The sequence below is a fragment of the Trichodesmium erythraeum IMS101 genome, assembly GCF_000014265.1.
GTDB classification, from domain to species: Bacteria; Cyanobacteriota; Cyanobacteriia; order Cyanobacteriales; family Microcoleaceae; genus Trichodesmium; species Trichodesmium erythraeum.
Window position 1 is genome coordinate 519,043 of the sequence record NC_008312.1, and the last position, 115,343, is coordinate 634,385.

At 35.9% G+C, this 115,343-nt stretch carries 63 protein-coding genes, 1 tRNA gene and 3 pseudogenes (1 of these 67 running past the window's edge); 33 read left to right on the top strand and 34 right to left on the bottom strand.

What is annotated here, in order from left to right:
- Positions 1-1,017 precede the first annotated feature (1,017 nt).
- Positions 1,018-3,087, top strand: coding sequence for an N-acetylmuramoyl-L-alanine amidase (locus TERY_RS01565; RefSeq protein ID WP_155994223.1), 2,070 nt, complete (start codon positions 1,018-1,020; stop codon positions 3,085-3,087).
- 357 nt (positions 3,088-3,444) lie between these two features.
- Here TERY_RS01565 and murQ read toward each other — a convergent pair whose 3' ends face one another.
- Positions 3,445-4,368, bottom strand: coding sequence for an N-acetylmuramic acid 6-phosphate etherase (gene murQ, locus TERY_RS01570; RefSeq protein ID WP_011610209.1), 924 nt, complete (start codon positions 4,366-4,368; stop codon positions 3,445-3,447).
- A gap of 519 nt (positions 4,369-4,887) precedes the next feature.
- On the bottom strand, positions 4,888-5,250 hold the full coding sequence (locus TERY_RS01575; protein WP_011610210.1) for a DUF3110 domain-containing protein: 363 nt from the start codon (positions 5,248-5,250) through the stop codon (positions 4,888-4,890).
- 835 nt (positions 5,251-6,085) lie between these two features.
- Here TERY_RS01575 and TERY_RS01580 point away from each other — a divergent pair.
- On the top strand, positions 6,086-13,054 hold the full coding sequence (locus TERY_RS01580; protein WP_011610211.1) for a translocation/assembly module TamB domain-containing protein: 6,969 nt from the start codon (positions 6,086-6,088) through the stop codon (positions 13,052-13,054).
- A 509-nt stretch (positions 13,055-13,563) separates the two neighbouring features.
- Here TERY_RS01580 and TERY_RS35960 read toward each other — a convergent pair.
- Together TERY_RS35960 and TERY_RS32040 are read right to left on the bottom strand one after the other, a co-directional pair.
- Positions 13,564-13,932 (bottom strand): annotated as a pseudogene (locus TERY_RS35960) (hypothetical protein).
- A gap of 372 nt (positions 13,933-14,304) precedes the next feature.
- Positions 14,305-14,478, bottom strand: coding sequence for a hypothetical protein (locus TERY_RS32040; protein WP_155994225.1), 174 nt, complete (start codon positions 14,476-14,478; stop codon positions 14,305-14,307).
- Positions 14,479-15,157: 679 nt separating this feature from the next.
- Between TERY_RS32040 and TERY_RS01590 the strand changes: the two genes are divergently transcribed.
- Complete coding sequence (locus TERY_RS01590; protein WP_011610212.1) at positions 15,158-16,768, top strand: DUF3352 domain-containing protein; 1,611 nt, start codon at positions 15,158-15,160, stop codon at positions 16,766-16,768.
- A gap of 436 nt (positions 16,769-17,204) precedes the next feature.
- On the opposite strand, the gene TERY_RS34355 is transcribed toward TERY_RS01590, so the two are convergent.
- From TERY_RS34355 to TERY_RS01610, 4 genes are all read right to left on the bottom strand, one after another.
- Complete coding sequence (locus tag TERY_RS34355; RefSeq protein WP_196797195.1) at positions 17,205-17,423, bottom strand: hypothetical protein; 219 nt, start codon at positions 17,421-17,423, stop codon at positions 17,205-17,207.
- Positions 17,424-17,913: 490 nt separating this feature from the next.
- Positions 17,914-19,044: a CO2 hydration protein gene (locus TERY_RS01600; RefSeq protein WP_011610214.1), complete on the bottom strand. Its 1,131-nt coding sequence runs from the start codon at positions 19,042-19,044 to the stop codon at positions 17,914-17,916.
- A gap of 4 nt (positions 19,045-19,048) precedes the next feature.
- Positions 19,049-20,137, bottom strand: a complete 1,089-nt coding sequence (locus TERY_RS01605; RefSeq protein WP_011610215.1) for an RNA-guided endonuclease TnpB family protein — start codon at positions 20,135-20,137, stop codon at positions 19,049-19,051.
- A gap of 1,166 nt (positions 20,138-21,303) precedes the next feature.
- The gene (locus tag TERY_RS01610; protein WP_011610216.1) at positions 21,304-22,824 is read right to left on the bottom strand and encodes an NADH-quinone oxidoreductase subunit M; all 1,521 of its coding nucleotides are present in this window, start codon (positions 22,822-22,824) and stop codon (positions 21,304-21,306) included.
- Positions 22,825-24,268: 1,444 nt separating this feature from the next.
- Between TERY_RS01610 and TERY_RS01620 the strand changes: the two genes are divergently transcribed.
- Positions 24,269-25,096 (top strand): alpha/beta fold hydrolase, encoded by an 828-nt coding sequence (locus TERY_RS01620; RefSeq protein WP_011610217.1) that lies wholly within the window; start codon positions 24,269-24,271, stop codon positions 25,094-25,096.
- A 143-nt stretch (positions 25,097-25,239) separates the two neighbouring features.
- Here the strand turns inward: TERY_RS01620 and bioF are convergent, their stop codons facing one another.
- Complete coding sequence (gene bioF, locus TERY_RS01625; protein ID WP_011610218.1) at positions 25,240-26,421, bottom strand: 8-amino-7-oxononanoate synthase; 1,182 nt, start codon at positions 26,419-26,421, stop codon at positions 25,240-25,242.
- A 1,227-nt stretch (positions 26,422-27,648) separates the two neighbouring features.
- Here bioF and TERY_RS01630 point away from each other — a divergent pair.
- From TERY_RS01630 to TERY_RS01645, 3 genes are all read left to right on the top strand, one after another.
- Positions 27,649-28,551: a methyltransferase domain-containing protein gene (locus TERY_RS01630; protein ID WP_011610219.1), complete on the top strand. Its 903-nt coding sequence runs from the start codon at positions 27,649-27,651 to the stop codon at positions 28,549-28,551.
- Positions 28,552-29,026: 475 nt separating this feature from the next.
- Complete coding sequence (locus TERY_RS01640; protein ID WP_196797196.1) at positions 29,027-29,815, top strand: DUF3598 family protein; 789 nt, start codon at positions 29,027-29,029, stop codon at positions 29,813-29,815.
- 748 nt (positions 29,816-30,563) lie between these two features.
- On the top strand, positions 30,564-31,847 hold the full coding sequence (locus tag TERY_RS01645) for a glutathione S-transferase N-terminal domain-containing protein (protein ID WP_011610221.1): 1,284 nt from the start codon (positions 30,564-30,566) through the stop codon (positions 31,845-31,847).
- 229 nt (positions 31,848-32,076) lie between these two features.
- Here the strand turns inward: TERY_RS01645 and TERY_RS01650 are convergent, their stop codons facing one another.
- Positions 32,077-32,358 carry a hypothetical protein gene (locus TERY_RS01650; RefSeq protein ID WP_011610222.1) on the bottom strand — a complete coding sequence of 94 codons (282 nt, stop codon included), beginning with the start codon at positions 32,356-32,358 and terminating at the stop codon, positions 32,077-32,079.
- A 49-nt stretch (positions 32,359-32,407) separates the two neighbouring features.
- A complete protein-coding gene (locus TERY_RS01655) occupies positions 32,408-32,716 on the bottom strand; it encodes a hypothetical protein (protein ID WP_155994227.1) in 309 nt (102 codons plus the stop codon).
- A gap of 164 nt (positions 32,717-32,880) precedes the next feature.
- Here TERY_RS01655 and TERY_RS01660 point away from each other — a divergent pair, with 164 nt between their 5' ends.
- Both TERY_RS01660 and TERY_RS01665 read left to right on the top strand, forming a co-directional pair.
- Positions 32,881-34,323, top strand: a complete 1,443-nt coding sequence (locus TERY_RS01660) for a multicopper oxidase family protein (protein WP_370496423.1) — start codon at positions 32,881-32,883, stop codon at positions 34,321-34,323.
- Between the two features lie 53 nt (positions 34,324-34,376).
- Entirely contained in the window at positions 34,377-34,934 is a 558-nt protein-coding gene (locus tag TERY_RS01665; protein ID WP_011610225.1) for a DUF411 domain-containing protein, read from the top strand.
- A gap of 179 nt (positions 34,935-35,113) precedes the next feature.
- Here TERY_RS01665 and TERY_RS01670 read toward each other — a convergent pair whose 3' ends face one another.
- Together TERY_RS01670 and coaE are read right to left on the bottom strand one after the other, a co-directional pair.
- Positions 35,114-35,671, bottom strand: coding sequence for a hypothetical protein (locus TERY_RS01670; RefSeq protein ID WP_011610226.1), 558 nt, complete (start codon positions 35,669-35,671; stop codon positions 35,114-35,116).
- A 528-nt stretch (positions 35,672-36,199) separates the two neighbouring features.
- The gene (gene coaE / locus TERY_RS01675; RefSeq protein ID WP_011610227.1) at positions 36,200-36,847 is read right to left on the bottom strand and encodes a dephospho-CoA kinase; all 648 of its coding nucleotides are present in this window, start codon (positions 36,845-36,847) and stop codon (positions 36,200-36,202) included.
- Positions 36,848-37,245: 398 nt separating this feature from the next.
- Here coaE and TERY_RS24615 point away from each other — a divergent pair, with 398 nt between their 5' ends.
- Positions 37,246-42,564 (top strand): CHAT domain-containing protein, encoded by a 5,319-nt coding sequence (locus TERY_RS24615; RefSeq protein WP_011610228.1) that lies wholly within the window; start codon positions 37,246-37,248, stop codon positions 42,562-42,564.
- Between the two features lie 888 nt (positions 42,565-43,452).
- Here TERY_RS24615 and TERY_RS01685 read toward each other — a convergent pair.
- On the bottom strand, positions 43,453-44,088 hold the full coding sequence (locus TERY_RS01685; protein WP_011610229.1) for a methyltransferase domain-containing protein: 636 nt from the start codon (positions 44,086-44,088) through the stop codon (positions 43,453-43,455).
- A 453-nt stretch (positions 44,089-44,541) separates the two neighbouring features.
- Here TERY_RS01685 and phnC point away from each other — a divergent pair, with 453 nt between their 5' ends.
- The 4 genes from phnC (at position 44,542) to TERY_RS01705 (ending at position 48,635) form a co-directional block, all read left to right on the top strand.
- Positions 44,542-45,300, top strand: coding sequence for a phosphonate ABC transporter ATP-binding protein (gene phnC / locus TERY_RS01690; protein ID WP_011610230.1), 759 nt, complete (start codon positions 44,542-44,544; stop codon positions 45,298-45,300).
- Positions 45,301-45,748: 448 nt separating this feature from the next.
- Entirely contained in the window at positions 45,749-46,645 is an 897-nt protein-coding gene (gene phnD, locus TERY_RS01695; protein ID WP_011610231.1) for a phosphate/phosphite/phosphonate ABC transporter substrate-binding protein, read from the top strand.
- 56 nt (positions 46,646-46,701) lie between these two features.
- Positions 46,702-47,520 (top strand): phosphonate ABC transporter, permease protein PhnE, encoded by an 819-nt coding sequence (gene phnE, locus TERY_RS01700; RefSeq protein ID WP_011610232.1) that lies wholly within the window; start codon positions 46,702-46,704, stop codon positions 47,518-47,520.
- Between the two features lie 119 nt (positions 47,521-47,639).
- Entirely contained in the window at positions 47,640-48,635 is a 996-nt protein-coding gene (locus TERY_RS01705) for an NAD(P)-dependent oxidoreductase (protein WP_011610233.1), read from the top strand.
- A gap of 483 nt (positions 48,636-49,118) precedes the next feature.
- Here the strand turns inward: TERY_RS01705 and TERY_RS01710 are convergent, their stop codons facing one another.
- From TERY_RS01710 to TERY_RS01750, 9 genes and pseudogenes are all read right to left on the bottom strand, one after another.
- Positions 49,119-49,802 carry a CADD family putative folate metabolism protein gene (locus TERY_RS01710; protein WP_044137106.1) on the bottom strand — a complete coding sequence of 228 codons (684 nt, stop codon included), beginning with the start codon at positions 49,800-49,802 and terminating at the stop codon, positions 49,119-49,121.
- 722 nt (positions 49,803-50,524) lie between these two features.
- A complete protein-coding gene (locus tag TERY_RS01715; protein WP_011610235.1) occupies positions 50,525-51,208 on the bottom strand; it encodes a hypothetical protein in 684 nt (227 codons plus the stop codon).
- A gap of 408 nt (positions 51,209-51,616) precedes the next feature.
- Entirely contained in the window at positions 51,617-52,564 is a 948-nt protein-coding gene (locus TERY_RS01720) for an EamA family transporter (RefSeq protein ID WP_011610236.1), read from the bottom strand.
- Between the two features lie 542 nt (positions 52,565-53,106).
- Positions 53,107-53,179: transfer RNA gene (locus TERY_RS01725), tRNA-Glu, on the bottom strand.
- Between the two features lie 193 nt (positions 53,180-53,372).
- Positions 53,373-54,512 carry an S-layer homology domain-containing protein gene (locus TERY_RS01730; RefSeq protein ID WP_011610237.1) on the bottom strand — a complete coding sequence of 380 codons (1,140 nt, stop codon included), beginning with the start codon at positions 54,510-54,512 and terminating at the stop codon, positions 53,373-53,375.
- Positions 54,513-54,706: 194 nt separating this feature from the next.
- Positions 54,707-55,591, bottom strand: coding sequence for a DUF4231 domain-containing protein (locus tag TERY_RS01735; RefSeq protein ID WP_052845736.1), 885 nt, complete (start codon positions 55,589-55,591; stop codon positions 54,707-54,709).
- An 843-nt stretch (positions 55,592-56,434) separates the two neighbouring features.
- Positions 56,435-57,228 (bottom strand): annotated as a pseudogene (locus TERY_RS01740) (pantothenate kinase).
- 1,031 nt (positions 57,229-58,259) lie between these two features.
- Positions 58,260-59,204 carry a hypothetical protein gene (locus TERY_RS01745; RefSeq protein WP_011610239.1) on the bottom strand — a complete coding sequence of 315 codons (945 nt, stop codon included), beginning with the start codon at positions 59,202-59,204 and terminating at the stop codon, positions 58,260-58,262.
- Between the two features lie 291 nt (positions 59,205-59,495).
- Positions 59,496-60,998, bottom strand: a complete 1,503-nt coding sequence (locus tag TERY_RS01750) for a bifunctional orotidine-5'-phosphate decarboxylase/orotate phosphoribosyltransferase (protein ID WP_011610240.1) — start codon at positions 60,996-60,998, stop codon at positions 59,496-59,498.
- Between the two features lie 1,647 nt (positions 60,999-62,645).
- Between TERY_RS01750 and miaB the strand changes: the two genes are divergently transcribed.
- The 4 genes from miaB to TERY_RS01770 all read left to right on the top strand — a co-directional run bounded on the left by miaB (position 62,646) and on the right by TERY_RS01770 (position 72,589).
- The gene (miaB, locus tag TERY_RS01755; protein WP_011610241.1) at positions 62,646-64,001 is read left to right on the top strand and encodes a tRNA (N6-isopentenyl adenosine(37)-C2)-methylthiotransferase MiaB; all 1,356 of its coding nucleotides are present in this window, start codon (positions 62,646-62,648) and stop codon (positions 63,999-64,001) included.
- 684 nt (positions 64,002-64,685) lie between these two features.
- On the top strand, positions 64,686-66,437 hold the full coding sequence (locus tag TERY_RS01760; RefSeq protein ID WP_370496430.1) for a ShlB/FhaC/HecB family hemolysin secretion/activation protein: 1,752 nt from the start codon (positions 64,686-64,688) through the stop codon (positions 66,435-66,437).
- 12 nt (positions 66,438-66,449) lie between these two features.
- The gene (locus TERY_RS01765) at positions 66,450-69,671 is read left to right on the top strand and encodes a filamentous hemagglutinin N-terminal domain-containing protein (RefSeq protein ID WP_011610243.1); all 3,222 of its coding nucleotides are present in this window, start codon (positions 66,450-66,452) and stop codon (positions 69,669-69,671) included.
- Between the two features lie 35 nt (positions 69,672-69,706).
- Positions 69,707-72,589 carry a CHAT domain-containing protein gene (locus TERY_RS01770; RefSeq protein ID WP_011610244.1) on the top strand — a complete coding sequence of 961 codons (2,883 nt, stop codon included), beginning with the start codon at positions 69,707-69,709 and terminating at the stop codon, positions 72,587-72,589.
- 18 nt (positions 72,590-72,607) lie between these two features.
- Here TERY_RS01770 and TERY_RS01775 read toward each other — a convergent pair whose 3' ends face one another.
- From TERY_RS01775 to TERY_RS01790, 4 genes are all read right to left on the bottom strand, one after another.
- Positions 72,608-73,399, bottom strand: a complete 792-nt coding sequence (locus TERY_RS01775; RefSeq protein ID WP_011610245.1) for a DUF928 domain-containing protein — start codon at positions 73,397-73,399, stop codon at positions 72,608-72,610.
- A 114-nt stretch (positions 73,400-73,513) separates the two neighbouring features.
- Entirely contained in the window at positions 73,514-75,865 is a 2,352-nt protein-coding gene (locus tag TERY_RS24620; RefSeq protein WP_011610246.1) for a CHASE2 domain-containing protein, read from the bottom strand.
- 116 nt (positions 75,866-75,981) lie between these two features.
- Positions 75,982-76,374: a hypothetical protein gene (locus tag TERY_RS01785; protein ID WP_011610247.1), complete on the bottom strand. Its 393-nt coding sequence runs from the start codon at positions 76,372-76,374 to the stop codon at positions 75,982-75,984.
- Between the two features lie 122 nt (positions 76,375-76,496).
- On the bottom strand, positions 76,497-77,768 hold the full coding sequence (locus TERY_RS01790; protein WP_011610248.1) for a WD40 repeat domain-containing protein: 1,272 nt from the start codon (positions 77,766-77,768) through the stop codon (positions 76,497-76,499).
- A gap of 747 nt (positions 77,769-78,515) precedes the next feature.
- On the opposite strand from TERY_RS01790, the gene TERY_RS24625 reads away from it, so the two are divergent.
- The 3 genes from TERY_RS24625 (at position 78,516) to TERY_RS01805 (ending at position 84,079) form a co-directional block, all read left to right on the top strand.
- Positions 78,516-79,604 (top strand): sigma-70 family RNA polymerase sigma factor, encoded by a 1,089-nt coding sequence (locus tag TERY_RS24625; protein ID WP_011610249.1) that lies wholly within the window; start codon positions 78,516-78,518, stop codon positions 79,602-79,604.
- 721 nt (positions 79,605-80,325) lie between these two features.
- Positions 80,326-80,736: a hypothetical protein gene (locus TERY_RS01800; RefSeq protein ID WP_011610250.1), complete on the top strand. Its 411-nt coding sequence runs from the start codon at positions 80,326-80,328 to the stop codon at positions 80,734-80,736.
- Positions 80,737-81,262: 526 nt separating this feature from the next.
- Positions 81,263-84,079 (top strand): DUF4347 domain-containing protein, encoded by a 2,817-nt coding sequence (locus TERY_RS01805; RefSeq protein ID WP_011610251.1) that lies wholly within the window; start codon positions 81,263-81,265, stop codon positions 84,077-84,079.
- Positions 84,080-84,423: 344 nt separating this feature from the next.
- On the opposite strand, the gene TERY_RS32050 is transcribed toward TERY_RS01805, so the two are convergent.
- On the bottom strand, positions 84,424-84,588 hold the full coding sequence (locus TERY_RS32050; protein ID WP_155994229.1) for a hypothetical protein: 165 nt from the start codon (positions 84,586-84,588) through the stop codon (positions 84,424-84,426).
- 203 nt (positions 84,589-84,791) lie between these two features.
- Here TERY_RS32050 and TERY_RS01810 point away from each other — a divergent pair, with 203 nt between their 5' ends.
- Positions 84,792-86,642, top strand: coding sequence for a hypothetical protein (locus tag TERY_RS01810; protein ID WP_011610253.1), 1,851 nt, complete (start codon positions 84,792-84,794; stop codon positions 86,640-86,642).
- Between the two features lie 713 nt (positions 86,643-87,355).
- Here the strand turns inward: TERY_RS01810 and TERY_RS01820 are convergent.
- Positions 87,356-87,586, bottom strand: coding sequence for a hypothetical protein (locus tag TERY_RS01820; RefSeq protein WP_011610255.1), 231 nt, complete (start codon positions 87,584-87,586; stop codon positions 87,356-87,358).
- 245 nt (positions 87,587-87,831) lie between these two features.
- Here TERY_RS01820 and TERY_RS01825 point away from each other — a divergent pair, with 245 nt between their 5' ends.
- Both TERY_RS01825 and TERY_RS24630 read left to right on the top strand, forming a co-directional pair.
- Positions 87,832-88,584: a dienelactone hydrolase family protein gene (locus TERY_RS01825; RefSeq protein WP_011610256.1), complete on the top strand. Its 753-nt coding sequence runs from the start codon at positions 87,832-87,834 to the stop codon at positions 88,582-88,584.
- A 610-nt stretch (positions 88,585-89,194) separates the two neighbouring features.
- Positions 89,195-89,590, top strand: coding sequence for an IS200/IS605 family accessory protein TnpB-related protein (locus TERY_RS24630; RefSeq protein ID WP_011610257.1), 396 nt, complete (start codon positions 89,195-89,197; stop codon positions 89,588-89,590).
- A gap of 438 nt (positions 89,591-90,028) precedes the next feature.
- Here TERY_RS24630 and msrA read toward each other — a convergent pair whose 3' ends face one another.
- Positions 90,029-90,562 (bottom strand): peptide-methionine (S)-S-oxide reductase MsrA, encoded by a 534-nt coding sequence (gene msrA / locus TERY_RS01835; RefSeq protein WP_011610258.1) that lies wholly within the window; start codon positions 90,560-90,562, stop codon positions 90,029-90,031.
- Positions 90,563-90,757: 195 nt separating this feature from the next.
- Here msrA and TERY_RS35965 point away from each other — a divergent pair.
- A pseudogene (locus TERY_RS35965) lies at positions 90,758-92,037 on the top strand (transposase).
- Positions 92,038-92,121: 84 nt separating this feature from the next.
- Here the strand turns inward: TERY_RS35965 and TERY_RS35970 are convergent.
- Positions 92,122-92,424 carry a reverse transcriptase N-terminal domain-containing protein gene (locus TERY_RS35970; protein WP_071820540.1) on the bottom strand — a complete coding sequence of 101 codons (303 nt, stop codon included), beginning with the start codon at positions 92,422-92,424 and terminating at the stop codon, positions 92,122-92,124.
- A gap of 1,015 nt (positions 92,425-93,439) precedes the next feature.
- A complete protein-coding gene (locus TERY_RS32060) occupies positions 93,440-99,049 on the bottom strand; it encodes a hypothetical protein (protein WP_052845738.1) in 5,610 nt (1,869 codons plus the stop codon).
- Positions 99,050-101,054: 2,005 nt separating this feature from the next.
- Between TERY_RS32060 and TERY_RS32065 the strand changes: the two genes are divergently transcribed.
- The 8 genes from TERY_RS32065 (at position 101,055) to TERY_RS01895 (ending at position 114,609) form a co-directional block, all read left to right on the top strand.
- On the top strand, positions 101,055-101,213 hold the full coding sequence (locus TERY_RS32065) for a hypothetical protein (protein WP_155994233.1): 159 nt from the start codon (positions 101,055-101,057) through the stop codon (positions 101,211-101,213).
- 332 nt (positions 101,214-101,545) lie between these two features.
- On the top strand, positions 101,546-102,802 hold the full coding sequence (locus TERY_RS01870; RefSeq protein WP_011610260.1) for an NAD-dependent epimerase/dehydratase family protein: 1,257 nt from the start codon (positions 101,546-101,548) through the stop codon (positions 102,800-102,802).
- A 432-nt stretch (positions 102,803-103,234) separates the two neighbouring features.
- Positions 103,235-104,368 carry a glycosyltransferase gene (locus TERY_RS01875; protein WP_011610261.1) on the top strand — a complete coding sequence of 378 codons (1,134 nt, stop codon included), beginning with the start codon at positions 103,235-103,237 and terminating at the stop codon, positions 104,366-104,368.
- 586 nt (positions 104,369-104,954) lie between these two features.
- On the top strand, positions 104,955-107,549 hold the full coding sequence (locus TERY_RS01880; protein ID WP_011610262.1) for a GAF domain-containing protein: 2,595 nt from the start codon (positions 104,955-104,957) through the stop codon (positions 107,547-107,549).
- A 545-nt stretch (positions 107,550-108,094) separates the two neighbouring features.
- On the top strand, positions 108,095-108,820 hold the full coding sequence (locus TERY_RS01885; RefSeq protein ID WP_011610263.1) for a pentapeptide repeat-containing protein: 726 nt from the start codon (positions 108,095-108,097) through the stop codon (positions 108,818-108,820).
- A gap of 208 nt (positions 108,821-109,028) precedes the next feature.
- Entirely contained in the window at positions 109,029-109,796 is a 768-nt protein-coding gene (map, locus tag TERY_RS01890) for a type I methionyl aminopeptidase (protein ID WP_011610264.1), read from the top strand.
- Between the two features lie 1,178 nt (positions 109,797-110,974).
- Positions 110,975-111,151, top strand: coding sequence for a hypothetical protein (locus TERY_RS32070; protein ID WP_155994235.1), 177 nt, complete (start codon positions 110,975-110,977; stop codon positions 111,149-111,151).
- A 1,232-nt stretch (positions 111,152-112,383) separates the two neighbouring features.
- Positions 112,384-114,609 carry an FdhF/YdeP family oxidoreductase gene (locus TERY_RS01895; protein WP_011610265.1) on the top strand — a complete coding sequence of 742 codons (2,226 nt, stop codon included), beginning with the start codon at positions 112,384-112,386 and terminating at the stop codon, positions 114,607-114,609.
- A 257-nt stretch (positions 114,610-114,866) separates the two neighbouring features.
- Here TERY_RS01895 and TERY_RS32075 read toward each other — a convergent pair whose 3' ends face one another.
- Both TERY_RS32075 and TERY_RS24645 read right to left on the bottom strand, forming a co-directional pair.
- The gene (locus TERY_RS32075) at positions 114,867-115,019 is read right to left on the bottom strand and encodes a hypothetical protein (protein WP_196797197.1); all 153 of its coding nucleotides are present in this window, start codon (positions 115,017-115,019) and stop codon (positions 114,867-114,869) included.
- Positions 115,009-115,343 carry the 3' end of a calcium-binding protein gene (locus tag TERY_RS24645; RefSeq protein WP_011610266.1) on the bottom strand. 1,795 nt of this gene lie beyond the right edge of the window, so 335 of the gene's 2,130 nt are visible here — the last part of the coding sequence; its start codon lies off the right edge, out of view; its stop codon occupies positions 115,009-115,011. The genes TERY_RS32075 and TERY_RS24645 overlap by 11 nt, the downstream gene beginning before the upstream one ends.

Sequence of the window (115,343 nt, forward strand, 5' to 3'; positions counted from 1 at the left end):
TATCAAGGCTATAACCCAGTATGTATGTTGCTGAAAGTTATAGTTTAATTAGACCGATGCTATCTAATTTTAAATGACTCAATATTTAAATTATTAAAATATAAGATATCTTTTGAATGATTCGTCTTCAAATAGATAAATTACTTCCTAGTCTTAAAAAAGTTTAGCTTTCTTTTTTTATTGATATTTGTGGTCTTTGTAAATATTGACAAATAGTGATTTATCAAACTAATTTATCAAACAAAGACATTATAAATACGAGAAAATGGAGATAATCTCTGGCTGTGAGGCGCGGGGAGTTTTTGCCAGTCAAAGCTCAAGGGATGGTTTACTTAAGTCTTGTGCCTAGTGTTTTTGGTCTTGGATATTACATTTCCTTCCAGGTCTGTTTTTTTTCTTCGGACTGCCCGCATGCCAATAATATATCAATTATTTAACATATGTGTTTAAAAAAAACAAATAGAAAATAAAAAATTTATGGGTGATGGTTAAGAAGCAATTTTTTTGGTAATTTTGCCAAATACAGATAAAAGTGGAGTTTATACAGTAGCAGCAAATATTCAATCAGTCATTAAAAATTTAGTTATTGTTCTAACAAAAGTTGAAAAACAAATATTTAGCTTCAAGTTAGATAACCTTACTCACAGATATTATTAATTGAGTAAACACCTCAAGAATTGAGACTTGTTAAAGCTTTATATTAAGACTAAATTGTCCGAAATTGCCATATACAGTCCCTTAATGATTTTAAAGGAAAGAAATATTTAGTGTCACCATTCTCAGAAAGCCAAGAATTAAAAATTTAATCTCAAAAGTATTAATAATCAATACTTTGAGTCTTTTTAAATGGACACCTGATTTTACAACTCACCGCACTAATTATAATATTATGTTATACCCGTTTAAGTAACTAATAAATTATATCATGTCCGGTAGCATAATTTGTGTATAAAATTAAGTCATAAGATGAAAAATATATATTCTGGAAATCGTTTGATATTTATCAAAAATACCCAAATGCGAACAACCCTTATGCTACAATGGCTGCTGCCAAGTATACTCAGCATTTTTGTCTTAGGCAGTCCCTCAGAAGCTGCAACTCTAGAATCTTGGCAATTTAAAGTTAATCAGAACGAACTGTCCTTTACTACAGAAGGTGGGGTTCAACCAAAGGCCCAATTAGCAACTAATCCAACTCGGTTAATAATAGACCTGCCAGGAACAACTTTAGGTAGTGTAAGACCTTCTCAAGCTATAGGTCGAGCTATCAAAGCAATAAGAGTAGAACAATTTGATTCTCAAACAGCTCGGATAGTGGTGGAATTAAACAATGGCTATACCATTGACCCAAAGCAAGTACAATTTCGGGGTATTTCTCCTAGTGAGTGGACTGTACAAATACCAAGTCCTCAACAAATTACCTCTACTACAAATACAGATATTAATTTTGCGCCTCAGTCTTCACCCCCACCTCCTCAAACTCTACAACAGCCTTCACCCCCACTACTCCTAAGTCCTCCTCTGCCTTTTCTGAAGAAAGAAAGATCAAGTAATCAAAATAGAACAAGACCTACTAACTCTCCTCTGGTAAATCAAGTTACAACTACTGGTACACCAACTCTTGTAGAAGATGTCCAAATCAAAAAAGAGGGAGTAGTTCTCAAAACAAGTGGTAGATTACCAGAAATTGAACTAAAGAAGAGTGTTGATCGTACCTGGATGACCATTGATGTCCTCAATTCTACTCTGACTGCCAAGGGTCTCAAGCCCAGTCAAAGATTTAATGAATCAGGATTAACAATTACTCAACTAACTCAACTTTCGACTTCACCAGCAGTAGTTCGTCTTACACTAAGTTTGCCAGATAAAAGGACTCAATGGCAAGCTCGTGCTTATGCAGGTGGAATAGCAGTATGGCCTGAAGGAGAAGTACAACCTACAATTAATGAAGCTACTGGTTTTGTTTTCCTTAAGTCAGTGGAATTAAAAAATGGTACTGAGTTAGTGGTTACTGCAGATAAGCCTATTAACTATACTAGTGGTTGGGATTCTGAAACAGGTGCCTATGGAATTACTATATATAATGCTAAGATAGATGACCGATTTAGGTTACCAAAAAGAGAAGTTGGTAGCCCTTTAATTTGGGCAAAAATACGTCAAGAAGATCCAGAAACAGTTACAATTCTGGTCAAGCCTGCTACTAATGTTAAAATTGCAGAAGTCACTCAGGTTACGACTCAACAGTTATCTTTACTTATGGGTTGGGGTAATATTGGAACTGCGCCTCCAGGTTGGAGACCCAACTCTATAGAGCCATCTTCTAGTTCAAAACCTTCACTATTCCCAAGGAGATATAATTCGTCATCTCCAAATTCATTGGGGGAAAATTCACTACCTCAGAATAGATTACCTCGGAATTCTCCTGAAAATTTGCGTCCGAGACGCTGGCCTTTTACTTGGCCTCGTCGCAATAATCAACGCTCATTAAATAATGATCGTCGTTTTCCTTTGCAAAATCAATTACCTCAAAGTGATGGACGAGTAATGATAGTGATAGACCCTGGACATGGGGGACCAATGGATTTTGGTGGAGTAGGTTTTGGTGGTATGCGGGAGAAGGATATTGTATTACCGATGTCATTGGAAGTAGCTCAAATCCTGGAGCAGAATAATATACAGGTGGTTATGACTCGTAAGACAGACCGGGATTTGGATTTACCACCACGCTCAGAGTTGGCTAATAGGGTTGGAGCAGATTTATTTGTGAGTATTCATGCTAATGCTATTAGTATGAGTCGTCCTGATGTGAATGGTTTAGAAACTTTTTATTATCAAAGTGGGCAGGTTCTAGCACAGTATATTCAGAATAGTATGTTGGAAGCTTTTCCGACGATGAATAATCGTGGTGTGAAGCGAGCTCGTTTTCATGTGCTAAGACATACTAAGATGCCTGCTGCCTTGGTAGAGGTAGGTTTTGTCACTGGTAATTATGATTCTCGGATACTTGCTGATCCTGGCCAACGGAGTCGTATGGCACAGGCGATCGCTCGTGGCATATTGAAATATGTCCAAGTTTATTATCGGTAAGGGGAGTTGTCTGAGATATCAGTTCTTAGTTAATCTAGCTTGAAATAATATGGGGAATTCTATAAACAGAGTCATCTTTGATATGGTTGAAGCCATAAACTTAGGGATTTCAATCCTTGAGGATTGATTTTTGGCTGAAGTTTTGTAGCTTTTTCATTCCCGCATAAATGAATTTTCTAGGCTGAGTATTAGAAGTTATTTCTCTCATCAGTTGTCAATTCTTACTGCCAACTATCAGCCCTCAGAATCCGCCCACAAATACTATGGAAACTAATATATAGTAGTTTTTCTGTCGGGAACTTTTCAAAAATGATCACCCCCTCTAAGACATTACATAGAATTTCCCCACTTTGTAGTCTACTCAGTAGAAAAACTTACGTTTTTCATGGCTGCTCTAAGATTACCTTGATACTCAGATAAAACCCTATCCCCTTCTTCTTTTTTTAAGTTACTCCAGTGCATCAAAAGTGCTAACTTAACTGAATCACCACTTTTATTCAATAATTCCTCTGCTTCATCCCGACTTAACTCGGTTAAGTCTTCAATAATTCGTAAGGCCCGATCCCGTAACTTACTATTTTTTATAGCTACATCAATCATGCGATTACCATAAACTTTTCCTAACCTCACCATTACTCCGGTGGATAAGATATTTAAGGCCATTTTTGTGACTGTTCCTGCCTTCAGACGGGTTGAACCTGATAATAGTTCCGGACCAACCAACAACCTAATATCTACATCTACCTTGATGCTAAATTGTTCTACAGGCACACAAGTAATAAAAATTGTTTTTGCTGCCCTTTGTTTTGCTCCTTCTAAAGCACCGTGAACATAAGGAGTTGTACCACCTGCAGTGATGCCAACTATTACGTCTAGATTTGTGATATTGTGCGAAGCGATCGCCTCATTACCATCTTCCCAGCTATCCTCCAAATCTTCGGAACTGCGAAGTAAAGCATTTGCACCTCCAGCAATAATTCCTTGTACCAACTCTGGAGACGTGCAAAATGTTGGTGGACATTCAGCGGCATCTAATACGCCTAAACGACCACTAGTACCTGCTCCCACATAAAACAATTTACCACCTTGACTTAAAGCTTTAGTAGTCATGTCTACTGCCTGAGCTAGTTGTAAACGGGATGAAGCGATCGCTTTCAAAGTTTGCTTATCCTCTTGGTTAAACAAGTCTACTAATTCTAAAGAACTTAACTGGTCGAGATTATGACTATTTGGGTTAACCTGTTCGGTTAACAAATGACCTCGCTGTTGTAAATTTTTCATATCAAACCTTGACAAATTATACAAAAAAATATTAGCGTCTCCATAAATCTTATCTCTTAACTATTATTGTGTTAAAACTCGGGTATAAATCGTGTTAATTGAGGAAATTCTAATAATTGAGCTAATAAATACTTTGATCCGCACCTATGGCTGGCTATGGGGTAGATGAGGTAGGTGAGGTCTGCCCCACAATAGTTTTGTTATTTATGCCATACCTCTTTATTTTTCATAGCCCCACAGCAGCTTGAGGGTTTATTATTCTATATTTTCATGGAGATGGATGAACTGAAATTAGTTCTTTTGATTAATTCTCTTGAGCAAAAAAATTTGAGCTACGATGAGAACCCCTGAATCTATTTACATTGTCCACTGGTAAATCCTGGCTTCAGATGACTAGAAAGACTCTAGCTATTCTTGGGACTTATCTTGATTCAATTTAATAATTGAACTATGGGTTATTTGTCCGAAATCTGCTATTACTGATAACTTATAAAGACGATAACTCCTAACTGAAATGGCTTATAAAAGGCCTTCTAATTGACGCCTAATTTTATCTAAGTCTGCTTCAGTGTTTTCAGAAGCTTGATTTGCATCTTCTTGCCAATTAGTTTTTTCTACATTATGCTCTGGAGGAATTTCTAACTTACCTGATGGTATAATCTCCCAATCATAGTCCACACTCTTGCAGAATTCTATAATTTCCTCTTGGTCAAACTCTTCAACTGTGGGAGTAGGAAATGCTTGAGCTTCTAGTAATACACCGAAGCGAGTCGCATCATCCTCAGATTCAAACATCAATACTTTCTGGCTACTGTCCATCTGAATTGTATGTATTCCCTCATTTTCAGTTCTAGCATTAAACAGTAAAACAAATATTCGCATAACTTTTCCATACCTTGAAGATAGCTTAATTTTGTCTATATTAGCTGATAGGTGAATGCTACATAAATAGGGTTTTTTCAATTATTGGTTATCAGTTATCCCTTGATAAAGGATAGCCCTTTTCATCTTGATGAGCTTACCTCATAACCAAAACTTTGTAGAAGCGTTTGACTTTGGGAATGCTAGGCAAATATCTTGAGAAATATTTATGGCTATTTGTCCCTAATGTAGCTGACTATGAAAACCGCTATGATCTAAACAGTTAAAAGAATAAAAAAAACCCGCTATTTTACTAATAGAGTTTCTAAGTAGTCCCCATTAATAGGAACAGGGTAGAATTTCAGTGCTCAGTTTACCATTAACCCAATAGGTTATTTTAAGACGGGTCCTTATTTTGTAGTTCTTTTCCATGGAATGTCCTCACCTAACTCCATCTTTTGGAGCTCAAGAAAATGTAAAACAGTTTTTGAGTCTAGGGTATTACTTATGAACAATAAATAAGGTTTCAAGTCTCCTCTTCTAAAAGGATAAAAAAAGAAAATTCTAGGTTTCCAGCTTTCTACTTTCGCTTTATGCTATCAATATCTTTCTTGAGAGCATACTTGACAAAAAAAGCAAGTTATGTTTTTATTTCAAAGAGATCTTTCCCGGAAAAAAAGTGTATTGGATTAAGGACTTAAGTAGTTTTGTCTAGCTACTATACTCTTTCTCCTTTCTCTCTTACTTCCCCTTCAAGTTTTGGGTTAGTTCCTACAAAGTTTTCAGAAGTTCCTAATTAACGATAGGAATGGAGCCGGAGGTACTGATAACTGATAACTGATAACTAATAACTAAAATGACAAACGCCCCAAAAAAACTTAATGACCAAACCAACGTTTCCACCTCCAGAAAATGGATACGAATAATTATTATTAGTGGTATAGGATTAGGTACTGTCTCGGTAGCAGGAGGAATAGTAGGAACCTGGTTTGTACAGAAACAACTAGCTCCAATGGTCAGTAAGAGTCTAAGCAAACTAATGCAAAGACCAGTTAAAGTGGGGGAACTGAAAAAGTTTGGTCTCGGTTATATAGAGTTTGGTCCTTCGTCCTTACCTCCAAACTCAAAGGACTCAATTAGTGCCTACACAGAAGTAGTCAAAGTCAAATTTCCTCTTAGATCAATTTTATTCAAAACCTTAAAACTGGATATTACATTTGGAGAATCTCAAGCTTATGTACAACAAGAAATTGATGGTTCATTTGCTATACCAAAATTGGCAGGGGACTTACCTGATCCACCATTAGATATTGAGATTAAAAAGGTAAATTTCCCAAAAATAAATGTTTCTATTCAGCCGTCGGAAAAAGGAAAATCTTCTACCCCAATTCTATTAGATTTAAGTAAAACCGAAGTTCGCTCTTTAGATAAACAACAACGTTGGTTAGTGAGTCTTAATGGTAGGGTTATAGATGGTGGTAACTTTAAGGTTAACGCTGATGCTAATATCAAAACCTGGGAAATTGAAGCTAATATGGTAGCACAAAAGCTGCAGCTGCCAATATTTGCAACCTTAGCATCTGCACTAGAAAATATTCCGACTCTAAATATAGAAAGTGGGGAGTTAGATGCAAACCTCCGCGCTCAGGTTAAAATAACTGATAATATTGCAGATATTGTACAAGATGTGAGAGGAAGGGTTAGCTTACAGAGGTTGAAGGCAAACACTGATATCCTCAGCAACCAAGTTAACTTGAATACGGTTGCTAATATTTCTTGGCCAAAAGTTAATGTGGAAAATTTGGATGGGAACTACGGGAATATTGGCTTAAAACTAAGAGGTGCAGTAGAAACAACAAGAGATTTAAATTTAGAGAATATTAAACTTGATTTCCAGGGGACTGTTTTGCCTGTTTCTTTTGAGACTTTGTTTAATACTGCGACAAGAGAGATTAATTTACTCTCAAATAATACTACATCAGCGGAAACTAAACAACAGTTACAGCAGATCAATGGTCAAATTCAAAGTATCAAGCCTTTGTTAGCAGGGAGAGTAAAAACTGATATCAAGTTTTCTGGAAGTTTACTCGAACCATTGGTATCAGGAAAAATTGAGACTACTGAAGTTACTAGGGTTGATAGGTTAAGGTTTAAGAATATTGCTACTAAGTTTACTGTTAGTTCTCAGTTAAACCAAGATTTTCGACCTGTTAATATGGCTGCTAGTTTCTCCGGTTTGCAAATTAACCCTATGTTGGGAGGTAAAATAACTGGTAAAGGGGCTGTTTTAGAAGTAGACCTCCCCATTGCTACCCCCAAGGCGAGCAGTAAAAAACTAGAAGTTGGCACTCAGGCTGTAGAAAGGTTCCAAGAAGTATCTCTAAAGAGTCAAGAGTCAGAAACGAAGTTTAACCCAACAGTTGACTTAGACTTGCGGGTACAAAATTTACCTGTGGAAGCGATCGCTCAACAATATAACATTACTTCACCTCTTCCTATTGGTGAATTTTCCACGGAGGTTAAAATTTCTGGTCCTCTTGAAACTCTTAAAGGGCAAGTTCAATGGCGGCTACCTAAAGCAGTTTATCCTTTAAGTGGTGCTGTTGATATTATTAATAGTCAGGCAAATATTAAAAATACTATTGTTAAAATTGGTGGCGGAACCGTTAATATTAATGGCAATGCTAACTTGGAAAACTGGCAACTAAATGCCACTGTTAACCAAGTTAATTTAGATAAGAAGTCTTTACAACCTTTAGGTTTACCATCAGGATTAGAAGGTATTTTTAATGGTAAAGCTAATTTTTCTGGTCTGACAAGTAAATTTTCAATTAATAGTATTAATGGCAATGGAAATGGTATTGTTAATATTGCTGGTGGTCAAATTAATCTGAATGGTAAACTTAATAATGGTAATTGGCAAGGAAAAGGAATAGGGAGTCAAATCAATTTAAGTGCTTTAGAAAGAATTGCTATAAATTCAGATATTCTAAGAACTCCTAATTCAATATTTTCTAGTAAAAACGACGGGATAATTAATGGTGAAGTAACTTTATCCGGGAATTTAAATAATTTAAGTTTAGCAGGAGTAAAGGCTAATATTAATGGCAATCTTAATCTTGCTAATGGCATAATTAATGCTAATGGTAAAGTTAATAATGGTGGATTTAAAGTGTTAGTTAATACTGCAGAGTTACCAATTAATCCTTTACTAGATTTAGGCTGGTCTGCAGTTAATTCAGGAATTATTAATGACCAAGAAAAATTAAATCTGATTAAGAAAAATATTCCCCGATTAAAATCTATCAATGGTAAGTTAAGTGGTAAGGTTAGTTTATTGGGAAATTTGACTAACCTTTCTCCAGAATTTTTACAAGAAAATATCACTGGAGATTTCACAGGAAATCTCAAGATTAAAACAGGAACAATTAACGCTGTAGGTAATTTAAAAAGAGGTAATTTCCAAACTATATTTCAAACAAATCAAATAGCTCTAAGTGCTGTAGAAGATTTATTGAAAGAAACCAGAATAGTTTCTCCTAAAAGCAATATTGTACAAAAAAATACTGACGGACAAGTTAAAGGTAGAGCTACAGTATCTGGAAATATAAATAATTTGACTCCAGAAGGAGTGACTATTGATGGATATGGCAAGGTTTTGATTGCAGGAGGAATAATTAACGCTCAAGGAAGATTAAGTCAAGGAAATTTTCAAGCCTCAGTTAATAGCAGTAAATTAAGAGTAAATCCACTTTTAGATTTGGGAAAGTCAGTTTTAGTATCTGGATTAATACCAGTCGAAACTTATAAAATTAAAACTTTAATTCGTCAAGTTAATACTATTAATTCGTTAAATAGTCAAGTCAATATAAAGGCTAATTTTTCTGGAAATTTGACAAATTTTACTTCAGAAAGAATAAGCGCAATGGCTAAAAGTCAGCTATTTATTGATGATAATTATATTGATTTTGATGGAAAACTTAACGGGGGCAACTTTTTAGTAAATGTAGAAACAGCAAGAATTAGTTTACGCCCTTTAGAAAAAATAATCAGAAAAACTGATTTAGTTTCTCTTCCTCCTAGCGCAACTTTACCCCCAGGAATTGAAGGAGAAATATTGGGAAAATTTAGCGTTTTTGCCAATATTAATAATGTTAATCTTCAAGATATAGCTGTTGATGGAAGTGGAAAATTAATAATTGGAAATAATACAATTAATGCTACAGGTAAATTAGAGCAAGGAAATTTTGAAGCAGTAGCGATCGCTGATCCTATTCCTCTAAGTTTTGTCAAAAAAATAGCCAAGGAAACAGAGGTAGTTTCCTCAGAAAATTTACGTTATTTAGAAACAATAAATGGGAATGTTTTTGCGAATGCTAAATTAGCAGGAAATTTAGATAATTTAAACCCAGAAGCTATCGCTGCTTCTGCAGAAGGAAAACTAATTTTTGCTGATGGTGGAGCCATAAATATTACTGGGGAATTAGTAGGTAAAGAATGGCAAGCTGCCGTAGTAGGAAACCAAATTCCTTTAGAGCAATTTTCAGCTGCTTTAGAAAAACATGAACAGGCAAAATCTGCTGTTGCTGCCATTAGAAAAGCTCAAAAATTATTAGGGCAAGCTGAAAATTTACCTGTAATTGGAGGGTTATTTAATAGCAAAATTGATTTGTCAGGAAGTCTAGCAAACTTAAATCCAGAAGCGATTCAAGCTCAAGCAAAATTAACACTTTCAGAGTTACCAGTGATTGATAAATCCTTCAATGGTTTGTTTAGCTGGAACCAGAAAAGAATAGAAATAACAAAAGCTGCTATTCCCCCAGAAGTTAATGTTAATGGATTAGTAGATGTAGATTTTACAGCACAAAAATCTCCTACTATTTCTGGAATTAATATTGATGTCAGTTTGTCAGATTTTAACTTAGCATCTTTGCCAATAAAAAAGTTGATGGAAAGTTTACCTGTAGAAAAAAAAGGTGAATTATTAACAGGTAGAGTTAGCTTTGATGGGAAAGTTATTGGAAAATCTATTGCAGATTTAAACTTAGTTGGTGATGTAGTTTTGAGAAATTTATCAGTAAATAAGGTAGATTTTGATTCTGAGTTATCAGGAAAGTTAAATGCAGGAATTACTCAAGGGATAAACTTTAAAATTGCTGGTAAGAATGATTCTTTGGAGTTGGTGTTAGATGAAACTTATTTTCCCACTGCTTTTTTAGTGAAACGAGACCAGGCAAAACTCGCTGGTGTTACTGAAGGAGAAAACTTTCTAATAACATTAGCAAAATTTCCTTTGGAGTTGTTAGGTATAGCACCAGCAAAGCAGTTTGATATTGGCGCAGTTTCTGGAGAAGCATCGGCAAAAATAGCTGTATCTAATTTGAGAACGTTTGATATTAAGTCTATCAAAGCAGATGGAAATTTAGAGGTGACAAAACCTGGTATTGGTTATATAGATGCTGAAAGTTTTAGAGCAGATATAAATTATGCTCAAGGGAAAGCAAGTATTAATGATGGCATATTGTTATTAGGAAACAGTCGATATGTCTTACAGGGAATGGTTGATCTTAATTCACAGGGTGCTACTTTTGACCCCTATTTTGCAGCTAACCTCAAAATAGAAAAAGCAGAAGTGCAAGATATTTTGACTGCTCTCCAATGGTTTGAGTTAAAAGATATTGCACGGGGAGTGGCAACTCCAAATTATGCTAAGGCGGCAGACTTACAAACATCAGCAGTGGGTTTTTATGAAAAGACACCAGTAATGATGCAGTTGCGTCGGCTTGCTGAAATTAAGGTTTTGCTCAAACAACAGGAAGAAAGTCAAGAACCAAAAACTCCCATACAGATACCACCTCTTGCTGATCTTGATGTTACTTTGTCTGGAGAAATAATGGCAGAAGGATCTTTGCAGTCTGGTGTTGATGGGAAGTTTGATATCAAAGGTAGCGGTTGGAGTTGGGGAGTTTACAAAATAGATAATTTTCTTGTACAGGGTAAGTATGAAAATGAAGTCCTGACTGTCAAACCCCTAGAAGTGCAAGTAGGAGAAGCGTCCTTGGCTTTTAATGGAGATTTGAATACAAAAAATCAAAGTGGGAAGTTACAGTTAAAAAATATAGATTTGGCAGAAGTACAGAAGTTTGCTCAGAGTTATGTACTGCAAAATAGTAATATTAATATTACGGGAAAGTTGAATTTAGAAACAGAATTAAATGGAAATTTTCAAGACCCCAGAGCTAAAGGTAAAATTAAGATAGTAGATGGAACTCTAAATGAACGACCTATTGAAAAAGCACAAACTGATTTTAGTTATAAAGCTGGGCGACTGGGTTTTAATGGGGATCTTTCTATAGTTGGAGATCCTATTTTATATGAAGGTGATGTACCTATTAATTTACCTTTCGCTAAAGTTTCTACAGATAACAATTTAATTAATGCCAGGGTCAATGTTAAAAATGATGCTTTCAAAATAGTAAATATTTTGACTGACCAGGTGGTTTTAGACTCGGGTGAAGGAGACATATCATTGGAGGTTAAAGGAACATTAAAACAACCACGAGTAGAGGGTACTGCTAAATTTACAGATATTAGTATAGCTGCAACAGCATTTCCTGAAGCTTTAACAGATTTAGAAGGTACAGTTTCATTTAATGGCGATAGCATAGAAGTTGAAAAAATTCAAGGAAATATTAGTGATGGTGTGGTTGAAGTTACTGGTGTCTTACCTATTCGCGAATCATTGGGCAGGGAAGACTCTGATATCAATAACCCTCTTACCATTACCTTGAAAAAACTTAATGTAGATTTTAAAAAGGTCTTTAAAGGTGGTATTGATGGTGAGGTAATAATTACGGGTACAGCTTTGGAACCTGTTGTTGGTGGTAATGTAGAAGTATCCAAAGGTAAGATATTTTTGAATCAAGCAGTAGGTTTAGCAGAAGGAGCAGTAGGAGAAAAGCAAACAGATGGGGTAAGCTCTGGTTTGGGAGAATTTGAGGTTGGTTTGAATGATTTTCAGTTGATGTTGAGCGATCGCCTAGAGATGTCTTTTCTAGGAATAGCTAATTTTCAAGTGGCAGGTGGTTTACTGATAAATGGTACTCTCAAGAATATTCGTCCCAGTGGTAAAATTAATTTAGAAGGAGGTACAATTAATTTATTTAGTACAGAGTTACGTTTAGACCGCAGCTATAAAAATATAGCTGAATTTAATCCCAATAATAGATTTGACCCTATGCTAGATATACAATTGTTAGCATCAGCCTTTGAAACTAGTGGCTCATCATTATCAAGATCGAATTCAGCATTTTCCGCTGAAACCATAGATGCTCCATCTCTAGGTACATTGAGTAGTAGTCAGAGAATAAAAATTAGAGCTAAAGCGAAAGGACTGCTATCAGAGTTAAAAGATAACTTAGAGCTGACAAGTTCTCCACAGCGAACAGAGACACAAATAGTTAGTTTATTAGGTGGTAATATTGTTAATACTCTTAGTGCGGGCAGAAGTTTAGCATTAGCAAATGTGGCGAGTACTGCTCTATTTACTAACATAGAACAGGATATTATTGAAGGAACAGGATTAAGTGAATTTCGGATATTTCCTGCCAATATTCCTAACAGTGGCTCGGAACGTGCTAATAGTTTGGGTTGGGGTCTAGAAGTTGGTATTGATCTGACTGATAAAGTGGGAGCATCTGTTACTATACTTGAAGCAACAGAGTTGTCTTTAGATTATCAAATTAATAATAAAATACGTCTCCGGGGTAATAGTAATTTCGATGAGAATGCTGTGTTGTCTATTCAGTATGAAACTAGATTTTGATTGAACAACTGCAAGCTAAAATTAAAAAGTCAAAAGTTAAAATACCTGTAGGTTGGTTTGAGGGACGAAACCCAAAAAATAACCCTTGTAGTCAGTCAAAAGTCAATCCCCCCCCTTTTTATTCCCAGGGGGAAAGTTATACTAAGTTCCTTAAGTATGGCTATAGATTATACTCAAGAATGAAATCATATAATCTTATTAATATTAAGTAATGTAGCCTAAGTTTATGAAATTGGTATTAGTTGCTCGTAATAACAAACCCTATTTTTTTCTATTTTTTTTCCACTCAGCAGCATTAGCTTAAATATTCCTTTCTACCGGCAAAGCCTCTTAATATTCTTCTATCCATTCCCCAAAGTTTTCTAACTTCTAATTAAATTATTATGAATAATATCTAATAATCTTCCTGCCTCTAACTTATATTTAGTAATTAATCGATTATTTAGGTTCCCTAAGTTATCACTAACTTCCAATAAAAGCTCTAAACTATATTCTTAATTAGACAATTTTTACAAAATTACTCGTCGGCGAATATATGTTACTTTGAAAAAATTAAGTAACTGTTTCCCATGCTCAACTAATTCTAAAAATATCTTTTTAGTAACTGACTTTTTCTCTTTATTCAAATTATCAAAAACTGCATTAACTTGCTTTGTAAAAGTACCCGAAATTCCATCAAACTTTTCATAAGTTGTTAGAGTTAAATATTAACTTTTATCTTCTCCCTGTATAGTAGATTTCCATAGAAAATCAAAATTACATCGTAACAGAGGTAAACTACCAATATTACGCAAAAAATCTGAAGTTATTTGAGCAGCTAATTTAGCTTCTACTTTCATTTCTACTAATTCCGCCAGCTTCTTAATTGCTTCCTCCATCTCATCCTTTTCCAAAGGCTTTACTAATAATTGATACTCCTTAATTTTTGTTGCTAACCCTAAAGATATTGAAAATTAGTAGAGAAAATATTCCTGGATTTATTAGACCAAATAAAATTTATTTTAAGTTTTTTTATTTGCTAAAATAGGCGAAAAAAATAAAAAAATTAGACATTTTTTATGCTTTTAGCAGATAATAAAAGAATCCTAAAGCTTGTAAATTACAATCAATAATTTTTCAGCCTTCTAACAAAAAAAATTGTTTTTTACCTGAATTTGGCATAATAAATTTTTGAAATAATCTAAATATATGTCATAAATATTTCTTTTTAATTGCACATCACTGGTTACTAAAAACTCTTATCGAATCATCTAGCTTGCCACTAAAAATAAAGCAACAGCAGGGATTTCATTTTTTGAGATAAAATCAAATAAATTACTATTTTTTTTGAGGTATTTTTTATTAATTATGCCATCAGATACAAATATTTTTTTTAACCTGTTTTGCAATAATATTTTGCAGATTTTAAAAATAAAATTTGTCATATTTTCTAAAGTTTAGCAATAAACTTAACATCTTTAACTACATTTTTAGGGTTAAATATTGCTTAAATAGATATTCATTAATCCTAAAAATAAAGGCTTATATACGTATTTTAAAAAAAAATTATTAGTAATAATTTAATTTTTGATAAACCATTTTTTTAAAATTACAAATACACATAATGCCTCAATAAATTAATTATATTATTTACAAAAATTAATATTTTTTCTATTACACCCAGCTAATATATTTATCAGAATTATTGGCAAGTAATTAAATAAGTAAATAATCTACATTTAAATATTTTTTACATCTTTGAATAGTATTTTAATGATATTAATTTTAGACAAATCAGGAGGTTTTAATCGTAAAATAATATAGATACCCAATAGATAAATTATTCCCTATATTATAAATATTCAAAAGATATATTTTTTAGAAAAAACATCAAATAAAATAACTTTTAAACATAAAGAAAGAAATATCTTATTTTTGATTTTACTAAACCATACCCATAATGACAGTCAACAAACTACTTTTATGGTACTATAAACACATAGAAAATAAACAGGCTTCTCCATACAAGGTTCTCAAACCCTTATGCTCCAATTTAAAAATTAGTATGCATTTTTAGATTGGTATGTATTTTTAGAGAGGTCTAATGTAACAAAAATAATCTCTATGAAAAAATTAAAATTTTTAATTACTGGTGTCACTGTCATTGCAGCAGGTAGTTTTGCTACATATCTTTACTTTAAAAATATAGCAATTAAGGTATCTAGTCCCCTTAACAGTGGCCAAATTGTGCCAGAATCAGCAATTATGGCTGCTTTTTTTCATCCTAATCAAAAAGCCATCACTAAATTACAACAATTTGGTACTCCTGAAGCAAAAAAGTTGATTAGTCAAAATTATGCAGAATTTCAGCAAGAAAATTTAGCTGAGGCTAATATTAATTGGGAAAAGGATATTCAATCTTGGTTGGGAGGAGTAATGTTAGCTTTTGTACCTGGTGAGGAAGGACAAGATATGGATCCTGTAAATCTTTTGATGGTAGTAGGAATTAAAAATAAATTAGAAGCTTTAAGATTTGTTAGTAAGTTCAAAGGTGAAGGGGAAAATAGGGTAATAAAGAGAAAATATCAAGGGGTGACTATTCGAGAAATTACTGATGAGAGCAGGAAAACTTTTAATGTAGCAATTTTGGGAGATTACTTGGCGATCGCTCCCATCCCAGCAGTAGTAGAAAGTGCTATTGACACCTTTCAGGGTAAGAGTGTTTCTCTGAGTCAAAATGCTCCTGAAACTTTACAGCAAAATACGGAGCTTGAAAATACTATTGCTACTATTTTTATTCCTAACTATATTCAGTTAATCACACAATTTACAGATGATTTGCCAGAGGATCAAAGTTCTTCTAGTACTGGTTTAGAGCAATTCCAGCAAATAAATTCTGTCGTAATGGGAATAGGGGTTGATGATGCAGGTGTGCGGTTGCGAGCGGTGACTAAGTTAGTTTCTCCATTGCCTCTAGAGTTAACTAAACCTGCATCGGAGAAAATTTTGCAACGCTTTCCGGCGGAGACAATGATATCGCTCAGTGGCATTGGAGTTAGTCAAAGTTGGTCCCAGCTTGTAACCCAAGCACAGGAAAATCAGGATTTGCAGGATGCTTTGGGTATTGTGAGAAATTCTTTTAAAGAAGTAGGCTTTGATGTAGATCGAGAGGTGTTTAGTTGGATGGATGGAGAATTTGCCCTTGGTTTGATAGCATCAAATAAGGGAATATTAGCAACAACTGGGGTTGGTGCGGCAATGGTTTTTGAGACTAGCGATCGCTCTACTGCCGAAGCCACATTGAAAAAGTTAAATCAGATGGCGAGCCAAAAGAAAGGTGTGGTGGTTGAGGAAAAACAGATAGGAGATCAGTTGGTGACGGAATTGCAAATGCTTGGTATTGGTACATTTTTGGGATATGGGTGGTTGGATAATAATACGTTGTTTGTAGCAATGGGGAAACCATTAATAGAAGTAATGATGAGTATGCCTGAGAATAGTTTAATTGGTAGTGAAAGTTTTGAGGAAATTAGGAGATCTTTACCCAAGTCGAATCAGGGGTATTTTTATTGGGACATCAAGCAAAGCATGGTTTGGGTGAAGCGTTATCCGTTTGTAAGTGTCTTGATACCATCGGAAGTGAGAGCAATTTTGAATTCAATTCGAGGTATTGGGGTTACGGCGAGTTGGTTGGATGAGTTGACAAATGAGATGGAGATGTTGTTGGCGTTGTAGGAGGAGGATATTTTTAGGACTAATACAGTTTCATAAAACCTCCAAGTCAAAATTCAAAACTCATCCCTGACTGAATTTCAATATTGAATAAAGATACAACTGACTTCGGGCAAGTGATGTACAGCTATATTTGATAAAAATTATGTAGTGTAGGATCTTATCCGCGAGACGTAGCTCATAAACCTAAAATATGCTGTAATTATAGATGATCATAAATGATGCCAGATTATAGCCAAAGGCTTACGTGCCCTTGCTACCCGTCCGGTGACGCTGGATATGACTGGATTTTTTTATTGATTATAAATTCAATTCCTTAGCGACTGCTTTCCATTCGGCTCAAATTGGTTCCATTAATGGTGAATGAAATGCATGAGATACCTGCAATATTTTGGATTTAATATTTTGGATTTAATATTTTGGATTTAATATTTTGGATTTAATATTTTGGATTTAATATTTTGAATTTAATTTTTTCTGATTCTAAAGCGCTGACAATTTCCTTAACTTCTGTTACCTCACCAGAAATGACCACACTTTTCGGTTCATTTATCCCTGCGATCGCTAATTTATCCCCATTAGCTGTTAATTTTTTTTTTACCTTGGCTACTGTTGCTATCACAGCTACCATTTCTCCTTCTGGAGGTAATGACTGCATTAACCTTCCTCTAGCTGCCATTAGTTTCAGACCATCTTCTCAAAAGAAAACTCCGGCTACTGTTGCTACCACATATCCTCCTACACTAGGATCCATCACTACATCTGGTTGACAGCATTTTTCATATCGGTAAACCACAATAAGGAGGTTAAATGCAACCTCCCTACAAGGTTTTAGTTATGACGATATAGTTCACCAATTTAAAAAGTGCTATAATTCCCCAGGTCGATCATAAGTTGGCTAAAACATATTCTATGACAAATATAGCAGGTTGGATATAAGCTGTTTAGCCAACTAGAGAATTGGTATGACAAATAGCAATAATAATTCCAAGACTTCTAACCTTATAAGTGATGACTCTTTGATCAAAAAGAGCAATTCACCCACATAAATGATAATATTTCTCCTAATTAAGTCCTAACTAATGACTTCCAACAATAATGTAAATATTTGTAGAAAATATTTATCATAGCTGCTATAAGAGACAATACTAACTATTAACAAACTCTAGTCTTGATGTTAAAAATCTATCCATCCAACCTTCGAAATAGGCTTGATTTTCTGCTTGTTCCTCTAGGTTTTCTGTATCTAAAGGATGAGGTGTTAAACCCAAAACTGCTGCCGTTGTTACACAAAACATTGACTTTTGAAAAGTGGCACAAATTTTCACTCGTAAATTATCTGTACCCCGGTTAGTTTTTTGATAAAATTCAAGAAGATAATCTGGTATAAAATGTCGCATATCTTGCATTAATAATGTGGGTGGAATTCCTGCACCACCAATAGGTAAAGGATCTGCATACAAGGCACCATAAGTAAATTGACTTTGATCAGGGTCAATTTGTTGAGCTTGAGCGTTATATGAAACTGTTCCTGAAAATGGTGTTCCTCGGAAGAAAATTGCTTCCACATAAGGAACCGCTGTATCTGTTAAAAACGTTAAACCTACTGACTTAGGAATTATATCATGAGGTTTACCTTTAATATTTACAGCAAAAGTAATTGGTAAATTTGCTTCTGCGACTAACCCTGATAAAATATGATTGACTACTTCAGGAATAGATTTTATTTGACCTTGGTCATATTGATCAGATAAGGTGATAAAGATATCACTCATTACCCGCCAAAATTGACCTAAGGCACTGTAATAAGCTTGTTGACGTACCATATCTGGTAAAAATTCTGGAAATAATTGATTGAGTGGCATTAACATCAAATTCCCGGAAATTTTAGCATCTATTGCTGCTTTTGCTAATTGTTTAAACTCAGCTGAATCTAAATATGTATCCAGACCTCCCCCTCCATGCCATAACATTCCCCTCATGCAATATTCTGCATATTCATAATTAATTCTGTCATGAGACCAAAACTTGAGTAATTTACCTAATGAAATTTTACCATTAAAGTATTTGAAAAAGGGAAACATTTCTAAAAATTGATGTTCGGCAATGTAATTAAGATTTTGGGAATAAGCATCTAATACAATGCCGTAACTTTTTAAAATTCCGACAACTTCTAAGACATTTTCTGGGCTATCCTTGAGCAGAGCTTGACCAGATTTTAAGCGGTTTATATAAGCTGAAAGTGGATGAGTAGAAGATTTTAAAATAGTGTTTGTCATAAGCTTAGTGTTTCCTAAATTCAATTCTTAATTGACATCCTCCCGGCGCTGCTGTACTTGAGACAGCAAGGGATTCTTTAGCATCAGTGTTAAGCGCTTTCTGCTTCATAGCACTTGCCCTCTGAGATTTACTCTCTTCAGGTCTTACAGTCGCGACCCAGACTGACACTGCCTGCCCAGCAGCCAAAATGTTTATACTTGCGTTTATGTCCCTGTCATGGTGACTAGCACATTCAGGACAGTCCCATGCTCTAATATTTAAAGGTAATTTTTCTACTACATGACCACAATTAGAACAACGTTTAGAACTGAGAAAATATCTCTTAATTTTTATTAATGTACCACCATACCATTCAGCTTTGTATTCTAATTGTCTCAGTAATTCTACCCAATTAGCATCATTTATTGCTCTAGCTAATTTATGATTCTTGACCATGTTACCTGCAGCTAGATCATCAACTACAATAGTTTGGTTTTCTCTAATCAGTTTAGTTGTTAGCTTATGGGTGTAGTCTAGTCTTGAGTCTTTAATTAAGGCGTGTATCTTTGCTATTTGAAGTCTAGCTTTCTGATAATTATTAGACTTTTTACCTCTTTTTCTACTTAGAGACTTTTGATCACGCCTTAATTTTTTGTGTAACTTTTGAAGATTCTTTGGGTAGGCGACTTTTGCTCCATCGCTAGTAGTTACTAAGCTGTTGATTCCTAAATTAATATAGACTTGGCCATCTTTACACTTAAAGGCTGCCTTAGTCAACTCAGTACTGCCACCGTGGCACTTTTTTTTTAATTTAGGATATTTAGTTCGTCCGCTAAAAAAGTTGTTGAAAGCAGTTTGTAAGTGTCTTAAGCCTTGCTGGAGCGGTACAATACTTACTTCAGTTAGAAAATCTAAATCTTCCTGTTTTTTCCAGTTGATCAGCATAGGTGAGGTTTGTTTGTAACCTACTCGTTCCTGGTATTCATACCAAGCTTGAGTTCTGACAGCTAAAGCTTTGTTGTAGACTAAACGCACACAGCCCAATGTTTTCCTCACCAGACTTTCCTGCTGAGGAGTTGGGTAAAATCTAAATTTGTATGCTTTTTCAACCATCTACTGCTTACTTTTCAACATCTAAATTCTAACAGATTATTTGTAAAACCGCAAGATTGATTGGCATTCATCCCCCTTGGAAAGCTATCGCTTATAAGGAAATCTTGAAACATTTGTGAGAGTATTGGGAAGAGTGGGAGGAATAATTCTGTCTACAGCCTTCACTTCTTTGTGTCTAACTCAATACATTTTTCTCCCGCAAAAGCTAGGTCAAAACCTACCCATAACTTGTCAATTTTGTCAAGTTTTATGTGAATAAAGATTTTTGTAAATCATAGCTGGGAAAGGGGGTAGAGGGGATAAGGTCTGAAAACAAACTCAGTTTCTAAATTTATTCACCCTAATACCAACAAATTTGATATCAAAAGTCAAAAGTTAAAAGTAATCTCTGACATCATGTCCACTGGCATCCTTTGTATAAACCTAAGGGTGAATATCTACAGGAAATTTAATTTTTTCCAGCTTTTAAGTCTTCTTTGCTGAATTCAGGACTTACACATAACTACCATATTTAGTAGGGGTTAGTGGCCGTTAACTCCTGCCATTAATTCCTATAGATATTGTATTATACCACATCCTCCATTCCACTGTGCGATCGCCATTTTGGATTCAACCGGCCAATACTCAGTTTCTAGAATCTCACTCTCTCTTAAGGTTATAATAGTATTTTTCCTCAGACTGCTACACCCCACTAAACTTAATATCATCAGCCCAAGCAATTTTTGGGAAGAACCTGTTTAGCAAGCCCATGGTCAAACTTTTTGGACTGTAGAAGTTTGGGCAGTTATCTCCTCAATAATTAGCCCTATTTCATCAATAGTAATGAGTTGAGAATGAGTTTAGCTTTTTCTACCTTGCTTAACCCCTCACTCATTACAGCGGTTTTCTGTCCATTTCCTACACAAATCTCAAAATTATAGATTAATTAAGATCAAAAAATTCCGTAGTGTTATATAAGCAAAAAAGAGAAAGAATTCTCTAAGTAGGTAAGCATAAATAGAGGTTAATATAAAAAATATGAAAAAGTAGCTATAACCCAGTTTCCAATTTTTTACTGTTTTGAATTTTTCTTGCTATTGTACTAATAATTAAGTAGACCTACTTACTAAGAATTCTGAGCAAAATTTTTCTTAGTGTTGAAACTGTAAAATCTTAATGCATGACTTTTAACTTCCTTGAAATGGAGATGGGGTAGCGATCGCAGATTTGTTAACTACCTGTGAGACTGTAGTTTTACTAGTGCTCATACTATTTGCTTCAGTTTCAGTCCAACGCACCACCCAATTAGGCTGTATTCCTAGAACAACGATCATAACTGCTAAAACAATTGCTGGTATTCTATCAGACCATTTTACTGGAGGCAGATTGATTACTGTTTCAGATAACCTACCAAAAAATACTCGGTTAATTAAAAGCAAGAAATAGGCTGATGTTAATCCTGTTCCAATCATACACAATAGAGTTGGAATTCTAAAAGCATTAAAACTGCCTCTAAATACTAAAAATTCAGAAATAAATCCAACCATTCCTGGAATACCAGCACTTGCCATTACTCCTAAAATCATGAGACTGCCAACCATTGGTAAACCTTGTTCTGGGTTTAATAGACCTCGCAATAAATCTATATCCCTTGTACCAGCTTTTTTGTAGACTATTCCCACTAATAAAAATAGTAGGCCTGAAATTAGACCGTGGCTAATCATTTGAAAAACTGTGCCCAAGATACTGAGGGGAGTTGCTGCTGCACTAGCTAACAAAATGTAACCCATGTGACCAACTGAACTATAAGCCACCATTTTTTTCATGTCTTTTTGAGCGATCGCATTAAGTGAACCGTAAATTACACTTACTACAGCCCACACTGCTAACCAGGGAGAAACATCTGCCCAAGCTTCAGGAAACATATTTAATCCAAATCTTAGCAAACCATAAGTTCCTAATTTTAATAGTACTCCTGCTAAGAGTACAGAAACTGGTGTAGAGGCTTCAACATGGGCATCTGGCAACCATGTATGAAAGGGAACTAGGGGAATTTTAATTCCAAACCCGACAACTATTGCTCCTAATAATAATAGTTGAGTTCCTAAAGGTAGAGTATGGACAACTGCTTGGTCATAAGCAAAATTTGACGAACCACTTAACCAAACTACTCCAAGAAAGCCTACTAAGATTAGGATTCCTGAAATTGCTGTATAAATAAGAAATTTAGTGGATGCGTAACCCCGTTTTAGTCCTCCCCAAATTGCAATTAATAGGTATAAAGGAATAAGTTCGAGTTCATAAAACAGGAAAAACAGTAGTAAATCTTGAGCAAGAAAGGCTCCAAATACACTAAGGGCCAATAATAATATTAAGGAGTAATAAAAACGAGGTCTATTAATTGATTCATCTGTAGCATATATGGCAATAGTGGTTAATATACCGTTTAATACCACTAATGGTAGAGATAAACCGTCTATTCCTAAGGAGTAGTTTAGGCCTAGGGAATCTATCCAGGGAACCATAACAACAAATTGTTGATTTGGATCTTGTGTATTGAATTGGGTAAGTAACACCAAAGACCATAAAAGACTAATGATGGCCACTATTAAAGCTAGTTGGCGGGCCAATTTTGGCGATAGGTAACTTGGCCAAAAACCAATAATACCAGCACCAATTAGTGGTACTAAGATGAGACTATTGAGCATTTATTTATATTTTCCTTTAACGTCAAGATACAAATTGATTAACTACAAATAACTTATTACAATATAATAGTATTCTTTGTGTCTAAAAGCAGATTATAAGAATCAACGTGATCAAATTGAACTAAATATGATAGTCTGAAAATAAAATCCATCTATTCATAGATTTGACCTCAACTAAAGTCAGACAAGACTATACTTTAGTTCTGTTTAAAAAATCATCAATAAAAATTAACAACATTGTTAATTTTAAATTAACTGTTAGTAGGGCTTAGGGAAATCAATATGAAATAGGGTTTATTGCCCTGATTATTGTCTTTCGCGAATAAAATACGTTTAGTATAATTAATAAATTTATTGTTAGCTATAAACCTCAAAATAATTACTAAAATTACTTTCTATTATAATTTTAATTTTGATATATTTTTTATGCATAGATTATGGGAAGTTGGACAAACTATATTAGGCTTAATATACCCCCATCCTCTTACGGATACTAGTACAATAACTATTTTACCATTAGGCCAAATAGTTTTAGTTCGTCTTCGTGACAATAATCAATATACTCTGCTAGGAGGTATGGTGGAATAGGGCAAGGATGTTTCGACTACTGTGAAAAGGGAGTTATCTAAAGAAACAGAGTTATAATTAGTAAAAACTATAATTATTGATAAGGGATATATTTTACACTAAATCTGGAGCCAATAGTAAATTATATGAATATTCTGCTTGAGGCTGATGTGAAGGAAAATATGGATTTTAAAGACAACTTAGAGATTAGTGATATTTAAGGTTTTGAAATGACATCTTTACTACAGGATTGATCATCATTACTATCGATGATCAAGGATTATCTGAGTTCTTGACAGTTTTGGCTTAAATATTTCTTTAATTATAGCAGTTTTGAAATTAATTAGGTATCAAGTTTTACGGATTTAGGGAATAATAAATAGAGAATAAACATTAGTATTAAACTCTAACTCACTATCCTCAAAACTACTAATAAAATCAGAAAAAATTGTGTATAAAAATATATATTTATTCCTCAGTGTGTATGAATAAAAAAAAATTAATTTGTACTAATTATTGAAAACAATATTATGTTTGACTGTGTTATAAGTATATATAGAAATCCACCTATAAGTTATCAAAATTCAAAAACTATAAATACACTTCAAAACTCTTGCCCCTTGCTAGGATTATTATTTCCAAAAAGAACAAATATTTTAGATATAAATAAAATAGGATGGCTATATCCAACATTAAAATTTTATCACCTCCTAATTCCTAAATTTTCACAACTACTTTTTAATACTTCAGTGTTTTTTCCCAATAATTAACACCTCAAACCTAGCACCTAAAACTTTTGTTCAGGATATCTACCATTACATAGGTAATGTTTAGGTATTTAGGTCAAATATTTGTGAAATTTTCCCATTAAATATTTATGCAATCTGTATGGCTTAATTCTCGTGTAAAATTGTCTGATGGACTATTATTTTGGCGTGAAATTGGTACTGGTTCAAAAAATATAGTTTTTCTACATGGAACTTGGTATGACAGTAGTCAGTGGTTATCAGTGATGGAAAAATTAAGTTTACATTACCATTGTTTTGCACCAGATTTACCTGGATGTAATGAGTCGAAATTTTATTCTACTTATTACTCAATTAGTCAAATGGTAGAATATTTAGCTGAATATATAGCTGCCTTGAAATTAGAAAAAGTTTATTTAGTTGGTCACTCTTTAGGAGGTTGGATAGCGGCTAGCTATGGTCTTAAATATCCAGATAAATTATTGGGTTTGATTTTAGTATCCCCTGAAGGAATTGATATTGCTGATGTAAAAGTACGTTGGCAGTGGTATCGCTGGTTAGCTCCGAAAGTTTCTTTGTTGTATTGGATGTTGCGATTAATATATCCTTTTACTAGGCTACTAGGTCTTAATAAGAAGGTTAAACAAATACTACAAATAAGACAAAATTTGCGTCTTAATTCAACAGTAAATCAAATTTTATTCCGGCGCCGTTGGGCACAGATAAAACATGAATTATTAGCAGAAAATTTAGGTTATTTAAAAGTAGCAACGTTGGTTTTACAAGGTTATAAAGATACGGATATTACTCTATCTATGAGTAAATACTGTGCTGAACTATTGCCGAGGGCTAAACTTAGTTTAATTAGTTCTGGGGAGAGTAACTTACCTGAACAAATACCAGATATAGTAGTACAAAAAATTATAGATTTTTTGAGTGACGAAGATAATTTATTATAGGAGTAGGAAGTAAAAGGTAGGTTTTAGGAGTAATAAATAATGGCGCTTTTCGCCTATAATTATTAAAGATATCGTTATTATTTACTTATTACTTAATAACTAAAATTTTGAGTAAGGCCTTGGGCTATTTTCTGGAATTGGTATCACTGACTCAAATTAATTAATGCAGCTATTAATTGCTGAAGATGACTTGTTTCATGGGTAGACATTAGAGAAATACGAATGCGACTGGTATTAACAGTAGGCGGGCGAATGGCAGGAGCAAATATTCCTTCCTGTTTTAACTTTTCTCCAACTTTCAATGCTTCGACTGCATTTTTAAGGGGAAAACAAATAATTGGTGATTCATAATTAGAGGTTTTCTTACCTTTGTGTAACAATTGACTTTCTGTTTCTAGTAAATTAATAAAAATCTCTAAATTCTGCCATAGTTTCATACGACGTTCTGGCTCTTTTTTAATAATTTTTATAGCTGTTAAAGCTGCTGCAGTATCAGCAGGAGTTAAACCTGTGGTATATATCCAAGTGGGTGTTCTATTTCTGAGAAATTCTATTAAATTTTTTGACCCGGCAACATAGCCGCCTAAACTTCCTAATGCTTTACTCAAAGTACCAATTTGAATTAATTGTTTTCCTGTACAGTTAAAGTGTTCAACACAACCTCCTCCATTAATTCCAAATACTCCTGTTGCATGAGCTTCATCTACTAAAAGCATACTATTATATTTTTCTGCTAAATCTAATAACAATGGCAATTTACATAAATCACCATCCATACTAAAAACACTATCTGTAATTATTAAACTGCGGCGATAATTTTCTCGTTTTTGTTCTAATTTATTTTTTAAATATTCAATATTATTGTGGCTATATTCGATAATTTTGGCACCACTAAGAATAGCTCCATTTTTCAGGCTAGAATGATTATATTCATCTGATAAAATTAGGTCACGTTGACTGACAACCGAAGAGATTACACCAATATTTGCTAAATATCCTGAACTAAATACTAATGCTGATTCTGTTTGTTTTAATTTGGCTATTTCTCGTTCTAATTCCTGATGTATTTCTCGATGACCTGTTAATAAACGCGAGCCTGTACTACCGCTACCAAATTCTTTTGTTGCTTGTATAGCTGCTGCGATTAAACGTTCATCTCCTGCTAATCCTAGATAATCATTACTGGCAAAATTTATTAGTTTTTTTCCTTCTAATTTAATTATTGCACCGGGAATACTTTCAATAGTTTTGACCGAACGATACCAGTTAGCTTTATGTATTGTTGATAGGGATGACTCTATCCAACTATAGGGGTTATTTTGCATTTTTAAGGAATAGGAAATATGGAATAAGAAATAGGGAGTAGAGAGAATAAAGTAGGGAGTGGCCAAAAATTAAATTATTTATCACTTAACATTTTTAAGGATTATAAATACCGAGACTCCCTATCTAAACTCTAAATCTAAAGAGTGTTAAAATAATACTATTACAATATATTTTTGCTTTACTCCACAAGGTTAAAAGTTAGTAAAGTAAGTTTGGTTCATTTTGTACAATTTGCTTTCAAGCCCCGAAACAATCTTTGAAGAATAAGGGCCACGGTTTAGGACTGTACTAAGTTTGTCAGCTTATGGCTTTTGGTAGGGTCTTTCTGAAGTTGCTGCTAATAATATTCAAATTTAGGGACTATTTCTAGTCCAATTTTCTTCCTATTGAAGGACAACCTGAAGGCTGAGGCTGAAGGACTAAAGATCACTAACTTGCTAAAAACTAGATTTAGGGAAGTTGACCAAAAATTATTAGATCGTGTAGAAATTTTGTTAAGTTATCTTCTTCGAAAGGAGAGCCCGAGAGATGGTAACCAGGTCAGAGTAAATTAGATATCTCCAAAAATTAAAAATTAAATCAATACATACTCATTACGGGATGAGAACTATTAGGCATTAAATATAGCATTACTATTCAGAAATGCTATAATTAGAGATAAAACTATGGCAGCAATTTTAGTATAATTTAGCAACTTAATTATTAAAGCGATCGCTTAATTCAGTCTCTCAAAAAAACAAAAAAAACAGGCGCAGAAGTTGATATTCTGGGAGCAAATAATGACAACACTTGACACAAATATAATTTTGTTCACCTTTTTCTAGATTTAATGGCTGTGGTCTTACGGATACTCTATTGTATTTTTCCTTGAATTATACACAATTATTATTGTATGAATTCTCTCAATAATTTGTCAAATTACTGAGTCTCTTCTTAAAAAATAACTCTTTTTTGATTTCAAGATTTATATTAACTAACTACAAGGATGTCGGTAAGATACTGATCAACATTTTAGTAAGAAAAAACTATGAAGACAAAATTAGGTCACCCCATGCTACCACAAGCTAATAATGATGAATTAGCACGGCAAAATTTTCAGTTTGAGAAAATATATGTTTAAAAAAATGCTCCCTGAATTGAAGGTGGTATAGGAAGAAACTGTCAAACCACAATTTGAAGTAGAAAACCAACGTCTTCCTAAAGACCGTTATGAAATTCGGCGGGGTATGAAGCAACAACAATGCTATAAATGGTTTAGTAGCTTAAAGCGGACTATCCAAGAGATGATGTGGGAGTCAGTTGCGACTACAGTCGAACGTCAGCTACCAGAATTGATAGAACAAGCAAAAGATCGAGAAGCACCCCAAGGAACAGTTACCTTAGACCCTGAATTGAAAATACCAGCCTACCAAACTGCGGTAGATATTCATTGTATGCCTGGGGGATATAATGGTGAATACACTCAAGATGATATATCTGCTGGTGCTATCTATAATTTAGGTGTTTATATATATAGTCTGGCAAACCGTGACTCCATTCGCGATGACAGAGTTCAGACAGTTATCCACAAATTCTTGAAGCAGGAATACCCAAATTTTCAGCCTGGAAAAATTCTAGATATGGGTTGTACGATAGGTGATAACACTTTGCCTTATGTAGATGCTTACCCAAATGCTGAAGTTTATGGTATCGATCTAGCTCGGGCTATATTACGCTATGGTCATGCGCGAGCCGAGTTTTTAGAAAAACGGGTGCATTTTAGTCAACAGAATGCCGAGAAAACTAACTTTCAGGATGAGTCATTTTATTTGGTGGTAAGTCATATTTTACTACATGAAATACCTGTACCAGCAATTCAGAATGTTTTCCGCGAAAGTTATCGTTTGTTAGCTCCAGGTGGAATAATGATACATCAAGATGCGCGTTTGTATTGTCATCTAGATGTATATACTGCGTTCCTCTACGATGAAGAAACAACTAATAATAATGAACCCTTCTGGAGTTCGATGCGAGATTTAGATTTAGTAGCTGTAGCAGAAGAAGCAGGTTTTTCCAGAGATAGTCTCATTGAAACGCTACTGGTAAAAAATAATGGAATGCAGTTATTTATTATTGTTGGTACTAAATAAAAAAAAAAGACAGAAAAAAAATGATTCCTAAACAAGCAAAAGGTAAACGACCAGTTTATTTAGATAATACAGATAACGATCAATTACTGGCAATAATAATGGCATTGGCAGGAGAGGTGTCAGTATTGCGATAACGCCTAGATACAATTGAAAAATTAGTAGTAGCTAAGGGTATTATGTCTCTTGAAGATATTGAAAATTATCAGCCAGATGTAAAAGTAAATGAGGAACGAGAACAATGGCGTGCTGATTATATTAATAGAATACTGAGAGTTATACAGAATCTTTAATTGCTCTCAGATAATGAAAAAAATTGTTGAGAAATTTGCCATTGTTGGTGCAAAATTAGATTTTTAAGTCAGCCTAAAATAGGGATAGAAGTTAGTAATGGTTCTAATTTTTGCGAGTGGTATATATGGGGATAATAATCAGGTAAAATAGTACAAAATCAAGATAAATTTGAGAATACATGAACATGAATCTACAAGAACAAAATTGGATAAATTTATTCGGAGATCTTTCTCCAGAAGGAATAGCTTGGTATGGTATTTGGACTAGATATTCTCCAAAATTAGAAGTTATAACATCTTTTCAAGGTATCAGAAATTTGTCAGCTAATAATAATAAAACAGTAATTACTCATCGTAATAATTATACTTATGCTGATGGTAGTACGAAAGAAATACAATGGCTTCTTGATAAAGAAATTGCCAATCAACCAGATGGAATAATTCATTCGGGAGCAGAATCTATGAGGGTATTATCTTTCAGTGAAGAAGCCAAAACTTCGATATGCCCACAATTAAAAATAGAGAATCCTTTCGGTTGTGAATTGTTTTTCCAACATCAAAATTTTCGGACTAGCGTTGTCGTTATTTATGGAGAAAATGGCGAGCTAGCAAGATTTACACAAATTCGCGAACATCTAAATAGTTATCCAGACCAAAAACCAGGAGCAAATTTAAATAATATATCAGGAAATTGGGTTAGAAAAAAACAATCTATGACTCCAGATTTACAAGTTTTTCAAGAACCAGAGATGAGAGAAATTGAGTTAAATCTAACTACAGGTAAAAATCAAACATTTTTCCTACCTGATGCTATAGTTATCAATGTTCCTCAACAGCTAAAAATAGGAGAAGAATTTGAAATTTTAGTAGGTAAGATGGTGATAGAAAATAAGTATAAAAGGATGATTGTTAAATACGATAAAAATGGCAAATTTATCCAGTTAATTTCTGAAGTTTTTGACCGGAAAGATTAAACTGGCTGGAAAAGTAGTAATTTTGGTTATTAGTTATGGGTACTTTTGTAAACAATGCATTAAAAATAGCATCAAGCCTTTATATAGTCTAGGTTTGAGATTTAATAAATCTGTTTGATTTTTTCCTAATATATCTAAGTTAGAGCTATTTTTAGCAATAGGTACCTATTTCCTTGACGCCAAAAGAGCAATGATAAGCTAAAAAAATATCAAAGTACCGTTATCAGTTATTAGTACCTCTAAAATCAAGCCAAAAGCTGAAAATACTTTATTCTTTTGATATTCTCCTGAAAGGTCAGCTGTTTACCTTACTTTTTGTCAAAGGTAATTCTTTTAGGGGGAGTTGCCAGAAAAAGAGCGATCGCCAATTGATAATAGGAAAAAATTGACTAAAAATATAGAATATGTTATATTTAAAATCCTTATTTTTTATAATAATATCCTCAAAAAATAGAGATATTTGATAGAATACCTTTGCCATATAATTACTGTCTACTTTTTTTCCTTTATAATATACTCAAGAATCAATTTATTATACCAAAATTTAACAAAAAAATATGTTTTAATAATCAGTGTGATTAAAGAAGTTAATAGGATATTTTCCTTGGAAAAAAAAATAACTTTTGACCTAAAAAATAGTGTTAAAACTATTTGAATGTGACTCCTGAATCCTAATAAATATTTTAGTCATTTCTAACAAATATTTATCACATTTAGTCTAATAAATTAGAAAGGATAAAATTCAGCAATGGTAACAGATATATTCCAGAATAAACCCCTTCCTAACTGGGAAGAATTACTACAAGTTGCCCAACAAAATACTACGGCAAAATGGATATTAAGAACAGATAAAAGTCCTAGCACTGCAACAATATCTAGTTATATTGCTCGACTAAACCCTGAGGAAAAACCCTCTGTTTTGCTTTATAGAGATAATAATGCTTGGTGTCCTTTTTGTGAAAGAGTTTGGTTTGCGTTAGAAGAAAAACAAATCCCTTTTGAAGTTGAGTTAATTAACTTAGCAGATAAACCACAATGGTACAAGGATATGGTGCCAACCGGGTTAGTTCCGGCAGTGAAAATTGAAGGAGAGTTAGTCTATGAGTCGAAAAATATTTTACTTGCTTTAGAAAATAAATTTGATAGGCTTCCCCTATTACCTAAGGAACCCCAAGAAAGGTCTGTAGCTTTAAATATGATAGAAGCTTTTGACAGTAATGGTTTAGTTAAATCAGGATATGAGTTTCTCTTTAATTCTGTGAAATCAAAAGAAATAACACCTGAAGAAAAAGAGGCACAGCTACTGAATTTGCAAACAATTTTTGAGACTAGGTTAGACCAGTTGGAAGAAACATTAAGTCAGTATCCTGGTGCTTATTTTTTGCACGAGTTTAGTTTGGTGGATATAATATATACTCCTGGTATTACGAGATTAGCAGCTAATTTACCTGTATTTCGGGGGTATTCTATATATAATAACGATCGCTTTGCGAGAATTAATCAATGGTTGACGGCGATCAATCAGCGTCCGGCTTATCAACATATAAAACCAAATTCTCAAACTAATAATTTGATCATACAAAAAATATTTCATTTGCCGGCTATTTACAACAGTAAATCAGAACCTCAAGCAAAATTTGAAAGTCAGGAACAAGACTATCGGATGGAGGCAGCCGGGAGATTAAGTAGTAACTACAAAACTGTTGTTGCTGATATTCTCAAAAATTCGGGAATTCAAACATGGGTGAGTCAGGAGAGTTTACCAAAAATTGAATTGGTTATTGACTTTTACTTGAGACGTTTAGTTTATTCTTTAATTGAGGGGGGCGTCCCATCATTTTTTACTCACTCAATTGATGCCAAAACTGAACAACACAATGAAGTCAAAGAGATAAATTCTGCTGATGCTGCCCTTGGAGCGATCGCTCTAGCTTTTCTCAGAAATAGAGTTTGTGTACCCCGTGACATGAGTGCAAATGCTGCAGTGGCTTTTCAAACAGCAATTGATACTATGTTGTCTTGTCTCTATTAAATTTATCTTCAAACTAAAAGTTGAACAAATAGCTTCTTCAGGACTTACACAGGTGAACCTAGAGACCGAATTTTTTCATTAATATTTATGATTAAAAACAAAGACTTATCTTAGAAACCTAGTTTATTCAAGTAATATCATGTCTGGATAATTCAGTTATCAAAAAGTTTTTTTAGGAACTTTAATTATAACTATGTAACCAGACATGATCCAAGTTCTCTTCTTCTGATTATCTCTTATATTTTCGGTTCACTTGGAACCACATAATAATTCCTGTTACTGCCAACATTAACATTCCAAAGGCATTTAAAAATGGATAAATCATCTCTAAATTAATTCTCCCAAACTTGCCTCTATGCCATTCTAATAGCCAAATAAAATCACCAGCTTTACCTGTAATGACTGATATTTGAAATAGGGAACCTGTAATTAAACTAAGTAGTACAGGAAATAACATTACTGGAGCAAACCAATAGTGAAGTTGGCGCAGTCTTGCTTTATTAATTTTCATAGCTTAAAAATTTAATCGCAGGCAAACATCCCAGATGTATTATACAAATTTATCTCAATAAATACGACTTCATTGAAAATAGTAAAAAGGGGATTATAAATAATAGTAAAAAAATAATTTCTCCAGGTTGTACCAAAAAATTATTCATTTGAGCTAGGTCAGAGACATTAATAGCTTTTTGCTCTACAAGTGTTTCTACTTTAGTTTCTACCTTTGGAGAAGATACTTGTGGTATTTCATTTTTCGGTTTTTTATTGACAGAATTACTTTCTACTTGTTTTACTTCTGGGTTTGAATTATCATTTTTACTAGGTACATGCAGTTCTGGGGCATGAGCGAGGAAAGATATAGTGTGCACTATTTTTTTACTCCTATCAATTTCAGTCATATTCGGAGAAAAGGATAATTACATTTAGCTCCTAAGACAAAAAAATATCTTGATTTCATTATTTTACTCGATCATCATAGTAATTGGCTAAAATAAAATGTTAAATCAAATATAAAATTCCCAAAATATTAATTGTGAAAAAAATTAATCGAAGAAAATTTTTCATCCTAAGTTCCAGTGCGATGGCAACTTTAATCACTCAATGTAATATAAATAATACTCAAAAAAATCAACAACTTATATCATCATACCCTCAAATACATCAGAGCCAAGATGGAATTCTAGAAATTGATTTGACAGCTAATATTAGTCAAATAAATCTGGGAAATAAACAAGCTTATGTATTAAATTATAACGGACAAATTCCCGGACCAAGATTAGAAGTAAAACCAAGAGATACAATTAGGATTAATTTCACTAACAATTTACCCCAACCTACAAATATTCATTATCACGGACTACATATTCCCATGACTGGAAATGCTGATAACGTATTTCTGAATATTTCTCCAGGCGATCGCTTGACATATCAGTTTCAAATTCCTGAAAATCACCATGCTGGAATGTTTTGGTATCATCCACATCTCCATGGTTTAGTAGCAGAACAAATTTTTGGGGGGTTAGCTGGATTATTTATTGTCCGTGGAGAGCTCGATGAAATTCCCGAAGTAAAAGCTGCTTCAGAACAATTTTTAGTGTTGCAGGATTTTGCCCTAGACCAAAAAGGAAATATACTCCCATCTCATGAGCTTTCAATAATGACAGGAAGGCAAGGAAATTTGATCACTGCTAACGGTCAGTCTAACCCTAAATTAACCATTCCCCCTCAAAATTTATTAAGAATTCGTATTCTTAATGCTTCAAGTTCCAGATTTTATCGGTTATCTTTAGAAGAACACCCATTTTATTTAATAGCTACTGATGGAGGAGCATTAGCTGAACCTGTAGAAATGTCAGAACTATTATTGACTCCTGGAGAACGTGCAGATGTATTAGTCCAAGGTAACCGAGAGCCAGGAAAATATCGCTTGTTGAATTTACCTTATGAACGAGTGGGTATTGGTATGATGGGGAGAAATGTATCTGAAAGTCAACCACAAGTTTTAGCAACAGTGAGTTATGACCAACAGTCCACTGCTGTGCCACTGCCAACCAAACTCATCCCTGTCCCAGCATTGCCCGAACCTCAAAAAGTACGTCGTTTTCAGATGAACCATGGCATGATACCTGGTCAAGGGATGGCATTTTTGTTTAATGGTCAGCCATATCAACCAGAAAGAATTGATACTCAAGTTCAGCTCAATACCGTTGAAGACTGGGAATTAATTAACACAGGCATAATGGATCATCCCTTTCATATTCATAGCAATGCTTTTCAAGTTTTGAGTCGGAATGGCAAACCAGAACCCTATCGTGCCTGGAAAGATGTAGTCTTAGTCAGACAGGGAGAAACAGTTTTAATTCGGATGCCATTACAAGATTTTGCTGGAAAAACTGTTTATCATTGTCATATTCTTGACCACGAAGATTTAGGAATGATAGGAAATTTGGAAATTAAAGCAAGACTTTCTATTTAACCAGAAAATTTATCATTACAATAGAGTACTATAGATTATTTAAGGTAATAATTATGAAAAAAGTTTTCTCTAATTGGATAAAGTCTTTAATTGCTGGTGTTGCAGTTGCTGGAGTTTTAGGGGCAACATATTGGTATTTTGTCGGTTTACCAGAAAATCCTACCTTGAGTACAAAAACTCAGACTGTTCTTAACTCTAGTTTATCTACCACAGACTTAGCACCACCAGTCCTTAATGTCACTGTCTACCGTACTCCTACTTGCGGATGTTGTAAGGGTTGGGTGGAACATATCAAGCAAAATGGCTTTCAAATAACTGATATTGTCAAACCTGAGTCAGAAATTAAAACTATTCGCCAGAAATATAATTTACCCTCAGATTTAACATCTTGTCATACCAGTGAAATTGCTGGCTATCTTGTAGAAGGTCATGTTCCCGTGGCAGATGTCAAAAGTTTAATCGCCCAGAAACCAGATGTTGCTGGAATTAGCGTTCCTGGAATGCCCATTGGTACTCCTGGCATGGAAATGGGCGATCGCAAACAATCTTTTGATGTATTTACCTTTGAAAAAGATGGTCAGACTAAAGTTTTTAATTCCTATAAATTCTAGAATAGGGAATAGAGAATAGTTAGAAGTAATTGATACTTTTTCGATGGTAATTAATTTTATCTTTGATTTTAGGAGAGTTTTAATAAAATAAATTAGATAAATATTTTATCCAGCTATAGAGTAGGGAATTTAACTAAAATTTTCCTACTTTATAACTAATTTAAACATACAAATTTATCCTAATTTTTGCCTTGATTAACTTGTTGTAAAACATAATTATAGACAGGTTCAATTCCTCGAAAATATTCAGCTTCATCAGCATTATTTGAGACAAAAAACAAAGTCAAACATTTTATTATTTTCCCCTCATCTTTTAAATTATCATTACCCACAAAAACTTTCACTGGATGTTCAGAAAATCTCTCATTTGTCAATTCAGCTATTTGATTAAAAGTATTAAATAAGCATTGATATTCCTCCTCATCCCGGGGCATAACTGCTACATACCTCTGCCTCATCCCTGCATCTTCTCTAGAGAAATGACCTTGACAACTAGAATAGGTTATACAATTTAATTTCAGAATTAGGGCAATAGTTAAATCTCTAACTCCTTGTTCAATTGACTGTTTAAAATAACGATGATATTTAGTAAAAATTGCCGAATCACAACAGGCAGCAGTTCCATCACTATTAATATTACCCTGAGGACTGTGTTTAAATATGTCAAACTCTGTTACTTCAACAAATCTATCTTCCCAAGAATCAATAAAGGATTTAAAATCACTAAATTCAGTCATAATTTTAAATATTTTTTTAATGCCAAAACAATAGTTAGCTAGATAATTATATAGTATGTATAGCTTAATTCAGAAGGCGAAAACTACAAAATAAGAAGGGAAAATATTTGAATTATTACTGTTACTAAACTTGAGGTAAGCAATAATTTACGCCCTAGTAATGGGGACTACTATCAACAGAAAGTATCTTAAAAAAGTATCTGATTTATTCTGGGTAGTTTAAAAATTAAAAATATTCATCTTCAATATAAAAAATGAAAAATATAAAACTTTTTTTCGGTGCTTTTCAGAGTCTTTGGTCAATTGGTAAAGTATATTAGTGGGACTTTTCAAAAACTTTTCAAGAAATTATAAATATCACAGAATATTATCGGTTTTATTGCTTAAGAATTGGGATATATTTTTGTGACTAGATTAATTTAATAATCTTTCATCGCAATTGAATTATAAAAAAGACTATTTGTCAATGATTTTGTTAAAATGAAATGACCCTACTACTTTTTTAGCTTAATTCCCAACCAGTCTATTCTATTGATGAGCGATCGCTAAGTCTACTTGCTTCAACAAAGCTTCTAAGGTAGAGGAATTATCCACAACAATATCCCCCTTTTGACATTTTTCTGATAGGGACATCTGATTATTAATTCGAGTGTAAGCTTGTTCTTGAGTCAAACAGTCACGTTTCATTAATCTCTCTATTTGTTGTTGGAATGGAGCATATATAACCCAAATTTCTGTTACTAAGTCAGTCATCTTAGCTTCAAATAACAATGGTATTACTAATACCGCTGTAACATCTTGAGAAGTAATTTTATGGGATGTTACCTGTATATAATTTGTCTGCTCAAATTCACTATTTTTGGCAATAAAATACTTAATATTCTGCTCAAAGCGATCGCGGACATAAGGATGAATTTGTTTTTGTAACCAGAGTAACTCTTTTTGATCATTAAAAACAATCTCTCCTAATTGTCGTCTATCTAAATTACCATTAGGTAAGACAATATTTTGACCGTAGTGTTCTACTATGCTCTTTAAAATTGATGAACCAGGTTTTACAGCTTCTCGCCCATAAACATCCGCATCCCAAATTGGAAACTGATAGTTTTTACTCAAATAATTAGAGACAGTAGTTTTTCCTGTGCTAATACCACCAGTTAAACCAATTAAGCGCATAATTTTTAAGTTAAAATTTAAAAGTCAAAAGCAAGAGAAACAGTAGTAGCCCATAATAGAAAAGTTCCATGGAACAGTTCTAGAAGGGCAAAACTCAGAAGTCGGGATAAATGGCCACTACCCGTACATTCTCAGTACGGACTAGATTTCAGAGGCGCGAGAAAGTCCTAACAACTTTGGCAACTGCTGTGTTTTTATGATTTAGTTTTAATCATGAAAACTGTTATAGTTATGAAGTTGAGGTTGATTTATCCAGCCATTGGATAGTCCTACCATATTATTTTCAACCTTATATACCTAGAAATGATTATCGGAACAACCTAACTTCTTATGAGAAGGATAAAAAAAATATTCTTGGCTAAAAAGTTATTTATTATTAAATAATATATCACAAACTAATGAACTATGCACCCTTTGATAAAATTTACAAAATACTCATAGCTATCCCCTTAACTGGACTTTGGGTATTTGATATTGCTACACTCTTACCATTCAAAAACAGCAAAAATAATGCTAAACTCGGAATAATATCACGGGAATTATTTTCCCCTAAAACCACATTAGCTCAACCATCGACTGAACCAATAGTTCCTGAAGCCAACTCAACAAACACAGTAGTAACTCCAGTAACACCATCAAACAATTCTTCCCAAACTCGCTTCGATATTACAGGTGGAAAGTATTCGGAAGATAATGCTAATCTTTTCCATAGCCTTACTAAATTTAATCTGGGAGAAAAACAAATTGTTAATTTTATATCTAACCCCAATATCAGAAATATTTTAACTCGTGTTACAGGTGGAAATATTTCTATAATTAATGGTTTAATTCAGGTAACAGGGGGAAATTCTAACTTATTTATTATGAACCCTGCTGGTATTATTTTTGGTCCAAATTCTAGATTAGATGTACCTGGATCTTTTGTTGTAACGACTGGTTTAAGTATTGGTTTTGATGATGGTTTGTTTAATTCTACTGGTGAAAATAACTACGATATTTTAACAGGAAATCCCAGTATTTTTTCCTTTCCTATAAATAATTCGGGAGTAATAATAAATGAAGGTGAATTCACTGTTAAAGCAGGAGAAAGTGTAGTTTTATTGGGTGGAACAATTATTAACACAGGTAAAATATCTGCACCTGGTGGTGAAATTACAATTTCTGCAGTCCCTGGAAAAAATTTAGTCCGCATTAGTCAAGAAGGACGTTTATTAAGTTTAGAAATACCAACGGAAAGTGAAGAAAACTCAAGCACAAATTCTGCCCAAGAATTAAAAACGTTCAATTACTTATCAATACCAGAACTTTTAACTGGTAAAAGTGAAGCTATAGAAACAGCTACTGGAGTAATAGTTAATGATGATAATCAAATAGTTTTGGTAGGTTCTAATCAAGTAATTCCTACAGATTTAGGTACAACTATTGTCTCTGGATTCCTGGATGTTTCTTCAGCAGAAAAATTGGAATTTGCAAACACAGGTAGAATCAATATTTTTGGAGAAAAAGTAGGATTATTTGATGCCAAGCTGAATGCTGGTGGTATTTATGGGAGTGGAAGTATTCAAATTGGTGGAGATTTTTCAGGTGTAGTAAATATTCCTAATGCTACTCGTACTTATGTCGATGAAAAAACAAAAATATTTACTACATCTTCTTTAGGTGAGGCAGGTAATGTCATTATTTCGAGTGCAGAAGAAACTATATTTTTGGGTAAAATAGAAGCTATTAGTGATGCCACAGAAGAGTCTATAGCGGAAGAAAAAAACTCTAGCAAAAATATAGTAGAAGTTTCTAGTCAAGGAACTTTAATTTTTGATGGTACTATTAATTTAGGTTCTCCAAATACTTTAGGAAATTTATCCTTAAAGTCGGAAAATATTAATATTGTAGATGGAAATATTGCTCTAGAAGATAATCCTTTAACTGGAGAAGCAGAAACAGAATCTCAGATTGCTAAGTCATCTATAGAAACTATATCAAATACAAATATTAGGATTGAAGCATCAGATAATATAACTATTAATAATTTATCTGAAGCTGAGTTAAACTTTTCAAATGTCAGAGGTAAAATATCATTTATAGCAGATAGTGACAAAAATAATTTCGGGTCATTTAGAATAGATTCAGAAAATACTATTAATACTCAAGGAGCAGAAATTAGTATTTCTGGAAAAACAATAAATACAGATAATATTAATACAAAAGGAGGAAAAATAAGTCTGAGTAGTAGTCAAGGTTTTGTTATGACTAATAACTTATCTACTAGCAACTCCAATACAACAGTAAAAACTAATGGAGGAGATATAGATATTAATGCTCAGGGAAATATTACTACAGGAGAAATTAATTCTAGTGGAGAGTCCAGTGGTGGAAATATTAATATCAATAGTCAAACAGGTAGCATTAAAATTACAAGAGTAAATATAGATACTACTTCTTCAAATGGCCGGGGTGGAAATGTCAGAATGAATGCTGCTACTAATATTGACATAGAAAATATTAACGCTGAAGGTAAACAAAGTGGTGGAAATATTGAACTGAGATCTGAAGACACTCTCAACCTTAGGGTAATATCAACCTTAAGTGATAGCAGAGAAACTGGCAACATTTCTATTATTGGAAACGAAATCAACCTTTTAGGTGGAGAAAATAGCATTAGTAGCAATGGAAAACTGAACTTACACTCAGCATCAGAAAATCACAATATTACTCTGGGCGGTTTTCAAAATACAGCAGCACTTAACCTCAAAACATCAGACTTAGCAACTTTTGCAAATGGTTTTACATCTATTACCATTGGCAAATCAGAAAATTCTGGTACTATTACTATATATTCTCCAGAAAAAAGTAACAACAATGGAGTCATATTTCGCGATCCGGTGACTCTTCAAGGAGAAAAAGTTACAGGTCAAGGTAAAATAACCGGAATAGATGATGCTAAAATTACGATAAATGCTAAAGGTGACATTCTTACTGGCAATATTTCTGTGCCTGGAGACATTAGTCTTCGAAGCACTCAAGGAAATATCAAGACTGGGAACATGGCTGTAAATATATCAGAAAATAGCATTGGTAACATTGATATTGTTACTGGTGGTGCTATAGAAACAGGGAAATTAACCACTACAGGAACAACAGCCGGAGGAAATATAAATCTCCAGGCAGGCGCTCACTTAACTACAGGTATAATAAATTCTAGTGCGACACCAGGAAATGCTGGAAAAATTCAACTGAGTGCGGAAAATGATATTGAAATTATCTCAATACAAGCAGAAGGTGGAAATATTGGAGGTAATGTAGAAATTAGTACGAGAGATGCTTTGAGAATAGCAGGTACTTTTTTAAATCAAAATCAGGAGCTGGTTAGCATTTCTACCGCCGGAGAATTAGCAGGGGGGAATATTAATATCAGCACAGGGAAAACACCTTTTACTGTAGGAGATATTACGACTAACGGTTCTGTAGGAGCAATTACAGATGGAAACCTGATAATTTCACCAGATCGTTCTCTACCCAATAAGTTTAATCTCATTGATATCCAAAAGAGGGAAAACTCTCAACTACAGGATAATAACTCTAGTGAAACTCAAAAAGAAACAGAGTTACAGACTCAAAAAAGTCCACTCCAGCCAGACTCAACCGCGGATAGCAGTTCTAATAAAGATAACCAAGCTTCTGTAGTTACTCAAACTAAGTCTAGTAATTCTAAGGAAGAAAATCAAACCAGTGTAGTGACTCAACAAGAATTAGTTGAGCCATCAGACAATATTAAGATAGATCAGGTAGAAAAAACTCAAAGTTCTATTGAGGAAAATAATAAACCATCCTTAAACACAAACCAAGAAGTACAGACAGTATCTCAAGAACCTGTTTCTATTGAGGAAAATAATCAACCATCCTTAAGCACAAACCAAAAAGTACAGACAGTTGAGAAAAATAATCAACCATCCTTAAACACAAACCAAGAAGTACAGACAGTATCTCAAGAACCTGTTTCTATTGAGAAAAATAATCAACCATCCTTAAACACAAACCAAGAAGTACAGACAGTATCTCAAAAACCTGAAGCAAGTTCACAACGTTTAGACAGTTCTGAAGTGACTCCCTCTGTTATAGAAAATGTAGATAATATCAAATTATCAAGAAGCTTAGAAGAGCAAACTTCTCCTCCCCCAGTACTTGTAGTAGAAAATCAAAATACAACCACAATAGAATTAGAAAAAACTGATAATTTTCCACCTGTTCCAGAATTCTTAGAAAATCAAGAAGCAAAAATTATTGTGGAGGATATCGAATATAGTGAAACTCCAGCAGCTTCTAATAAAATTTTAGAGGATACCACCTCTAGTTTAAATTCAGCAGTTTCAAATCAAACAGTTGCTATAGAAAATCCTGCTCAAGGTAATTTTTCCCAGAAACCAACTCCAACGATAGTTGTAGAAGAAAATATTACAACTACTGCTTCAGAAATTTCTCCCAAGAATAATTTCCATCAAATTAGTTTAACAGATACCATATCTCAGATAGAGCTAACCAGACGCAGAGAATTTACTAATTATTTAGGAAAAAACATTTCTAAGAGAACTGCTACAGCAACAAATATCCGCAATACTCTCAGCAGTGTTGCCAAAATAGATATCAGACCAGCAATGATATACGTCTCCCCACAACCCAATTATTTAGAACTACAATTGTTTTTGCCCAATGGTAAACCAGTTGTTAAAAGCATTAAAAAAAATAGAGATGAGGTAATTGAGGTTGCAAAAAAATTCACTAACCAAATTAGAACTCCTCGTCAATTAGATTCTCACAGCTATTTATCAAATGCTAAAAAATTATATAAATGGTTGATTGCGCCAATATCTCAAGAATTGGTAGCTTATAATATTAACATGATCGTTTTTTCAATGGATAGTGGTTTGAGAACTATTCCCATAGCAGCTTTACATGATGGTCAACAATTCCTAGTAGAAAAATATAGTTTGGGTTTAATCCCTAGTTTTACTTTAACAGATACAAGATATTTGGGATTAGATGGTTCTCAAGTTTTAGCAATGGGAGCATCTAAGTTTTCTCCTAATACCAATGAAACTCCTCTACCTGGAGTACTTGTAGAACTTAAAGCTATTGTGAATAATCTTTGGCCGGGTAAGTATTTTTTGAATCAAGAATTTACTCTAGATAACTTGAAGTATGAACGCCGAAAAGAAAAATTCAAAATTATTCACTTAGCTACTCATGTAGAATTTCATCCAGGGGGTGCTGATAATTCTTATATTCAATTTTGGGATACTAAGCTACCCTTAAATGAATTACGACAGTTACGTTTGCATCGCCCCCAAATTGAATTATTGGTATTGAGTGCTTGTACTACTGCAGTGGGAGATGAAGATGTTGAATTAGGTTTTGCAGGTTTGGCAGTGCAAGCAGGAGTCAAGTCGGCTTTGGCAAGTCTTTGGTATGTTAGCGATGCTGGTACATTAGCTTTGATGACTGAGTTTTATCAACATTTATCAAAAAGACCTATTAAAGCAGAAGCATTACGAAAAGCTCAATTGGCAATGTTAAGGGGAGATTTGCATTTACAAGATGGTCATATACTCCGAAATGGTAATCAGGGTCTCCCTTTACCACCGGAGTTAGCCATAGGAGGTAGGAGAGATTTATCTCACCCTTATTATTGGGCATCATTTACCATGATAGGTTCACCGTGGTAAGAGGATTTTGTTTCAGGGGTTATTGAAAAAAAGTTTCTACCTTTAAGCAAAAATACCAAATTGATAGCTGGCAAGACCCAGGCTTAAAATATAGGTAAGTATTCAATAGATGGGGAAATGGGATATATTGAAGTATTTTTTTACCTTTTTTCTGTATTGCTTCTTTTCATAGATGACTCTGTGACTCAAAAATTTAATTGCGGGTACTGTCGGTATACTATCAAGATTTAAACGTTAATCAATATTTGGAGTTCCTTATATAACTAAAGTAGAGGGTAAAAACACTTGTTTAAGAATTTATTTAGCAATATTAGAACGAAAAACGATTAGTTACTTGCACATTCCTTAAAAATGCTTAAGTATTCCATTTTCTTACTACTATACTACTTAAAATTTAAGACTGTGCCAATTCCTACAATCATTATTACACATTGACCAAAGCCAAATATATTACCATTACTATGCAAGACTACAAAAAAATTTTCTTGATTGGAATAGTTTGTTTGATCCCTCTGTTTTTATGGGGAATGAATATAATTTTAGCCAGAGGTTATTTAGGCTCAGTAATGTTGGATATTTATGAGAGCGATCGGGATGCCTCAGCTATTTTTTGGACAGATGTAGAGTAGATGGGGAGTGCAAAGAGTATATTAGTCAATCAATATTTTTCAACTTGATAATTTTTGGTTAACTTAAGAGAAACTATTGTTTATATTATGAATAACCAGCAAAAAATGATATTACCTGAAACTTTAAATAAGTAAGTATCATTTTGTTTAGCTTTCCGATAACTATATTTTCGGTATAAAAAATTTTTGTCTAACTTTTTTTGTAAAATTTAAGAGTAAGTTTACTTTAATTTACAAAGATAAATAAATTTAAAATCACCTAAGCATAGGATTTTATAGGTATAGCTGTAACAACCATCAGTCCCCAAATAAATCCTAAACGAAATTTAGTTGCATTATGTATTTTAAACTCAGCAGATACCAATAACTGATGTAATTCAGCTTGAGTATAGCATTGTTGATGAGCAGAATCGAAAATTCGTAAGAACCAGTCGCATATTCTGCAAAAAAAATAATCTTTGTTCCAGTCAAGAATTATTACTTTGCCACTGGGTTTAAGCACCCGTTTAATTTCTCCTAATGCTACTTGAGGATAGTCAAAATAATGAAAAGCATTAGCACATACAACCACATCAAAAGAATGACTGTTAAACGGTAGTGAATGAACTGAAACTTTTTGAAACTCGACATTAGAATTAGTTTGATATTTTTTCCTAGCTATATTTAACATCTTCTCAGATATATCAATTCCGATAATTCTCTGTGTCGGATTTTTTTTGAGCAAGAGTCGTTCAAATTCCCCAGTACCACAAGCAACATCTAGAATCTTTGCCTGTGGATCAATTTGTTCCCAAGTGTGAAGAAAACTCAGAGTATTCATGATATAACTTTGCCAGCGCCAATCATAAATATTAGCAATTTGATCATATTGTTTTTGGATTTTAAATTCGCTCATATCATTTCAGTTATCAATTATCAGTTATTAGGAAAATCAGCTAAACCCAGAGGATAAAAAAATAGTCAATAGGATATTTTAATCCTACGAAAAAAATAGGATTAAGACATAATTTTTCATCAAATTTTAAGATTATGCCTTACACATACTTTTTCAATATCTAAATATATATATAATCCCTAAAGATATCTTTTTTTAGCTAACTTAGCTTCATAAGTAGGTAGTATATTAAGTAATATCAGAAGTTTGTAATAGTTGAGTAAAAACTATTCATAACAAAAATAATTAAATTTAGAAAATCTAAGGATAATAACTAGGCAAGGATATATCAAATGGAATCTATAATATTTCTGGGCATCTAGATAAGAAACTTATAAAATATACTTGAGCATATATTAAGAATAAAAGTAAGCTCTAGAAAAAATTAGTTAACCATTTAACCCATCAAGCATTATGATCTCTCTAAATAAACTGGGTGTGACTTACCCAAATGGCACAGAAGCTTTACACAACATTTCTATTGAATTGAATCAAGGAGAATTCACTGTAATTTTAGGGTCTTCTGGAGCTGGAAAATCTACTCTCTTACGCTGTATAAACTTTCTTACTTATCCTACCAGTGGAAAAGTCATTATTGAAGGTAATGGTGATTTAAATCACCCTAAAATATTACAAAAACATCGTCAAAGGACAGGAATGATTTTTCAACAACATCAATTAATTCCTCGGCAAACTGCTCTCAAAAATGTTCTAGTAGGTCGTTTAGGTTATCATTCTACCCTGAGAAGTTTATTTCCTCTTCCTAAAACAGATCAGTATATTGCCTTAAATTGTTTAGAAAGAGTAGGTTTATTAGAAAAGGCTTTAACACCTGTTCAAGCTTTAAGTGGTGGACAACAACAACGAGTAGGAATTGCTCGTGCTTTAGCCCAAAAACCTAAATTTATCTTAGCCGATGAACCCATCGCCAGTTTAGATCCTGCTAGCTCTCATCAAGTTTTATCTAATTTACAAAAGATTTGTCAAGAAGATAGAATTGGGGCTTTAATTAGTTTACATCAAGTTGATTTAGCTTTACAATATGCCCAGCGTATTATTGGATTAGGTAAAGGGACAATTCTCTTTGATTGTAATCCTTCAGAGATCAAAAAACAGCAACTTGAAGAAATTTATCAAACTCTATCCTATAATCCTATAAGTAAGACTATATAACTATATACATATTGTCCGTCATACAATACAGTTCAATCAACGATTTTTTGCACTTCTGTAATCTGAACAGCTTATTTGTATATACTAAAAGTTTTATACTATAATAGTATTGGTATTATCTAGACTATATTAATTAAAATAAATGTACTAGAAAAAAAAAGCTTAGTAAAGTTAAACTGTCGCAAACCCATTTCCAAATAATTATTTATAAGGTCTGCTCGTCTTCAAAACTGAAGATGACACTTTCACCTCATCTAGCTCCTATCCTAAACTTCCCTTGTTATAGGCACATATTTTAAACTTTATCTCAGATCTAATGAGTTCACATTAGTTGACTGTTTGAGGTAATTGACAATTTTAGAGTCATAGTAATATTGATGCAATAGTTGTTTGTTTTTGTATGTGTTTCACCGCCTTTAGCTAATTAATTTTTCAGGACATAAAGATTATGTTAGGTTTAATCCTCAAAAAAAATTTGTTTACAGTGCTTTTTTTGGCTTGCTTAAGTTTAGTTAGTTGTAGTAATTCTAATATTCAAAAATCAGAGAACAAAGCTAATCCTCAAAAATTAGTTGTTGCTTTATTGCCAGATGAATCTGCTGCTACTGTTATTCAGAATAATAAAGGACTTGAGATGTACCTAGAAAATAAGCTAAATAAAGATATTGAATTATTTGTTAGCACTGACTATTCTTCTATGATTGAAGTAGCTAGTAAAGGACGTTTAGATTTAGCTTATTTTGGTCCCTTATCTTACGTTTTAGCGAAAACTAAAAGTAATATTGAACCCTTTGCTGCTTTAGAAAAAGATGGAAAAAATACTTATCAAGCTCTAGTTATTGGTAATGCAGAAGCAGGAATTAATTCCTATGAAAAAATAGAAGGAAAAATCATGGCCTATGGCGATCAAGCTTCTACTTCTAGTCACTTAATTCCTAAGTCAATGTTAAAGCAAAAACAATTAAAAGCTGGGGAAAATTATGAAGAAGTTTTTGTGGGTGCCCATGATGCTGTTGCTATTGCTGTTGCCAATGGTAAAGCGCAAGCTGGAGGGTTGAGTAAACCCATTTTTACTGCCTTAATTGAAAGGGGAACAATTGATAAAAATAAGGTAATTATTATTGCTGAATCTAAACCTTTTCCTCAGTATCCTTGGACAATGCGCTCTGATTTAGATTCTGAACTTAAAACACAAATTCAACAGGCATTTTTAGAGTTGGAAGATAAGGCAATACTAAAACCATTTAAAGCAGATGCTTTTACATTAGTTACAGATCAAGATTATGATGTGGTTAGAAACTTAGGAGAAGTGCTAGAGCTTAATTTTGAACAATTGAATAAATAAGAGACTAAACCTCAGAAAAATTAGTCAATCTTATTTAAAAATTATCCTTGAAAGATATGAAAGTTACTCCTAAAATTACGCCCAATAAGTTTGATACTTTACTCCGTCAACAACAAAGAAGTTGGTATATTTTTTTGACTAAAACATTGATATTATTAGGTATTATTTTAGTCAGCTTTGGGACTGTAGGATTATTGGATGGACAACGATTATCTGAGGGTATTCCTGATTTAATTGGGATGGTTGGAGAAATGTTACCGCCAGATTTTAGTCGCGCTTTAGACTGGATTAAACCTTTAATTGATACTATTGCTATGAGTATTGCAGGTACAGGTATGGCTATTGCTCTTTCTATTCCTCTTTCTTTGGGAGCTGCTCGCAATACTACTCCTCATCCTGTTGTTTATTTTCTCTCAAGAATGATTCTGAATATAGCTAGGGCAATTCCTGAATTAATTTTAGGAATAATTTTTGTTGCAGCAGTTGGATTTGGCACACTTCCTGGGGTATTAGCATTAGGATTTCATTCAATTGGTATGGTGGGAAAATTTTTGGCTGAAGCTATAGAACATACGGATAATTCTCCTATTGAAGCTGCAAAATCTGCCGGAGCTAATCATTTACAAATTATTTTTCATGGCATTTTTCCTCAAATTTTTCCTCAAATTGCTGACCTAACTTTTTACCGTTGGGAATACAATTTTCGAGCCTCAATGGTATTAGGTGCTGTAGGAGCTGGCGGCATTGGGTTTGAAATTATTGGAGCCCTACGTTTACTAAAATATGAGGAAGTTTCTGCACTATTACTGGTCGTGTTAATAATGGTTACTTTAGTTGATAGTTTAAGTAACTATTTGCGTCAAAAGTTTATTTAAAGCTTTAAGTAAGTAGTTCAAGTATCTAGTTTTTTCTACTGGGGAGAAGGAAATATAATTTATTTCAATATATTCCCTACTTCCCACTATCTACTCCCTTAATTTCTCAGGTATTCAATATGGATAAAAAACCATTAGTTGTTATTACCCATTGGATTCATTCTCAAGTTATTGATTATTTAAGTAAAACTTGTGAAGTTATTCTCAATCAAACTCAATACACATTGTCTCGTGAAGAAATTATCAATCGAACAAAAGAAGCTGAAGGTCTAATGGTATTTATGCCTGACTTTATTGAATCAAGTTTCTTAGATGCTTGTCCTCAATTAAAAGTTATTGCAGGAGCTTTAAGAGGGTATGATAATTTTGATATAGATGCTTGTACAAAACGAGGTATTTGGTTCACAATTGTTCCCGACTTATTAGCAGCACCCACAGCGGAATTAACTGTTGGATTATTATTGGGATTAGCTCGTCGAATGTTAGAAGGCGATCGCCTAATTCGTGATGGTCAATTTCAAGGATGGAAACCAAAACTTTACAGTAGAGGATTATTACATCAAAATCTAGGAATTGTAGGGATGGGAAAATTAGGAAAAGCTTTAGCCCAAAGATTGGTAGGTTTTAACATGAATTTATTCTACAGTGATTCTATTCCCTTATCTGTAGAACAAGAAACTGCTTGGAAAATTTCTAGAGTTTCTTTAGAAGAACTCTTAAAGATTAGTGATTATGTAGTTTTAATGGTACCATTAATTCCTGATACCTATCATCTTATTAATCAAGATACCTTAGCCAAGATGAAACCAAAAAGTTTCCTGATCAATGCCTGTCGGGGATCAGTTGTAGATGAGAAAGCGATCGGGTCAGCAATTCAATCAGGACATTTAGCTGGATATGCTGCTGATGTCTTTGAGATGGAAGATAGGGCTATCCCTCATCGCCCTCAAGGGATTTACAATACATTAATAACTGAAAAAAATAAGACTTTTTTGACTCCTCATCTGGGTTCTGCTGTTGATGAAATTCGCCATGATATTTCTTTTGAAGCAGCCAAAAATATTGTGCAAGTTTTATCAGGAGAAATTCCTCAAGGAGCTGTTAACAAGCTATAAATTAAAGAAGATAGTAGTCCTAAAATAAAATAGTAAACAGAAAGGAGATTATAACTATTAACTAACTCCGGTACTTTCTATTTATTGTTCTCTGTGTTCTAGTTCTGATTATTACTTATTTTTTCTTATGATAGTAAAGATTATTAAAAGTATCGGTGAAAGTTTGTAGTTATTCAGGACAATAATATTCTTGACAAGATTACTGCTTTTTTCCATATTTATGAGTTCTCTGATGGCTACATAGAGAAAGTTTCATCATCAAAAGGATTAAAGGAAAATAATTATATGACCATTCTCATAGTTTCTTGATGCACTACCGAAGGTTATTGTTGCCTATATTAATTACTTAATAACTGAAATGTGATCTAAGTATAATATTAATGCAGAAAAACTGGTATAATGGTCTAATAGAGACTAGAAGTAGATATACAAAACCTCTAGTCTCTGTTTAGTAAGCTAATTATTCAACATGTTAATTAACCATTAATTCACAGCTTGACAATATTCTTCATAAACACCATCAAGCAATAAATTCAAAGCATCCACCGCTGTTGCTGCTGCTGCCAACGCTTCCTCTTTCTGAGCATCAGTTTCACATAGTTTTACTAATGCTTCTTTTGTGACTTTGCTGTGAATTTCATCAGCTTTTTCATGTACTTTAAAAAATGATAGAGCTGCTTCAGAATTAATCCCATAAAATTCTTTTAAACCAGCAATTTTAGTACTAGCAACCTCAGGAATTTGTGATTCATAAGCATAAAGAGCAGCTAAACCTTTAGCCGGGTTTTCACTCCCAGCTAATTCCTTGAGAATACTTACAGATTTCTTGGTTTTTGCTAAATGTTCCCGCTCTTTAACTGCTTCTCTTTTTACATCCAAACCTTCAGCAAAACGTAACCATAACTCAGGGTGATTTGCTGCTCCCATTTCTTCTTCAATCAGATTTTCTAAGAGCATTTTACGAATTTCTAAATCATCACAAGCTGCATGAGTAGCGCTAATATAAGTAGGGAAATAATGAACTTGTAGATAATATTCCTGAGCGTACTCCTGCAACATTTTTAAAGATAATTTTCCTTGATTCCACATTTGGTAGAATGTGTGCTTAAGTAAATGTTGTTTTTCAATAATCTCATCCAGTAAGGACATGAAATCTTGTGCAGTCATTTGTTTGTCTTGAAGCAACATACTTATTCGCTTAACTAAATATTAAATATCAATGCTAAAATAACACAACTTTCTGGTTTGTCAAGAATATAAAATATTTTTTTTATAAACTCAATTTAGACTCTGAATATTTTATCTATAGTTTTAAGGACAATATCTATAGAAGGTAGAAATAGAAATAAATAATTGTTTTTATAGGAAGTACTGATAACTGATAACTGAAATAACTAAAAAAAGTAGGTCTTAACCCTTCCTGTTCAAGGTTTGGGAAAAAATAAACTTCAGTATCCTAATCCCGATACTAAGTGTTGTCAAGTACTAATAACCAATAACTTAAATGACCAGCTACTTATTTTTATTAGCTGACCAGACAGGATAAACCGATCTAATTTGCTGATTCCTATATATAGTTTTTTTAAAATTAAATATATATAGGACTTACGTAAAGACACTAATTGTAGTTTAAATATCGGAAATAATTATCAAAAATACACCACATATAGAAACAATACGTAAGTCCTGATATATATATAGAAAATACAACAGATTTCGGGCAAATGATGTATAGCTGTGTTTGCTAAAAATTATTTACTGTGAGCATCTTGCTCCCGTGAATATACCATTAAACAACGCAAAGCCCTGTATATTATCAACAAGCGCCATAAAGCTTTATTTATTGATAATAACTCCAGGTTTATTGACAAAATGCGTTTACCCTGGTGCTAGCAAGAGAGAGATTTTTTTTGCGATTTTTTTGTACAAGATGCGTTTGCCCTGACACTGGCAAGATGGGAATTTTCTTGGCGAATTTTTTGTAATTTAGCTCCAGATAATTTAACGTTTGCATATTGATTTAGCCAGGAATAAAGTTTAGCTGCTATCAAACCTAAACCCATGGGTTTAGAAGTAAAACCTGAACGCAAATTTTTACGAAGTTGAGTTAATGTCAAACCTTGCTGTAGTAAAAAGGGAACAATATCAATTAATTCTTGAGAAATATTTTGTGGTTGAAAACTAGATTCTGGGTCTGCTTTCAAAGTAAATCTGCGACGACGCTGATAGTGATGCTGCCAAAACCAACTATAATGATCGTTATATGCTTCATGAGTATCAATAATAGGGTCTGAAGTTTTTATAGTATTAGGATTTTCCCACTCTAGCTTTTCTGCAACTATAAATACTAAATCACAATAAAGATTACTAAAGTTGGGAAAGGTGTCACCAGAAACCCAAAAGTTTATATTGCCAACTTGTGGTGACATTTGAGTAATGTGGCAATAAGTATGAAGAAACTTTTGATTCCAAACATAGGGATCTTGATTACCATTTGTGTTGTCGTGGTAAACTTTCGTAGTTTCAAAATTTGAAACTACACGAGGAGGGTGATAAATAAGATAACCGCTCAAAATTATATGCCTCCTAAAAATTTAATTTATACCATTTCTTGACTCGAATTTGGTTGATTTGTTTCTATCCCAGATTCCGTACCTCAAAATGTAGTATTTAAGATCACCTATTTTAAGCCTTGTCTGATCATAATTCTGAAATTTATAATTAAAAATAAATATTAGATAGACTATTACTATTAATTATTAATATTAATTATTAATAATAGAATCTGAAATCTACAAAGGCACTTGCCTTTATATGTCAATGCTGTGAAATTTAATCAGTAAGCCCTAAATAATTTTAGCGATCGCAACAATCATTTCTCAGTTTCTCAGGACTAATGCAAAACCTCTATAGTAGTGGCTTTATGGCATTTACTCCCTACAGATAGGGTATTATCTAGGAGACTTGCGTAAGTCCTGTTTCTAAAATAAACGTTTATGCTCCTGACTCAAAAATAAAATACCCATAGTAACAATAGCAATACCCATAATTTGCAAACCATTAATAGTTTCTTGAATAGTTAACCATGCTAAAATTGCTGTCAGACTAGGATTAGTTGCTCCAATAGTTGCTGCAGTACTAGCACCTATCAACTTAATTCCATAATTAAACATTAAATGACCGCTCAAAGTAACGATCGCTGATAAGAAACCACCAACCCACATAGGAGTCCAGTTAAGGTCTGCATTATCTCCTTGCCAGATTAACAAACTTATGGAAGATAACCCTAAAGTAGTAGCAAAACTAATCCAAGTAAAGGGAACTAGGTGTATAGTTTCAAAACTTTTTTGTGCATTTACAGTATAGAGAGCATAAGCAACTGCAGAAGCCAAGGCAAAAATTACTCCAATTCCGTTGTAGTAATCATCAGATGTTGTCTGAGTGTAAGGAATAGTCAGAAAAGTACCAACTAATACAATTACCATGATCATCCAGCGAAACTTTGTAGGAGGAATACCCAAAAATATCCAAGAAAATAGTGAAGTGAATATTGGGTAAGCAAAAAACAGAGTTAAAGCAATTCCAGTTTCAATTAAACCGATAGATACATAAAGTAGTGCTAAATAGAGAAACATCAAGACTCCACCAAGAAGCGATCGCCCCAACATAGGATATGCTTCATGATTTCCTAATTTTCTAATATCTTGCCAGGTAAGCGGGTAAAGTTTTGTCGCGAAGGATGCCATCAACGGAACTACTAACACCATCCGCATAAACATTAGTAGAAAAGAATTTTGTAGGTTAGGTATAACAAATCCACCGGTTTCAAATATCCCTAAAATTGTCTGTTCATTAAAGAGAATTCTGACAATGACATTTTGGAAACAGAAACAGAAGGATGCCAGTAAAACAATGATCAAACCAAACATAGACTAGGTTCAAATAAATGGTAGTTTTTGGGCTTAAAAAAATTAATAGTTTATACAATAGACATCTCGAAAAACGCCGATTTAGGAAAGGCGGGGCAAGGGTTTAATAACCTTTTCTAGAGAAGTCTAATAACTATTATAAAATTTTCTTCAGCCTACCAAAATTAAGTCTTTTAGTACAAAAAAATGCTGTGGGAAAATTGTTAATAACTTACCTCTATTATTTCGGTAAAAACTTGCCGCAGATTCGGTTATTAATATGTATTATTACTCTTTCATTCTTCTACGACTGATAGCTATTTAGAAGTAAACTTCTTTCACTTTCACTCCAGAGAAATGTAGATTTCAGAAATAACTGTAGTTAAAATAAATCTTGTAATTATATCTGTAAAAACTAACTTACCTATATCCTATTATAGGAAAACTGATAAACTATATAACTGCTTTATAGCTAATCAATCAAAAAAATACTACAATAACAGATATTAGTAGAAATATAACATAAAAAAGCAGAACTGCTTATGTTATTATTTATCTTTAAATACCCCCAAGGGAATTCGAATCCCTGTCGCCTCCGTGAAAGGGAGGTGTCCTAGGCCTCTAGACGATGGGGGCTTACTTCTTTCTTTTCACCTTTATAAGAATAGCGAATCTCTAAATAAATGTCAAGGGTTATGAAAAAAAAATTTCTCTGGCATTATTTAGCTACATTGAAACCATCAGGAACAAAGGTCTGGATTGGTTGCTTGACATACTCCTAACCTAGTTTAGGAGCACAAACTATTAACCTTCTTACTATAAATTCCAACTAGGATTGTCCCTTGGCCTCCAAGACCATCTGAGCCGATATACCATCTTTCTGGTCCCCAAAATACCATAAGACAGCAGCAGCCTCAGCCCGACTTACAGTTTTATCTGGCCTAAACAATTTAGTATAACCAAAAACCCGGCGAATATTAGAAAACTTATTCCCACCATCTGCTAATACTGCCTTCAAAGCAATAGGATTAATTTTAGAAGCGTCTTGAAAGTCCCAAACAGCCTTAATTTTCTCTATTGTAGCTTCTGGTAATGGCTTGCGAAAATCTAAGGGCACTTTCCAAAGAATTAAATCCTCACGAGTTAAAAAATCATCTGGGCGAAACTTGAGCAAATTAACATCTCCAAATAAAGGACTAGGAATTAAACCGGCCTCTGCCAAACCTTGAATTACAGCAAAGTCAGGGTCAGTTTTTGGCACATCTTGAAAAATCTGTTTTTCATTTGCTCTAGCTAATCGGATATGTTTAGCAGAATTATTAGTAAACATCTTATTATTTGCACTGACTAACCATCTAGCATATACACGCCGACTCACAAGATTTTGAGGTTTAACTAACATAGTTGTCCCATCGGGATTATATTGATTGTTAAGTTCTTCCTGTGGAAATAGCCCCAACTTGGACAAATCTGCAATGTATGGACGTAAACCTGTAGGCACATCCTTAAGAGCCATTTTCAATGGACGAGAACTTGAAGGTATGGGAGTAAGTACTGGAGGGATAATATTAGGGGGAGATGATGTCGGTGTTGATAGTGCCGATGCCGTGGAAGTAGGTAAAGGTGTGGGCAATACTTGGGGTAATGGTTGAGTTTTTGCTTGGGGAGTTGGTAGTAAAGTTGAAATTCTGGCAGGTTCAGATTTATCCAGCAACTCGGAGTTAGGAGTTGGGGAATTTTCTAGAGGAAAATTAGTCGGAAGTTGTACTGTTTTTTCTGTTTGTTGGTTGTTTGGGCTAGAGCTTTGAATTAATTGGTTAAAGGGAGGATTATTTTTTAACTGGGGATCTGCTGCAAAAATTTGCTCTAATTCTTTGCTGGCAGGATTATTGGCGCAAGCACTCACAGAAGCTAATAAACAAATAGTTAGACTAGCAAATATCTCAGGTTTATTTAATAACATATTCATACAAAGAAATTTACTTAGTATTTTTAGCTAAATCATTGGTTCATCTCATACCATAATTTTCAATTTGGTGTGAGATGAACTGATAAAGTAATCTTACAAATAATGAGACTAGATTTGCGAGGATCAGAAACTTAGTTTAGCTGTTCCAGAAATATTAAGCTTTACTTGGTGCAAATGGGCTAGTTTCTTTAACCTTATTTTATTAGCATCTCCTTTGACTGTTCTTCTCCTTCCTCTAATCCTTTTTCAGTTTTTTCTTGATCTTGTATTTTTTTGAGGTGGATATTACTCATCGTATTAATAAATTTAGCCATAGCATCTCTTGTCATTTTGTAACGTTCCTTTTCTTCGGCATTACGAGGAATTCTATAACCTGTAGTTACTGCTAAGAGAAATTTCTCTTTTTCTGCTTCTAAATTTTCTACAGCTTTTTTAGAAGACAACCAAGTTTCTTCAAGAGGAATCGAAGTTGAAAGACTAGCAATAATAGAAGCGAATGCTGGCAATATTACAGGTAACCATTTTAACCAAGCTGGACTTGTTTCTGACTTTTCAACCAGAACTAAAATCGGAGTCACTGCAGAAAAAATTATTGTTACTATCTGCAATACATAGTAAAGGGATTTTGCCTGTGAACTAATTTTTTTATTATTGTCTATTAGCCGTTGAGCGTACTTTAAAGCTGATTCTACTCCTTCCATTATCTGTTGATTTTTTGGAGAGTCTTCTAGTTGTGACACTTTGATATACATGTCTCTATCTTTAAGTAAATTATAGTTCTTAAGCTTTTTAAGATAGTTGATCTTTAATTCCCTAGAAGTCAGGAAGAAAAAAACAAACAAACTAATAGAAACTACTAAAATAATCAACAACAATTTAATCTCATTTGGTAAGAGAAAAGTTGTAATACCTGAAGCAATAGCTATAACCAAAGATAGATAGGTCAGTATTCTAAACAATAGCAATATATTGGGGCTAGGCGCTTGAGATTTAGAGATATCTACTTGGATTTTTTCTGACTGAGAATTAATTATTTGAGAAGAAGTTGTCATACTTTCCTTTATTTCTGAATTGCTCATAATTTTCTTCTTTATTTTGATTGAATAACCATTTTATAATATACTATTTTTAGTCAAATAGCCAAGATTAAATTACCTTTAAAGTATCTTGGATAAATATGGTTTTCAATCTAAAAATATTTTGGAGATAATCTTAACTATTAGTAAGCTATTTTTAACATTAAATAACTACCTTATTATTCCTTTTATGACTCCATAAATATATTTATTTAATATAAAAAAAAGTCATACTTTATAAAAATTGCAAATCATTTTTTATGACTAAAATGATGCTTTGCCTGACAATATATTTCGCACAAGTAACAACTTGATAGTTTTTCACTTATCAACTCTACTTTTACTTTGGCACTATAGTTTTCAGACAATATTTATAAATAGGGGAACAATAGTTAGCGAAAAACCAAAACACAAACCTTTTTTAAATTACTGACATGTAATTATATATCTGGAAAAAGATATCCTTTAAAATTTAGTCAATTACTTGAGAATAGCTAAAAAGTGAAGTCATAATTTGTAAAGTTAGTAACTTGTTGAACAGGGAGAGACTCCCAACCAATAAAGGAATAAAACCCATCAAAACATATGGCTGGTCCTAAGTTAAGCAGCATCAAAAAATAGACATCGGTGTTGTTATAGTGCTATGTGCGGGCAAGCAACATGATCCAAACTATCAACCATAAACGTCTTGGTCTTGGCATCAAACAATAAGACCATGCCAGTAACAGCTCTCACTTTGGATGGAGTCATGCTTGCATATTTAATTTAAGGTGCAAGCTTTGAGTAGAGACTTTGTTGCACAGCTAGAATAGTTAATAATATTAGGTAATGACAGGAAATATTCACCTAGTCTAGTTGAATATTTGTTACTCTTGCCATTCCCCAAAAAATTAAATCAGGTGCATCTATAACTATTGCAGCTAGTTGAGGAAACAGGGTTGTGAAATGAGTAAATAGTATGGAGTGATCCCCTCCAGTAAATACTATTTTACTTTCAGGAAATTCTTCCAACCAAGATACAACGTAATTTTTCATACCTGCCAATATAGTGTAAATGACTCCACTTTGAATTGCTATTCCTGTTTCTTTTGCCCACCGAGTGGGTAACTCTACAGGTATATCAGTTAATGGTAACATAGCTGTTCCCTTTGCTAAGGATGATAACTGTAATCTTAGCCCTGGTAAAATAGCTCCTCCCATTATTTTTTTTTTGCATTGGCACCAGTAAAGGTCATTGCCGTACCAGTATCTATAACTAGTATAGGCCAACCAAAGTTTGTACCTGCACCTAACACTGCCAAAGCTCTATCTATTCCTAGAGTAGGATAAAGTCCTTGCAACGGTAACTTATTCAGGGTAATCATATCGGAATCAGGATAAGTTTGCCAAAGTGCTGTTTGCTCAGGAACTACTGATGCTATTAATAAAGGTATCCTATGATTCAAGTTTATGTTCTTAGTTTCTAATATATTTTTGAGGCTTTTTTCTATTCCCTTTTCCTCATTTATATGAGATTTAATTTCTATTTGTTGAAGATGATTAGCATCCCAAGTATTCTGAATTATTTTATCAGTAAAATAACCAAAATGTAACCGGGAATTTCCAATCATTAGACCTAACCATTTTTTACTTTCAGGCATCTAAAATTTGATTTTTTTTAGCAAAAGGTTAACAATTAAAACAATATTTTTTTTTACTAATAGTTTTTTTTCTACAATATGATGAATTTATAAATATTTTTTTCTAAATTATCTAGACAGTTTTTGATAAAACAACTTATTACTTGGGTCATCTTATTTTACTTTTTTTTGCTACATACAAAGATATAATAATCCTATCTAAAGAGTGAAATAAATGGGCTGCTTTAAGGCAGAAGACAGAAGACACTTGTACTGAAGTCACAGGAGTTAGAGTTATTTTTTAAGAAGTCCGGTGATTTTATATAATATTTAGGATTGGTATACATAAGTATAAATCAAAGAAATTAGGCAGAACAAATGTCTGGATAGATAATGGTGCTGGTTACTTATATCAAATCTTAAAAAAAAAATAGGGGAATGGGATGGGTCAACCCAATACCTGCAGTTTTTTTTCTCATATCTTGTTCCTGATTACTATAACTGATTTAATCTCCTTTCTATTATTCGTAAAATTAATTCTTTTTTTTATTTGGACTACATATTTACTATCTATTATTATTAGAGAACATAATATAATAAATATGAGAATTTTTGGGGATTTTAGAATTTTTATATTATCTGAATCTAAAGGCTTCAAGAATAGTTAAATAGATTCAAATATAGTAGGCCATAAAAAACATATATTTCTATCATTTTTACATTTGTTTTCAATATATACTGCTTTTCTCTTTTTACTTCTGACCTAGAGTCTTTATAACATAAAAATAATTAATATTAACTTAGCTAAGGCGAATCAGAAAGTTATTATGCTTGTTTGAATTACTTAATAACTTAAATTTTACCTTAAGTATAGTATTAATGCATGAAAATTTATATAACTACTAAATACTAAATATTCATTATATTCATTTTTTTTTTAAGTGTTGAGGGTAACTATTCTTAAAGCCTCACAATTTTTACTGCATATACAATTAATTATATTTGAATCCTATTCAATTAAATGATTAAGCTAAAATCAGCTAAAAAACCTTTTATTTAAGTCCAACACCCAAACCAAAAGTATATATAGCAACTGCCTTATATTGCATATTAAAAACTACTTTAATTCCTGTTTTATTAGGATTCATCCATTTATAAGCATCCTTAATTTTATCCTCTTCTTTCTTTTCATTTGGCACTACTGGTTCCTGAGCAAGTAAGTCTTGGCGATAGGCAGTCATATTGATTTGCATTTTTCTTGCTTCTCTTGATTTTTCAAAAGCTTCTGGATCAAATTCTGTATCTAATTCTCCTTCCTTTGTCAGAATATTTTTAATTTCTTGATATGTCATTCCTAGCTGCAATTTTTCATATTTTTCTCGTGTAATGGTATAAACTGGTAATGGTTTATTCCAGAAAGGATTACCAAGATTGTAGGTATTCATATTTTTCGTTCTAATAGTCATAACTTTCTGATTAGAATCAAAAATTATAGTCATATTTGTACCATCAGGATTAAGCCAAATATATTCAGTAGTATTACGATTATTTAAAGGATTATCTCTAGTTGGTTGTTTTTTACCTCCACTGCCAATAATTGTTTTTACTTCATCATAAGTCATACCAACTTTTATATTTTCCCTATTTAAACTTGTAACTACTGGGGCTTCTCTATTTATTCCAAAGCTATTAGTATTCAAATTTTGAGCAGTGAATTTAATTAACTTATTCTCAGAATTAAATACGGCAACTATTCCTGTACCATCATTATTTATCCAGCGATAAGCAGCCCCAAAGTTTTCAAGATTCGGGCTATTATATTCTGTATAAATTTTACCTTCTCTACCTAATATTCTCTTGACTTCATGATATGTCATACCAATTTTTAAATTGTCATAATTAGCCTTAGTAATTGAGTTGGCAAAAACTGATTTACATTTCATAGGTAAGGCATATATTAAACCAGTAATAACTGTTGTTAATAAAATCTTTTTCATATTTACTCTATCAATATTTGCTAGATTGACTGGTAGTTTATAAATAGTACTCTACTAATAAAAATACTGATAAATTGTGGATAATTTTCTTGGAAATAAGTAAATTATATTATATACATTTAATCAAAACAATTATGTCTAAAATCTCATATATTAATACTAATTTTTTTTGTAATCTTGGTCAAAATTTATATCACAAGAAAAACTTATACTTTCTGACTTGTAATTTGTTTAATTACCTCTTTTTGACATCCACTATAAATTAGTATATTTGCGGAAATAGCATCGGATTTAATGATGATTTTTTAGGATATTAAATTGTTCATAATTAATCTTGTTAGACTCATATAAAGTTTGAGCAATTTCTGTCAAAGTCAATACTGAGTGACCTAGATATCCATGGTCTTGTAACTTATCCTTTACTCCTCGTTCATGGTCAATAAATACAACAATATCTTCTACTTTTAATCCCACTGATTTTAGTTTCTCTGCTCCCTCCATTACACTATTACCAGTAATCATAATATCATCCACAACTACAATTTTTTCCCCTGGTTGAAAATGGCCTTCAATTAATCGGCCAGTACCATAAGCTTTTACCTCTTTGCGAGGAAATATCATTGGGCGTTCTAGATGTAAAGCTAAACCTGTTGCAGTGGGCAATGAACCATAGGGAATACCTGCAATTCTATCAAATTCCAAATTCTGGATAATTTCAGCATAAGCAGTAACAATTTTATGGAATATTTGGGGAATTGAGATGATTTTTCTTAAGTCTATATAGTAGGGAAAAATAGCTCCCGATGCTTGTACATGATCGCCAAAAATAATACAGCCAAGATTATAAAGTTGTAAGATTAAATCCCGGTGTGGTTGATGTTGTAAAAAACAAATATCTGGCAACCACAATTCACAAGTTGGACTACCTTTAACCATCTTTAGACGTTGTTCATTTATCGTGCTTATTAAACTTTTAATAGCAGTCTTAGGTTCTGCAGTTCCTAATAATTTTGGTGGTATTGGTAAAAGTAATCCTTCACCATTAATATTCAAACCAGCAGCTAAAAGTTGATTTAATTTTTGGGGATTATTAATATCATTTTCTTCTGCTATATCCCCTTGAATTAGTATTAGTCTTTCTGGAGCAACTTGTCTGATTTTGCCTAGGATATCTGGCATTATTCCTACTTCAAAACCTAGTTTTTCTGGTGTTGCCCATCTTTGAGCTTCTACTACTAATTTCAAATAAAGAGGTTGCTCTTGATTAGGATATTGTTGTAATACTCCTGCTGAAGCATTTGCTGTGGCACAAAGTAGAAAAACTGCTTTACCTGGATAAAGTAAAAAAGGTACAACTAAATCAAATCCTGTATAGGGTAAAATTGTACAAGCATCTACTTGCAAATCTGCAAATATAGACTGAGCAAATACTGTGCTTGTTTTTAAGTCACTGTGTTTAGCATCTAAGATAATTGGAATTTCAGAAGGAATAGTTTTTAGGGTTTGCTGAAGTAGTTGTAAACCTGGTATGCCGAAAGATTGATAATAGCCTAAAGAAAGTTTATAAGCACATACATATTTTTCTGTTTGAGTTATTAAAAAATGGAGCCATTCCCACCAATCTTGAATTAGTTCTTGATTATCTTTTTCTGGATGTTTAAGAAGCAAATATTTTGCTGGAATATTTTTACCCTCAGCTTGTTTGGGTAAACTTTCTGGATTAGGGTCTAATTCCAGATAAAGTAAACTTTGGTTCTTTTCTATGCTAGTTAGTAGCTTATCAAAAAAGTTCATGATTTTTTATTCTGCTTTTTTAGTTATGTAATTATTTAAAATTATATGATATTATAATTGTTTTAGGAGTTAGGCAGAAACTGGATTATAATCGGAAATTTCGTGAGAGTGAATAACAATAATTAAGGTGAGAAACTGGGTTTCTTGTTTGGGTACATAAGTTCTGCATTTATTAGTTAATTTATATTACCTATTATTATATTTAGGTGCTGAGTTGGCAAGTATTTTACTTGTTGTTCATGTCTTCTAGCGTTTTAATACGGTTATGGCATAAACCTGAATTATTGAGCAACCCTTTCCCAGAGTTTTTTTGGGGGGATAAAACTTTTCGAGTTATTTAACAAATTGATATTAACAGTTAATCAATAATAATCTATGGAGGAAATGTTTATTTTGTCAGCTAGGAATATCAAGCTACAGTTAAAATATTTGATTTAGGAAATATCTTAAGTAGACTTATATTTAGTAAAAAGATTAGATGAAGTAAATAGATGGATTAAATATTTAAAACTTAGTACTCTGAAAAATAAAAATTTTGTGATACTATTTTGGCAAATAGCTTATTCAAAATTATCAAATTTTTCTAATTATCAAATCTATCCCAAAGAACATTGAGGGATAATTTTAATATCGGAAAATGAATCCTACAGAATAATATTGATATAGGGAATTATTTCCAAAATGGCTATAATAAAAATACGCATTATTTTAGATTGGGAAATAAAAGCTAATGTCAGGAGAGTTGACTCGGGAAAATAGGGGAATAATTAAGGCGATCGCTAATTAAATTGAATTGAATTAAGGCATATATTGACAAGGCTATCCTGTTTATTTGTTAATGGTAACTGATATTATTTTTAGTCTTATTCAAGAGAAACTATTACATATTTAAGTTACTAAATTGTCTAAAAAATTTGCTTTAAATAAGCAATAAAAATAGAAATATACTTTAGTATTTTGGGTAATTAATAGTTTTTTTTCAGCTATGCTCTTTGGTAAGAATATTTTCAAAATCAATTACTTAAAACTACATTAAATAAAAGCAAAACCTCCATCAAGTGATTATTTAAAGTATACTTTATAAAAGTAAAGTTTATAACTGAGTGTAAAGTAACTAAAGAAAAATATTAATATTATGGTGACAAACAAAAAAATCCGGTAGAGAAATTAGCAGAGTTTACAAAACTATTATAATTAACTCTGATTTTATTGGTTAATATTTTAATTTATAGTTAATAAACAGTAGGATTTTATGTAGAATATATTGATTAAAATTGGTATAATAATATATAGTTTAATTATATGACTTTTTTTGCTTCAAAGTAATTAAATAGTAGCAGTAATATTGAGAAAAATATCAAGATAAAAATCTATATCGGAAATGACTTTAGAGTTATAAAAAATTATTTTATCGTGAAGAATTGGCACTTAACTTACCTAGTTTGCTTATCTATAATATCTATAATTATGTGAACTATATGATTTTTTATCGCCCTGTGAAAAACGGCATAAAAAATGCCATAGTTAGAGAGCAAATGCAACATTTAGGGGGCAAATGCCATTTACTCCTACTAGATATGGCGTTTGGTGCGTAAGTCCTGATAATATTAAGTTCTGGTATACTATCATTTTATTCCATCTTTAAATATGAATACAAATAACCGTCACTATCACATTACTACTTTCGGCTGTCAAATGAACAAAGCTGACTCCGAACGCATGGCAGGTATCTTAGATAATATGGGTCTTATTTCTTCAGAAGACCCTAACAAAGCTGATATCATTCTATATAATACTTGCACTATTCGCGACAATGCTGAACAAAAAGTCTATTCTTACCTGGGTAGACAAGCAAAACGTAAACATAAACAACCAGACCTCACTCTTATTGTTGCTGGATGTGTGGCTCAACAGGAAGGGGCGGCACTACTGCGGCGAGTTCCCGAACTTGACTTAATTATGGGACCTCAACATGCTAACCGTTTGCAAGATTTATTAGAACAGGTATTTAATGGCAACCAAGTAGTCGCGACTGAACCTATTCATATTGTGGAAGATATTACTAAACCTAGACGGGATAGTAAAATTACTGCTTGGGTAAATATAATTTATGGTTGCAACGAACACTGTACCTATTGTGTTGTTCCTAGTGTACGGGGTGTAGAGCAGTCTCGTACACCTGAGGCTATTCGCGCTGAAATGGAAGAGTTGGGGCGACAAGGTTATCAGGAAATAACATTGTTAGGTCAAAATATTGATGCTTATGGACGGGACTTACCCGGGGTAACAAAAGAAGGGCGTAATAAATACACTTTCACAGATTTACTTTACTATGTGCATGATGTACCAGGTGTTGAACGTATTCGCTTTGCCACGAGTCACCCCCGCTATTTTACAGAACGTTTAATTAGAGCTTGTGCTGAGTTGCCTAAGGTTTGTGAACATTTCCATATTCCGTTTCAGTCTGGAGATAATAAGTTATTGAAGGCAATGGCTAGGGGTTACACTCATGAAAAATATCGCCGCATTATTGATAAAATTCGGGAACTGATGCCGGATGCTTCTATTAGTGCTGATGCAATAGTTGGGTTTCCTGGGGAAACTGAGGCACAATTTGAGAATACTCTGAAGTTGGTGGAGGATATTGGGTTTGATCAGTTGAATACTGCTGCTTATTCTCCTAGGCCGGGAACTCCAGCGGCTTTATGGGAAAATCAATTGGGTGAGGAGGTGAAGTCAGATAGACTACAACGGTTGAATCATTTGGTTGGTGTGAAGGCGGCCGATCGTTCGCAACGTTATATGGGTCGTATTGAAGAAGTTTTAGTTGAAGACATGAACCCTAAAAATGCTGCTCAAGTTATGGGTCGTACCCGTGGTAACCGTCTGACATTTTTTGAGGGAGATATTGCTCAGTTGAAGGGTAAGTTAGTTAAGGTGAAAATTACTGAAGTACGTCCATTTAGTTTGACTGGTGAGGTGAAGGAATTTGTGCTAGTCTAGGAGTTTTGACTTATAACGTTTTCATATTAATGAACCATATCGTCATAAGCAAAACCAAGCTGGAAAATTGTTGTAGCCTGCGTATGAGTAATATCATGTCTGGATCATTAGTCATAAAAAGCATGTGGTTTGTAGTTGGGCAAGAGCTCTATTTGCACAACTATACTTAGTCCATAAAGGGCTTTTGAAATTGATGAACCACATGGTGATAACCTAAACTGTGTAGAGGCGTTCAATAGAGCGTCCCTACTGTGGTCTACTGAAATAAAAACCGCTATAAGTTTTGAAAGCTTTATATAGATATGCTTATCCATTCTTAAAGTCTAGTATCTAAATAGCGATCGCATAATGTATTTTTCTCGTCAGCCCCAGCTTGACAAGCCTGGTTCCCCAAAAAGGAATAAGTGGTCTACCAGAAAGGTCAAAATTTAGGAGAAAGTAAAACCTATGTAATCTTTGCTCCATAAAGATTATCATAGTTTATTGCTAAGCAAATATCTGCACTTAGGGCTAAAGCTTTACTACAAAATTTAATTATAACTATTCAACCAGGCATGATATAATTCTTAAAAGCCTCAGTTAAACTAAGAAAGAAACATTGAGGTTTTATATCAGTTTTATCAAGTAATATATAAAGGTAGAATTTAAGTGTTTGAGAAATTTTCCCAGGAAAGGTGGCTAATTTTGCCCATATTTCTAACTGTTTTGGGGAGCCCTGTTAAAGTGTCTGCTCATCCGGTCTTGATTTCTAGTCAAGATCCAGAAATAGCTAGGACTTTCTGGCTATCTCGGACTAATACTAGCTCTTTGGCTCAAGTTCCTGCTCCCATTCCTCCTAAAACTCCGGAACCCCCTCTTCCTAAATTTCCTATTCAGCTAGAGTCTCCCCAACTTGATATTACTCCACCCGGAGCTTCAGAGAATGAATTAGAAAACTCTGAACCTTATCTACGGGTGAAGATTAATAAGTTTGAATTTGTCGGTTACACGGCATTTACCAAGGAAGAATTAGAGGAGGTGGTTAAACCTTTTACTGAGCGACCTATTACCTTTGCTGAACTCCTCCAAGCTGAGAAAGCGGTGACTGATAAATACGTTCAGGCCGGTTATATCAATTCCGGAGCCGTAATCTTAGCTGGACAAAATCTCAAGGATGGGGTAGTAAAGATAAAGATTATTGAAGGGGAAATAGAAGATATTCAGGTAACCGTAACAGGACGCTTGAACCCCAACTATGTCCGTAGCCGGTTAGCTCTAGCTACGGAAAAGCCCTTTGATCAGAATAAGTTACTTCGGGCTCTCCAATTATTACAGCTTGACCCCCTAATAGCTATTATTAAAGCAGAGGTATCAGCTGGACCCCTTCCCCAATCTAGTTTGCTGACTGTCAGTGTTACCCAGGCAGACTCTTTTAGTATTGAATCTTTTGCTAACAATAGTCGCGCTCCTAATGTGGGCAGCTTTCAACGGGGTCTTCGGTTAAAGCAGGGAAATTTATTGGGTTTTGGTGATGGACTAAACGCGAGCTATACAAATTCTGACGGTAGTAACAATTTTAGTTTTAACTACACTATTCCGTTTAATGCCCGCAATGGTACGATTCAACTTACTACAGAATTAACTGATACTCGTGTAGTTGAATCTCCTTTCGATGACCTTGATATTATGGGAGAGTCCCAATACTACGAACTGACAGTGCGCCAACCTATTATCCAATTTCCTACCCAAGAATTGGCTCTGGGTTTAACTTTTTATCGACAAAACCGTGAGAGTGAACTATTGGGAGAACCTTTTCCTCTATCTCCTGGTGCTAATGAGAAGGGGGAAACACGAATCTCGGCGATTCGACTTTTCCAAGATTGGGTTAAACGGAATCAGGCAGAAGTATTTGCTGTTCGTTCTCAATTTAGTTTGGGAGTGGGGGCTTTCAATGCTACCATTAATGATGACCTCCCCGATAGTCGCTTTTTTAGTTGGCGAGGACAAGGACAGTATGTGCGACGTTTAGCTAAGAATTCGGATTCTTTGCTGGTGGTGCGCACAAATATCCAGTTGGCTGATAGAGGTTTGTTACCTGTAGAACAGTTTCGTATTGGTGGTGTTAATAGTGTTAGGGGTTATCGCCAAGATTTATCGTTTACTGATAATGGACTTTTTTTAGGCACTGAGGTCCGACTGCCTATTATGCGCTGGGATAATGTAGAGGGAGTTTTGCAGATAGTTCCTTTTGTGGATTTTGGAGTCGGTTGGAACAGTTCTGATTTGCCTGAACCAGAGCACAATAGTCTGGCAGGAGTCGGTTTTGGGTTACTATGGCAGATGAGCGATCGCCTCAGCGCCCGCTTTGATTGGGGTATACCTTTGATGGACGTTACTTCGGAGGAAAAAACGTTACAGGAAAATGGTCTTTATTTTACCATTGATGCTAAATTTTAGAGGGATAAAATTATGGACAAATTTCGATGTCAGCCTAAATTAAGTGCTTTTGTTGCTTTGGCCTTTTCTTTGTCGCCAATTGTTGCGACTGCCCAAATTGTTCCTGATGACACTTTGGGTAAGGAGAGTTCGGTGGTGGTTCCTGATAATATTAAAGGTATTCCCAGTGAACGTCTGGAAGGAGGGGCAATTCGTGATGGTAATCTGTTCCACAGTTTCGGAGAATTTAATGTTGGGGAGGGACAAGGAGCTTATTTTGCTAATCCTGCTTTGATTGAGAATATATTCACCAGGGTGACTGGGACTAATGTGTCTAACCTTCTGGGAACTTTGGGAGTGTTGGGTAATGCTAACCTATTTCTGATTAATCCCAACGGCGTTATTTTTGGTCCTAATGCTAGCTTAGATTTGCAGGGGTCTTTTGTAGTTAGTAGCGCTGAGAGTTTTGTTTTCAACAATTTTGAGTTTAGTGCCTCTAATCCCCAAGCACCACCTTTATTGACGATAAATATTCCCCTGGGTTTGCGGTTTCAAGAGAATCCGGGACCGATAAGTGCTAGGGCTACTAGTGAGCTTAAGGTAGGACCAAGGCAAACTTTGGGGCTGTTGGGGGGTGAAGTTAGGTTGGATGGTACTGTCATTGAATCTCCGGGAACTCAAGTAGAGTTGGGGAGTCTCGCTGTTCCTGGGGTAGTGGAACTAAATGAGGATTTAAGTTTCATTTTTCCTGAAGGGGCGGCGCGAGGGGATATATTTTTAGGGAATGAGGCGGTAATTAATGTCCGTAGTGGAGGGGGTGGAAGTATAACTATCAAGGCCCAGAATGTAGATGTTGTGGGCGGAAGTGAACTTCTGGCAGGAATAAGTGAAGGGTTAGGCTCCCCTGAAGCTCAGGGAGGTGATATTGAGATTAATGCTACTGGTAGAATTAATTTAGCTGATAACAGCTTGATTGATAATGAGGTCGAAGAAAATGCTGTGGGCAACAGTGGTAATATTAAAATTAAGACTGGTGCACTTTCAGTTAATAATGGCTCAATTATAGGTACTACCATCTCCGGAGAAGGAACTGCTGGCAGTGTGACTATTGAAGCGAGTGACGCTGTAGTCTTGGATGGAGTAAGAGACTTAGACATTTTAACTGGAGTAAGTAGCAGTGTGGAAGAAGGAGCAGAAGGGAATGGAGGGGTTATCACTATTACCACCGGCTCTCTGGAAGTTAAAAATGGTGCTGAGATACTTTCCATTAACTGGGGTAAAGGAAATGCAGGGACTGTGAATATTAATGCTACTGAGACTGTCGTCTTGGATGGAGGAAACTCAGAATTTTCCACTGGAATAGCTACCAGTCTGGAAGAAGGAGCAGAAGGGAAAGCAGGGGTTGTCACTATTACCACAGGCTCTCTGGAAGTTAAAAATGGTGCTATAATAGATTCCCTTACTTTGGGTAAAGGAGACGCAGGGGCTGTGAATATTAATGCTACTGAGACTGTCGTCTTGGATGGAGAAAACTCAGAATTTGCTACTGGAGTAAATAGCGATGCGGATCCAGGATCAGAAGGGAATGCAGGGGGTGTTACTATTACCACAGGCTCTCTGGAAGTTAAAAATGGTGCTGTGATAGGTGCCGTTACCTTTAGTAAAGGAGATGCAGGGACTGTGAATATTAATGCTACTGAGACTGTCGTCTTGGATGGAGGAGACTCAGAAATTTTAACTGGAGTAAATAGCAGTGTAGCACCAGGAGCAGAAGGGAATGCAGGGGGTGTTACTATTACCACCGGCTCTCTGGAAGTTAAAAATGGTGCTGTGATAGGTGCCGTTACCTTTAGTAAAGGAGATGCAGGGACTGTGAATATTAATGCTACTGAGACTGTCGTCTTGGATAGAGGAGACTCAGAATTTTTAACTGTAGTAGCTAGCAGTGTAGCACCAGGAGCAGAAGGGAAGGCAGGGGGTGTTACTATTACCACCGGCTCTCTGGAAGTTAAAAATGGTGCAGAGATAGAAGCCAGTACCTTTAGTAAAGGAGATGCAGGGACTGTGAATATTAACGCTACTGAGACTGTAGTCTTGGATGGAGAAAACTCAGAAATTTTGACTGGAGTAACTAGCAGTGTGGAAGAAGGAGCAGAAGGGAAGGCAGGGGGTGTTACGGTTACCACCGGCTCTCTGGAAGTTAAAAATGGTGCTCAGCTACTTGCCGTTACCTTTGGTAAAGGAGATGCAGGGACTGTGAATATTAATGCTACTGAGACTGTAATCTTGGATGGAGGAGACTCAGAAATTTTAACTGTAGTGGCTAGCGGTGTAGCACAAGGAGCAGAAGGGAATGCAGGGGGTGTTACTATTACTACCGGCTCTCTGGAAGTTAAAAATGGTGCTGGGATAGCTGCCGATACTCTTCCTGAGTCCACAGGGAATGGTAGCGACATCTCCATTGACGCCACCAAAGTTACTATCACCAATAGCTCTGAAATAGTTGTAAGCAGCGCAGGACAGGGCAACAGTGGTAATATATTCCTCAGTGCTGGGGACCTCTTCCTTGATCGTGGTTCTAAAGTCTCTGCCATTACTGCTAGTGGCCAAGGAGGTAACATGACTTTCAATATTGCCAATCTCTTCAGCTTGCGAAACAACAGTCCCATCTCAACTACGGCAGGAGGGACAGGTAATGGTGGAAACATCAACCTATCGACTGAATTTTTCCTCGCCAGAGACGACAGCGACATCACTGCCAATGCTTTTGAAGGCAACGGTGGCAATATATCGATTGCAACTCAAGGTATTTTTAGCTTCCCTAATAGCACCATTGATGCTAGCTCACAACTAGGAATTGATGGAGTTATCGAAATCAATACCCCTGATATTGATCCTAGTCAGGGATTAATTAAGTTGTCAGAAAACGTGGTAGATCCTGACCAATTGATTGCCCAAAATCCATGCCTACAGGGAGAAGAAAGCGAATATATCATCACGGGGCGAGGGGGTTTGTCTCCCAGTCCTGCTCAAACCCTAAACAGCGACCCCTTAGAAGTGGGATTAGTGGAAGCAGCCACAGGGACGGCAGCCACTGTTACCCCACCGCCACCACCGACTTCTACTGCCCAAATTGTTCCCGCCAAAGGGTGGAAACTTAATGAAAAAGGTGAGGTGATCTTAGTGAGTTACGACCCCACTAATACCCAGGTTCAAAAGCACAGAGCTAATCCTGCTACCTGTCAGCCTCGCTGAGAAAATTCACAACTGACAACTGATGAGGAAAAAGAATGAAGCCCAAAAATACCCCAAATAATTGGAAATTCCTTAAAACACTAATTAACCAACGGCATTTCCTCCAAAGTCTGCTGTTGTTAATTTTATTTTTCATAGGCCTAGCAATTCCCCCAGTGGTTGCTCAGATGAGCCCCCAAACTCCCATATTCCAAATTCAACCTGATAGCTTCAGCCTGGAAAAACAGGCTAGAAGCCTCTATCAAACCAGAAACTTTCCTGAAGCCGCCAGATTTTGGGAACAAGCGGTAGTCGCCTTTGCTAAACAAGGGGATCAACTCAACCATGCCATGGCACTAAGCAACCTTTCCCTAACTCGTCAACAACTTCGAGAGTGGGAATTAGCACAAAAGGCTATTGACGAAAGCCTAAATATCCTACAAACCCTAGAAAAAACACCAGAAACACAGCGCATCCTCGCTCAAACCCTGGATATTCAAGGAAAGCAGTTGCGGGAGGTAGAAAAGCCGGAAAAAGCTCTAGAAACTTGGCAACAAGCTGCTGACCTGTATCGGGAAATTGACAGACCAGAAGCAGCCGCCCAGAATGAGTTTAACCAAATTCAGGTACTCCAAGACTTAGGACTTTATCCCCGCGCTTGCAAGAGTTTATTATCAATAATAGAGCTGAATGTTCAAAATTGTCAAGCATTAAGGAAATTAACCCCAGAAGATTTAAAGCAACAACTCCAAGTATTTGCTCAACGCCCCGCTTCCTTACTCGAAGTCCAGAAATTGCGAAATCTCGGTGATGTACTGCGAGTTTTAGGTCAGCCAACTAACTCGGAAGTTCTATTAGAAGCTAGTTTGGAGGGAGCTAAACAATTAGAACCTTTCCCAAGCAAAAACGCCGAAATTGCTGCTATCTATCTCAGCTTAGGCAATACCGCTCGTGTCCAAGGCAAAAATGACAATGCTAGAGAAGCTTTAACATTCTACCAAGAGGCAGTTAAAGCAGCTACTGAGTCAGGAACAGCTACCCTCATAATTCAAGCTCAACTCAATGAACTGAGTCTGTTGGTGAAAAAGCAGTCCTGGCCTCAAGTGCCAGATTTGGTGTCTCAAATTGAACCCCAATTAAATAATTTGCCTCCTAGTCGCGCCGCTATTAATGCCCGACTTAATTTCGCCCAAAGCCTATTCTGCTGGAAAGAGCCAACCCTCAGTCAGGAAGAACGTCAACTCTCATCTCCTATTATTGAGCAGTGCAGTTTAGCCAGGGATAGAGAGAAAAATAATCAACTTCAGCCCTCAGATGTTCCGAAATGGGAAGATATTGCCGAAATAGTTACTACCGCTGTCAAGCAGTCTCAAACCTTGGGCAACAAGAGAGCAGAGGCTTATGCTCTCGGTTATCAGGGCAGCGTTGAGCAACAAATGGAAAAATTTTCAGAAGCTCAAGATTTAACCATAAAAGCTCTGAACATATCATCATCTTTCCAGTTGCCAGACATTGCCTATCTCTGGCAGTGGCAACTGGGGCGCTTGCGGGAAATTCAGGGAGAGGAAGATGACGCGATCGCTGCTTATAATACCGCCTTTGCCACCCTTCAGTCCCTGCGGGGAGACTTAGTTTCTATTGATCAGGAAGTTCAATTTACTTTTCGCGACAGTGTAGAACCTGTCTATCGAGAATATGTCGATTTACTCTTGCGAGGGGAAGATATCTCTCAAGACAACCTTAAACGAGCTCGTGAGGTGATTGAAGCCCTGCAACTAGCTGAACTGAATGACTTTTTTGGCAATGCTTGTTTGGAAGCAAAACCCAAGAAAATTGACACAGTGATTAAAGAAACTTCCTCCCCAACAGCATTCTTCTACGCAGTTATTTTGAAAGACCGTTTAGAAGTAATTTTGGCTTTATCAGGAGGCAAAGAATTACAACATTACCATACTAACAAATCTCAAGATGAAGTTAAAGCAATCAAAAAAACAATAAAAGACCTACGCACATTTCTCTCCAATAAGACGACGGCTTTGGAAGATGTGAAAAAACAATCCCATAAAATATATGATTGGCTAATCAAGAAAGCTCAAAAACAACTAGAAACAAATGGGATCCAGACCTTGGTTTTTGTTCTAGATAGTCCATTACGTAATATTCCTATGGCAGTTCTATACAATATCGAAACTGAGCGATATTTGGTAGAAGACTACGCCATCGCCTTCACCCCAGGCCTGCAACTTTTGAGTCCTCAACCTGTCAAACAATTTCGCTTAAATGGGTTAACAGGAGGTGTGAGCGAAGAGCGAGAAACTGAGTCAATAAATTTTGGTAGAACGAAACCACAAGATTTTACTGAAATTCCCTTTGTCAAGGAGGAATTAAAAAAAATTCGCTCAGTAATATCTAGTTCAACAGAAACTCTATTGAATGAGAAATTTCTTAAAGAGCGACTGCAAAATGAACTCAATTCAGCTAACTTCAACACCGTTCACCTATCAACTCACGGCAAATTTAGTTCTAATATAGAAGACACCTATCTTTTAGCTTGGAATGAACTACTCAAAATGGAAGATTTAGAAAACTTGTTCCAAATTAAACTGGCTAATCAGTCAATTCCCATTGAATTACTCGTCCTGAGTGCTTGCCAAACAGCCAAAGGCGATGAGCGAGCAATATTGGGAATGGCTGGGGTAGCAGTGAAAGCGGGTGCCCGTAGCACACTAGCCACCTTGTGGCCAGTCTTTGATGAATCCACGGCCGAATTCATGTTCTTATTTTATCAGCAGTTAATCCAGAACCAGGCTCAAAATATGACCAAAGCTGAAGCACTTCGTCAAGCTCAACTAAAATTATGGGCTCAGAAAAAACCAGGAAAACGGTGGAATCACCCCTATTATTGGGCTCCCTTTATTTTGCTAGGTAATTGGCTATAAGCTTGAGGATACAAGCCATTATTTTTCCGGGATACAACAGGATAATATAGGTTCTTCCGCGAAACTTTCTAAGCCAGCAGCCTTCAACAACTTCTTCCAGTATCCTTTCAGTTCGGGTTCTTGTGGCTCACGACGGCGGCGTTCAGCTAAATCAGTCAGAGCATCATGCCAAATACCTTTATTAGCATAGTCACTATAAATCTGGAAATTAGAATTCCCCTTAACCCTTTGCACGTAACCTTCTAGAACAACGTTCGCATCTGTATCTTCTTGATTACAGAAAACTAGGAATAACCAAAGATAGGGACGTTCAATTTCCAGACTCTTCGGTAAATTATCCGGCAGGGGAATACTGACAATTCCAGGAGTAGCAGAAAAATTAAAAGTAGTTCGGTAAATATCCCTTTCTCCTTCTTCATCTTGGAGGACAAATTGTCCAGTTTGTACCTCCTGAGAATTGTAAGGAATATAAAACCAAAATGTAGGAGAATTGCTAACTGTCAAACCCATGTTTTCCGGGACCAAAGCAGTCATCGGCGGATCTACTTTTGGGCAGTCAGGATTCTTAGTTCCTCCAGAGGTTCGTGTATTTGGTCTCCCTGTCCCAGAAAAATCGATGTTATCAGAATCGTTTTTTTTATCGGTTTTTTTTTCGCTTAAAAGCTTTACCTTAACCGAGTCAGAATTGAGAATTAAGCTAGGTTCCTGTCCCTCCGCTGAGGGAAAATATATAATTAAGCTAGCAACACTCCAAGCAATAGTGAAAGCAGCAAAAGAAAACCCTAACAAAACTAATTTATTTTGATTCATTACTCCTAATCCTATATTTATGTAACTTACAGCAATTCCCGTTGTTATTATATACACCAACGGGAGCAATATAGTTGCACTACAAGATTTTCATTATTTACCATGTATATCATTTTACAGAAACATGGTGTCATTAATTGTTTTATTAGAGAAAATTATCGCTATCCCAGTTAAAAAGAAACCTAGTATCGAGGGAACCAGTGGCAGCCATCCGCCAATTTCTATAAAAACTAAAAAGCAGATTCCCCATAACGTAACAGGTACTGCTACTACAGTTATCCCAATGAACCACCTTCCAAAAACTTGCCTGCTCCAACAAATACCCAGTATTCCTCCTATAAAAGACCAACCCCAAACCCAAATATTTTCTAAGGCCTGCGGCCACCACCACAAAAGTGTTCGCCCATCTAAGACAGCACTGAGAATCTGACTGATCATGTGACCATGAATCATTATTCCTGGTATCTTCTTATTATAGGGAGTCAAATGCATATCTTCATAACCAACCTCAGCAGCATCAGTCCCAATGAGAACAATTTTGTTCTTGACCAGATGGGCGAGTTTAGAGTCACGGGATCCATCAAGTAATTCCTTAAGAGTCATCGTTTCCGCAATTTTCTCAGAAGAACGGTAATTGAGAAGAATTTGATAACCTAGTGCTTCCCTTTTAGGCAAATGATATCCCCCAGCATCCTTCTCTAATTTATGGAAAAGGACCTCATTAATTTTTAAGTTACCTTGATTAAATTCTCCTGCTCTCTTTTCCATGCCTTTTTCTTTTAGATAACGAATTGCTATCCTCAGACTAAAAGAATAACTTGAACAAAGGGAGTTTTCAGGAATTGACATCCCCAACAACTGACGTCGAATAACGCCACCAGAGTCTTGAGGAAAATCAGCAAAACCTATTCGTTGTTTTTCTTGAATTTCAGGAGGAGGTTCTATGCCAATACTATTATTTTTTTCTTCCTTAATTTTACATACAGCGATCAAGCTTTTATTCTGGGCGAGCTGAGTTTTTAAATGTTCATCTTTAGCAGGAAAATCTCGAAAGATATCTAGACCGATAACTAGAGGTTTATAGGTATTTAATTTGTCTAAAACTTTAATAATTGCTTGGTCTGATAGTGATTCTCCTCCTATTTCCCACCCCATTTCCTTTTGATATTTAATATCTTCTGGAGTAACTGTAACAATTAGCAAGCGTTTATCTGGACCTTCATCTCTCCTCCATCTTATCATCTGATCGAAAGCCTGTAGTTTGAATTGTTGTACTCTCTCTGGAGGCTTTGTTACTAAAGTAGTTATGAATATGCTTATTAGCAGTACAATAGACAGAATAGTATATGATTTTAATATTTTAAAAAAATTTTGTTGATATTTGCCTTGATTTATCTCTCTTTTCAGGTTAATGTTTGGTAATTCTTTAAAGATTATTTCAGGCTCTTCTTGGGCAATTCCTAATTTATTTTTTGGTTTTTCTATTTGATATTTACACTTAAATAAATTCTCTTTAGATTCATTTCTCCTAAACTGTAACTTTGGCTCTAGTTGAGTTTTTGCTAAAACAATATCATAAGCTTCTCCATGTAAAATGTGGATTTCTGGTTTCATACCACCGCCATATTTGAATTTGGGGATATTCTCTTTAACATATTTCGGTATATTAACTTCCAAAAACTTATAAAAAGAGTCAACTGTTACTTTTCCTTCTTCGTTAGCAGCATCACCATTTAAAGCTAATTGAGCATAGTAAGTAAAGATAGAAAGATCAGACTGATTTTCCATAAAATATGATTTTTGATCCCCTGCTGAAGAAGTAATAATTACTAATCCTTCTTTTTGTTTAATTTCAACTGAATTATCCGAACTTATTCCCTTAGATATGGCTTGATATCTTTGTTTTTGATTTAACAACTGTTGAATTAGTAAATTCTCTGCTGAATCATTTTTACCTTTACTGTATCCTCGAACAAAAGCGCCTGAATAACATAAATCTAACAGCCATACTTGAGAATTAGAAGTACAATTTTTTATTTGTCGGTGGAAATAACTTGCTTCAATAGCTCCTGTAATTATTTCTGTATCCCTATCATAACTTGTCTCAGAAGTTGCGATATAAAAAGTTCCTTCTGCATCTGTAATACCGTGACTTGAAACATAAATAAGTAAAGTATCTGATTTTTGAGACTCGTAAAAAAACTTGTTGATGGCATATTCCATGTCTTTTCTATCAAGATTTTCCTCCTGGATAACTTCAAACCCACCCTTTTCTTCCAAGCATTTTTTCATAACTTGAACGTCTTCTAGTGTTGGGGAGAAGTTATCTAATCCTTCACCAAATATTGTTATTCCAATTAATAAAGCACGTCTTCGTTCCATAACTTGTTGATGACATATTCCCTGTATTTTTTTATCAAGATTTTCATTCTTGATAACTTCAAATACCCCCCTTTTTTTTAGCATTTATTGATAACTTAAATTTCTTCCAGTGTGGGGGGGGAAGTTATCTAATTCTTCACAAAATGTTATTATTCAAATTAATAAAGCACGTCTTCCTTCCATATCTGTTAATCCAGATTTTAGATCATATTCTTAACTTCATGTAGTAAAGTATAAAACTCTTTATCAGAACAATTTTGTCTTTCTGCTTGAAAAATTAAAGTACCATCTTCTCTGAAAAATTGTACTTTATACTTTCCATTTGTTTTTTCATCTACTAAACTCATTGACCGAGTGATTCTCTCTTCTTCTGCTTCTAATTCTAGCTCTATAATTCCTGGTAAGTAACCTCCCCCTTTATTTGGTTCAGATGAATTTGATTCAGGCTCAAGAATGCGTTTTACTTTTTCAATCACATTCAAAAGTTTTAGCTGTTTCATTTGTTTCAAAAGCTTTATTGTTTCTGTCTCTAGTCTATTTGAATCAATATGTATCAGAGTTATAATAAGTTTAACATTTGAAATATTATTCATTAAGCTATATTTAATAAATTGAGTTTTTAAGTAAGATTTATGATAACATATTTATGGCAATAAAATCAACGAAAAATTCCCCCTTATGGCAAGGCTTTAGAGCTGATTTTTTTATTAATCTATTACTGATTAATACTCGAAGGTTTCCAAGTACAAATATTTCCTTGGCTATTGCTACTAAGTAATCTTTGAGAATGTTGACTAAATACAAGGCACTGAGTATAATTTGGATATGTCTCCAAAGTTTGTATAACATTGCTTTCACGCCAATTATGAATCTTAATAGTCTGACTGTAACTAGCACTAGCCAGAGTTTGACTATCTGGACTAAAAGCCAATGAAAGAACTGCTTTTGAATGTTTCTCTAACTTTTTTATGAAAGTTCCCGAATTGAGATTCCAAAGATAAATCTCACCATCTTTCCCTCCACTAGCCACAACTTCATTATTTGGACTAATTGCTAGAGAAGTTACCCAATCTGAATGTTGTTCTAAACTTTCTGATTCTGGAAAAGATATCCAATCTTCATAGTACTGATGAGGTTGATTATCTTTAGAAGGTACTCCCCAAGAATAAACCTTGCCATCTTTTCCCCCGCTAACTAGCATGCCACCATTTGGGCTCATAGCTAAACACATAACTCCATCTTTATGCTTAGACAAACAACCTACTTGTTTTATTTCTTTAGGCAAAGACCAAACCTTAATTTGCTCACTCTCATAGGAATTAATAAATAAATACTCTCCATTTGGACTCAGAGACATAGATTCAATAGCATAAGGATTAGACCCCAATTCTTTTTGATGCAAAGTCCATTTAACTTCTTGCGTCTGTAAATTCCAAATTTTTATTTTTTCGTCATAACTGCCACTAATTAATTCTTCCTCTGAACTGAAAACAAGACATGAAACATCTTTTTCATGAGCTTTTAATGAACATTTCACTTTTCGTTTCTGTAAATCCCAAATTTTTATTTCTCCGTCATAACTCCCGCTAGCAAGAGTGTTTCCATTTGGACTCAGAGCTATACTGCCAACACTATTTGCATGACCTGTGAGAGTATATTCATTTTCAAGTAATGTATTTTCCCAAGGATTTGAGACAAACTCATATTGATCTATTCCCAACGACTTCCAATCAGTTACTTTTCTCCAATCAATATCAATAGCTTGGCATAAGGCAATGTAACCTTTAACTTCGATTGGCTTTTTGCTCTTAAATCGCTTCAATGTTGATACAGAAGTAACCCGTGCTTTATTATCAATGTGATTAGTAGCTTTTTCAAGCCAATCTAAATCATTCCAACTTGGATTATTTTTTTTTATTCTTGCAATATTATTTTTAATAATTTCCAACCCTTGTTCAGACAATTGTAAAGAACGCGGCCAACCCATAATTTTATCCTTTTACTTTCTTTATTGAGGTTAATTTTAGCCTCTTTAAGTATATTTGGGAAAAAAATCTATTGGACTATGGAGAGGGCAATTTGATGCTCAAGCACCAGGGCAAGCTAGACTATCATTCCAGACAACACGGACACAACCTAGGTCACCTTGCTAATCGGTGTTTTTGTCCTAATTTGGATATATACAGTACTTAAATCTTGCTTTCATAGAATGACTTTGAAACTAAAAAGCATAATCACATAAACATAACCAGTGGAAAAAAAATAAACTAAAAATTAACCCGCTTATGGGCGAGGCTTGAAACCCAATTTTTCAGTAAATTATAACTTCGCTCTGACCTAAAAAGCTTGTATGGAGGGTCTCTACCTAACTCCTAAGTTCTGAATTCTACTCTCACCCATAAGACTTATTCAGTAAGCCCTATTTAGCTTTTTTTTTAACAAATAGTCTCTAATAAATAGTTAGGTTCAATTCATAAAAATATGCTGATCATATTCCATGTATTGAGACAAGTTCAGTAATGGTTCAGTTAAAGTTCAGTAATGGTTCAGTTGAAATTCAGTAATGGTTCAGTTGATATACATCTACTAGAAAAATCAACTAAATTTAGTCAAAAATTGACCCTCAACTGCTCTTGTTTTTTAGGGAAAAATCAAGTATTATTAAGCTACTTTAAAAATCAGAAAGTCTGGCAATTTTAAAAAAAACTAGTGTATCTAACAATAATTTTTTGTAATGTTAAACGAACAGAAAACAACTAGAAATATTGATTCACTATTTTGGCTAGAATGGCAAAAGCATCAAGAGTATCTCTACCGTTGCTGTGTCAAATGGATGGGAGGTAATTCTACAAATGCTGAGGATGCTTTAAGTATGGCCATGCTCAAGGCTAGGGAAAAAATACAACAGTCTTCCAGAAGAATTGAGAACTTAAAACCTTGGCTGGCTAAACTAACCTATAACCTTTGTATGGATCTACTGAAGGAGTCTGCTCGATATAATCAAGGGGTTGAGGATCTAGACTTGGTTATTTCTGGCGCTGATGGGAGCACTCAAGGAGGAGATCCATTTTTTGTTGTTGCCTACGAAGAACTAAAAGATTTTTGTAACTTGGCCATTGATGATTTGCCAAAGAGACTACGAGAAACTTTTGTTCTCCTTTATCAGAAACAATTCTCTTCTCAAGAAATAGCTGCAGAGTTGAATATTTCTGACTCTAATGTCCGTAAGCGTATTTCCCGGGGGCGGGCTATTTTGGAAAAAAGGCGCCAGAAAGAGTACGAAAAACAAGAAGAAATAGTTATTGTGGAGAATCAAAAAATAGAAAGTTCCCAACCTCAAGAGTTGGATACAGAAATTGTTACTGCTGAGATACCCCAAGAGACTATTTTATCTGAAGAGAAAAGTGAGCCTATTTTAGTTGAGGCCACGGTTGAGGAGGAGTTACGGGAAATAGAGACTTTTGGCAATGGAGGACAGCAGCTCTTTGCTCTATCTGTATTGTTGAAATTACTTAGGGTAGAGAATAAAAAGCCCAAGGGTGAGAAACAACAAAAATGTGGTCTACTTAGTAGATGCACAAATATAGGACTGGCATTGCTGAGGGGCAGGATGAATATAAGTGGAGTCCGCATCCTGCTAACCCAAAAATATAAGAAACGGCTCAAATGGCTCACCCACAAAGTGATAGAGGCTCAACCACATTATTTATACAATTTTGGCAAGGGGGAACTAAAAGCTTTAGAAAAACAGTTGAATTGGTTAATAATGGAGAATTTCCTAGGGCCTTCAGCAGCAAAACTGGTATATAAAGACTGCTGCTAGTGGGCTTTTTCGCAGCTAAAGCCATTGTTGTTGAGCCACTCTTAAGTTCATAGTTGAGCGATCGCTATTTGTGGTCAAAAGCAGGCCTCTAGGATACCTTTGGCTAAAATTTATCAACGGTTTAATCACAGCTGCTAGTTGGTTTGGACTGCTGTTAGATTTATTGTGCTCATTTCCTAACTAGAAATGTAGAGCGATCGCTATTTGTGGTCAAAAGCAGGCCTCTAGGATACCTTTGGCTAAAATTTATCAACGGTTTAATCACAGCTGGTAGTTGGTTTGGACTGCTGTTAGATTTATTGTGCTCATTTCCTAACTAGAAATGTAGAGCGATCGCTATTTGTGGTCAAAAGCAGGCCTCTAGGATACCTTTGGCTAAAATTTATCAACGGTTTAATCACAGCTGGTAGTTGGTTTGGACTGCTGTTAGATTTATTGTGCTCATTTCCTAACTAGAAATGTAGAGCGATCGCTATTTGCCATCAAAAGCTCGCTTACAGAATACCTTTGGCCTAATATAGAGTCAAGGGAACTTTGCTATGGGAAAATAAGACTTTCAGGTAAATGAGATTAAATCTATTCCCATTGGCACAGCATCTCGTCGGGAAAACGCTGAAGTTTCTTCTCTCTCAACTCTCAAAAAAAAAATTCACAATTTCTTACCTAAAACAGTCATTAATATAGAGCAAGAAAATTTTTATCAAAAATGGAGTTGAAAATAATGAAGAGTTCAATCATTTCTCGTTTTGTTGTAGTTAGTGGGCTAGTTGTTTGCAGTGCTTTGGGACTTGCTACTGTAGCTCGTGCTGGTGAAGGTGGTACTGCAGGTTCTGCAGCTTTTACCGTTGATAGTGATGGTAAAGTTACAGGCGTAGCTGTGTCTGCTGCGGTAGGTAAGGAAAATGCTTCTTCTGCTGCTTTTAACTACGAGGCTGGTAGTGGTGTACAGAACTCTGCTTGGTCTTTAGGTACTGCTGGTACACAGGAGTTCACTGCTGTGGGTGATGCTAACGGTTTCAATGCTACATCTACTGAAGATAGCGCTCGGGGGACTGACATGACTAATACTTTTTCGGCTGACCCTTTTAGTGTAAACCTTGGTACTACTGACGGAAACTCTTTAGTTGACTAGTAGACCTCTCGAAGATGAACCAGGAATAGAAGTGATTCTTTATAGAAAATAAAAAATTTATGTAAATGATCCTAGGTTTCTCGGAACGGTTCATCGGTTTCTCTTCGACTTCTACTCGACTAGGACAGGAATTACACGAAAAGACTAACCTGTAATGCAAATATCTGATAAAACTGCCAAGATGCACTATCAATGAGCCAGGATAGACTTACTTAAAGGAATTAACGATTAACTTTAATGACCTTTTTGATGGTAACAGCGGCAAAGATATCCTCCAAGATACCGTTGCTGCCTATCTTATATAAGGTTTAGCTGAAGGCAGAAAGCAAAAGGAGCAAGGCTTGGAGCTATTTTTCTTGAAAACTACTGGTTTTCACAAATGATTTAGGATGGCTATATAACCGGATTATATCTAACAATGGAAAGCACTGTTGTATTTGTACTACAATAAGTGTCTTTGGGTAAGTCCTAATATTTCAATATCAGGCAAGCATTTATCTATTAACCTATTTCCTACAAAAAAACTATGAAACTAAACACAAAAAGTATAGTAATAATAGATGCTAGTGTAGAGAACTACCAGCAATTATTAAACGGAGTCATTCCCGGAGTTAAACCTTTTCTCCTCGGCGGCGACACTGACGGTATCCAACAGATAGGGGATATCCTCCAAAAACATCCAGAAACGGATACTCTTCATATTATCTCCCACGGTTCTCCTGGTTGTCTGTATCTGGGAAATAGCCAATTGAGTTTGGATACTCTCAAAGGCTATGAGCCCCAACTACAACAATGGCAACTGGACAACCTTCTGCTCTATGGTTGTAACGTCGCTGCCGGGGATGGGGGAGAAGAGTTTATTGATAAGTTGCATCGGTTGACGGGGGCTGAGATAGCGGCTTCTAAGTCTTTGACTGGGGCGGCAGTTAAAGGGGGGAACTGGGAGTTGGAGGTGAGGACGGGCCAAACCAAACCCTCTCTGGCATTGCAAGTAGAAGCGATGGCTAGCTACTCTGATACTCTTGAACTGCAATTTGAATGGGCTAAACATATCGGCGGTCAAGGTTTGACCTATGTTTATCGCATAACCACAGATAGCATCGGCAATGTTTTGGTGGCGGGTGTTTTTGATGACAATATTGATATCGATGGCGACGGGAACAATGATTTTACCTCTAATAAGGATAGCAGCACCCGGGATGCTTATGTAGCCAAGTTCGACAGCAATGGCAATTGGATCTGGGCTAAACAGATCGGCGGTAGGGGTTCTGAGGATATTAAAACGATAACCACAGACAGCAGCGGCAATGTCTTGGTGGCGGGTGGTTTTGGTGGCAACATTGATATCGACGGCGATGGAAACAATGATTTTTCCTCTAATAATGATTCCTCTAATAATGATGCTTTTGCGGCTAAGTTAGACAGCAATGGCAATTTGGTCTGGGCTAAACAGATCGGCGGTAGCGTCACTACAGGTAACTATATTTCTGGCATAATCACAGACAGCAGTGGCAATGCCTTGGTGGCGGGTACTTTTAAGGGCAACATTGACATCGACGGCGATGGGAACAATGATTTTACCTCTAATAATGATGGCAGCAACGATTCTTATGTAGCTAAGTTTGACAGCAATGGCAATTTGGTCTGGGCTAAACGTATTGGCGGTAGCAATGGTAACTCTTCTGGTGCCATAACCATAGACAGCAGTGACAATGTCTTGGTGGCGGGTGGTTTTAAGGGCAACATTGATATCGACGATGATGGGAACAATAATTTTACCTCTAATGGGGAGGCGGATAGTTATGTAGCCAAGTTCGACAGCAATGGCAATTTTGTCTGGGCTAAACAGTTCGGCAGTATCCGTGCTGACTATATTAATAGCATAACCACAGACAGCAACGGCAATGTCTTGGTGGGGGGTCTTTTTAATAGCTACATTGACATCGACGGCGATGGGAACAATGATTTTACCTCAATTAGCGACATCGATGGTTATGTAGCCAAGTTAGACAGCAATGGCAATTTGGTCTGGGCTAAACAGTTCGGCAGTAGCCTTGGTGGGGTTGTTAGGAGCCTGACCACAGACAGCAGCGGCAATGTCTTGGTGGTGGGTAATTTTAGTGGTGACGTTGACATCGACGGCGATGGGAACAATGATTTTACCTCTAATGGTAATGGTAACCATACTTTTACAGCCAAGTACGACAGCAATGGCAATTTGGTCTGGGTTAAACATAATCTACACAACGCCTACACCATAACCACAGACAGCAGCGGCAATGTCTTGATGGTGAGTGATTTTAATGGCAACATTGACATTGACGGCGATGGGGACAATGATTTTACCTCTAATGGGGACAGGAATGGTTTGGTGGTGAAGTTCTCGGACGATACTAACTCCCCTCCCACGGATATCGCCCTCAGCAACAACACCATCGACGAAAACGTAGCAGCGAATACCCCGATAGGCAATCTCTCCAGCACAGACCCCGATACTGGAGATACCTTTACCTACAGTTTAGTCTCAGGTGCCGGAGACACCGACAACGGAACCTTCAACATCAGCGGAGACGAACTAACAATTAAAAGTTCCCCCGACTACGAAAACAAACCGAGTTACAGCATCAGAGTTGAAACCACCGATGCAGCAGGAGAAACTTATCAGAAGGAATTAACGATTAACGTTAACGACCTTTTTGACGGTAACAGCGGCAACGACATCCTCCGAGGCACCGCTGCCGCTGATTCCATCTACGGTTTAGAAGGGCGCGACAAGTTGTACGGCAAAGGCGGTAACGATATCATATCTGGAGGAGCAGACAGCGATATCGTTAAAGGTGACAGCGGTGACGACCAACTCAACGGCGATGATGGTCGGGACAGGCTTTATGGTGGTACCGGTAACGATATCATATCTGGAGGAGAAGACAAAGACATCGTTAAAGGTGACAGCGGCGACGACCAACTTAACGGTGATGCTGGTCCAGACAGGCTTTACGGTGGCACCGGCAACGACATTTTACTCGGAGGAGACGGCAACGACTTACTTTATGGTCAAGGCGGAGACGACGAGCTTAATGGCGGACCTGGCATGGACAGACTTTACGGCAGTGACGGTATTGATACCTTTGTCTTAGGGGAGGGCCAGGAACGCGATAGCATCTACAATTTCGCGGTCGGTACAGATAAAATCAAGTTAGAGGGCAGTCTGAGTTTTGGCCAATTGCAGATTTTCCCAAGGGGTTCTTCTAGTTTAATTGAAGTCACTGCTACTGGAGAAGAATTGGCTATTGTGTTGGGGGTTAATGCGGCGGATATTAACGACGGCAGCGTATTTATCTAGTAGCTAGTGAACTGTTTTATCTCAAATATTTAGGGCCTGCTGAGAAAGTCTTTAATGCTAGGAAATCCCGCGCTGTCTCCTAAGAGCAGCGCCGGGAGGATGTCAAGAACACATTATTAACTAGTTAATTTTTTTGAGACATATTTGAACAGCCATTCAAAATTTTCTGGTGTCTGCCCATATTGCTCCACTTTTTTGTACATCGTTGCAGCAAATATATCCTTGACTTAAAGATCCAAGTTTTTTGAATTTCTTCAGCCAGCCCTAATTATAACCAATGCTACCAAAGCCTCATCTAGGATAATGAGCACCTTTTCCCAATTCACCCCTACCCTAACACTTAGCTATGCTATCATTTCCACTATTCTAACTACAGCATATTTAACTCCAGTATTAGCAGAAATTCCCAAATGGTCTACCTCAGCAACAGACCTCAAACCCCCATCAAAAAAATTAGCATCCGAAGCCAGCCCCACACCACCTTCATTAAAAAAAAACGAAAAATTCAACCACACCCTCAGACCCAAATTATATTATCCCGCCAAATATCGCTGCCGATAAAAAAATTAGCCCTATCACTACAAGTTTACCCCTCAACGATATCCTTATCAGTCACCTCACAAAATGGCAGTTTAGTAGTTCCCAAGCTTTTGCCAATACTGCCAACAATGACATTATTTTAAATGGTATCTTTAAACTTAACGGTAGAGTTATGGAAAGCTTAACCCGCGATAATATTTATACCGTAGATCAAAAGGCCAGTTATTTACAACTGCGAAGTGTTTCCCTAGATAGAAAAGTTACTACCAGAACAATTGAACCCAAAAGTCTGACCGGGTTAGAAATTTCCATGAGTTTAACAGCAGATTGTATTTTTCCAGATACTCCCAACGACCAAAAATGTAGCTATACCCCTAGTATAATTACAGATCGCAATAGCATAGATTCAGATTTTTTAGTACCCACCCGCATCTCACAAACTTCTCAAGCAGGGGAAATTGTGAAACCAGAAACCTTAGCCTTCATGGAGCGCCCCGGTTTTCAAGCAGGAACAAGCACTCAACCTATAGGACTAGAGTTGTATTTTCCCAATGCCGGTGCTTTTCCTGGAAACACTCAATCTCAAAAAACTCAAATTGAGCGGAAAGAAGAAAACAATTATACAGCTTTCACCATAAACTCACGAATTCGTCAAGTTGTCAAAGCTAACGATACAGAAGCAGTTCTCGGGCGCACAATTCAGGGTTTTGTATTTTTTGACGATGAAAACCAGGGGTTAAATACAACCATTCAAGGGGTGGCGCAATTTTTACCCGATATCATTCCCGACTTAAAAGGCAGTGAAAATCCTGTCAACTCCAGGATCAACCGCCATTTATTTTTAGCCCCTAACAATACTCGTTTACCCGGCAACAGTTATACCATCTATTCCGCTGGAGTAGGTAGAGCCAAAAGTTTAACACCTGATATCACCAGCTTAAGTCAAGTTCCCAAAGGAAGTTATCATAGTATTTGGTTAGGTCTTTCCCCCATTATTGACCGTAGTATTAACCAAGGCCGTACATTCTATGACCCCACAAGTCCACAAGTAGCGACCACCAGTTCTGGCAGTGAAGGTGGGGAAGGTAGTAATGTAGATTTCACCTCTGCAATTAATCAAGACACATTTTCCACAGTTAGTCAAGACACATTTTCCACTCCCAACCTCCGTAATTTCTATGTTCAAGTTTATCTCCAATTTTTAGAACAAGATGCTAACCTCGTTCAGGAAAGTATTTATCAGGAGAAAACAAGTTACTATCCCCATCTGAGCTTTGCCGGAAACTGGACTGGTCCTCAAGATCTTTTCCGTTATTATACTGGTGCCATTGCCTCTGAAAAAATTAAGTTTTACCTGGGTTTTGACTATACTATTAGTACAGTAAATGGTTGGAAGTTTCGCACTGGTGGCATCGGTTATATTAATCCAGATCGGGATTATTACAGCCAAATTTTTGGCAATGCTACCAAAACATTTCGGATTAGTAAAAATGCTAATTTTACCTTGTCAACATTCTTTAATTATGCTATTGATCGGGATACTAAAATTGGTAGTGTTGTCAGCAATTCACCTGCTAGCGCACTTGCTGCCAGAGCTCGTTTGAATTGGATAAAAGGTTCTGTTGGTGTCACCTACTATTTTGGTAATGTTATACCCAATTCTTTTGAAAACCGCTTATTGCTAGAGTTGAGTATTCGTCCGCTCAAAACAGTTACTTTTGGTGTTACCTACTCTTGGGCTAAAGTTATACCCAATTCTTTTGAAGATCGCTTATTGCTAAAGTTGAGTATTCGTCCGCTCCCAACAGTTACTTTCTCTAGCTTTGTTGCACCAATTGATAAAACTTCTAATTCCTCTCCCTATGGTGCCAGTGTAACTTGGAAACTGAAAAATAAATATAACAGTCCGACCCTATCTTTGAATTGGCAAAATCAGAAACATAATTATGCTGATGACCCTTTTGGAAATGAAATTATCGTAAATGATAATAATTTTACAGTCATGTTTCGCCTTAGTAAGTAGAGGCAATTTATGAATTTCCCCTAAAAAAGTTAAATTTTCAACTAACCCAAGTTTGTTATCGTACTAATTACTAATTCCATAGTTATACCAAGTTCAGCAATTAATAAATATTGACCAGTATTCATCGCATTCCGAGGAACAGTTAAACGTTATAAACAATAAAAAAACTTTACATTTTAGAATCCAAAAAAACTAAATTTGAGTAATTACTATCATAATTAATAGTCAACTTTAAATTGCGACTTTTATCAGTAATTATAGCTGACTGTTTTGCCAAATTAATAAACGCCTAATCAATTTATTCAGAGTTAAAATCAAACCCTCAAAAAAAAAGTATTAACAGTTTTTTTTTCTTTGAAATTATACTTATTGGAAGGTAAATAAAACTCTAATTTACTCTTATCATTAACAGCAAAATAACGGTGAATACCTGTAGAAAATGGCATAGTTTTTTGATAGAAATTTGTTTGATAAAATCCCATTTTCAGAATATTACCCCGCAATATATAGGTATAATTAAATTCAAACAGGACTTATGCAAAGGCGCTATGTAGTGCATGACAATTTTGACAATTTTCACTATAGCTTTAGGGCTTAGGGGAGATTAGCCTTAGCGATCGCCTAACTATTTTTATTCAAAAAACCAATAGTAGTTCAAGTTAAATAACCTTTCTTAAAAAAACTAATTATAGTATTGATAATTCAGTATGACATTAAGCTACATATAGCGTACCCGTGTAAGTCCTGATTAAATTAACCCGTTTACCTGTATCAATTTCACTACCTAAAATTGAAGCCGCCCGCACATTCGGAGCAAAAATATCAAGGGTATATCCTACCATCTCCGGTAATATTAAAGGCACTACTGCAAACATGACAACTTGAGATAAATTTGCTCTAGTAGAACATAAACTCTCATAAATACCAACCGTTGCCAGTTCCATACTCTGAGAAAAACTTACCTATTATACGATCGCTTTCGTTCTTTATAACATTCTTTTTTAAAATTGGTATAAGCAGCTTTTGTAACAGAAATTACTGAACTTTCTTGTAGAAACTTTTTTTGCTATTTTTGCTAGTATGATAAAAGTTATTGTAAAATCAATTTTAAGAAACCTTCATAATAAGCATCCAATAAGTTAAGCTAGTCTATTAGAAAAATTATTGGGTGTAACAATGGAGGTAATAGGTGCAAATTACTAAACGTAACATTAATTTAACAGTTGATGACAGTTTAATGCGTGTATATGTGGCAACCCCTAAACCACCAGGAACTTACCCAGGTATTATATTTTACAGCGACATCTATCAGCTAGGAGGCCCAATAATTCGTCTAGCTAACTATTTAGCAGGATATGGTTATGTAGTTGCTGCCCCAGAAATATTTCATCGAACAGAGTCAATAGGTCTTGTTATTGAGCCAGATGACTTAGGGCGGATGCGGGGTAATGATAATGCACGTCGAACAGCAGTATCTGAGTATGATGCAGATACCCAAGCTGTTATTGAATTTCTCAAAGCAGAAAGTTCTGTTGCCGCGGATCAAATAGGAGCTATGGGTTTTTGTATTGGTGGCCATTTAGCCTTCCGGGCTGCTTTTGAAAAAGAGATTAAAGCTACAGTGTGTTGTTATCCCACCGGCATTCCTAGTGGCAAGTTAGGTAAAGGAGTTGCTGATACTATTAAACGAGTCAGTGAAATTAAAGGTGAGATACTTATTGTTTTTGGTAGTAAAGATCCTCATACACCAGAAAGCGATCGCCAAACTATGATTCAAACTCTAGAGCAAACTGGTGTAACTCACAAAATTTTCTTATATGAAGCAGAGCATACTTTCATGCGTGATGATGGTTATCGTTATGACTCTGTTGCAACGACTAAAGCTTGGTCTGAAATCACACCTTTTTTTAATAGTGTGTTTAAAAATAATGGTAATAAATAGATTAGGAGTTACCCCCGGGAGCCCTCAGTTTTTAGGATAAATCCTTATTTTTAAGAATAGACACCTAGGAAAAAACTAAGTTTCAGGGCTCATGTGGGTGGTTTTTGGAGATATCTCCAGAATTATATTAGTTAAGACTTACGCAGAATAAAGTAATTCTTTCATTGCCAGGGAGAGTCTTTGGGTTTCATCTGGGTAGCAAAGTAGTCTGTCAGGATAGTAGTCTCGAACATTTAACTGAACTTCAGCCCTAATAAAAATCGCAAAATCTCCAGCCGAAGGTAGTTAAACGGTTTTTTTCAACTATTCTGACTGTGGGTACAATAGCTAGCAATACTTAATCCATGGAGTCTTTTGATCTACTGTATCTATGTAAATGAGGACTTACCCACCAAGCGCCATTTTTAGTAAAGTTTAATGGTATTTTTCCCCTACAAAACGGAAAAACAACGGATAGAGTCTACGTAGTAGAAAGAATAAATTTAGAGATTGATAGATTAGTTGCTCTAGCTACAAATAAGCCTGGTGTCAAACCACTGCTTGTGAATGGGAAGCCACTAAAAAGTGTCAATTAACTATAAAACACAAGGGTAAAGCTAAGTACCAAAGTGTGCTCAAAGACCAGAAAAAAACTAGCCATAAGATTGAAGGGTTAACCTATCACCGAAATCGTTTTGTGGAGAATTATCTGCATAATACCAGTTTCTTAGTGGTTGAGTATTTAAGCACAAATAATATTGGTACTGTAGTCATAGGCAAAAATGATAATTGGAAACAAGATGCAAACATCGGTAAAAAAAAACATCAAAACTTTACCCAAATACCCCCCTATAAGCTAATTCAACAGATAACTTATAAATGTCAACTAGCTGGGATAAAAGTCATTGAAACGGATATTGTTACACCAGTCAAACTTCTGCACTTGACCAACAGCCACCAATTAAATATGAAACTTATGGAAGTAAACGAGTCAAACGTTGTTTATTCAGGAGTGCAACTGGTATAGTCATTAATGCCGATATCAATGGCAGTCTTCAAATTTAAGACAATAAATTCCCAGAGGCATTTACTGCCGAGGGAATAGTGAGTTATGCGGTAGAGCCTGTATTGGTTAATCTAATATCAAGATAAAAGCTGTTAGGATTTTCTACAGTTTTTTTTCGTACAGTTAAGAGCAAATTGAGAACACACTTCTTTGAACAAAAACTCTTCTAGGAAGACCCTTACAGTTGTCTACCATGAGAAAACTGCTATAAGTCCTGTTAGACTTTTCTCAAAGCTTTGTAGTAATCGTTTTTCCCTAAGATGAAATAACTATAATAATCCTAAATGATTTGTGAAAAAAACTCTAGGGGTTTGGTCATATCAATCCTATTTTTGGTTAGGTAATGAGAGCAAACCCCCTTAGATAAAACATTACAACCTATTAGGCGAATAGCTGTATTTAGGCAGATACTTGATCTGGGAAATATTTCTTGAGTTTTTGTAATTTTGGCGGAATTGAAAATACACAATAAGGTTGATAAGGATTCTTGTTAAAATAGTTTTGATGATATTCCTCAGCTCTATAATAATCCTTCAAATCAACTACTTCAGTTACAATGGGATTTTCAAATGTTCCATTATTACCCAAGGTCGAAATTACTTCTTGAGCAATGTCTTTTTGTTCTTGGGAATGACACATAACAACTGAACGATACTGAGTACCAACATCATTTCCTTGTCTATTGGGTGTTGTGGGGTCGTGAGTTGCAAAAAATATTTCTAAGATTTGACTCAGTGATATTTTCTCAGTGTCAAAGGAAACTTTGACAACCTCAGCATGACCAGTTTTTCCAGAACATATAGACCTATAGTCAGGATTTTTAGTATTTCCTCCAGCATAACCAGATTCTACTTCTTTTACTCCCACCACAGATAAAAAGACAGATTCTACGCACCAGAAGCATCCACCACCTAATACTATTGTATCTAACATTATTGTCATCTCCAAACTTTGGTATTAAACTCTATTCAATATTCATTGTAAACTGATTACAGAGCAATAGGTTTTAGATCAAGATAGTTATCAGCCTTTGTTGAAAAAATTGTTAGTGGGACTTACACAACTTCATGAGTTAAATTAGGCTATAATGTTTGTTAAATAAGAGTTTTACCTCAAAGCTTTCTGAAGATAAGACAAACAACCCCTAATGATATGCCTCCTTACTTTTAAAGGAGGTGCCAACAGTTTGATAATTGTTAGAAAAATCCACCTCAAAAAATAGGATTCCGCCATTATCTAGGTGAATGACTAGGAGAGAATTAAAGGAAAAATATATGGCAAATGGCCAATAACTCTATTGGAGTAGTTTATAATTGGCTAAATCATTTCACTCCATATTCTCCTTGGGAGAGTACTCAAATAAATCAACCTCTCCTAAAAAGAATGAATAAACCTTCTCAAACTAAATTCAAGAAAGGATTTAGCCTAATTTTAGACGATTCTGGACACTGAAAAAGTGGTAATTTTACACCTGGAGTAGGGCGACAATACATTGGAGAAATGAGTAAAAAAGATAATGGGATGGCAACCGTAACAACCCATTATGGCTGATGACAAAAAAAGTTTCCTTAATAACATTAAATTAGATCAACATTCAAGCTTTTTACCACAGGTCAAAGATAACAAATTATTTCAGAAAAAGCAGGATTAAGGAATAGTATAAATAGACTCTACTTTGACCAGAGCTTATTGTTTAGTAATAGTCTTAATTGATTCTGCCTTTAGCAATAATACAAGATTTTTGAAAAAACTCAAAGACTGGGAATTAAAATATGCGCGGAGGTATGGTCAAAAATCGAAAAATAGTAGTTAAACAAAAATCATCTCAAGAAATAGAAACTAGAAGAGATGAATGATGAATTAGGTAAAACCATACCAAAATAGGACTTTGAGCGAGTGATATTAAGTGTAGAAAAACTAAAAAAAGTTTGGTTTAGCACATTTAAAGGTTCAGTTTCACCCCTTCAAGGAGAAAGAACTTTCCCTATCGCTATGAATGCTAGTTCTATAGAAAAGGCAACATAAATTGATTATTTTATTACCAATGTTGACAGGTCAAAAATGACATCTGAATGGATAGTAAATACCTACTTAAACAGAAACTGGATAGAGGTTTTTTACTGAGAGACGCTTATGATAGTTGGGATTAAAAGAATATCAAGTAAGAGATAAATAGATACAAGATAGCGATTTTATCTTAGTATGCAAGTGCTTATACTTTTATCACTTAGCATAAGCTAACTGGAGAAAGACAAAGGCAATAGGGGAATAAATCTTTGAAAACATTTACTGATGCTGATAAAGCTTTTTGTACAGCTATGTATGCACCGTTTTTTTTGATTGGTTGAATAATAATACTATTGGTTTTTGCCTCTCACAGAAAAAGTTTGGGCTATATTTTGGTTTAAAAGTTGTATAAGTTCCACTAGGTTCAAAAAGTGCTTCCCACTAGCTGTGACCTACCTAACTTAACTAGTGTTTGAAGTTCTCTATCATATATTGTTGGTATGCCTAATGGGCATGTTTCTTTTCGTCTTGGTTTTGCTATCGGTGACTTTGCAGGTAGGGCTTGCTTTCATAAAATGCGATTTTAGAAGATATACCAAGTTAAATCTTGGCATGAGGGGCAAATTCTTAATGCCATCAATTCCAGCAGTTTTCTTACCTTGGTTGTCTTGGGTCACACCTCTAATAGCTAGAAATCTTGCATAATAACTCTTGCTCAGAAGTTTTTGGTAATTATGCACGCTGGGGATATCGCCACGGCTGGATCCTATGTAAATTAACTTTTGCAACTTAAATACATATTTTTCTACCCTCTTCCAGTTAATGTCTCTCCATTTAATGTTTGGGTTGACACTGGCTTGACTGGATATATCATAAGTATCTCATACTACACTTAGAAAGAGTTTTGTGTTATTCAATTTTATTTTAAGTTTTTAGCTTTATTAATTCCTAATAGTTACCATTAATTGCGTCTAATACTGATTACCTCAGCATTACTGCTTTTTAGCCAATCCTACTCCTTCTAAAACCTACAACCATTGTTTAGATTGATCAACAATTGCGCACTTTTGTTCTCGATCAATATATTTAGGTGTCGAGGGAGGCGTTTCCTCGTTCCTTTATTCTTTTATTGCGACTGGTGGGCGTGGGGTAAATTCTCCGAGAGGGTTCGGTATGAATCTCTAGCACATAAGATTATTCATTGACCCTTTTCGCCCTACACTCCATAGCTACCTTTGGAATATTTCCACATGACAGAAGTTTGATTACCTTTCTGTTTATCAACTTGTCAGTCTCTGCTATCATTATCGTTTCTGATAACTGTTACTGTCCTGTATTTAGAACAGCTTTGGGGGTTAATATTCAGTTTCTACCCCGTGGCCTACGCTGTCAACCTGACAACAAGGCGATAGGAATTGCAGTTATAAGGTAATAAGGGTTATTCTCCAGTTGAGGTTGTCCTCATGTGTTGATTTGGAACAGTCATTTATATCCTAATTAAAGGCTTAGTGGCCAGCGAGTCACACGAGATCAAGTCAATAAGCAAAGTTTTTAGATTTACTTTAGATAAATTAGCAATGGTAATTGATTTTAAATTCACTACACATATAATCCTTCTAACAATTTACAGAAATTGAATAAAATGCCAATTTTTTAGCTAAACATTTAACCTTGCAAGTTTTAGTAACCTGCAAGGTTAAATGTTTAGTTTTTTGTGATCAGTAATAGATTTAAATTACTTATCAGATTTTAGCTATTGAATTTCGTGTCATACCAGTTTTACCTTCCCAGTAAGGTTAAGAATTAAGCTGGTACAACAATGTTGTTATTTAAATTCTGACCCAAAGGAGTATTTCCTCCAGCTATTCCTGGAAAATCGTCCGCGTTTATGAATTGACCGCTACCGCTAGGGAATTCAACAAAAAGTTGACCTGTAACCGAATCTTCTATTTGATTCAACTGACGACCTACTGGACTAATTCCAACTAAATTAGGCAGTACGAAGTTGTTAACTCCATCTCCTCCATACTGATTACCCACGATATTAAACAACTCATTATTACCAGTAATTGGCAATACTTGACCTTCAAGAGAGAAGAAACCAGGTGGCACAGATAGGCCAGGCCACAAAACTATTTCTCCAGTTATAAAGTCTGTGGGAGAGTTGTCTCCAGCAATTATATACCCGATAGGCAATGTTGGGATTCCAGGACCGATAGGACCAGTTGGACCTACAGGACCAGCTGGACCTACGGGACCAGTTGGACCTACAGGACCAGTGGCACCAATAGGACCAGCCGGACCTACAGGACCTACAGGACCAGTAAAACCAGGAGCACCATCAGCTCCAGCCGGACCTACAGGACCAGTGGCACCAATAGGACCAGCCGGACCTACAGGACCTACAGGACCAGTAAAACCAGGAGCACCATCAGCTCCAGCCGGACCTACAGGACCTACAGGACCAGGGGCACCACTTGGGCCTATAGGACCTACAGGACCTATTGGACCAGCGGGACCAGGAGCTCCAGCAGGACCTACAGGACCTATTGGACCAGCGGGACCAGGAGCTCCAGCAGGACCAGCAAGACCAGGAACACCATCAGCTCCAGCCGGACCCACAGGACCTATTGGACCTACAGGACCAGGAGCTCCAGTTGGACCTACAGGACCTACAGGACCTACAGGACCAGGGGCACCACTTGGACCTATAGGACCAATGGGACCAGTAAGACCAGGAACACCATCAGCTCCAGCAGGACCTACAGGACCTATTGGACCAGCGGGACCAGGAGCTCCAGCAGGACCAGCAAGACCAGGAACACCATCAGCTCCAGCCGGACCCACAGGACCTATTGGACCTACAGGACCAGGGGCACCACTTGGACCTATAGGACCAATGGGACCAGGAGCTCCAGTTGGACCTACAGGACCTACAGGACCTACAGGACCAGCAAGACCAGGAATACCATCAGCTCCAGCCGGACCCACAGGACCTATGGGACCTACAGGACCAGGGGCACCACTTGGACCTATAGGACCAATGGGACCAGGAGCTCCAGTTGGACCTACAGGACCTATTGGACCAGCAGGACCAGCAAGACCAGGAACACCATCAGCTCCAGCCGGACCTACAGGACCTATTGGACCTACAGGACCAGCAGGACCAGCAAGACCAGGAACACCATCAGCTCCAGCAGAACCTACAGGACCTACAGGACCTACAGGACCTATTGGACCTACAGGACCAGCAAGACCAGGAACACCATCAGCTCCAGCCGGACCCACAGGACCTATCGGACCTACAGGACCAGCGGGACCAGGAGCTCCAGCAGGACCAGCAAGACCAGGAACACCATCAGCTCCAGCGGGACCTACAGGACCTATTGGACCAGCTGGACCAGGAGCTCCAGCAGGACCTACAGGACCTACAGGACCAGCAAGACCAGGAACACCATCAGCTCCAGCCGGACCCACAGGACCTATTGGACCAGCTGGACCAGGGGCTCCACTTGGACCTATAGGACCAATGGGACCAGTAAGACCAGGAACACCATCAGCTCCAGCCGGACCCACAGGACCTATTGGACCAGCCGGACCAGGGGCTCCAGTTAGACCTATAGGACCTACAGGACCTACAGGACCCACAGGACCAGGAGCACCAGTTGGACCTACAGGACCTACAGGACCAGCAAGACCAGGAACACCATCAGCTCCAGCCGGACCCACAGGACCTATTGGACCTACAGGACCAGCGGGACCAGGGGCACCACTTGGACCTATAGGACCAATGGGACCAGTAAGACCAGGAACACCATCAGCTCCAGCTGGACCTACAGGACCTATTGGACCAGCCGGACCAGCGGGACCAGGAGCTCCAGTAGGACCTACAGGACCTACAGGACCTACAGGACCTACAGGACCTACAGGACCAGCAAGACCAGGAACACCATCAGCTCCAGCCGGACCCACAGGACCTATTGGACCTACAGGACCAGGGGCACCACTTGGACCTATAGGACCAATGGGACCAGTAAGACCAGGAACACCATCAGCTCCAGCCGGACCTACAGGACCTATTGGACCAGCCGGACCAGCGGGACCAGGAGCTCCAGTAGGACCTACAGGACCTACAGGACCTACAGGACCAGCAAGACCAGGAACACCATCAGCTCCAGCTGGACCTACAGGACCTATTGGACCAGCCGGACCAGGGGCTCCAGTTAGACCTATAGGACCTACAGGACCTACAGGACCCACAGGACCAGGAGCACCAGTTGGACCTACAGGACCTACAGGACCAGCAAGACCAGGAACACCATCAGCTCCAGCCGGACCCACAGGACCTATTGGACCTACAGGACCAGCGGGACCAGGGGCACCACTTGGACCTATAGGACCAATGGGACCAGTAAGACCAGGAACACCATCAGCTCCAGCTGGACCTACAGGACCTATTGGACCAGCCGGACCAGCGGGACCAGGAGCTCCAGTAGGACCTACAGGACCTACAGGACCTACAGGACCTACAGGACCAGCAAGACCAGGAACACCATCAGCTCCAGCCGGACCCACAGGACCTATTGGACCTACAGGACCAGGGGCACCACTTGGACCTATAGGACCAATGGGACCAGTAAGACCAGGAACACCATCAGCTCCAGCCGGACCTACAGGACCTATTGGACCAGCCGGACCAGCGGGACCAGGAGCTCCAGTAGGACCTACAGGACCTACAGGACCTACAGGACCAGCAAGACCAGGAACACCATCAGCTCCAGCTGGACCTACAGGGCCTATTGGACCAGCCGGACCAGGGGCTCCAGTTAGACCTATAGGACCTACAGGACCTACAGGACCCACAGGACCAGGAGCACCAGTTGGACCTACAGGACCTACAGGACCTACAGGACCAGGGGCACCACTTGGACCTATAGGACCAATGGGACCAGTAAGACCAGGAACACCATCAGCTCCAGCCGGACCTACAGGACCTATTGGACCAGCGGGACCAGGAGCTCCAGCAGGACCAGCAAGACCAGGAACACCATCAGCTCCAGCCGAACCTACAGGACCTATTGGACCTACAGGACCAGGGGCACCACTTGGACCTATAGGACCAATGGGACCAGTAAGACCAGGAACACCATCAGATCCAGCCGGACCCACAGGACCTATTGGACCAGCGGGACCAGCGGGACCTACAGGACCTATTGGACCAGCGGGACCAGCGGGACCACCAGCGGGACCAGCGGGACCTACAGGACCTATTGGACCAGCGGGACCAGGAGCTCCAGTTGGACCCACAGGACCTATTGGACCAGCCGGACCAGGGGCTCCACTTGGACCTACAGGACCTACAGGACCAGCAAGACCAGGAACACCATCAGTTCCAGCCGGACCCACAGGACCTATTGGACCAGCGGGACCAGGAGCTCCAGCAGGACCAGCAAGACCAGGAACACCATCAGCTCCAGCCGGACCCACAGGACCTATTGGACCTACAGGACCAGGAGCTCCAGTTGGACCTACAGGACCTACAGGACCAGCAAGACCAGGAACACCATCAGCTCCAGCTGGACCTACAGGACCTATTGGACCTACAGGACCAGCGGGACCAGAAGCTCCAGCAGGACCAGCAAGACCAGGAACACCATCAGCTCCAGCCGGACCTACAGGACCTATTGGACCAGCCGGACCAGGGGCACCACTTGGACCTATAGGACCAATAGGACCAGTAAGACCAGGAACACCATCAGCTCCAGCCGAACCCACAGGACCTATTGGACCAGCGGGACCAGCGGGACCAGGAGCTCCAGTTGGACCTACAGGACCTACAGGACCAGCGGGACCAGGAGCTCCAGCAGGACCAGCAAGACCAGGAACACCATCAGCTCCAGCCGGACCCACAGGACCTATTGGACCTACAGGACCAGCGGGACCAGGAGCTCCAGTTGGACCTACAGGACCTACAGGACCAGCAAGACCAGGAACACCATCAGCTCCAGCTGGACCTACAGGACCTATTGGACCTACAGGACCAGCGGGACCAGGAGCTCCAGTTGGACCTACAGGACCTACAGGACCTATAGGACCTACAGGACCAGCAAGACCAGGAACACCATCAGCTCCAGCCGGACCTACAGGACCTACAGGACCTACAGGACCAGCAAGGCCAGGAACACCATCAGCTCCAGCCGGACCCACAGGACCTATTGGACCAGCCGGACCAGGGGCACCACTTGGACCTATAGGACCAATGGGACCAGTAAGACCAGGAACACCATCAGCTCCAGCCGGACCCACAGGACCTATTGGACCAGCCGGACCAGGGGCTCCAGTTAGACCTATAGGACCTACAGGACCTACAGGACCTACAGGACCTACAGGACCTACAGGACCTACAGGACCAGCAAGACCAGGAACACCATCAGCTCCAGCTGGACCTACAGGACCTATTGGACCAGCGGGACCAGGGGCTCCACTTGGACCTATAGGACCAATGGGACCAGTAAGACCAGGAACACCATCAGCTCCAGCCGGACCTACAGGACCTATTGGACCAGCTGGACCAGCAAGACCAGCGGGACCAGGAGCTCCAGTTGGACCTACAGGACCTACAGGACCTACAGGACCAGCAAGACCAGGAACACCATCAGCTCCAGCCGGACCTACAGGACCTACAGGACCTACAGGACCAGCGGGACCAGGAGCTCCAGTTGGACCTACAGGACCTACAGGACCTACAGGACCAGCAAGACCAGGAACACCATCAGCTCCAGCCGGACCTACAGGACCTATTGGACCTACAGGACCAGGGGCACCACTTGGACCTATAGGACCAATGGGACCAGTAAGACCAGGAACACCATCAGCTCCAGCCGGACCTACAGGACCTATTGGACCAGCTGGACCAGCAAGACCAGGAACACCATCAGCTCCAGCTGGACCTACAGGACCAGCGGGACCAGGAGCTCCAGTTGGACCTACAGGACCTACAGGACCAGGGGCACCACTTGGACCAATAGGACCAATAGGACCAGTGAGACCAGGAACACCATCAGCTCCAGCTGGACCTACAGGACCAGCAAGACCAGGAACACCATCAGCTCCAGCCGGACCCACAGGACCTATTGGACCTACAGGACCCACAGGACCAGGGGCACCACTTGGACCGATAGGACCCACAGGACCAGGGGCACCACTTGGACCTGCAGGACCAACAGGACCAGGTGAACCTGGTATTATTGGAATTGGGACTTCTATAAATAGAGAGGGATCAGCAATTGGGGGCCCATTAACTAACTCAAAACCTGGTACAGTTATTGATTCTCCAGGTACAAGAGTGTTAATAGGAGTGCTTTGGAAAGAAGAAGTATCTGGAAAAACAATTTGATCTAAAAAATCTTCCATTTCTTTTCTCAAAAAAGTAATTTTTACAAGATTATAAGTGAGAACTTCAGTTTTGAGAATAAAAATTTTGTGATCTATCTATTCAAGTACTATGCAAATCTAATGAGTTACAACAAATTTTAGTGGCCCAATACTTTTTATCTGTACACCTAAATTTTTTTTGTTAAGTAAAACCTTTAAATTATTCCAACTTAACTGAAATTAAAATAGATGCTCTATCTAGAAACTCAAAAACTAATTATGCTTTACAACCAACTTTATATAGCAGTATCCTGAATATAAAAACATCAGCTTTCATTCCATATTCTTATTATTCTTACTCCTAATAGTTTATTTACTATTTACATCAACCCCATTCAATACTCTTAACTTTTCTTGATATAAAAAAATTCAAAATACAAAACTGAAAGGTATAAAAAAATAACCGTAAAAAAAATATTTAACTAGTAAATTAGATAATAAAAATTATTACAGAGACGTTCAACTTTTTATAAAGTTCCCTAGTTAGGAAATAAAAAGATTTAATTGAAAATTTGATTTTGAACTTGAAACCCTGAATTTACACTAATGATCAAGAAATAAGCTCTCAAGTTAATCGTTGAATGTGCTACAGTTTTTTGCGCTATCAGGGAGGGGACTAAAATAAAATTATGGTTTCCCGGCCTCTGACTTGACTGGCCAGTACTGAGATGCCACTACTTGCTCAGGTATTTACAATTTTCAACTCAAAGTATAGTCTATAAAAAAAGATGTACAGAAAATAATATGTCAATATGCCAGAGCGCATTACTTTAACTGAAATGACTCACTCATTGGACATTACTACCTTGGCACCTTTTTGGTTAATCACCAACTTCAGTAACCAACAACAAGCTTTTGAGAATCTACCCCTTTTTTTCCTATATTTGTGTCTGTATCCGTCCACTTACACATCAACTACTTAATGAACTTAGCCTAAATTTTATTAAGTCCGAATCCTGAAATTACTTCCTTGAGAAGACCATATACATATTGAAAACTACCCTGTTGAAAACTACTTTATATGAATGAAGAAAAAAAATTAGCAGGTTCTATCACACCTCAATGACTAGAAGAACTAAAAACAGAACAAGTTAAAAAGTTACAAAATAGACAGGTAATAGTTTTAGAGGTAAGGCGGAACCAGGAAAAGGCTCTAGAGTATTCTCTTTAGGGACTAATACCTATCTCAACACTCACTTTCAGATAGATGAACAGATAAACAGAAATTTATTAACCATGACACAGCGTCTGACCCTGAAATAGATAAATAGCTATGGTAAGTTATTGCACTAGTTTTTCATTTGTTCCTTGGACTAGCTTTACTGATGAACTTACCATTTGACTAATAAATAAAGTTAATAGCTTAACATTTAAAGGGGAGAAAAAAGGAAATTTTGTATTTTCTGGCCTCTGACTTCAGTTGTAGATCATGCTTTCCATAAAGGAGACAAAAAATAAAGCTACGACCCTAGAGGCTAACCAATAAATTAAAAGACATTTCCTTGTCATGTTACTATACATGGCCCAAAAATTGAAATGTCGATTGGATAAGATGTTGCTACATTAAGTTTTTTTGTCGGTGATAGCAAAACTTTTAGTGGAGTGACACGTCTAAAAATATAGGCCATTGTCAAGTAAGTGTGATTCGTGATTGCAAACAAACTCCTATATAAGTCAGGCAAGTCTTCAACTGAGGATAACTAAGCATAGTTATACAGGTTAAATTTCTATATTAAAGGATGCAGAGTAACTTTCATCGCTTAGGTTTAGTCTGAAGGTCCATGGGCTATTAGTTCCCAGCTCTTAATGTCTAACCTTTGATACGCAACAAGCCCTTGATTTAACCGGAGAGTATCAAGATAAGTTTAATAAAATGTCAAAAAATATAGGCAAATATCTTCAGATAATTTAATAATATGTACATGATCAAATTATCTGATGCAATGCAACACAAAAAGGTGTCAGTTATTGCACTGTTCAGAGGATGTGGAAATATGGAGAATTAAAATATCAACAACTTCCGTCGGGGACAATAATTATTGATACCTCTGATGTATTAGATGGTATTTCTTTTCCCCACGACGGTTTGATTTGTCAATTGAAATACAAATGCGAATTAAAGCTTCAAGGTGACCATCACTAGGAGAGTTAAACTACAAAAGTGTTCTTTTCTTTCTTAGGGATCATGAAAAACATGAGACCTATGTGGGTAGACAAGTCAAACGCAGTTTATTCAAATCATCCTAAGACATCAAATACAATTCAGATTTAAATAGTGCATTGAAAATTTTACCCAAGGATGCGCTGGTAACTCCGTCTTTGATGGAAAGCTGGTCAAGAGGCTTGTAGTTATTTCTATAAGGTTCAAACCTGACAAAGCTTGAGTAGATTTATCGACAAAATTAGTAACTATCAAAAAGTGCTAATACCTGATACATTAACCAAATATTAGTAAGCAAGATTCAAAGTAAATTTATGAAAGTCCTAGTAATTGGTGGCGATGGCTACTGCGGTTGGGCAACCGCTCTTTATCTTTCCAATCAAGGTTATGAGGTAGGTATTTTAGACAGTATGGTTAGGCGACACTGGGATCTACAACTTCAAGTAGAAACCCTCACACCTATTGCCCCTATTCAACAACGCATCCAACGTTGGAAAGACCTCACAGGCAAAAAAATTGATCTATATATAGGAGATATTACCAACTACGATTTCCTAAGTACAACACTACATCAGTTTGAACCAGAATCTATAGTTCACTTTGGTGAACAACGTTCTGCTCCATTTTCTATGATTGACCGGGAACATGCTGTTACGACTCAAGTTAATAATGTTGTTGGTACTCTCAATATTCTTTATGCTATGAAAGAGGATTTTCCAGACTGCCATTTAGTTAAACTGGGAACTATGGGAGAGTATGGTACTCCTAATATAGATATTGAAGAGGGTTATATCAAAATTGAACATAATGGACGCACGGATACTCTACCCTATCCAAAACAACCAGGGTCTTTCTATCATCTCAGTAAAGTTCACGATAGCCACAACATTCACTTTGCCTGCAAAATATGGGGTATCCGGGCTACGGACCTTAATCAAGGAATTGTATATGGTGTTGCTCTAACTGGTCTTCTAAATGATGAAACAATCCAAGATGAACTTTTGATTAACCGTCTTGACTATGATGGAGTTTTTGGTACAGCTCTCAATAGATTTTGTATTCAAGCAGCAATTGGCCATCCGCTAACTGTTTATGGTACAGGTGGACAAACTCGTGGCTTTTTAGATATTAGAGATACTGTCCGTTGTATGGAAATAGCGATCGCAAACCCAGCACAACCAGGTGAATTCCGAGTATTTAACCAATTTACTGAAATGTTTAGTGTACTAGACCTAGCAGAAATGGTAAAAACAGCGGGTAAAACTATGGATTTAGATGTACAAATTAATCACTTGGATAATCCTAGAGTAGAGTTAGAGCAACATTATTTCAATGCTAAAAATACGAATTTATTAGAGCTTGGTTTAAAACCTCATTATCTATCTGATTCTTTGTTAGATTCTTTGCTCAATTTTGCTATTAAGTATAAAACAAGAGTAGATAAAAACCATATTTTACCTAAAGTCTCTTGGCATCGAGAAAAAACTCAACAATTAGATTCTGTAAAAAGTACATTAATATCCAAAACTGAGGAAAAAAACAAACAATCAGATTCTGTAAAAGTACAATAGTATCTAAAACTGAATAACAAATCTATCTTCAATAGGTTTATACTCAATTGTTTTATTAGGGATGTTTTATGTAACGTCCCTATATATTAGTATTTGGAAATAGACAATAGAACAGAATCAAAATAACTGTACCTCAGTAACTTGGGAAACGCTATATAATAATTGTTTTCATACTTGAACCTGAATTTTATAGCCATCTACTCATAGGTCGTAACAATAAAAAAAATAGAAATAAACTCCATAAATATTACCTATCACCTAGAGTATTATCCCTTATTCCTAAAAAGTGGCAAGATTTTGGAAAACGTAAAAATAGACTTGCTATATCTACATTCACCACACTCTACTTAAACCTATTGCTAAATCAAAAAATTAATGAATTAATATTTTTTATAGTATTTTTCCAGCCAATAAATTTATACTTATTAATCTATGAAGATAGCTCTATTTACCGAAACCTTTTTACCCAAAATAGATGGTATAGTTACGCGTCTATGTCATACTGTCGAGAATCTACAACGTTTTGGCGATCGAGTCCTAATATTTTCTCCCGCAGGAGGGCTAAAAGAATATCAGGGATCACCAATTTGTGGCATTGAAGGTTTTCCTCTACCCCTATACCCAGAATTAAAATTAGCTATACCAACTCCCACTATTGGAGAAAAACTAGAACAGTTTCAGCCAGACATAATTCACGTTGCTAATCCTGCAGTATTAGGATTGGGTGGGTTATTCTATGCCAAAAAACTAAATATTCCACTTGTCGCATCGTACCATACCCACTTACCTCAATACTTACATCACTATGGTTTAGGAATGCTTGAAGGCTTACTTTGGGAATTACTTAAATCCGGTCATAATCAAGCAGACCTCAATCTTTGTACCTCTACAGTAATGGTAGAAGAATTGAGAAACCATGGCATTGAGAGAGTAGATTTATGGCAGCGGGGAGTTGATACAGAATTATTTCAGCCCCATTATGCAAATCTTGAAATGCGCAATTACCTTAGTCAAGGTAAACCTAATAATAAGATTATACTATATGTTGGGCGATTAGGGGTAGAAAAAGAAATTGATCGTATTAAACCAATCGTAGAAGCTATCCCCAATACTTGCATAGCTATTGTAGGTGATGGCCCTAACCGACAAAACCTAGAACAATATTTTGCTAACACCCCCACACATTTTGTAGGCTATTTGCGGGGCCAAAAACTTGCCTCTGCTTATGCTTCTGCCGATGCTTTCATATTTCCCTCTCGCACGGAAACTTTAGGATTGGTACTTTTAGAAGCAATGGCTGCAGGCACCCCAGTAGTGGCGGCCAATTCAGGAGGTATTCCTGATATTGTTACTAATGGAATAAATGGTTATTTATTCGATCCAGATGATGAGAAAGGAGCCATTACAGCTACTCAAAAACTTTTTGCCCACTCAGAAGAACGAGAAACCTTGCGCAAAAATGCTAGAGCTGAAGCGGAACGTTGGGGATGGTCAGCAGCAACTCAGCAATTAAGAAACTATTATCAAAAAATTATCTCTGCCCATTCCATAGCATTAGCTGCATAATGGGACTTACACAACATTAGGCTTATAATGCTTGAAAGACAAGGATTATAGCTCAAGGACGTTTTGACTCTAGTGTGCAAGTATCTATACTTTTATCCAGTCGGATAGGTTAATAAGAGGCTAACAAAGGCAATGCTCTAAGAAACCTTTGAATACCTTTACAGCAAAGAATGGGTGTTTTTCATAGAGTGATGTCTTTATATTTTTTTAGTTGCTTGACATTAAATATGAAGGTATTTGCCTATCAGAGAAGGGGTTTAGGCTAAATTTTTGCTGAAAATTGCTGTAAGCTCCAATAATAACATTACCTGGAGATTTTATAGATTTTTGTCTAAAATAGTTGGCAATATTTGAATTTATCCAGAAAAATCTTCAATCTTCTGAGAAAGTAGCCAAAATGATTTGGCCGTATCCACATTTTAAAAACATTTGTATTATGTTACTATACGATTAGTTATAGTTTGCTGCCTAGCTTTCTCTAGTTTACATAATCAAGTTTTTTTGATCATTGAACTTTATACAGTACTATCAGGCCAGTATTGAAAAAGGGTTCAGCAATCACTAAGCATTAGACAAACCAGTCCAAATGAAATTCTCGAACCCTGCTGGCAGTATTCTGGCAACATTGACTCAAGTTGAGCGTATGGGTCTACTTGTAACTCGTGTCAAGGATTTGCCGGTAGAACATTTTGTTTGTCTGCTGGACTTCATAACTGCAGAATTTTATCAGTATCTACAGGCTATAGACTTAATTAATAATGAAGGTATTGAAACTGTATTTGAACAACTATTAAATGCTTTTACCTTAAAAATTGGCCAAGTCCTGAAAGCAGATCAAACAACTATTTTTCTGGTTAACCAGGAAAAAAAACAACTTTGGTACAAGAAAATTTTAGAAAGTACAGGTAAATCTCAAGAGTATCACTTACCAATTAATGTTGGTATTTTAGGCCATGTGGCTACTACAGGAGAAGCACTTAATATTGCGGATGCTAAGAGTCACCCACTCTTCAACGAAGAGGTAGACCAACCTCAAGGTTATGAGACTCGTACTATCCTCTGTATTCCAATTTTTAGTACTATTAATTTTCTCCAACCAGTGGCAGTGGTACGATTACTGAATAAAGTAAGTGATGTCCCTTTTGATGAAGAAGATGAAAAACTATTCCGGTCTTTTGCGGACTCAATGGGGATTATTCTTGAAAGTTGTCAATCTTTTTATGTTGCGGCTCGGAATCAGCAAGGAGTATCAGCATTACTGAACGCTACCACAACTTTAGGACAAAGTCTAGACTTGGAAACAACTTTAAGAGCTGTAATGGACCAAGCTCGTAATCTGATGCAAGCAGATCGTAGCACTTTGTTTCTACTTAGCAAAGAAACAAATGAACTTTGGACTAAGGTAGCAACAGTAGATCAAACAAGAATGGTAGAAATTAGAATTCCGGCCCATCGTGGTATAGCTGGTTATGTTGCTTCTACTGGGCAAACTTTGAATATTCCTGATGCTTATCTAGATCCTCGTTTTGACCCCAGTACAGACAAAAAAACAGGTTATCAAACAAGAAATGTTCTTTGTATGCCTGTGTATAATGCTAAAGGTGAATTGATCGGAGTAACTCAGTTAATTAATAAAAATCAAGGTAGTTTTACTACTTCAGATGAACAATTTCTACTGGCTTTTAACGCTCAAGCAGGTATTGCTCTGCAAAATTCCCAGTTGTTTGAAAATGTTTTAGTCGAAAAACAATATCAGAAAGATATTCTACGAAGTTTGTCTGATGTTGTAATTTCAACGGATATGCAAGGCCGAATTGTGACTATTAATGAAGCAGCTTTAGAAATGTTAGGATGTCCAATTAATCAAGAGGTAAAAGGTCAAACAAATAGAAAAGTTTGGGAGGAAAAACTTATTGGTAGATATCTATGGGAAGTCATACCAATTGAAAACTTGAGGTTCCGTTTAGAAGACAGTCTCGATCATGGTACTAGACAATATGTTCCAGAACAAAATTTACGAGTAGGGTTGTTTGTAGAAAAACAGGATCAATTTGAATCAACTTATATTTTAGCAATTCCAGATAATAAAAATCCTAATATTTATTTGGCTTGGGGAGAAAAAATAGCAACAAATATTCAGACAAATCTCATGGATAATAATCACAAAAATCTTAGCAAATCCATAGATTCGTCAAAAATAGATAAAGTATTTGAACGGAGTCTAAATTTAACAATTAATCCCCTAACTAATCCTGAAGGTGGCGTGCGTGGTGGGTTGGTAGTTTTAGAAGATATTAGTCAAGAAAAGCGAATGAAAAATGCTATGTATCGCTATATGACTCCTGGGGTAGCAGAACAAGTAATGGCTTTAGGTGAAGATGCTTTACTTGAAGGAGAACGTAAAGAAGTTACTATTTTATTTTCTGATATTCGCGGTTATACAACTATTACAGAAAATTTAGAAGCCTCTGAAGTAGTTAAGCTTCTGAATCAATATTTTGAGACAATGGTAGAGGCAGTATTTAACCATCAAGGAACTCTGGATAAATTTATTGGGGATGCTTTGATGGCGGTTTTTGGCGCACCATTATCGATAGAAGATCATGCTTTAATGGCTGTAAAAACTGCTTTGGATATGCGTTACCGTCTCCGGGAATTTAATTTGTCTCGTCCTCATGAAACACAATTTAAAATTGGTGTTGGTATTAGTTCAGGAGGAGTGGTTTCTGGTAATATTGGTTCCCAAAAAAGAATGGATTATACAGTAATTGGTGATGGTGTAAATTTGAGTTCCCGTTTAGAAGCAATTACTAAACAATATGGCTGTGATATTATTTTGAGTGAGTTTACTTATCAACTTTGTAGTGATTATATTTTGGTCAGGGAGTTAGATAAAGTTAGGGTTAAAGGAAAACAAAAAGCGGTGAGTATATATGAACTAATTAGTGCTAGTTCGGAACCTATTACTCTGGAAACAGAAAAGTTTTTAGAACTTTATATTAAAGCTAGACAAGCTTATATGAAAAAGAAATTTTCTCAGGCACTAATGTATTTTGAGCTGGCGCAAAAAATTAGACCTGAAGATAAAGCTGTTGCTATACATATTGAGCGATCTCTTGATTATATAAAAATTCCACCACCTAATGATTGGGATGGTATTCATACTATAACAACTAAATAGATATAGTTGCAAAGAGTAATACTTAATATATAATTTCTACCTTCTACCACATATATAAAATTTTAGTCTATTATAAGTTATGGGGCTTTTTATAATTAGTAAAGGAGATAGAGAGAAACGCTATATACAAGGCCCCAAAGCTGGTGATTATTTTATTTGATATGGTTCATTGGACTGAAAACTGTTGTTAAAAATTATCTATTATCTATTAGATGAGATTTACTGGCTTCAGTGTATTATAGGAAACCGGGTTTGTAGCAGATAAATATCAGTATTGTAGCCTATCTAAATACAAACTCGGTTTCTATGGTTTATTTGTACTTATTAGTTTGTTAGTTTTTCAATTTTCATGCTGATCGGTTAAAACTAAATTGAGAAGACAAGGGGAAAAAGTAGACATGGGGTAGATTTTATATAGATTACTTATAAAGTCAATCTGGAGAGACCACTATGCTACCGATTTTGTTATATAACTATGAGATAATAAAAATAAATATTTTTATGTTGACTAATAGTTGATAAGTGAATTACTTCAAATACTAAAGATGAAACTACTAATATTGGCAATTATAATTATTGTCTCCCAAGGTGGTTGGATAAATTTAGCAAAGGCAGCCAACCCAGGAGCTATTAGAAGACTATTAGAGACTAATGAATGTTCAGGATGCGACCTTACTCAAGCGAACCTATCTAATGCTAACTTGATCGGAGCTGACTTAGAAGGTGCTAACCTCCGAGGAGCAAATTTGTCTGGCGCTAACCTAGGGGTAACAATTCTTTCTAATGCTAATCTTTCTAATGCTAACCTTTCTAGAGCAATAATGAATGATGCAGATCTTCGAGGTGCAAATTTAACAGATGCTTACTTAAGTAATGCTAATTTATCCAGAGCTTATCTCACAAAAGCCAATTTAGAAAATGCTAATTTATTTGAAGCAAATTTGATTGAATCTCTTGCTAGTGGAGCTAATTTATCTAATGCAAATTTACGTCATTCATATTGGTTTCGAGCCAATTTAGAAAATGCTGATTTGAGAGAATCTGATCTTTTCAATGCTAATATGCATCAAGCAAATTTGAAGAATGCAGACTTCTCTAATGCTAACCTTACTACAGCCAAATTGATGGAAACAAATATAACGCTTGCTAATCTAAGTGGAGCAACTTTAGAAGGGGTTAACCTTCGTGGTACAAGTATAGGTTCAAGTGTATGTTTAATTACCAATTATATAGGTTGTGCGCCACCAAAAGTAATTCCTGAAGTTAAATAAAAAGTCTATAAATAGAATAAAATTTTGAGTAACCAGGTGTCGTCTCATATTCAGACAATTAATTATCAAGAAAATATTTTTGTAGCGACGTTTTATGAATCTTTCCTGATACCGCAGATTTCATATCAGTGAGGTACAGCTATCGTAGGCAAGATGCCTATGCTACAAAGGTTTTATTATTAATACTCGAATCTTAATTAAAGAAGCAATGGAAACTGAAACTATCGTTTTATTATCGAAAAGAGAAATAGAAAAAATGCGTCAAGCAGGACGTTTGGCAGCAAGGTTGTTAAATCATCTTGAGCCTCTTGTCAAACCAGGAGTAACTACTTTGGAATTAGATGAGGAAGCCGAACGTTGGACACAAGCTCATGGCGCCCGTAGTGCACCCCTTGGTTATCGTGGTTTTCCTAAGTCTATTTGTACTAGCATTAATGAAGTAATTTGTCACGGTATTCCTAGTGAAAAACAGGTCTTAAAAGAGGGCGATATTATTAATATTGATGTGACACCCATTCTTGATGGTTATCATGGAGATACTTCTAAAACTTTTTTCGTTGGTACACCTTCTCCACTGGCAAAAAAACTAGTTGAAGTGACGGAAAAATGTATGTATTTAGGTATTGCTGAAGTTAAGCCTGGAAATAAAATTGGGGATATTGGAGCTGCTATTCAAGAGTATGCTGAAGCACAAGGTTTTTCTGTGGTTAGAGATTTTGTAGGTCATGGTGTGAGTAAAATTTTTCATACTGCACCACAAATTCCTCATTATGGCACTAGGGGAAAAGGAAAAAAGTTACGAGCTGGAATGGTATTTACTATTGAACCGATGATTAATGAAGGTACTTGGGAAGGTCTAGTACTTGAGGACGGTTGGACTGCTATTACTATAGATCGTAAGCTATCAGCACAATTTGAACATACTGTGGCGGTAACAGAAACAGGGGTAGAAATATTGACTCAGTATGAGGGGTAATTACTGAGGTCAAAAGTTGGATCAAAATTTACATCATTGTGTATAGATGTCTAATTTCTTAGAAGGAAATCAATATTGCACAAAAAAATGCCATTAAACCTGAAAAATTACAAATGTAAATGTTGGAATGGGTAGTTTTGAGGTGTCAGACAACTAAAGCTATTTTTATCAGTGGCTTTAGTTGCAGGGAATTTAAGCCTGCTATTGAAGATGAATTACAGGCTGCAGTTAGTGTTTTTTTTATGAAACAGGGACTGATATGCGAAAGCTGATAGTATTATATCTGGGTGATTTTGGGCAGGTTTAGTGCAAGAGTTATTAGCTCTTGACTTGAAAGCTAAGAAACTTGGAGAATATGCTTGATATTCACAAGAGTATATAAGTCTGACGGGGTGACAAGCTAGTTGAAAGCTATATATAGAAATGGATTTGCCTTGGGGGGCTGAGGAATCATTCAATTAAAAGAAAACTATTATTGAGAAATGTTGGGGTGTAGTGGGAGGGCAGAGCCCTCCTAGTACACCCCCCACTTTAAGTTGATTATTTATTCATTTTAAAAAAGTTGGAGATAGTTAAAAATATGATGAAAAAGGGTTATTAATTACAAATAAAAATCAATAAAAGTGAATATATTAGACTTTTATCAAGACCATATTAAGCTAAGATTGAGTCAATCTCAAGTAGTAACATTACAAATATTATTATAGTTAATATCAGTACATAAAAGTGTACAAATATAAAAATTAAGTAGTTATTTTCTCCTTCCAATAAAATTATAAAGTAAAGGAAAAAATATACAAATATTTTTAACTTTAAAATAGTTGAGACTGCATTAATTTTGGTTTTCTTTGGTAAAAAAACAATTGAAATTTTATTTAGTTTTTCCTCAGATTTAGTATTAATTTTAGATAATACTTAGTGGCAAAATACTAATATATTAATGATTAGTTAACGTTGGAAAAAGAGGGCTTTACCTATACATTAGAAAATTTTAACTTATAAAAAAGCTAGTAATTTAATCGAAGAAAAAGCAGTAATTCGTCTAGTTATAAGATTATTAAAAATCCAGAAAATTATTCTGACAGCAGATAGAGAGTTCTATAGTATTTTTATATCTCACTGGTTGAAAAAATATTAGAAGCAAGATGTATATTTTGTTTTGAGACCAAAAAAAATTGATGATGATTAAACGAGGTACAAAATATTGTCATCTCTCAGAATTAAAAGTAAATATCGGTGAAACTAAACGATTATTGAACTATATATTTCCCATGGAAAGATTAAAAAAATATATAGTCAGAGAATGGGAATTAAAGCAATGTTTAAAGACTATAAAACTGGTGGTTACAATTTAGAATCAGCCAAGGCTAATGAAACGAGATTGAGTAATTGAATTTTATTAATAGTTATTTCATACACACTTAGTTAATTTAAAGTTCAAAAAATTAAAAATAAAGGGGTTCAATAAGATATATCAATAACTAATGGAAAAAGTAGAAAATAAAGAAGACACAGTAGTTTTTTTTGTAGGATTATCTAGGATTTATTGGGCAATAAATGATGATTTTATCTAGGAATTAGTAGAAAATTTGATAAGCCTTAATCCTCATTAATTACTATATTATCGAAGGGGAGTTAAAGGGATAAATATAGTGGTTAATTAGACTGTAATTTTTAATTAACAATCAATTAATTCATGTGAGTTTTTTCATAATATTATTCTCTCATACAGCTTGAATAATGATTCAATACAGTTAAGGGGTGTAGTGCGAGCGCTCTGCCCTCGCATTGCACCCCAACATTTCTTAATAAGCGTTTTGTTTTTGTTGAAATATTCTTCAGTCCCCGAAGATAAATTCCTTTCTATATATAGCTTTCAATTAGCTTTTCACCCCGTAATATAAGTAATACTATATTCCCTAAAATAATGCGATCGCATATATGTCAAAAAAAAATTACTCATGTATGTAATTGGGGATAGTTGCCTCAGCAAGGTCACAAAAACTATGGGAGGCATAATTCAAGGGCAGTTAAAAAGGCTTATATATGATCATCAAGTATAGCTGCTTTTCGGTTGTTCTTAAAGTATAAACTCCCATCCTATTAATGAAGCTACAAAATTATGGTTAATATTTAGTAGTATTAGGTTTTTGGGCTTTGCTGATGCTTGGGTATGATTTGTATTTTTGGTAATTGCTAAATTATTGAATAAAAAATATTTCAGATTGTTCAATTTTTATTATAATACAGCAAATTTCGAGCAAATGATGTACATGGTAAATGATAAAAACTATTTAGTGCGAACATCTTGCCCGTGTGGGTGTACCTCATTAGTAAAAGAAGGTGCTGTAAGACCTTGAGTAACAAAACTGTAATAATAAGCAACAATTATTAAGCGCATTGTTACAGAGAAATGGTATTAGTAAAAGCAGTAGAAGATGTCTTAAGAAATTTTGGTTCAAAATATACTATTAATTTTGCCTAAGTACTTAGTATCTAAGATTAAATTTATATAAAAATTAGGACAAACACAAATTTATATCTAGTATTTTTTAAAGAAAAAACTATTTTTTTGAGAAAATAAATTATGTTACCCAAACCAAACAAAATCTGGAACCCAAAAATATGGGCAAGCTGGAAACCCTTCGGTATAGGGGAACAATACCCCAATAACTACTGGGAACTTATCCGCGCTGGAATAGAAAATATCGACCAACTTCCTTATGCCTGGAACATACTCAACAAAGGGGTTTGCGATGGTTGTTCCTTAGGTACAACTGGCATGAAAGACTGGACTCTTGATGGTTTTCATTTATGTAATGTCCGCCTCCGACTATTGCGCCTGAATACTATGCCAGCATTTAACCCAGAAATATTGGCGAATATTTCTCAACTCCAAAATAAAAGCAGTGGAGACCTTCTCCAAATGGGGCGACTACCTTACCCCATGCGCCGCGATAAAGGTGACAAAGGGTTTCGACGAATTAGTTGGGATGAAGCAATGGCAGTAATTAGCGATCGCCTTAAAACTACCCACCCAGACCGTATAGGTTTCTACCTTACCAGTCGTGGTACTGTTAATGAAACTTATTATGCTACTCAAAAAGCTGCACGGGCGATCGGTACTAATAATATTGATAACGCTGCGCGCATTTGTCATTCCCCTAGTACTGGAGCATTGAAAACTACTATTGGTGCTGCTGCTACTACCTGTTCCTACAAAGACTGGATAGGTACAGACTTATTGGTATTCATCGGTTCTAATGTAGCAAATAATCAACCTGTTACAGTTAAATATTTGCACTGGGCTAAAAAAGCAGGCACAAAAATTGTTGTTATTAACACTTACCGGGAACCGGGGATGGAGCGTTATTGGGTACCATCTATTCCAGAGAGTGCTTTATTTGGAACTAAATTTGCGGAAGATTTCTTTTTAGTTAATGTCAATGGGGATATGGCATTTATCAATGGTACCATTAAACATTTAATTGCTAATGACTGGATAGATAAACATTTTATAGATAATTATACTAATCAGTTTGAGGAATTAAAGGCTTCATTAGATGCCCAGTCTTGGTCAGAATTAGAACGCTTTTCTGGAAGCACTCAGGATGAAATGTATGCCTTTGCTAAAATGGTTGGGAAAGCAAAAAAAGCAGTCTTTGTTTGGAGTATGGGAATTACTCAACATGAGTGTGGGGAAGATAATGTTAGGGCTATTATTAATTTAGCTTTGACTAAAGGTTTTGTTGGTAGAGAAGGCTGTGGTTTAATGCCAATTCGGGGTCATTCTGGGGTGCAGGGTGGAGCAGAAATGGGATGTTATTCTACAGTGTTTCCTGGAGGGAGAAAAATTAATCCTGAAAATGCTGAGGTGATGAGTAAATTTTGGGGTTTTTCTGTGCCGAATAATCCTGGTTTAACTACTTCAGAAATGATTGATAATGCTTCAGAAGGAAAGTTAGATGTTTTGTTTTCTGTAGGGGGCAATTTTTTAGAAGTTTTGCCAGATCCAGATTATGTAAAAGCTGCTATGAAACGGGTACCTTTGCGAGTACATCAGGATATTATTTGCTCTAATCAAATGTTAGTTGAACCTGGAGAAACAGTAATATTATTACCTACTACAACTCGTTATGAAATTCCAGGAGGGGTGACAGAAACTACTACGGAAAGAAGGGTGATATTTAGCCCGGAAGTTCCTGGTCAAAGAATTGGGGAGGCTCGCCCTGAGTGGCAGGTATTTATGGATTTAGCAAAGTTAGTCCGTCCAGAATTAGCTGATAAGTTAGAGTTTAAAAATACTGGGGAAATTCGTCAGGAAATTGCTTTGGTAATTTCTCAATATTCGGGTATTCAACATTTAAAAGAACCTGGAGATAATTTTCAATATGGGGGTGCTCATTTATGTTTTGGCTGGAATTTTCCCACACCTGACAAGAAGGCGAAATTTTCCATACTTTCTCCACCAAAAGAGGAGTTATCAAAGGGCTATTTTTTAGTGGCAACTCGACGAGGTAAACAGTTTAATAGTATGGTGCAGTCTCAGAAAGATGCGATTACTGGTGCTTTACGAGAAGCGATTTTAATTAATCCTTTTGATGCTCAAGAATTAGGGTTGAAAGATGGAGATAATGTGCGGTTAAAAAATGATTTTGGTTTGTTTTCTGGGAAGGTGTTTTTAGCTCCGATGAAACCTGGTAATTTACAAGTACATTGGCCGGAGGGAAATGTGTTATTGGATAAGGGTAAACGTTCTGTTGAAGGTGTGCCTGATTATAATGCTTTAGTCTGTTTAGAAAAGTTGGGTTAAGTTATTTTTTTTAGAGTATTGAATTTGAGATTTTTATCATCGCATTATTTAATTGATTAGATAATAATAATTGATAAAATTTAGAGAGATTCTAATCTTAATAAGCTATGGTATTTTTGTCTTTTCTTTGTACCTTTTATAAATAGTATTAAGTACTTGAAAAACATTTGGCAAAAATATATTTTTTCTCAAATTTAGACAAGCTTCTCAAGTCAACAATTATTATTTTTTACTTGAAGGAGCTTTAGATAGGGTAGCTAAATATGGGAGTAAGTTTGGGTCTTACTCCTAGAGCTTTTTAAAGTAGCAATTTTCGGAGTGGCGATCGCCTCAACAATAAAGTTTGACAATATGCTTTTGTGGAAGGGCGATCGCTTTGCCATCGTTGAAGGTACAATTTTAGCCAACAAAAATGTTGTTTCCTTCAAATATTATATTCTCAATTTTAACTAAAGTGTCGTTAAAGTCGTTTGGCTTCTCAACTTCTACCCCCAGCAATTTTCCACTAGAACCATCTTCAAATCCTAGCAAATTCATACCCAAAAAGTTAGTTTTTATGGAAGCCGCCTCAGAAGCTTTTGAACTCAAGGTCAAGCCGCCTACAAGATTAGTCGATCCACTGAGTTCTAGAGGCCCTTCCACACGAGTTTCAAACTCAAGTTCAGTACCTATAGGGAATGTTCCTATGGATTTCCACTTGAAAGCATCATTATTAACACTGACGAAACTATTTG

Bases quoted from the DNA above. Each gene is read 5' to 3' on its own strand.
- TERY_RS01565 (WP_155994223.1), top strand. From the start codon at position 1,018: ATGCGAACAACCCTTATGCTACAATGGCTGCTGCCAAGTATACTCAGC.
- murQ (WP_011610209.1), bottom strand. From the start codon at position 4,368: ATGAAAAATTTACAACAGCGAGGTCATTTGTTAACCGAACAGGTTAAC.
- TERY_RS01575 (WP_011610210.1), bottom strand. From the start codon at position 5,250: ATGCGAATATTTGTTTTACTGTTTAATGCTAGAACTGAAAATGAGGGA.
- TERY_RS01580 (WP_011610211.1), top strand. From the start codon at position 6,086: ATGACAAACGCCCCAAAAAAACTTAATGACCAAACCAACGTTTCCACC.
- TERY_RS32040 (WP_155994225.1), bottom strand. From the start codon at position 14,478: ATGACAAATTTTATTTTTAAAATCTGCAAAATATTATTGCAAAACAGG.
- TERY_RS01590 (WP_011610212.1), top strand. From the start codon at position 15,158: ATGAAAAAATTAAAATTTTTAATTACTGGTGTCACTGTCATTGCAGCA.
- TERY_RS34355 (WP_196797195.1), bottom strand. From the start codon at position 17,423: ATGCAGTCATTACCTCCAGAAGGAGAAATGGTAGCTGTGATAGCAACA.
- TERY_RS01600 (WP_011610214.1), bottom strand. From the start codon at position 19,044: ATGACAAACACTATTTTAAAATCTTCTACTCATCCACTTTCAGCTTAT.
- TERY_RS01605 (WP_011610215.1), bottom strand. From the start codon at position 20,137: ATGGTTGAAAAAGCATACAAATTTAGATTTTACCCAACTCCTCAGCAG.
- TERY_RS01610 (WP_011610216.1), bottom strand. From the start codon at position 22,824: ATGCTCAATAGTCTCATCTTAGTACCACTAATTGGTGCTGGTATTATT.
- TERY_RS01620 (WP_011610217.1), top strand. From the start codon at position 24,269: ATGCAATCTGTATGGCTTAATTCTCGTGTAAAATTGTCTGATGGACTA.
- bioF (WP_011610218.1), bottom strand. From the start codon at position 26,421: ATGCAAAATAACCCCTATAGTTGGATAGAGTCATCCCTATCAACAATA.
- TERY_RS01630 (WP_011610219.1), top strand. From the start codon at position 27,649: ATGAAGCAACAACAATGCTATAAATGGTTTAGTAGCTTAAAGCGGACT.
- TERY_RS01640 (WP_196797196.1), top strand. From the start codon at position 29,027: ATGAATCTACAAGAACAAAATTGGATAAATTTATTCGGAGATCTTTCT.
- TERY_RS01645 (WP_011610221.1), top strand. From the start codon at position 30,564: ATGGTAACAGATATATTCCAGAATAAACCCCTTCCTAACTGGGAAGAA.
- TERY_RS01650 (WP_011610222.1), bottom strand. From the start codon at position 32,358: ATGAAAATTAATAAAGCAAGACTGCGCCAACTTCACTATTGGTTTGCT.
- TERY_RS01665 (WP_011610225.1), top strand. From the start codon at position 34,377: ATGAAAAAAGTTTTCTCTAATTGGATAAAGTCTTTAATTGCTGGTGTT.
- TERY_RS01670 (WP_011610226.1), bottom strand. From the start codon at position 35,671: ATGACTGAATTTAGTGATTTTAAATCCTTTATTGATTCTTGGGAAGAT.
- coaE (WP_011610227.1), bottom strand. From the start codon at position 36,847: ATGCGCTTAATTGGTTTAACTGGTGGTATTAGCACAGGAAAAACTACT.
- TERY_RS24615 (WP_011610228.1), top strand. From the start codon at position 37,246: ATGAACTATGCACCCTTTGATAAAATTTACAAAATACTCATAGCTATC.
- TERY_RS01685 (WP_011610229.1), bottom strand. From the start codon at position 44,088: ATGAGCGAATTTAAAATCCAAAAACAATATGATCAAATTGCTAATATT.
- phnC (WP_011610230.1), top strand. From the start codon at position 44,542: ATGATCTCTCTAAATAAACTGGGTGTGACTTACCCAAATGGCACAGAA.
- phnD (WP_011610231.1), top strand. From the start codon at position 45,749: ATGTTAGGTTTAATCCTCAAAAAAAATTTGTTTACAGTGCTTTTTTTG.
- phnE (WP_011610232.1), top strand. From the start codon at position 46,702: ATGAAAGTTACTCCTAAAATTACGCCCAATAAGTTTGATACTTTACTC.
- TERY_RS01705 (WP_011610233.1), top strand. From the start codon at position 47,640: ATGGATAAAAAACCATTAGTTGTTATTACCCATTGGATTCATTCTCAA.
- TERY_RS01710 (WP_044137106.1), bottom strand. From the start codon at position 49,802: ATGACTGCACAAGATTTCATGTCCTTACTGGATGAGATTATTGAAAAA.
- TERY_RS01720 (WP_011610236.1), bottom strand. From the start codon at position 52,564: ATGTTTGGTTTGATCATTGTTTTACTGGCATCCTTCTGTTTCTGTTTC.
- TERY_RS01730 (WP_011610237.1), bottom strand. From the start codon at position 54,512: ATGAATATGTTATTAAATAAACCTGAGATATTTGCTAGTCTAACTATT.
- TERY_RS01735 (WP_052845736.1), bottom strand. From the start codon at position 55,591: ATGAGCAATTCAGAAATAAAGGAAAGTATGACAACTTCTTCTCAAATA.
- TERY_RS01745 (WP_011610239.1), bottom strand. From the start codon at position 59,204: ATGAAAAAGATTTTATTAACAACAGTTATTACTGGTTTAATATATGCC.
- TERY_RS01750 (WP_011610240.1), bottom strand. From the start codon at position 60,998: ATGAACTTTTTTGATAAGCTACTAACTAGCATAGAAAAGAACCAAAGT.
- miaB (WP_011610241.1), top strand. From the start codon at position 62,646: ATGAATACAAATAACCGTCACTATCACATTACTACTTTCGGCTGTCAA.
- TERY_RS01765 (WP_011610243.1), top strand. From the start codon at position 66,450: ATGGACAAATTTCGATGTCAGCCTAAATTAAGTGCTTTTGTTGCTTTG.
- TERY_RS01770 (WP_011610244.1), top strand. From the start codon at position 69,707: ATGAAGCCCAAAAATACCCCAAATAATTGGAAATTCCTTAAAACACTA.
- TERY_RS01775 (WP_011610245.1), bottom strand. From the start codon at position 73,399: ATGAATCAAAATAAATTAGTTTTGTTAGGGTTTTCTTTTGCTGCTTTC.
- TERY_RS24620 (WP_011610246.1), bottom strand. From the start codon at position 75,865: ATGCTAAAAAAAAGGGGGGTATTTGAAGTTATCAAGAATGAAAATCTT.
- TERY_RS01785 (WP_011610247.1), bottom strand. From the start codon at position 76,374: ATGAATAATATTTCAAATGTTAAACTTATTATAACTCTGATACATATT.
- TERY_RS01790 (WP_011610248.1), bottom strand. From the start codon at position 77,768: ATGGGTTGGCCGCGTTCTTTACAATTGTCTGAACAAGGGTTGGAAATT.
- TERY_RS24625 (WP_011610249.1), top strand. From the start codon at position 78,516: ATGTTAAACGAACAGAAAACAACTAGAAATATTGATTCACTATTTTGG.
- TERY_RS01800 (WP_011610250.1), top strand. From the start codon at position 80,326: ATGAAGAGTTCAATCATTTCTCGTTTTGTTGTAGTTAGTGGGCTAGTT.
- TERY_RS01805 (WP_011610251.1), top strand. From the start codon at position 81,263: ATGAAACTAAACACAAAAAGTATAGTAATAATAGATGCTAGTGTAGAG.
- TERY_RS01810 (WP_011610253.1), top strand. From the start codon at position 84,792: ATGGAAAGCTTAACCCGCGATAATATTTATACCGTAGATCAAAAGGCC.
- TERY_RS01820 (WP_011610255.1), bottom strand. From the start codon at position 87,586: ATGGAACTGGCAACGGTTGGTATTTATGAGAGTTTATGTTCTACTAGA.
- msrA (WP_011610258.1), bottom strand. From the start codon at position 90,562: ATGTTAGATACAATAGTATTAGGTGGTGGATGCTTCTGGTGCGTAGAA.
- TERY_RS32060 (WP_052845738.1), bottom strand. From the start codon at position 99,049: ATGGAAGATTTTTTAGATCAAATTGTTTTTCCAGATACTTCTTCTTTC.
- TERY_RS32065 (WP_155994233.1), top strand. From the start codon at position 101,055: ATGTGGAAATATGGAGAATTAAAATATCAACAACTTCCGTCGGGGACA.
- TERY_RS01870 (WP_011610260.1), top strand. From the start codon at position 101,546: ATGAAAGTCCTAGTAATTGGTGGCGATGGCTACTGCGGTTGGGCAACC.
- TERY_RS01875 (WP_011610261.1), top strand. From the start codon at position 103,235: ATGAAGATAGCTCTATTTACCGAAACCTTTTTACCCAAAATAGATGGT.
- TERY_RS01880 (WP_011610262.1), top strand. From the start codon at position 104,955: ATGAAATTCTCGAACCCTGCTGGCAGTATTCTGGCAACATTGACTCAA.
- TERY_RS01885 (WP_011610263.1), top strand. From the start codon at position 108,095: ATGAAACTACTAATATTGGCAATTATAATTATTGTCTCCCAAGGTGGT.
- map (WP_011610264.1), top strand. From the start codon at position 109,029: ATGGAAACTGAAACTATCGTTTTATTATCGAAAAGAGAAATAGAAAAA.
- TERY_RS32070 (WP_155994235.1), top strand. From the start codon at position 110,975: ATGATGATTAAACGAGGTACAAAATATTGTCATCTCTCAGAATTAAAA.
- TERY_RS01895 (WP_011610265.1), top strand. From the start codon at position 112,384: ATGTTACCCAAACCAAACAAAATCTGGAACCCAAAAATATGGGCAAGC.